The following is a 114,197-nucleotide window of genomic DNA, read 5'->3' as shown; positions in this document are numbered from 1 at the left end:
AAGATTCCCGCGCACGAAGCGGATAAACGTCTGGCCCAGGTACTGGTGGATCAACTGCAACAGGCACCGGTGCATGAGTGTTACTTGCCCTACGCCAGCAGCCCCGGCTTGCTCGCAATACTGGAAGCCTTGCAGGCCGAGCCCGGTGATAACCGGCCCTTGGCGGAGTGGGCCGCGCAGATCCATGTCAGCGAACGCACGCTGGCGCGGCGGTTCGTGCGTGAACTGGGCATGAGTTTTGGCGAGTGGCGGCAGCGGTTACGGTATCTGGCAGCCATCGAAGCACTGGACAGCCTCCGCAGCATTCAGGAAATCGCCTTCGACACGGGTTACAGCACCGGTTCAGCGTTTATCGCGATGTTTCAACGCCAGGCAGGGTGCACGCCGGAACAGTATCGACGCAGCCACCTTGAGAGCAGGAAGGTGTAACAGGCGTTGTCTACACTCCAGAGCGAGGCCGTGCTCCTCGGTGCGGCAACAAGGAGAAAACTCCATGAAGATGTTGCGTGTCCCTTTGTTGATGATGGGTTTGCTGCTCTGCTCCCAGGGCTTTGCCGCCACTGCCCAACAGAACAAAATGACCACCTGCAATGCTGACGCCACCGCAAAAACCCTCAAGGGCGATGAACGTAAAGCCTTCATGAGCACGTGCCTGAAAGCGGCGCCGGCCGCAGAGGCTGCAAAACCCATGACCCCTCAGCAAGAAAAGATGAAAACCTGTAACGCCGATGCCGCTACCCAGGCGTTGAAAGGCGATGCGCGTAAAGCCTTCATGAGTGATTGTCTGAAGAAAAAATAATCATTGGACCGGGATACGCGGGGGCTGTGAGGACCTCTTCGTCGGAACGCCGCCCGGAGCCGGCTCGCTCCCAAAGTGGATCTGTGTTCGCAGGACAAATGTGGGAGCGGGCTTGCCCGCGATGAGGCCAGCAAGAGCACTGAAAAAAGCCACCAGCGCCCCCACTAAGGTCGACCTACACAATCCCTAGTGCTGGCATCGGAACGCTGGCAGACTGCCAATCCTTTTACGCCGTTCGTTTTGAGGCTGTATGCCAACGTTTTCTCAACGCCAAGTCTTGCTGTTAATCAGTTGGGTCATCATCTTTGGTGGATTGCTGCTGGTGATCCCACTGCGATTGCTGCCGAGTCTGCTGGCCGGGCTGCTGGTGTTCGAACTGGTCAACATGCTCACCCCGCAATTGCAGCGGCTGATCGAAGGCCGGCGTGCGCGCTGGCTGGCGGTGGCGTTGTTGGGGACGCTAGTGGTCAGTGTGTTGACGCTGATCTTTGCCGGTGCCATCAGTTTTCTGCTGCACGAAGCGGAAAACCCCGGCGCTTCTCTCGACAAATTCATGGGCGTAGTTGATCGCGCGCGCGGGCAACTGCCGCCGTTCATCGACGCCTATCTGCCCGCCAGCGCCGCCGAATTCCGCGTGGCGATTGGCGAGTGGATGAGCAAGCACCTCAGCGACTTGCAGCTGGTGGGCAAGGATGCGGCGCACATGTTTGTGACGCTGCTGATCGGCATGGTACTGGGGGCGATCATTGCCTTGCAGCGCGTGCCGGACGTGACCAAACGCAAGCCATTGGCCGCCGCGCTGTTCGATCGCTTGCACCTGCTGGTCCAGGCGTTTCGCAACATCGTGTTCGCCCAGATCAAGATTTCCCTGCTCAACACCTTCTTCACCGGGATTTTCCTGGCGGTGGTCCTGCCGATGTTCGGGATCAAGCTGCCGCTGACCAAAACCCTGATCGTACTGACCTTCCTGCTCGGCCTGCTGCCGGTGATCGGCAACCTGATGTCGAACACCCTGATCACCATCGTCGGTCTGTCGCTGTCGATCTGGGTAGCCGTGGCGGCGCTGGGTTACCTGATTTTTATCCACAAGCTCGAATACTTCCTCAACGCGCGCATTGTCGGCGGGCAGATCAGTGCCAAGTCGTGGGAGTTGCTGCTGGCGATGCTGGTGTTCGAGGCCGCGTTCGGCCTGCCGGGGGTGGTGGCAGGGCCGATTTATTACGCGTATCTGAAGAGTGAGTTGAAGCAGGTGGGGATGGTGTAACCACCCCATGATCGTTCCCACGCTCTGCGTGGGAATGCCGCCATGGACGCTCTGCGTCCGCTGTTGAGGCTGTGACGCGGAGCGTCACGGGATGCATTCCCACGCAGAGCGTGGGAACGATCACTACTTCGGTTTCGGATCAATCCATGTTGCCGTAGCGCTTCATCGCCTCAATCGCCAAGCCACTGCCGATACTGCCAAAGATGTTCCCTTCCACATGCTGCGCGTTTGGCAACATCGCCGAGACGCTGTTGCGCAGTGCCGGAATTCCGCTCGAGCCACCCGTGAAAAACACCGTATCCACCTGATCGACCCGCACGTTGGCGTCCTTCAGCAACTGGGTCACGCTGTTGCGCACGCGCTCCAGCAGGTTGTCGATGGCCGATTCGAACAGTGCCCGGCTCAACTCCACGCTCAAACCCGGTTCGATGCGGTCCAGCGGCACATGGCGGCTGTCGGCGTGGGTCAGCTGGATCTTGGTTTCTTCCACTTCCATGGCCAGCCAGTGGCCGGCGCGCTGGTCGATCAGCTTGAACAGGCGATCGATGCCGCCGGTGTCTTCGATGTCGTAGCGCATGCTGCCCAGCGCCAGGGTCGACTTTTGCGAGTACACCGAGTTGATGGTGTGCCAGGTCGCCAGGTTCATGTGGTGGCTGGTCGGCATGTAAGCGCCGCTCTTCATCCGGCTGCCGTAACCGAACAGCGGCATCAGGCCTTGCAGGCTCAGCTGCTTGTCGAAATCGGTCCCGCCGATGTGCACGCCACCGGTGGCGAGAATATCGTCGTGACGGTTGTCGTGGGTACGGCGTTCAGGGGACAGGCGCACCAGCGAGAAGTCGGACGTACCACCGCCGATGTCGACGATCAGTACCAGTTCTTCTTTTTCGATGGTCGACTCATAGTCGAATGCCGCCGCAATCGGTTCGTACTGGAACGAAACGTCCTTGAAACCGATGGCACGGGCCACGTCCACCAGGGTGTTTTCGGCTTCCTGGTCGGCCACTTCATCGTCATCGACGAAGAACACCGGACGACCCAGCACCACTTCCTCGAACTCGCGACCGGCGGCAGCTTCGGCGCGTTTCTTCAGCTGACTGATAAACAGCCCGAGCAGGTCCTTGAACGGCATCGCGGTGCCGAGGACACTGGTGTCGTGCTTGATCAGCTTGGAGCCCAGCAGGCTCTTGAGCGAGCGCATCAACCGGCCTTCATAGCCTTCCAGGTACTCGTGCAGCGCCAGGCGGCCGTACACCGGGCGGCGTTCTTCCATATTGAAGAAGACCACCGAAGGCAGGGTGATCTTGTCGTCCTCCAGCGCGATCAGCGTTTCCATGCCGGGGCGCAGCCAGCCGACGGTGGAGTTGGACGTGCCGAAGTCGATACCACAGGCACGGGCTGGAGATGCGTTTTTCATGTCTTTCGAGTTCCGGTTAAAAAACGGCCGCGCAGTGTATGCCAGTGCGGCGCAGATTCGAAGGCCGACTATCCGCTAAATCTCAGCTATTAGCGCCTTGATAAGACGGCCCGATGCCCCAAACTTGTCTGCATTGGGCCTGGCAGCCACAGGACGGTCGCAAGAACCGCCCACCGCTGCCGATAAACTTCTGATGCGCTGCCCGGTCACAACCTTGAGATCAATCTGGCGGCTGGCAATGAGCGCAGGCTGCCGGTGGTGGCGCGATATCGATAACGGATGGTGATTCCCGCGATGGACTTCAAAGACTATTACAAGATTCTCGGTGTGGAGCCGACCGCGGACGATAAGGCGATCAAGGCCGCCTATCGCAAGCTGGCGCGCAAATACCACCCCGACGTCAGCAAGGAAAAGGACGCCGAGTCCAAGTTCAAGGACGCCTCGGAAGCCTATGAAGCGCTGAAAAGCGCCGACAAGCGCGCCGAATACGACGATTTGCGCAAATACGGCCAGCACGGCCAACCGTTCCAGGGCCCGCCGGGTTGGCAGGGGCGTGGTGCCGGCGGTTTCGGTGGTGGTCAGGATACGGGCGATTTTTCGGACTTCTTCAGTTCGATCTTCGGTAACCGTGGCCCTGGTTTTGGTGGTGGACAGTCGGGCCGTAGCGCCGGACGTCGAGGGCAAGACGTGGAAATGGAACTTGGGATTTTTCTGGAAGAAACCCTCTCGAACGAATCGAAGAAGGTCACCTTCCAGGTGCCGCACTACAATGCGGCCGGCCAGCATGTGAGTAACACCAGCAAAAGCCTGAATGTGAAGATCCCGGCCGGCGTGGCCGACGGCGAGCGTATCCGCCTCAAGGGGCAGGGTGCACCGGGCGTGGGTGGTGGGGCCAATGGCGACTTGTTCCTGATCATTCGCTTTGCGCCGCACCCCAAGTTCGACGTCGAAGGCGAGAACCTGATCATTACCTTGCCGCTCGCTCCGTGGGAGTTGGCATTGGGGACTGAAGTGGCAGTGCCTACACTGACAGGCAAGATCAACCTCAAGGTTCCGGCCGGTAGCCAGAACGGCCAGCGCATGCGTGCCAAGGGCCATGGATTGCTGAACAAGGCCGGTCATCGCGGTTATTTGTTTGTACAACTCAAGGCCGTCATGCCTAAAACCTCGGACGACGAGGTCAAGGCGTTGTGGCAGGAGCTGGCCAAAAAAGCGGCTTTCAACCCCAGAGAACACTTCTGATCCCAGAGACGGAGTAGCCCATCATGAGCACCCCCCTGATCGTTCAACTGGACATGGCAGAATTCTGTGAGGCGACCGACTTGTCGGACGTCTACGTGATCGAAATCGTCGAACACGGCATCCTCGAACCTCAGGGCACCCAGCCCAAGGATTGGCGTTTCAACGATTATGAGTTGGCACTGGCCAAGCGCGCGGCCAAGCTGCGTCGCGAACTGGAGCTGGAGTGGGAAGGCGTCGCCCTGGCGCTGGACCTGCTTGAGGAAGTCCAGCAACTGCGGGCCGAGAACCGCATGCTCAAGCAGCGGCTGGGGCGATTGGTGGTGGACCTGTAGGGCCTTTGATTTCAGATCTTGCGTGGCAACACCACGGTAAACAGCGTGCCATCCGCCTCACTGGAACTGACCTCGATCGTCCCGGAATGGGCGTTGACCACTTCCTTGACGATAAACAGACCCAGGCCGAGGCTGGTGGATGGCTGGCCGAGTTCTTCGTCGGCGCTGCGCACCAGTGGATCGAAGATCGTGCCGATAGCATCCTCGGGAATCGGCGTTCCGTAGTTATGCACCGTGAGGCGAACCGCGTCGGGTTCGCCGCTGAGGGTGACCGTCACATCGCGTTTGTTCAAACCATGCTGTAACGCATTGCCGATCAGGTTTTGCAGCAGTTGACCAAGCCGTCCGGCATCCCATACACCTTGGGTGTCTCCCTGCACGTTCACTGTCGGATCGCACTCCGGGTTGCCGGCGCAGGCTTCGGCAATCGCGGCATGCGCCGCATCGGCCAAGTCCATGGGCGCCGGTTCGATCGGCAGGCTCTTGCCCAGGCGACTGCGTACCAGCTCCAGCAAATCGCTGACCATCACCGCCATGTGCCGCGCGCCACGCTTGATATTGATCGCGCAGCTCAGCGCATCGCCTTCGAGCGGTGCTTTGCGCAGCAGCAACTCTGTGGACATGCTGATCGCTTGCAGCGGCGCGCGCAGATCGTGGCCGAGGATTGCCAGGAAAATATCCCGTGAACGATTGACCTGCTCGGCATAGGCCGCCGTCGATTCGGCGAGGGCTTCATCGATCGCTTCGTTGAAACGGATCATGTCCTGGAAGTACGCCAGGTCCGGCGACTCCAGGCTGTCGACCCACAGACGAATCACACAAGCGCGCAGGTGGCGGAATTCGCTGGTCATCTGCACCAGGTCGAAGCCCACGGTATGCCGCAGCTCACCATGGCTGGCGGCGGCCTGATCAAGACTCGGGGTTTTTTCCGGGCCTTCACCCTTGGCCTTGGCGAGTTGTTCGCTGGCGGTTTGCGCGGTGCTCATGTCCCGCGCGGCGGCCAGCAGAATCGCCTTGGCATGATCGCGCAAGGCGGCTTGATCCATATTCTCGGCCGCCGGGGTGATCGTTTTGGCGAACTGCTCCCATTCATCGACGATACGGTCTACATGTTGCCTGATGAATTCGGGTAGGCGCATGACCGGGTTCCTGGGCATTTTGGAGGCTAGAGGTGTCGCATAGTAGCGTCTTTGGGCTGGGAAAAAACCTCCTGCGGCGCGGCGGCACAATGAGCATTTATCAAGGTGGTACATAGGTGTATTTGCTCTCCTGTTTTTCGAACGTTGAGCGTATTCGTCTTCCTTTAATGAACAGTTATTCAGGCTTTTGTTTTGCCGATGGGTGAATAGTCTATTGGCTTCACTATTCATTTGAAGGTTTGAACCATGTCTGACTTGCAAGGAAGCAATTCGCCGAACTCTCCATCTGCGACCAAGGTGAATAAGAGTGTTCACGAGCAACGAGTGACCAAGGTCATCCCCGCGGCGATAAAAAATGCGTCGCCCGCCACGCTTGAATCTATGTTGAAGCTCAAGGCAAAGATGCCGGACTGGTACATCAAACTACCGGCGCCCCATCGGCAGCGTTTGAAAGAGCTGATTGACGAGCGCTGGCGCTTGCAGGGCGAACTTGCCGAACTGCTGATTGACCTGCAGAGCGATATTGATGCCTTTGCCAAGCCGTTACTGAAAACTTCATTGCAGGCGAACTTCAATAACTACGAAGATCCCGAAGCGCTGTCACTGCACCTGTATGTTCCGGACAACATCATCTTCGGCATCGATACCGGTGCCAGTCGTATACGCCGCAGTTCATTGCTCGCCGCGGCGCTGCATAATTTTGAAGAAGCGGAAACGCAAGACGGCGCATTCAGAAGCGGGTCGGGTGTTTTCCGTAACGACGCACAAGGACACCCACGACAGATCAACGCCATCACACCGGCGAGATTCGCCAGCGTGTGCCGCAGGATGGACATCGGCGGGCAATATCAAACCCATATCAAAGCGAAGCTGACGCCAACCGACCCCGACACACAACGCAAGTTGCAGGAGCGCTGGATTGCCAGTGAAAAAGCCGCCTTCAGGTCATCGGCATTTATCGCTCGGCTGAAAGGCGATATCAGCGTTGATGCCTTGAACCGGCTGCATGAAGTCGCTGAAGGACAAACAGGCATCAGGTTTAATGGCTTGCCCCTGGGCAGCCATCGGTTGTCGCTGATGGGATTTCGCCTGACGTCGATCGTGCTATTCAGTGCCGTGACTGAGGCTTCGGCATTGAAAACGGCAGTCGATGCCTTGACACCCGAAAGTTTGAAATTCTGGACAAACTGGTCTCGACGTATTCCGTTTTTATCCGGCAGCGGATATGACCAATACAAGCTGATCCAGGCCTTTTTCGCCAATGGCCCGACCGGTGTCGCGGACGATATGCTGCGCAAGGATGACATTTATCAACAGAGCCGCCTGACCGGCCGATTGATCGCCTATGTACCGGATGACCCCGACCACCCGCTGAAAGAATATGACTCCCTGGCCGAGTTCATGAAGGTATTGATCAGCCAACTGCGCGACCCGGATTACCAGGCGTTTTTCAGCCGGTTCGTGGCGCAGAAGGACAAAGGCCATTTTTTCGCCCGGGTCAACGAACGTCTCAAGACCATCAAGTGGCAGCAGCGAAAACCTCTGGACATGGGGCCCTGGTGGCGCGAAACCGCAATCGAAAACCCCAACGCCGAACCCATCACCAATCTGATTGCCACTGACCTCTGGATTACGCTTTTCCAGGAGCGGCGGGACAAAGTCATTCGCGATGCGCGCTTCATTGCCGTGCCGACCGGTGATGAAGATGCAACCAGTCGCTGGAAGCGTCTGACCAGTTATCTGGACATCGGCTGGAACGTGTTCACCTTCGCGGCGATGTTGGTACCCGGATTGAACGAGGCGGTACTGGGCATCATGGTTGCGCAGATGATGGCGGAGCTGGCAGAAGGTATTGAAGACTGGAGCAAGGGCGATAAAGAAGAGGCGTCGGCCTACATCAACGGTGTCTTGATCAACTTTGCGCAATTTACGTTGATGGGCGCGGGGCATGTCCTGCCCAAGGCGCCAGTTGCACTTTCGCCCTTCATCGAAAACCTCAAACCCGTGGAGTTCAAAGGCAAACAGAGGCTCTGGAACCCGGACCTGTCGCCCTACGAGCATTCGGTGGTCTTGCCGCAAGCCTCGCAGCCCAACGAGCTGGGCCTTTACCAGCATGAGGGCAAGAATGTGCTGCGACTCGAGAATAAGCATTACGTGGTGGCACAGGATCCCGATACCGGGCTGCGCACCCTCAAGCACCCTGAGCGTCCGGACGCTTATCAGCCCGTTGTCGGGCATAACAATGCCGGCAGCTGGAAGACTGAAATCGATCGTCCCCTGGCGTGGGACAAGGCCCGCTTGCTGAGGCGATTGGGCACGGCGACGGATTCGGTGTCCGATGAATCCCTCGAACAGATCCTGACCGTCAGTGGCGTCAAGGAAAACGCACTGCGCAGGATGCATGTCGAGCACGAAACACCTGCTGCGATGCTGGCCGACACCCTCGATCGCTTCAAGGTGTATGCGCAGGCCGGTGAACTTGGCGAGCAAATCCTCGCCGACCGGATTCCCGAAGCGTTGGAGAATTTGATTCCCGCGTTCATGACCGAACTCCCGCGTTGGCCTGAGTCCCGAGGGATTGCGCTGTTCGACGGGCCAAAGCTGGACGGTGTGTCTGTCGATTTCGGCAATGTCGCGGTCGCGGCTGAACGCCAGATCAAACTGTCTCGCGACGTGCTCCGGGCAGGCCGTTTGCCGATTCGCGTGATCGAGAATTTCAGCGAAACGGAAATTCATGAATTACTCGGCCAGGGTATTTCCACCGACAAACAAGTGCGCATCAACGAATTGCGAAAGCGTCTGGCCAAACACGCGGGTAAACAGCGTAAACGCGTTTTCGACACCCTCTATCAACAACAGAAGGTCTCTGACAGTGCCAATGTGCTGCTGCTATGCGGCGAGTATCCACAATTGCCGGTGATCGTCGCTGAAGAATTACTGCGCGATGCCACCCCGGAGGAATTGCTGCACCTGACACAAAAACGCCGTATTCCCCTGAGCCTTCGCGAAAAAGCGAGGGCTGCGCAGGACCGCGTGCGAATGAGCCGCGCCTACGAAGGCCTCTATCTGGAAGCACTGGAAGACACTGACACCCGTCGGCTTGAGCTGGCTTCGCTCGCCGCCATGCCCGGCTGGTCGTCCGAAGTTCGCATCGAGGTTCGTGCGTTCTCTTACACCGGCGAATTACAGGCCAGCGTCGGCCCCGAAGACGCCCCGATCCGCAAAGTCCTGTTTGTCGATGAACAAGGCCTGTACCACGCACGCGACGAGCAAGTGCAGCATCTGCACGGCGCCGATGACTTCTATGCCTCTTTGCTGCATGCATTGCCAGACGCAGAACGCAAAGCCCTTGGGTTTGAAATTTATGAGGGGGACAAACTCAAACAGGCGCTCCAGCGCTCGCCGCTGAGCCATGAGCGTTTTGCCTCGGTGCTGGAACAGCATCCGATTCGAAAGCCGGCCTACGACCCGCAAGCCATGCGCCTTCGGGGCGGCATGCGAGGGTATCCGCGACAAATGGGCGTGGAGACGATTCGTCAACGCCTTGGCTGGCTGTATCCGGAGCTGTCCGAGGCGGACGTGGGTGAGCTGATGAGTGGTTTCGGTAACTCGGCACCTGAACGTCTGAAGGCGCTGGAGGATGAATTCGACCAATTGGAACGTTCGCTCAATAGCTGGATAAAGGCACCGGCAACCCCGCCGAGTACCGGTTTGGTGGCGAAGCTGGAAATCGAATCCAGGCGCAATATCGCTGCGACGATCAAACAGTGCTGGCAACGGACCGGCCCGGCGGGAGTCGAGGTCCCCGGCATTGTCCGTCCGCAGGCGCTCAATCTGGGCGGGCGGTCAATGTACCGGCACATTGCGAGCATGCCGAAGCTGACTGCCACTTTCGATCACGTCACCCGTCTGAGTATGCCCCGGGCCAGCATGCTGCCCAGCCAAGTGGACTTTCTGAAGCCGTTCCGCCAACTGCGCGATCTGGACGTTAGCGGGAATCTACTGGACCGTTTGCCGCCAGCCATTGGCGAAATGCCTTTTCTTGAGGACCTGGCGCTGAGCGATAACCGCATCGAGCTGACCCTGCAGGCGGTGGCGCATTTGAAAGGTCTGACCCGCCTCAGATCCCTGGGATTGAGAGGCAACCCATTGAAGCTGCTGCCCGATATCAGCCGGATGCCGGACCTGCATTTGTTGATTCTGGAGAACACCGGCATCGACAGCTGGCCAACCGGGCTTTTTTCCCAGCCGCGCCCGCGTAATTTTTACCTTGATCTTCGAAGCAACCCGATCAGCCGTATACCGGACGTTGCTCCCGGTTCATTCCGTGCCGAGTTGCTGGCGCGCACCCTGTTGAGTCGAGAGCCCAGATGGATGGCCCCGGACAACCTGAACACCCTCAGGCGCTATACCGAGTCGGTCGGCCTCGACCCCGAGCGCCCTTATCCGCCTAGAGGAACCCTGGACAGCACTCAATGGGCGGAAGGTATGTCCGGTCAATGGCAGACCAGGCAAGCCATCTGGGATGCGGTCGAGGATGAGTTCAACTCCGAGTCTTTCTTCAATGAAATCTGGCGGCTAACCCAGTCAGCCGATTTCAAGGCCGGCGGCCTGTATCGACGAGAGCTGACGGCCAAGGTCTGGCGCATGCTGGAGGCCATGAAAGAGAACAGTGAATTGCGCACGACGATTTTTGCCGAAGCGGTGGCGCGGACAGAGTGTGTCGACGGGGCAACGCAATTGTTCAACATCATGGGCGTGAAAGTGCTTGTCCACGAAGCGTATGGGTTGGCCAACCCCGGTTTGGTCGAAGCCGAGTTGGTCGACCTGGCCAAGGGCTCGGCGCGACTGGACGAGATCGAGAGTATTGCCGATCACCATATCGTGGAACGCATAAAGAATGGGGAGCAGTTCCGCCGGGTGGGCGCCGACGGTAATGTGACGGGGACCATTGATGTCGTTGAGGTTCACCTGGCGTTTACCACCGAACTGGCGAGGCCCGAGGAGGGGGACCTGACGAACCCCAAGTCGCCGAAGGGCCTCGATTTGCCATGGCAGGCCCGCACCATGCAATTTCGCGGCATTGCCGGCGTGACCCCGACAATGATTGAAAACGCTCGCCTCAAAGTCCTGGGGCTGGAGGAAGGCGACCAGCTGCGTGATTCGATCGCCCGACAGCCTTTCTGGAAATCCTATGTGGAAGGGGTCAACCGGTCGCGCTTCAAGCAGTTTAAACGGCGAATGAACCTGCTTTATGAGTTCAAGACCGTCCTGGATGAAAGGACTGCCGGGTCGAACCTGTCGCCGGAAGAAAAAGACCGGTTGAAAACGCGTATCCGGGTTCTGGCCTCTGAACTGGGTAAACCGGAAAGCGAGTTCGCCCCGGGCCAGGTCATGGCGGATGAGGAATTCAACAAGCAATACACGGCGATCAAAAACGAGATGGACGCCTTGCTCAAGCTGTTGACGCGACAAGCCATGGACCGGGCGAAGCTGCAACGGGTCGAGGTGCCTTACATCGTTGAATCGGCGGGCTGATCGAACGGTGGGTTGCGATGCGATGGTTTCAGGGCCATCGCATGTTTTTCTCCATGGTCGGGTCGCCACTCCTTCAAAACAGGAAGTAACGCTGCGCCATTGGCAGCGTTTCTGCCGGTTCACACCACAGCAGCACCCCGTCGGCCTTGACCTGATAGGTCTGCGGGTCGACATCGATGTTCGGCAGGTAATCGTTGTGGATCAAGTCGGTTTTCTGGACCTCGCGACAACCTTTGACCACGACGATTTTCTTCTTCAACCCCAAGGCTTCCGGCAAACCTGCCTCCTGGGCTGCCTGGCTGATAAAGGTCAGGCTGGTGGCGTGCAGCGAGCCGCCGTAACTGGCGAACATCGGGCGGTAATGCACCGGTTGCGGCGTCGGAATCGATGCGTTGGCGTCGCCCATCAGGCTGGCGGCAATGGCACCACCCTTGAGGATCAGCGTCGGTTTGACCCCGAAAAATGCCGGGCGCCAAAGCACCAGATCCGCCCATTTACCCACTTCGACCGAGCCGACTTCATGGCTGATGCCGTGGGTGATCGCCGGGTTGATGGTGTACTTGGCGATGTAGCGTTTGGCGCGGAAGTTGTCATTGCCTTCGCCATCACCGGGCAACGGGCCGCGCTGTTTTTTCATCTTGTCGGCGGTCTGCCAGGTGCGGGTGATGACTTCACCGACGCGGCCCATGGCCTGGCTGTCGGAGCTGATCATCGAGAACGCGCCGAGGTCGTGCAGGATGTCTTCGGCGGCGATGGTTTCACGACGGATGCGGCTTTCGGCGAAGGCCACGTCCTCGGCAATGCTCGGGTCGAGGTGATGGCAGACCATCAGCATGTCGAGGTGTTCGTCGATGGTGTTGCGGGTGAACGGCCGGGTCGGGTTGGTCGAACTCGGCAGCACGTTGGCGAATCCGCAGGCCTTGATGATGTCCGGGGCATGCCCGCCGCCTGCGCCTTCGGTGTGATAGGTGTGGATGGTGCGGCCCTTGAAGGCGGCAAGGGTGGTTTCGACGAAGCCCGATTCGTTGAGGGTGTCGGTGTGGATCGCCACTTGTACGTCGTACTGGTCGGCGACGTTCAGGCAGTTATCGATGCTCGCCGGGGTGGTGCCCCAATCCTCGTGCAGCTTCAGGCCGATGGCGCCGGCCTTGACCTGTTCGATCAACGGCTCCGGCAGGCTGGCGTTGCCTTTGCCGGTGAGGCCGATGTTCATTGGGAACGCATCGGCGGCCTGAAGCATGCGCGCCAAGTGCCACGGCCCGGACGTGCAGGTGGTTGCATTGGTGCCAGTGGCCGGGCCGGTGCCGCCACCGATCATGGTGGTGACGCCGCTCATCAGTGCTTCTTCGATCTGCTGCGGGCAGATGAAGTGGATGTGCGTGTCGATGCCGCCCGCCGTGAGGATCATGCCTTCGCCGGCGATGACTTCGGTACTGGCACCGACCGCAATGGTCACGTTCGGCTGGATGTCCGGGTTGCCGGCCTTGCCGATGGCGGCGATGCGACCGTCCTTGAGGCCGACATCAGCCTTGACGATGCCCCAGTGGTCGATGATCAACGCGTTGGTGATCAGGGTGTCGACGACCTCTGCAGCGAGTAATTGACTTTGGCCCTGGCCGTCTCGGATGACTTTGCCGCCGCCGAATTTCACTTCTTCGCCGTAGGTGGTGAAGTCCTTTTCTACTTCGATCCACAGTTCGGTGTCGGCCAGACGGACCTTGTCGCCGACGGTGGGGCCGAACATGTCGGCGTAGGCCTGACGGGAAATCTTCATTGCAGTTCCTTCATTGATCGTTCCCACGCTCTGCGTGGGAATGCCGCCATGGACGCTCTGCGTCCGCCGTTATGTGACGCGGAGCGTCACGGGATGCATTCCCACGGGGACCGTGGGAACGATCAGTCAGTCGAGATCACCCATGATCCGCCCGGCAAACCCGAACACCCGGCGATGCCCGGCCAGGTCTACCAACTCGACTTCGCGGCTCTGGCCCGGCTCAAAGCGCACAGCGGTGCCGGCGGGGATGTTCAGGCGCATGCCGCGGCTGGCGGCGCGGTCGAACGTCAGCGCATCGTTGGTTTCGAAGAAGTGGTAATGCGAGCCGACCTGGATCGGGCGGTCGCCGCTGTTGGCCACCTTCATGCTGAGGGTGCGGCGGCCCACGTTGAGTTCGATGTCGCCGGGCTGGATCTGGTATTCACCGGGAATCATCAATGGGCTCCCTGGAGAATCTTGTAATAGAGCGCGGTCGGTTTGTAGCGGCCGCTCGGGTCGCAAGCATAGTCGGGAAGTTCACCTGCGCGGGTGTAACCCAGAGCCTTGTAGAAGTCTTCGGCAGGGGAGCCGGCCTCGGTGTCGAGGTAGAGCATGCCGCGTTTGTGCTGGAGCGCGGCCTGCTCCAGAGCGCTCATCAACTGTTGGCCCAGACCCCGGCGGCGCGCATGTTCACGCACCAGCAGTTTTTGCACTTCAGCGCGGTTCAGGCCATTGGCCTTCTGGCACAGGGTCAGTTGCACACTGGCCTGCACTTGCTCGTCCTTGACCACCACCCACAGCAGCACGTTGCCCTTGTTCAGGTTCTCCTGGACATCATCGAAATAGGCTCGGGCCTGGGTGGCGTCCAGATTGGCCATGAACCCGACGCTGGCGCCATAGCCGACGGCGTCGAGCAGCAGATCAATCAAACCCTGACGATAGTGCGCAAAGCTTTCAACATTGACGCGGCGCAGTTGGGCGGCGTTCATGGACATTACTCCTTGTTGGCGGTAGGCGGCTGCGCGCCAGGATTGAGGGTCAGTTGCATAAAGGTCAGGTCCAGCCAGCGACCGAATTTGGTGCCCACCTGAGGCATCTGGCCGGTCGTCACGAAACCGGCTCGTTCATGCAGGCGAATAGAAGCGGCATTACCACTTTCGATGGCGGCGACCATGACGTGCTTGTCGCAAGCTTTGGCACGCTCGATCAACGCGGTCATCAATTGCGGGCCGAGACCATTGCCACGCTGGTCGCTGCGAACGTAAACCGAGTGCTCAACGGTGTGGCGGAACCCGTCGAACGGGCGCCAGTCACCAAATGAAGCGTAGCCCAGGACAGTGTTGTCGCTGTCGGCGATCACCAGAATCGGGTAACCCTGGGATTGCCGGGCGCTGAACCAGGCCTGGCGGTTACCCAGGTCCACGGCCTGTTCGTTCCAGATGGCCGTGGTGTTAAGCACGGCGTCGTTGTAAATGTCGCGGATCGCCGGCAAGTCGGCATGCGCTGCATCGCGAATGTGATACGTCATGGCGCGGCCTCAGGCGATCGGTTGGTGGACGGTGACCAGTTTGGTGCCGTCGGGAAAGGTCGCTTCGACCTGGATCTCCGGAATCATTTCCGGGATGCCTTCCATCACTTGTTCGCGACTGAGCAGGGTGGTGCCGAAATGCATCAGCTCGGCCACGGTCTGGCCGTCACGGGCGCCTTCGAGCAGCGCTGCTGAAATGTAGGCCATGGCTTCCGGATAGTTGAGTTTCACGCCGCGAGCCAAACGCCGCTCGGCCACGAGGCCGGCGGTGAAGATCAGCAGCTTGTCTTTTTCGCGTGGGGTCAGGTCCATCGTAAAAATCCATATTTGGCAGATAAAAAGGTGACTACACCCCTGTAGGAGCGAGGCTTGCCCGCGAAAGCGGAGTGTCAGACAACGCAAATGTTGAATGTAAGTTCGCTTTCGCGGGCAAGCCTCGCTCCTACAGGGGATCGGTGTTCAGGTGCTCCATATTCTGGGAGGGACTGCTTCTCGGCCTAACAAAGCAGGTCGAAGCAACCGCCACAAATCAATAAGCCAACCCCGGGCCAACAGCGCTTCACCCGCCAGACACCGAGCAACCAAAAGCCCCGGCAACTGGGTCAAATCCCCGCGTACGCCATTGGGCAGCGAGCGACAGGTTTCCAGCAGTTCACTGTCGATGTCCCCAGTCACCAACAGCGTCGCAAACACCGGTTGCCGATCCAGCCCGATCGGCGAATCAAGCAATCCGTCACCCCCGACAATGCGCTGGCGTTCATGCCAGAGCAACTGGCCGTCGCGGCGGATGTCCAGCTGCGCCTGAAAATGTCCGAGGTCGAAACGCTCGCCGCTGGCCGGACGCCCCAGCGCCACCACGTCCCAGTAAAACAATCGGGCATCGCCTTCCAGGTCGATACACGTGCTGAGTTCAGCCTGCGCGGCACTGAAAATGATCGTCTCTTGCGGCAACCATTCCAGTGTCGCACCGCTCGCCACTTTCAAATCCAGCTGCTGATAGGCGGGCCCCGCCGCGCGATACCACTTGGCCGCGCCAGGGCTGGTGATTTGCGCCCAGGCGTCCGTGCCGACACTGGCCGAGATGTCCAGCCGATCACCGCCGGCAATCCCGCCCGGCGGGTGCACGATGATGTGCTGGCAGACTTCCGGCCCTTCGGCATACAGATGCTTCTGCACCCGCAGCGGGCCTTTGTGGCGGCGCTGAATCGGGCGCGTACTGTCGCCGAATCGGGCGTAGCCGAGTTCCAGCTCGGCATGCCAGCTGGGGGTAAACACGGCGGTGGGAACAGGTAAATTCATGGTTTCTAATTATCGTTGGGACGCTACAGATTAGATCGTAACCTTAGATCGTAGCCTTATATCGTAACCAGGCCGCGTACACCCTCGGCTTCCATATTTTCACCCTGTCCCTGTTGCACGATCTCGCCCCGGGACATCACCAGGTACTGATCGGCCAGTTCAGCGGCGAAATCATAGAACTGCTCCACCAGCAAAATCGCCATGTCACCACGGGCTGCGAGCTTTTTGATCACCGCGCCGATTTCCTTGATCACCGACGGCTGGATGCCTTCAGTGGGCTCGTCGAGAATCAGCAGGCGTGGACGACTGGCCAACGCTCGGCCGATCGCCAATTGCTGCTGTTGGCCACCGGACAAATCACCCCCGCGCCGTTGCTTCATTTGCAGCAGCACCGGAAACAGCTCGTAGATGAACGCCGGGACTTCCTTGGCTTCAGAGCCGGGAAATCTCGACAGGCCCATCAGCAGGTTTTCTTCCACGGTCAGCCGGCCGAAAATCTCCCGACCCTGAGGCACATAAGCGATTCCGGCATGCACCCGCTGGTGAGGCTTGAACGTGGTGATCGGTTTGCCTTCCCAGTTCACCGCGCCTTCCTTGGCCGGCAACAGGCCCATCAGGCACTTGAGCAGCGTGGTCTTGCCCACACCGTTGCGCCCGAGCAGGCAGGTGACTTCACCGACCTTCACCTCAAACGTCAAGCCCCGGAGGATGTGGCTACCGCCGTAATACTGGTGCAGCTTGTCGACTTGCAGCATGTTCAAATTCTCCCCCAGTGATCGTTCCCACGCTCTGCGTGGGAATGCATCCCGTGACGCTCTGCGTCACCCGTGCGCAGGACTTGAGCCCTGCATTGTCAGCGGGACGCGGAGCGTCCCAGGCGGCATTCCCACGCAGAGCGTGGGAACGATCATTCACAGGTCTAGCGACCGAGATAAACCTCAATCACCCGCTCATTGTCCTGCACCTGTTCCAGCGACCCTTCGGCCAGCACGCTGCCCTGGTGCAACACGGTGACGTGGTCGGCGATGGAGCCGACGAAACCCATGTCGTGCTCCACCACCATCAGCGAATGCTTGCCCGCCAGGCTCTTGAACAGTTCGGCGGTGAATTCGGTTTCGGCGTCGGTCATGCCCGCCACCGGTTCGTCGAGCAGCAACAGTTGCGGGTCCTGCATCAGCAACATGCCGATTTCCAGAAACTGCTTCTGACCGTGGGACAACAAGCCCGCCGGGCGATTGACCGAGCTGGTCAGGCGAATGGTGTCCAGCACCTCGCTGATACGATCTTTCTGTTCGCCACTCAGGCGAGCCCGCAGGCTGGCCCACACCGATTTGTCGGTTTTCTGCGCCAGCTCCAGGTTTTCAAAAACGCTCAAGGCTTCGAACACCGTCGGCTTCTGGAACTTGCGACCGATGCCGGCCTGAGCGATCTGCACTTCGCTCATCTGCGTCAGGTCGAGGGTTTCGCCGAACCAGGCTTTGCCGTGACTGGGGCGAGTCTTGCCGGTGATCACGTCCATCAGCGTGGTCTTGCCTGCGCCGTTGGGGCCGATGATGCAGCGCAATTCGCCGACGCCGATGTACAGGTTCAAGTCGTTCAGCGCCTTGAAACCATCGAAGCTGACGCTGATGTCTTCAAGCGTCAGGATAGTGCCGTGGCGGGTGTTCAGGCCCGGACCGACGCGCTGGCCGAGGCCGATCGCGTCGCGGCTGCTGCCGGCGTCCTTGTTGGGCTCTACGGGGAAAAACGCCGGTTCGAGCATGAATTCAGCCGTCGCAGTCACTCTCATTGCTCACCTCTTTTTTTCAGCAGCCCGATCACGCCTTTGGGCAGATACAAGGTCACGACGATGAACAGCGCACCGAGGAAGAACAGCCAGTATTCGGGGAAGGCCACGGTGAACCAGCTCTTCATGCCGTTGACCACACCGGCGCCGAGCAACGGGCCGATCAGCGTGCCGCGACCACCCAGCGCCACCCAAACCGCGGCTTCAATGGAGTTGGTCGGCGACATTTCACTGGGGTTGATGATCCCGACTTGCGGCACGTACAGCGCGCCGGCCAGGCCGCAGAGCACTGCGCTCAACACCCAGACAAACAGCTTGAAACCACGCGGGTCGTAGCCGCAAAACATCAGGCGGTTTTCCGCATCCCGCAAGGCGGTCAACACCCGGCCGAACTTGCTCTGCGCCAGGCGCCAACCGATGAACAGGCTCGCCACCAGCAACACCACGGTGGCGAAAAACAGCACCGCGCGGGTGCCCGGTTCGGTGATGCCAAACCCGAGAATGGTGCGGAAGTTGGTGAAGCCGTTGTTGCCGCCAAACCCGGTTTCGTTGCGGAAGAACAGCAGCATCCCGGCGAAGGTCAGGGCCTGCGTCATGATCGAGAAATACACGCCCTTGATCCGCGAGCGGAAGGCGAAGAAGCCGAACACCAGCGCCAGTAACCCCGGCGCCAATACCACCAGACACATTGACCAGAGGAAGCTGCTGGTGCCGGTCCAGTACCACGGCAATTCAGTCCACGACAGGAAGGTCATGAACGCTGGCAAGCCATCGCCCGAGGCCTGGCGCATCAGGTACATGCCCATCGCATAGCCGCCGAGGGCGAAGAACAAGCCGTGACCGAGGGACAGCAGACCGGCGTAACCCCAAACCAGATCGAGGGCCAGCGCGACAATTGCGTAGCAGAGAATCTTGCCCATCAGGGTTAGCGTGTACGCAGAGACATGAAACGTGCTGTCCGGCGATAACAACGATAGCAGCGGCAATGCCAGCAGCAGAACGAGGATCACTGCGCCAACGGCAATCGTGACCTTGGGACCGGCTTTTTGTGTTGCGGTAACGAGCAGGGGCTGATTCATCAGTCGATCACCCGTCCTTTCAGTGCGAAGAGGCCTTGCGGACGTTTCTGAATGAACAGAATGATCAGCGCGAGGATCAGGATCTTGCCGAGCACGGCACCGATCTGCGGTTCGAGAATTTTGTTGGCGATGCCCAGGCCGAAGGCCGCCAGCACGCTACCGGCCAACTGCCCGACACCGCCGAGCACCACCACCAGGAACGAGTCGATGATGTAGCTCTGGCCAAGGTCCGGGCCGACGTTGCCGATCTGGCTGAGCGCCACGCCGCCGAGCCCGGCAATGCCCGAGCCGAGGCCGAAGGCGAGCATGTCCACGCGACCGGTCGGCACGCCGCAGCAGGCGGCCATGTTGCGGTTCTGCGTGACGGCGCGCACGTTCAAGCCGAGGCGCGTCTTGTTCAGCAGCAACCAGGTCAGCACCACCACAAACAGCGCGAACGCGATGATCACGATGCGGTTGTACGGCAGCACCAGGTTGGGCAGCACTTGAATCCCGCCCGACAGCCACGCCGGGTTGGCCACTTCAACGTTCTGCGCGCCGAACATCAATCGGACAAGCTGAATCAGCATGAGGCTGATGCCCCACGTGGCGAGCAGGGTTTCCAGCGGGCGGCCGTAAAGGTGGCGAATCACCGTGCGTTCCAGCGCCATGCCGATAGCGGCAGTCACGAAAAATGCCACCGGCAAGGCGATCAGCGGGTAGTACTCGATGGCTTGCGGGGCGAAGCGCTGGAACATCAGCTGCACCACGTACGTCGAGTACGCGCCGAGCATCAGCATTTCGCCGTGAGCCATGTTGATGACGCCGAGCAGACCGAAGGTGATCGCCAGACCGAGGGCCGCGAGCAACAGGATCGAACCGAGTGACATACCGCTGAAGGCCTGACCGAGGATCTCGCCAATCAGCAGTTTGCGTTTGACTTGAGCGAGGCTGGTTTCGGCAGCGGTACGCACATTGGCGTCGGCTTCGACACCGGGTTGCAGCAGGCTTTCGAGGCGAGTGCGAGCCAGTGGATCGCCGGTTTCACCGAGCAGACGCACAGCGGCAAGGCGCACGGCCGGGTTGGTGTCCACCAGTTGCAAATTGGCCAGCGCCAGGCTCAACGCCGCGTGAACGCTTTGGTCTTTTTCGCCAGCCAGTTGCTGGTCGAGGAATGCAAGCTGCGCCGGTTTAGCGCTTTTCTGCAATTGCTGCGCGGCGGCCAGACGGATGTTGGCGTCTGTGGCGAGCAATTGGTGGCTGGCCAGCGCGGTGTCGATCAGACCGCGCAGGCGATTATTCAGGCGCAGGGTTTTTGGTTGGCCATCGACGGTCAATTCGCCTTGTTGCAGGGCGTTGATCAGTTCGATACGGGCCGGATCGGGCTGTGCGGCCCAGGTTTCCAGGAGTTTTGCTTGTTGCACGGGATTGGCGGCGACGAAGTCTTCGGCGTCGCCGGCGTGGGTGGCCATCGGCAAAAAAAATGCGATGGCGAGGAGTAGGCGGTAAAGGGCAGTGGGCATTGGTGGTGTTCCTGTTCAATCGACCCCTCACCCTAACCCTCTCCCCAGAGGGTAGAGGGGACTGACCGAGGTGTTTGGCCAATTTGCTGCGACCTGCAAATTCGAGTCGAACTCAGGCTTTGAAAAGCATGAAGATCGGCTCCCTTTCCCCCTCTCCCCATTGGGGAGAGGGCTGGGGTGAGGGGTGGATCTCAGACCCACCCCAAACTCCAGATCCGCCTCAGTTGCTCTTCACCGCATACTCCGGCTTCTTGTCGTTGCCCGGAATAAACGGACTCCACGGCTGGGCACGGATCGGCCCTTCGGTCTGCCACACCACATTGAACTGACCGTCCGCCTGAATCTCGCCGATCATCACCGGCTTGTGCAGGTGGTGGTTGGTCTTGTCCATGGTCAGGGTGTAACCGGACGGCGCGGCAAAAGTCTGCCCGGCCAAGGCCTCGCGGACTTTGTCGACGTCGGTAGACTTGGCTTTCTCAGCCGCTTGCGCCCACATGTGGATGCCCACGTAGGTGGCTTCCATCGGGTCGTTGGTCACCGCTTTGTCGGCGCCCGGCAGGTTGTGTTTCTTGGCGTAGGCTTTCCAGTCGGTAACGAACTTCTTGTTCGCCGGGTTCTCGACCGACTCAAAGTAGTTCCACGCCGCGAGGTTGCCCACCAACGGTTTGGTGTCGATGCCGCGCAGTTCTTCTTCACCGACCGAGAACGCCACGACTGGAACGTCAGTGGCTTTCAGACCCTGGTTGGCCAGTTCTTTATAGAACGGCACGTTGGAGTCGCCGTTGACGGTAGAGATGACCGCTGTCTTGCCACCGGCCGAGAATTTTTTGATGTTGGCCACGATGGTTTGATAGTCGCTGTGGCCGAACGGGGTGTAGACCTCTTCGATGTCTTTGTCCGCCACACCTTTGGAATGCAGAAACGAACGCAGGATCTTATTGGTGGTGCGTGGGTAGACGTAGTCGGTGCCCAACAGGAAGTAACGCTTGGCGCTGCCGCCTTCTTCGCTCATCAGGTATTCCACCGCCGGGATCGCCTGCTGGTTCGGCGCGGCGCCGGTGTAGAACACGTTCGGCGACATCTCTTCACCTTCGTATTGCACCGGGTAGAACAGCAGGCCGTTGAGCTCCTCGAACACCGGCAATACCGACTTGCGCGACACCGACGTCCAGCAACCAAACACCACTGCGACCTTGTCTTGGGTCAGCAACTGGCGGCCCTTTTCGGCGAACAGCGGCCAGTTCGACGCGGGGTCCACGACCACGGGTTCGAGCATCTTGCCGTTTACGCCACCCTTGGCGTTGATCTCGTCGATGGTCATCAAGGCCATGTCTTTGAGCGACGTTTCGGAGATCGCCATGGTGCCGGACAACGAATGCAGAATACCGACCTTGATGGTCTCGGCGGCCTGGACAGTCCAGGTCATGCCCATCGCGGCAATGCTTGCCGATAGTGTGAAAGCCTTGATCAAGCTGCGACGCTTCATTGTGCGATCTCCATGAACTTATGAATTTTATGGGTGGCAGATGCGGACTACTGAAGGGTCTTTAGCAAGGGCTGTGCCTGGTCGGCAAAAGGCAGGGAAATGTCGCATTAGAGCGGTTGCACGGTTTGGGCGGCGCACCATGAAGGATCGCGCCTGGCGCGTTGGTGCGAAGAGGTGCGCCAGATTGGGGCGCAGCGTAGTCGCACCAATGGATACATAAACGATAACTATGTACCGCTGATCACCTGGGCCACACGGACACACTCATTCGATAGCTATCCCGATTCCCTCTAAAAGGATTTTGATCATGAATGACGTGTCTAGCCGGGAACCCCGCGCCGCCGTACCTCCTCTCAAAGCCAGACTGCCAAAACTGAGCCGGGGTTTCCTGACTGAGGAGGACGCCGCGTACTGGGTTCACAGCCAGATCCCGGCCAACACGGACCGGGAGTATGGAAGTGTGATCCTGCTTATGCCGGATGGCGATTTTGTGGCCACCAAGCCCGTGCGCGGCGAGGTGAATCGGTTTGACCTCAGAACCATTATCGACATCGACTTAAAGGGTCATTACGTACATCCCAAGGGTTATACCTGCGTTGCAAACGTACATTCCCATCCAGCCGCGCACGATAAAATCCGCGAGGCCAATCCAGGCATGGACGAAGCCACCCTCAGGCTCTTCCTCAATTTTTTCTCGGACATGGATTTCATTGCCGACGTGTCGGAGCGCTCCTTCTTTCGCAGTGCTTATCTCTCTGGTCCTGACGGGTCGCTGCTCAAGTATTCGCCCAGCGGTTCGAAGGAAGAAACCAGCTATTACCTCTGGCTTAGAGCGGGGGCGCCGCGTGGCAATCCTGTGGGTGCCTTTGGCGTGGTGAACATCATCCGAAAGGTCGCCTCGATCGGCGAGCTGAAAGTCATTGTGCCCAATGCGGACTGGAGCGGCTTCGTCGGCAAAGTGCCGTCGGACTGGCAACCAGGCAAAACTTTTCCCAAGCAGGTATTAACTGAGTTGCCACTCATGACACGTATTTGTGTCGGCGCCGAACGAGCGGTACTTGCTGCATTGAAACCCCTGGGCGCAGAAACTTCGGGATTAGTGCTCAAAAAACTTGCGGTCAATGAGTACGTCGCGACACAGGCGCGTCCTGCCGGTTTGTCATCCTGGGATCCCGCCTTTTTTTTTCCACGCGATGACAACGGCCAATTGCAGCTGCCTGCCGGCTGGGTGCTGGACGGTTTTTATTATGCCTCCCGCCCCGATCCTTCCCGGTTTCCCCTGATTCAGCCGTGGCTTTACGAAAACTTCTTCACGCCGATTGAGATGGCTGTTGCCGTTGCTTGTCACGCCAAAAGCAAGGCGCTGTCCGACAGGCCATTGTCGCTATACATGCAGGCCCGGGATTCCTCGATGTTGAAGTACCGCTTCAGCGGTTCCAAGTTCGAAGCGGCGCTGAGTGTGAACAAGCCGGACGGCACCATTGACGATGGAGGCCTGCAAGTCAGGATGCAGGCCGGAACGCTTCAGCCGCGCGAGTTTGTATCCGTGCTGGCACTGACCGGGGGGCTGGAAGTCTTGCGCGGCAGTCCGCTGTGGGATCGACTCGGGCCGGTCGGGCTCGACTGGGTTCCTTTCGCCGATTTCTCATGGCCGAAGATGAGTCCGGCATTTTTGGCTGCCGACGACGCTGCCCGCTACGTCCATGACAAGGTCGGCAACCGTCGTGACCGTCAGTACGCGGGGTTTGTCTTTCAACGCCATGACAAACGCTTCATCGCGACTGAACCGCTTGAGGGCAATGTCGAAGCGATCAGCCATGGGCAGTTGTATCCTCGCGACAATGAGGGTCGCCTCATCTTTCCCGATGATCATGTCTTGGAGGGACATTTTGTCTCTCACGGGGCGCTGTCGCGGCTTGATCCGTTAAAAGTGGACAGGTTGAAGTGGTCTCGCCAGGAAGCCGCGCTGAGTCTGCAAATGCTCAGTGTCGAGGAGGTGAGGCAGGTGTTTCTTGATGAGGTACCTCTCTATTTGTCAGGTGCCCAAAAGAGTCTGGTCAGGTTCGAACCCTTTGAAACGACAACCGCGCAGGAACTGGCAAAACGCCTGGGCACCCCAAAGCATCCGGGCCCACTGGCAGTGGCGCTGGAAACCGGCGCCTCGATGCCGAGCGACTTCATCAGGGAGCAGGCGGCTGCAGGTCGTCTGACTGTCTTGGTCAACAGTGAAATGTGGGGGCCACGAGGACGGGTGACGGCTGCATGGTCCCCCCCCGTCCTTGCCCTGGAAATGGGTACGTCCGGCGCAAGTCGCGTTCGGTGCGGTTTTTTCCTCCGCGGATGAGGCCGCGGAGGATCAGTACAACCGTGACGTGCGCCTGCACGACCAGGAGCAAGCGTGGTTCGGTTTTATCCTCAAGCACAACGAACGCGAAGAGTATGTCGCCACCGAGCTGGTTCCGATCGGTGCCAGAACCAACGATGTTTTCCAACCGCAAAGTCTCTTCGGCGTGTCCAGGGTGCCACCCTGGTATCAGTACCCGGAAGGTTTTCGACGTCATGCATTTTTCTACTCGCGCCAGCGCTTGAGACATCTGGCAGACGGGCGAAAATCCTGGCTGTCGCAATACTTCATTACCCCTGAAGATCTCTTCAGTGCGGTGTATTACTCGCGGCGGCGTCCGGTCACGGAATCGGCCGATCCCATCGCGTTGTACATTTCCAGCCAGGATGGCGCCTTCCTGAAATTTGACAATCGCAAGGGAAACAAACTGTTCGACAACGACACACCCAATATGGGACTGGAGGACATCAAGAACAACCTGGCCAGCGGAAAGCTGCAGCCTGAGGATTTTGTCCATGTGGTTGCCAACCATGGCGGACTCAAGGTGATGCGCACGAGCTTGTGCTGGGACAGGCCCTGGCCGGTCGATCTGAGTTGGCGTCCCTATATGAACCTGCAACGTCGGTGGCTTGGCCCGGTATTCCATCAACCGGATGACGCTGTTGTGCATGCCCGTTCCCGAATCTCGGATCATTCAGGCAAACGCTTTGGTGGCCTGCTGCTCAAGCGAGAGGATGGAATGTATCTGGCTACAGATCCCATTGAAGTTCAGCAGGAAAACTTCGATGACAAGGAGATCTTCCCTGATGTGTATCGCCAGTCCGGGCTGTATCCCGCGAACTGTATCGCCGTGGGGCGCTACCGCTCGAGAGCTTCGACAGAGTTGGCATTGGTCATGTCTGAAGTGGAGAAACAAATCTATTTGAACATGCTGTCGGCTGATACATTGCTCACCGCTTTTCAACAGTCGATAGCGACGCGCAAGACAGAGTATCTGTTCGGGCCTGACGGTTGTGTGGTCCGCTATAACTCGGGGCCGTACAACGAGTTCGTGGCTATCCTCAAGATCATGCTGACGGGCAGGCGAGGCGCGCCTGGCGAGCTTGACGCTCGGCAAATCAAACAGCATATACACGACGGCACATTGAAACCCAGCGAATGGGTTAGCGCGTTGGTGAAAGCAGGCAACCTGCATGTGGTTGTCGGTAGCCGCCTGTGGGGGCCGGCAGGCCCGGTCACCCATTGGCAACCTTATCCTGCGTTTGCGCCTTCTGTGCTGGATTACGCCAGGGCCTTAAGCGAACCGGCGTGCAGCCCGATCTTTATTCAGGACAACGCTGCCGCGCGCCATGTTCACGAAGCCTCGGGCGATCGAACAGTGCAGACATTCGGTTTCATTTTATGGAACCGACGCAGCGGCGTTTTTTCCGCCAGCATGCCAGTGGAGACCCAGCACTCGCGGATGGCAACCGATCGAGTCTTCCCGCAGGGGACATTACCCGACCGATATGCTCTGCATGCGCTGTACCTGAGCGCTCAACGCGCTTTGGAAAGCACGCTGGACGATGACTCCCGGCAGTTTTTTCTTTCACCACTGGATGTTCACCAGATTTGCGCGGCAGCTGACACTCCTCAGGGATACAGGCCGATTTATTTCTCCTGCGCCGATGGTGCGCTGTTGCGTTACCAGATGAACAGTTTTGAGACCGGTGAATTTTTCGACGAGTTCGGCCAGGAAAAACTGAGGAAAAACTCGTTCGCTTCGCTGGAGCAGGCGACTCGGGATGAAAGTGATGTTTCGCGAGGCAGGTTCGATCTGTCGGACTATATCCAGCGCATGGCACGGGCCGGCAAGCTCGACGTCATTGTGACCAGCGATTACTGGTCACGGCACGGAAGGGTCGACGAAGGCTGGCTACCGCGCATGGCGGATGTTTCCAGTCGCGAGCGCTGGGCCGCCAACCCGAAACCGGCGCTGGGCCCGGTGTTTCATCATGCCGATGATGCCGCCCGCTACACACAGCACCGCGCGGGCAGCGGTTATGAACGTGTGGGCGGTTTCGAGAGCGCGATACTTACACGGACGCCGCGGCTTTTGGACAGGTCGACTCGTTTCATTCCGCTTGAGCCCCTGCCAAGCTCCGCTACCGGAGAAAGCCCTCTCGATCGAATCTTCCGCAAAGCGTGGGATTCTTCAACAACCTTCCACAATCCGTCGCCACTGTATCCCGCCGATTACACGCTCATGGCGACCCACCAACTTTATTTGTCAGGCAACACGACGCTCGCGCCGGATATCGAGGAGGTCTATGCCAATTTCGCTTCACCCGGCATGGTTCATGCGCACACTCATGACCTCAAAAGCAAAGGGTTCGGTATCAAGGACTATTACTACTCAACCCCCCACGGTGTGCTGATCAGGCTCACTCCCGCCTACACGAATGCTGAAAGAGATTTGTTGCTGACCAAACCGGTGGTGTTCACGGGCGGGAAGTGGGAGGCGGGCCTTTCTCCCGCAGAATTCATTTCCAGGCTGGTCGATGTCGCAGACTTTCGGGTGTTGATCGCCGGGCATTACTGGAGGCAAACCGGTCGCATGGGATTGAAGTGGCGTGAGCGTCGGAAACTGCCTTCCCAGCTCGGCTTTGTCCGGGGTCGGGACGAACTGTAATTATCCGCCTGGCATGTGGGCAGTCGCAGACGGTGCGCCCTGGCAGGCGCGCCGTCATTTTTTGTGCATCAGGCCGATGAAGAACAGGCCGCCGATCGCAGCGGTGCCACGCCGCACAGCAGCAACCGATCGCTGACCAGCCGGCCATTGCGGTTGGCGATCATCAACACGATCAACATGCTCAGCAGATCCCTCTAATCCACGCATCTCACCTGTTTCATGATGAAGGTGAGTTGGCTTCAGTTTGCCGGCTCAAGCGCGACAGCAGCACCCGATCCAATACCCACACGACGACCAGCGAAGCCCCCACCAACGGAAATGCCACCGCCAGCCCAAACATGATGACCATCGCGGTTTTCCATTTCGGCAGGTCGTGGCGCAGCGGCGGAACCCCGAACTTGCCCTGTGGACGGCGCTTCCACCAGATCACCACACCGCTGACGGCGCTGAGCAGAATCATCAGGCAGATCAGCAGGATGATGATCTGATTGAGTGGACCGAACATTTTGCCTTCGTGCAGCATCACGCCGATCTCCGTCGCGCGGGCGACGGCGCCGTATTGCGCGTAGCGCACGTCGGCGAGGACATCGCCGGTGTACTGATCGACATGCAAGGTGGCGTCGTTGCGCGGGTCGTCGGCGAACACCGCGATGGTGAACACGCCGGTGGCGGTCTTCGGCAAGGTGATGCTGTAACCCGGTTCGACCTGGCGTTGCGCAGCGATGTTCTGCACATCCTGCAAGCTGATGGTCGGCGCGGCGGGGCCGGCTTGCGCGCCGCCGTGGGCCATGTGCTCGGCGTGGTCGCCGGACATCGGCATCGGTGTGTTTTCCATCGCCCACGGCACGGTCTGGCGGGTGGCGGTGTTAAGGCTGCGAGCCTCGACATCGGACTTGGGGACGTCATCCCACATCGCTGCCGGAAAGACATTCCAGACTTCGGCGTATTGCTTGCCCCAGAACCCGGTCCAGGTCATGCCGCTGAGCAGCATCACCAACAGCAACGAAGCGCCCCAGAACCCGGTTACTGCGTGCAAGTCACGCCAGAGCACTCGACCGCGACTGGTGAGGCGTGGCCACAAAATTCCGGCGGCCTGGCCACGCGGCCACCACAGAAAGACGCCCGAGACCACCAACACCACGCCCCAACCGGCGGCCAATTCGATCAGTCGATCACCGACGGTGCCGATCATCAGTTCACCGTGAATCGCTCGCGCCACCGCTTGCAGATTCTTCTTCGCGTCTTGCTCGCCGAGGATGTCGCCCTGGTAGGGATCGACGAACACGTTCAGCTCATTGCCGGCATTGAGCACGACAAATTGCGCGCTGCGTTCGGCGTTGACCGGCGGCAGGTACTGCTTGATCTGACCCTGTGGATACGCCTCTTTTACCCGTTTGAGCAGGTCGTCGGCCGGGACGCTGTGATGCCCGGCCGGGACGTTCAGCAGGCTGCCGTACATCAACGGGTCGAGTTGCGGTTTGAACAGGTAAATGATGCCGGTCAGGGCCAGCATTACCATGAACGGCGCGACGAACAGACCGGCATAAAAATGCCAGCGCCAGGCCAGGTTGTAGAAATTCACTTTGGGCTGTTTCATCACGGTGCTCCGTCTTGGCATGGATCTTCTAGTTGTGTGTTTGCGGTTGCGGCGCACATTGCCGGCAAGGCAGCGCTCAAGCGTGCGTCAGCAGAAAACCTGGACATGACAATTTCCATCGAACAGTCGTAAACGACACGGCCGGCAGCGGGGCTGTCTTCTAAACCGTGTGAGAGCGGATGTGGGTGTTTACGCGTCGATGGGTGGGGCGCGGGTGCGGGCACCGGGGAAGAAGGTTTGCCGGGCGTGGCCCAGGCGAGGGGAAGGTGTGGTGAAGGTGGTGGCTTTTGGCGTGTCGAATGCGACGAAGGACTGGCCGCCGGTCAGCGCCGGGCAATTGAACAGCAGGCTGCAATAGCCGCATTTTTCCCAGAGCGCGTGATGTTCGGCTTTTGGCGGGCAGTGCTCGGCCGCCGGTTGCGTGCCATGATCGGTGTGCTCCATCGCCGACATGTCCATGCTCATGGACATTGAGGCGCGTTGATACATCGGCATCGACTGAGAAATCAGCGGGCCGATAAAGATCATCAACATGGCGAACAGGCTGATCCAGCTGCCGTGCGTCAGGTTTAACGACTGACGACGGTGCGCGGATGACCTGGCGCTAAGCGGGCGCATGGGCGTTTTCAGCTCTGCCGATTACTGAACGTGCACGTGTGCTTGCATGCCGTCCGGTGCTTTTTTCTGCACCGCGACGTCGACCGTCACGTCACCGGATTTCTCGAAGTGCATCGTCAGCGGGAAGCGTTTGCCATCGCTCAACAGGCTGCGGTCTTTCAATTCCAGCAGCATCACGTGGTAGGCCATCGGTGCAAAAGTGACTTCGCCACCGGCCGGGACTTCGACGCTCGACACCTGCTGCATTTTCATCAGGTCGTTTTGCTTCACGTGCTCGTGTAACTGGGCAACGCCTGCAATCGGTGAGTCGACGCTGAGCAAACGGTCGGCCGTTTTGCCGCTGTTGTGAATCACAAAGTAAGCCGCAACGGTCGGCGCGTTGGGCGGCAACTCTTGTGACCAGGGGTGAGCAATTTCCAGGTCGCCGGCCTTGTATTCGTGGGCATTGGCAAAGCAGGCAGGCAACAGCAACGCGGCCAGAACGATGAGTTTGTTCAACATGGCAGTTCTCCAGAGCGATTCAAAACGCAGGTCAATTGCGAGGAGGAATCACACCAGGGGGGAGGCGCGGGGGTTGAGGCTCGGCCATTGCTGGCGCGGTGTCGGTGTATCGAGAGAGGCGGTGGGCAGGCTTCGATTGGCATCGAAACGCGCGAAATACAGCTGCGGCATATGCCCGGGCAACGCCACTAAAGGCGCAGAACCCGAGCAACACCAGCAATGTTGCATGTTGGAATGTTCGTCGTTCTGCGGGGCTTTCTGCTCGATGTCACCCAGGGAGATTGCCACCATTTTCGTGCCGCTGGCCGAACAGAAACTGCCCCACAACAACTGCTCGGCAGGCGATTTCGCCGTCTGCGCCATCGCTCCGGACATCGGCATGGCGAGCATGTTGAACAGCACTGCGAAGCAGGCGATCCAGGCAAGTGCGAGCCGTTGTCGGGACATGGGACAAATCCGGTTGGGTGGGCGATCAGGCGCGGCCATTTAGCCTGATCAGGGCCGATAAGTAAAAAAGCGGCGTGCGGTGTGGTGTCGCAGCGCGATCAGAGTGCGCTGGCGTGCAAGCGCAGGCCCAAAGCTTTCACAACCTTCATGATAGTCGCGAATTCCGGATTGCCAGTGCTGCCCAATGCTTTGTACAGACTTTCACGACCCAGACCTGCATCGCGGGCAATCTGTGTCATGCCCTTTGCTCGGGCTATGTCGTTAAGGGCAGCACGTATGAGCACTCCGTCGCCAGCATCTTCTTCAAAACAGGCGTCCAGGTAAGCGGCCATTTCTTCTGGTGTTTTTAGAAATTCGGCGGCATCGAAACGGGTGAATTGTTCGGCCATGATTTACTCCTCATTACCGATGTTTTGCGCCATTTGGATGGCGCGTTTGATGTCTCGTTTTTGAGTCGACTTGTCACCTCCCACCAGCAGCAGATAAACCACTTCACCTCGGCGGGTGAAATACATCCTGTAGCCGGGACCGTAATGCACACGCATTTCATAAACAGTTCCGCCTACCGGTTCGCAATCACCAAAATTTCCATGTTCGGCAGATCGGAGCCTGGCGATGATCCGAGCCTTGCCAATGGTGTCTCTCAGTAAATCAAGCCAATCGGCAAAAGCTCGGGATCGTTCGAAGTCGATCATGTTCGATCGTATTCCTTGGGATACAGGTTGGCAAGCCGCACTTTCCTCGGGCCGAAGTGAGTCGTCCCTTATGTGTAGTGGGGTGGTGTGCTTGATAGGATCAGAGGGCTCGGACTATAGGATTGAAGCCATAGAGGTGGATAGCCGGCTCCGTCCGAGAGTGTTGCCGGCAAAGTCGCAAGGTTATGCAAGTCTCAGGAATCGTCTGACACCGACAGTGCTTTCAGCACTTCACCCACCGACCCAAACTCCCGATCAATCCCCGGCAACACCGGCCGCTGCAAAACAATCACCGGCACCCCACACTCTCGTGCCACTTCCAGTTTCGGCTCGGTCGCCGTGCTACCGCTGTTCTTGCTGATCAGCACATCAATCTGCTGACGTTCAAACAGTTCACGTTCATCCTCAATCACAAACGGCCCACGCGCGCCGATGACTTCGCAGCGCTCATTGCCCGGGTAAACGTCCAGTGCACGCAAGGTCCAGAATTGCTCTGGCGGGATTTCATGCAGGTGCTGCAACGGTTCGCGGCCGAGGGTGAACAGCGGTCGGTGGAAGGGTTTCAACGCTTCGATCAGTTCGGTCCAATCGCTGACATCCCGCCAGTCATCGCCAGCCTGTGGCTGCCAGGCAGGACGCCGTAACGCCCAGCACGCAATGCCGCTCAATTGCGCGGCGGTGGCGGCGTTCTGGCTGATGTGTGCGGCGTAGGGGTGGGTTGCGTCCAGCAGCAGATCGATCCCTTCAGCGCGTATGAACTGCGCCAGACCTTCGGCACCGCCGTAGCCGCCAACGCGAACCTGACAGGTCAAATCGGTCGGCACGCGACCGACGCCAGCTAGGCTATAAATGTGTTCCGGCCCCAGGGTACGAGCAATGGCCAAGGCTTCTGTCACGCCACCCAGCAACAACACACGCTTCATTGAAAAGCTCCCGCATGGCCGACAATACCGCCTTGGCGATCGATGGCAAACACTTCGACCTGAACCTGTGCCGGCACCACGCTGCGAGCAAAGTCCAGGGCGTGCTGACACACCGCATCACCCAGGGCGATACCCGCAGCGCTGGCCATCGCCAGCGCTTGCTGGCTGGTGTTGGCCTCGCGAATCCCTGATTGCAGCATCTCATCCGCCCCGACCGCAGCCGCCCATTCGGCCAGTTGCGGCAGGTCGATGCTCGAATGCCGACTGTGCAAATCCATGTGCCCGGCCGCCAGTTTGCTGATCTTGCCGAAGCCGCCGCACAGGCTGAGTTTATCCACCGGTACTTTGCGCAGATGTTTGAGCACTGCGCCGACGAAGTCGCCCATTTCGATCAGGGCGATTTCCGGCAAGTCGTAGACCCGGCGCATGGTGTCTTCGCTGGCATTGCCGGTGCATGCGGCGATATGCAGGTAACCGTTGGTTTTGGCGACGTCAATGCCTTGATGGATCGAGGCAATGTACGCCGCACAGGAAAACGGCCGGACGATGCCGCTGGTGCCGAGGATCGACAGCCCGCCAAGAATCCCCAGTCGCGGGTTCATGGTTTTCAGGGCCAGTGCCTCGCCGTCCTCAACGTTGACGGTAACCTCGAAGCCACCGCTGTAGCCGAGTTCTTCCGCGAGCAGGGTCAAGTGATCGGTGATCATCTTGCGTGGCACCGGGTTGATCGCGGGTTCACCGACGCCCAGCACCAGCCCCGGCCGGGTCACCGTGCCGACGCCGCGACCGGCATTGAAGCGAATACCCGGTTGGGCATTCAGGCGCACGTGGGAGTAGAGCAGGGCACCGTGGGTCACGTCCGGGTCGTCCCCGGCGTCCTTGAGGGTTCCGGCCTCGGCGCCGTCATCCATCAACCGACAGAACTCCAGGCGCATCTGCACGTTCTTGCCTTTGGGCAGGACGATTTCCACAGCGTCCGTGTCAACGCCACTGAGCAACAGGCGTGCCGCCGCGAGGCTGGTGGCGGTGGCGCAGCTGCCGGTGGTCAGGCCACTGCGCAGCGGTGCGGGTTGTTCGGCGGTTTCGTCACGCATCGAAAGGCTTCGTCACTTCCAGCAAGGTAATCGGCAACGCCTGACGCCACGTATCGAAGTCCCCCAACGGTTGCGCCTGAGCAATATGAATGCGCGTCAGCTCGCCGCCGTGCTGCTCGCGCCAGGCCATCAAGGTCATTTCACTTTGCAACGTGACCGCGTTGGCGACCAGTCGACCGCCGGGTTTGAGTTCGGCCCAGCACGTGTCGAGCACGCCCTCGCGGGTGACGCCGCCACCGATGAAAATCGCGTCCGGACGCTCGAGCCCGGCCAAGGCCTGCGGTGCACTGCCGCGAATCAATTGCAGGCCGGGGACGCCGAGGGCATCGCGGTTGTGCTCGATCAACCCTTGTCGCCCTTCGTCAGCTTCGATGGCCAGCGCCCGGCAACTGGGGTGAGCGCGCATCCATTCGATGCCGATCGAACCGCTGCCGGCGCCGACGTCCCACAGCAGTTCGCCGGGAACCGGGGCGAGGCGGGCGAGGGTGATGGCGCGCACGTCGCGTTTGGTCAGTTGGCCATCGTGTTTGAAGGCTGAGTCCGGCAGACCGGCCAGTCGGGAGAGGCGCGGCGTGTTCGGTTCAGCGATGCACTCGATGGCGATCAGGTTCAGATCGGCGATCACCGGGGCGCTCCAGTCGTTGGCGACACCCTCGATGCGTCGTTCGGCTGCACCGCCCAGATGCTCCAGCACGGTGAGGCGACTCGGGCCGAAACCGCGTTCACGCAGCAGCGTCGCGATGGCCGCCGGGCTCTTGCCGTCGTTGCTCAACACCAGCAAGCGCACGCCGCTGAACAACTGCGCATTGAGTGCGGCGATGGGCCGCGCCACCACCGAAAGCGTGACCACCTCCTGCAACGGCCAGCCCATTCGCGCCGCCGCCAGCGAGCAAGAGGACGGCGTCGGCAGTACCCGCATTTCATCGCCGGATACCTGCCGGGCCAGGCTGGCGCCCACACCAAAGAACATCGGATCGCCGCTGGCCAGCACGCAGACCGGTTCGCCGCGCAGCGCCAATACCGGTTCAAGGGAGAATGGGCTGGGCCACAACTGCCGCTCGCCACGGATGCACACCGGCAGCAAATCCAGTTGCCGCTGACCGCCAATGATCCGCGAAGCGTACAGCAGAGCGTGCCGGGCGTTTTTGCCCAGGCCCTTGAAGCCGTCTTCACCAATTCCCACTACTGTCAGCCAGGGTGACATCTGCAGTCCTCAAAAAAAGTCCTCAAACGGACTGTTCCGACGGGCAGGCTTTTCATGCCGTCGAACAAAGCAGGCATAATACCGCGCCTTCACCCGCGAAGCGCCTTTCCCACACTGCCGGTTGCCCCCTTGAACGAACGCCCGATGTCCTTAGCCTTACGTCCCTCGGCCTGTCCGGGGTTGTTGCGTATCGTCCAGGCGCTGGACGGCGGCATCTGCCGGATCAAGTTGAATGGCGGTTCGATCAGTGCGGTTCAGGCCGATGCGGTGGCCAGTGCAGCTGAGCGGTTCGCTGGCGGCGTGATCGAGGCGACCAACCGCGCCAACCTGCAAATTCGCGGGATTGGCAGTGAACAGGGCGCCTTGATCGATGGCCTGATGGTGGCCGGGTTGGGCCCAAACGCCGCCGCTGGCGACGATGTGCGCAACCTGATGCTCAGCCCGAGTGCGGGAATTGATCAGCAAATGCTGCTCGACACGCGCCCGCTGGCCGAACAGATCCTCGTCACGCTGCAAAGCCATGAACGCTTCCACGACCTCAGTGCCAAGTTTGCCGTGCAACTGGATGGTGGCGAAGGTCTGGCGATGCTCGAACATCCTCATGATCTGTGGCTGTCCGCCACTGAACGCGAGGGCGAGCAAGTGTTCGCATTCGGTCTCGCGGGGTGTCCCGTGGACTCGCCTGTGGGTGCGGTGTCACTGGAGCAGGGCCACGCGCTGGTGGTCGCAGTGCTTGAGTTGTTTCTTGACCTGGCGCGTCCCGACCAGACACGCATGCGACATTTGCTCGCTGATTGCTCGCTCGACGGGTTTCTCGCTCATCTGGCCGAGCGTGTGCCGTTGATGCCCATCAAGGGTTGGCAACGCAAGGTAAGTCCGAGTGTCCTGCACATCGGCGCTCATCCACAGCGTGACGCCGAGCGTGTGTATATCGGCGCGGTGCCGCCGCTGGGTCGCCTCAATCCCGCGATGCTCAGAGGCGTCGCACAACTGGCACGTGATCAGGGTGATGGCAGCCTGCGTTTCACACCCTGGCAAAGTCTGTTATTGCCCGGTGTTCATGGCGACACTGCGGCTCAAGTTATCCACAGTCTTGAACAACTCGGTCTGCGTTGCTCGGCCGACGATGCCTTGGCGCATCTGGTCGCCTGCACCGGCTCGACGGGTTGCGGCAAAGGCCTGGCCGATACCAAACGCGATGCCCGTCATCTGGCGACTTTGCTGCCACAAGCGCTCAACGTGCATCTGTCCGGTTGCCCGCGTTCCTGTGCTGCCGCGCATTGCGCTCCAGTGACGTTGCTGGCGGTCAGCCCCGGTCACTACGACCTCTATTTTCGCGACGCAGCGCAGCCGGGTTTCGGCGCGCTGCACGCACGCAACCTTACTATTGAAGCGGTCGCAGCCTTGCTCGACGCCCGCTCACGGAGCCCCCTTGATGCTTGATTACATCCGCGACGGTCAGGAGATCTATCGCAACTCCTTCGCGATCATTCGTGCCGAGGCCAACCTCCAGCGTATTCCGGCCGATCTGGAGAAACTCGCTGTGCGGGTGATCCATGCCTGCGGCATGGTCGATGCCATCGACGGGCTGCAATTTTCCGACGGCGCAGGCAAGGCCGGGCGTGATGCGCTGGCCGCCGGTGCGCCGATTCTGTGCGACGCGCGGATGGTCAGCGAAGGTGTGACCCGTGCGCGTTTGCCAGCCAACAACCCAGTGATTTGCACCCTGCGCGATGACAGCGTGCCGGAGCTTGCCCGCGAGTTGGGCAACACCCGTTCCGCCGCGGCGTTGGAGCTATGGCGCCCGCACCTGGAAGGCAGTGTGGTGGTGATCGGCAACGCGCCGACCGCACTGTTTTATCTGCTGGAAATGCTCGATGCCGGCGCGCCGAAACCGGCGCTGATCCTCGGCTTCCCGGTGGGTTTCGTCGGCGCCGCCGAATCCAAGGCGATGCTCGCGGCGGACAGTCGCGGTGTGCCTTTCGTCATCATGCAAGGCCGGCTAGGCGGCAGCGCCATGGCCGCCGCCGCCGTCAACGCCCTCGCCACGGAGATCGAATGATGCAGCAACCTGGACGTTTGATTGGCCTGGGCGTCGGCCCCGGTGATCCGGAACTGATTACCGTCAAAGCCCTGCGCCTGCTGCGCGAATCACCGGTGGTGGCGTACTTCGTCGCCAAGGGCAAGAAAGGCAACGCCTTCGGCATCATCGAAGCGCATTTGCAGGACGCGCAAACGCTGCTGCCGCTGGTGTATCCGGTGACCACCGAAGCGTTGCCGGCACCACTGTCGTATGAACAAGTGATCAGCGATTTCTACGATGCGGCCGGCGAAGAACTTGCCGCGCACCTGGACGCTGGCCGTGACGTGGCGGTGATCTGCGAAGGCGATCCGTTCTTCTACGGCTCCTACATGTACCTGCACGATCGACTGGCTGAGCGCTATGAAGCCGAAGTCGTGCCGGGCGTTTGCTCGATGCTCGGCGGTGCTTCGGTGCTGGGCGCGCCGCTGGTGTATCGCAATCAGAGTTTGTCGGTCCTGTCGGGTGTATTGCCCGCCGCCGATCTCAAGCGTCGTCTGGCCGACGCCGATGCCGCCGTGATCATGAAACTGGGGCGCAACTTTCCCAAGGTCCGTCAGGTGCTCGAAGAACTTGGACTGGCGGAACGTGCGCTGTACGTTGAGCGCGCGACCATGGCCAACCAAAAGATCGTGGCGCTGGATCAGGTCGAGCCGATGTCCTCGCCGTACTTCTCGCTGATCATTGTGCCCGGCGAAAGGTGGCAAGGCTGATGTCCCGACCAGTTCCGGCGATTGTCATACTGGGCAATGGCAGCCTCGCGGCCGCGCGCAAGATTGCGCAGCTATACCCTGGCGCATTGATCCATGGTCTGGCCGAACGGGTGGAAGGCGCGGACCGCGTCTATCACGAATTCGGCACCACCTTGCGCGAGTTCTATCAACAGGACACACCGATCATCGCGTTGTGTGCGGCTGGGATCGTGATCCGTACCCTGGCGCCGTTACTACTGGAAAAAGGCGCGGAGCCGCCGGTGCTGGCCGTGGCTGAAGACGGCAGCGCGGTGGTGCCGCTGCTCGGTGGCCTCGGCGGGGTGAACGTCATGGCGCGAGAGATTGCTGCCGGTCTAGAGGTAGCCGCCGCGATCACCACCAGTGGTGAATTGCGCTTCGGCACCTGCCTGCTCAATCCGCCCACAGGTTACGCCCTCGGCGATCTGGAACAGGGCAAACGCTTTGTTTCCGATCTGCTTGCCGGGCACAGCGTGCGCATCGAAGGCGCCGCGCCATGGCTGGATCAGGCGCAGTTGCCGGAAGATCCGCATGCGCAGCGCTCGATTCATGTCGGCAGCGACGCACGCGAGGCGAGCACCCATGAGTTGCTGATCTACCCGCGCAGCGTGGCGGTGGTGGTGAGTGCCGACGTGGCGGATCTTTCCAACACCGTTCGTGCAGCGTTGCGGCAGGCGAGCGTCGCGCTGCCAGCGTTGGCCTGTCTGGTGGCGGCTGACACTGAGATGGCCTCTGCGAGCTTGCATGAAGCGGCCATTGAACTCGGCGTGCCGCTGCGTTTTGTCGCGGCGGCGAGTGATATCGGTGAATTGGCGCGCTGTGCATTGCCGCATGCCGCGATCATCGCAACGACCCACCACATGGCCATCGCCGTGACCGAACGCCCGTTGGACGTATCGCAAATCGGCCGTCCGCGCGGACGTCTGGCGGTGATCGGCCTCGGGCCGGGCGCTGCCGAACTGATGGTGCCAGCGGTGAAAGCCGAACTGGCGCGAGCCACCGATGTGCTCGGTTACGAAACCTACGTGCGCATGGCCGGTCCGTTTCGCGAAGATCAAGTGCTGCACTGCACCGACAATCGCGAAGAAATGCAGCGTGCCCGCCACGCTTTCGAGCTGGCGGCGCAAGGCCGTTCGGTGATCGTCGTCTCCTCCGGCGATCCGGGTGTGTTCGCCATGGCGGCGGCAGTGCTCGAAGCGTTGCACGAATCCAGCGATCCACACTGGCACAACGTCGACCTGGAGATTTTGCCAGGTGTGTCCGCGTCACTCGCCACCGCCGCTCAGGCCGGTGCGCCGCTGGGTCACGATTTCTGCGTGATGTCACTGTCGGACAACCTCAAACCGTGGTCGATCATCGAGAAACGTCTGGATCTGGCGGCCGAAGCGGATCTGGTCCTGGCGTTCTACAACCCGATCTCCCGGGCGCGACCCTGGCAGTTGGGGCGCGCGCTGGAAATCATCGCGCAGCACCGCACGCCTGAAACACCGGTGGTGTTGGGCCGTGACATCGGTCGGCCCGGCCAGACATTGCGGACCATCACGCTGGGGGCGTTGACCCCGGATCAGGTGGACATGCGCACGATGGTGCTGATCGGTTCGTCCACCACGTGCACCTTTCCCCGCGCCGAAGGGGGGGAATGGGTGTACACGCCGCGTTGGTACGGTGAAAAGCCTGCGAGCTGATGACTCCGTTTCGTCCTGTTGCCGCATTCGGACATCGATGTAAATGACAAGGCCGCGAATTCAGAATTCGCGGCCTTGTTTGTTTCTGTGTCGGTGTATTTGGCAGATTTATATTTCAACAGTGTTCAAATGATCGGTTCGATGTCATTGGATGTTTCCTTTGACATTGCTTGAATGACTTCGTGTTTGTTCAAGTGGTTTTTTTATACTAGTTTCGCGTTCGTAAAGTTTGGGTTGGTTTCGTTATTTTTAGTTTGTCGTTGTATAAGTTCGTTGCAAGGCGGTTGTCATTGTCGCGAGGTTTTTATGTGCGTGCTTATCGGCATGTCCATGTAATTTATTAATTCAAGGAAGTGTATTTATGCAGGAAGCGAAAGTTCAAGGCGCCGACGGCGGTTATGTGAAGTTCGTCAATCTGTTCAAACTGTCCGACCTCGAACAGGCTTTGTTGCCGTACAAGAACACCGGGCAACATGATGCGGTGATTCGTTATTACTTTGCTTGTATCGCTTTGCTCGACTCGCCGCGGTTGTTGCAGCCGCTGGCGCTGTTCAAGCAGGCGCTGGGTGAATTGAGCAAGCGTCGAGTGCGCCGCGAATTGGAGCAGGAACCGGCGCAGAGCCCTGATAAGGAGTCGGCCCCCACTCTTTCACAAATCAGCGACAGAGTTAAAGGTTTCGAATCGCGTCTGCAATACAGCGTTGAGCTAATGAAAATACCGGCGACGCAAGTTCCAAAGATTTTGCACTTCGTGTGGCTCGGTGGTGGCATCGGTGAGATCCAGCGCGATTACATAAATATTTGGAAAAAGGTGTTGGCCGGGCAGGGTTACAAAATCAACCTCTGGTATGACAGTGACGCCTTGCTGGCGTACCAAACAACCCGGCTTATCGTCGAGGCCGCCAAAACGCACGCCATGCAGCACGGTGGAGTCGACAGTGCTTCAGAAGAGCAACTTGGAAGAATGTATGAAGCGCGCGCCATTGTCCTGAAGCAGCAAATGTTCGCGCACATCAATGAAGCAGTTGCAAACGGGCTGTCGGCCGATGAAGCCAGGGTGCAACTGTTGACCCGGGCGTACGGCCAGCAGGCTAAAGATCTGCAATCGCTGAAGACGCGCAACCTGCAGAGCCTGCGAGCGGTGGTCGGCGGCGACTTGCAGTTGCGCGATCTGGCCGGTGCCGCACAACCCTTGCAGTTGCAAGCCATTTACGATCAGGAAATGCGCTTGCGTGGCAATCTTGCCGCCGGTTCCGATGTGGTGCGGCTGGAGGCATTGCTGCCAGAAGGCGGCATGTACGCTGACGTCGACAACCTTCCACCGTTGTTGAAGGTGATTGGCGACGTGGACATCGGCGGTGTGAAGGGTGATGGCCAGCGCGGGATCGTGCAGTTGCTGCTGGATCACAATCCGCACTGGATGCCGGGCCGCCAGGCGCTGCGCAGTCGATACACGGATTACTCCGGCAGCATTCCCCAGGAACATCGTGCGGCGCTCGAGTTGTTCGCCAAAAGCCGCCCCGCCCTGGACAAGGTATTCCAGGCGCCGTCTGACCAGTTGGTGCGGCCTTATATGTTGCGCGCGGTGGCTGAAGGCGGTTTGCTGAGCAATGCTTATCTGATGGCTCACCCCGGCGCGCAGATGCTGATCGCAGTGCAGGAACGCTTGCGCTTCAACTATCAAGTGCTCGACGCCGTGGTCAAGGCCGCCGCGGCTAAAGGAATTGCGCCTGAAGATTTCAAAGCCATGGAGGTTTTGACGATTGCAGAGCTTGAGAGCCGTCTCGGTTCTCTGATGGCACTGCCGCTTGAGGATGAAATTGCGATACGGCAACTGGCGGTCTCCGTCGCCAGTTATTACAGCGACGGGATCCGTCCCGAAAGCGAGGGGACGATCTATCTGACCGGGCCGGCTGGCATACGCCAGGGCATGGGCGATTATGAGCGAGAACACTTCACGCCTCGGGCTGCCGAAGCCTCGCGCAAGGAGGTGGCCATCGAACCGCAGGGCACGGTCAACCGTTCAAGCGAAGAGGAGCTGGATCACTCCTGGAAAGAAAACGCGTCCGATCTGCAGCAGTGGGTCGAGAGCGAAAAGCAGCGCTGGCAAGAAGGGCAATATAGAACCCGTTACGCTGGTGATATCAGTGAGCTGCTCAAGCACTCGACCGTCGAGTTTGAGCTCGGCTGGCCGCTGATCGAGGGGCGCCATGTTCTGAACACCGACCTGTTGCAGCGCATGGCTGACGGCCTGGGCGAACCGTTTACCCAGGCGATGATGAGCGGCCACGACGGCCCTGTGGTTTTCGTCGACAGGTTGCCGCTGGGTTTCGACGATCGTCAGGCCATCCGCAATCAGGACACCCGGCTGCGGCCGCCGGCGTCCTTGGGCGATGAACAGACTCGAAGCCTTGCGCTGGATGAAGTGCTGATCCGTCTGGGCACAGGTGCGTTGCAGCTTGCGCACCTCAGTCCTTTGCAGCGTCTGACGCTCGGGGCGTTGCTCGGGGCTGGATCGCTGGATGAGCAGAGTTTTGCGGCGCTGGGCAGCGCGATGGATAACCTGATCAACAGCGTCAGCGAGCGTGGGACTTCCGGACGCTACGCGGCGATCGAACAGCACCTCTACCAGCGCAGGGCAGCGGCATTTGTGGCCGGGTTGGGCAGTTTTGACGGTGCATTGCCGACGCGCTCGACGAGTGCGCTGAGCCTGAAAAAAAATGCACTTTCCCGAGCGTCGACCCTGTTTGACTGGGGGCGCCAGGTGGCGCGGATCCAGCAGGTAGCCACTCAGGAGCATCGTGAACAGGTGCAGGAGCGGGTGGAGCAGGTGCTCAATCAGTTCGAGGCCGGCACCGTAAAACTGGTCCCGCAGGATCTGTTGATGCACGGGCTGGGTGACACGGCTGCCGGTCGCTGCTTTCCCTTGGCGTTGGCGATGAGTGCGGCCCTCACGCGGGGTGAAGCGGCTACCCGACAACTGCGCGAGCGCTTTTTCCTTGCGGTACTTGAGCCGGGGCAATCGGACTCGGGCGCTTTTCTGCATGCCCTTGATGAGTTGCGTGGCGTACACGCCGGCGAGGTCGGAGCGGCGCTGGGGCGGGTGGATCTGGACAAGGTCGTCGCAACGCTTGAGGGATCTGTCGGCACCCGGACCCTGATGCTCAACTCTGACAACCACACCATGCTGGTGGCCAGAACCGTGAGCGGCACGGCTGTCACGTTCCACTTCTATGATCCGAACTTCGGCCTGTTCGAATTCGACAGTCCGGCCACGTTCAGAATGGCGCTCAAGCAATTCTTCCAGAAGGCGGGCATGGCCAAACACTACGCCGCTTTTGGTAAGCCTGACCGGCCGCAGTTCGATTTGATCGATGTGCAGGGTGAACAGGTTGCCGAACTGGAGCTGTCACCCGGCGTCAAGGTGGCGCATTTGCTCAAGGAGGATGCGCTGTTAAACATGCCATCGCGTCCAATTCGCCAGCGGGTGAACAGTGCACACGGGCAATCGCTGATCGAAAATCCGCGGCTGGGCAGCGCTCTGCTGCAGATCGACAATCATTGGTGGGCCGAGCAGATCGCCGACGCGACTTCCCGGTTGCAGGAGGGACATGACTCGGTATCGCCGCTGGTGCCGTTGTTCGATTCGCTGGAGGTGACTCTCGAGGGCACGTATCGCGTGAGCATGGTCGATCCGAAGAACGCCGAGCATGTGGCAACGATCATCAGCCGGGACAATCGCCTGCTGCGGATCAAGAACTACCTGTCCGAGCTCTTTTCGACGCTCGGACGAAAGCCTCCTCAGACCGGCGCACCGGTGGACCCGACCGAGGCTGCCGCTGTTCACACCCTCAATGCCGGGTTTGCCGTTCAGGCGCTGATGAATGCCTTGCGCGGACGCGAAGGCGATGACCGGACATTGACGACTGCCGTGCAGTGGCACGCCTACGTCAACTATGCGCAACTGGTGCATGGCAATGTGGTGGACGTGGCGGGTCTGATCGGACTGGTGCAAGCGGCTCTACGCGATGAAAAAATCATTGCCCGAACCAGTGCGCGGGTAGTCGGCGAAGCGCTGGGGCCATTGACTGGCAAAACCATCGGTGCAGTGGCGGGACATGTGGCCAACGAGGGTGTCGGAGCGGTACTGGGGCTGGCCAACGTCGGATTCGATATCTATCAGCTGGCGACGGCGCAGAACGGCGTCGAGACCGCCACGTTCGGCACTCAGCTGGGATTCGACGCCACGAGTCTCGCACTGACCGGAGCCGGATTGGGCGCGGCACTCGCGGGGGCGGGCACGGCTGCCGCAGTCCTTGGAGGTGCCGGCGTGATTCTGGGCGGGTTGGCCGTCGGCGCGGCAGCGCTGGCGCAGGCGTACGCGACCATCGCTGAAGAGGCGAAAGTGGTCGGTCTGTTTTTCGCTGAGCTGGAACAGGCCCATCGCGGGGAAGCCTATCGGTACAACGGGAAGCAGGGCGCCTGGTTGCCGCAACCGTCTCTGATCGTAAAGCGCCTTGATCTGAGCACGGGCAAGTTGTTGCTCGACAGCACGAAACTCTACCCGCTGCGCGATCACTTCGGCGTGCCGGAATTCGTGGTCGATTATTCGCGTGCAATCAACCTCAGCGATGAGCTGGGGTTTCCTGGCGAGATGAATTTCGCACCGCCTGCCGGTCAGCCCATCGTCCTGCCTTGTACACCCCAGACCTGCTACCGCTACGAGTACCAGACGTTGCCGTTTGCCTCGCAACGCCACGACAAAGGGTTCGACATCGCCCGGCGCCTGGAAAAGAAGAAGCCGGATGGCCAGTGGCTGTTTCTGCATTCGTTTTACTCCTTCCCCAGCCACTACGTCCTCTACCGGATGTATCCGGATTACCGACCGACCGAGATCAGCGTCCAACTCGATACCCTTGAGCGCAAACTGGTCGTGCCGGTGGTGCCGCCTCTCTGGCACGGCAAGGTTTCCTATCGGATACAAGGGGTCGGAGGCACTTGCACGCTGGTACTCAACCCCGGTGTCAACATTGAACTGGTGGAGTCACCGGGTTCGCAGAAGAGTCGCTGGGTCCTCGTGGCACCCTGGGCCAGTGAAAGTGACATCCTGTTCGGCAAAGATGGGCAGTTCAGCGTCAAAAACTGCCCGTTCACGGTTTCCGGAAAATTTCTGCCTGACATCTTTCTGCTGATCGGCGATGGCAGGCTTTTCAGGATCGAGGGCAGCGAAAAACGCGTGCTGGACCTGTTGCAAGAGCAAGCTCCCAAAGGAGTGGACGGGCAGGTATTGCAGGATCATCTGCAAGCACTGGCCCGAGCCCATCGGCTGGTGCTGCGCTATACGCCGATCCACGACTATCTGATTCCGTTCGAAAAACCCAAGGCGCCGCGTTACACCACCGGTTGGTACGACGCCAGTGAGGACCGGATCCTGTACGTGCGCGATGACGAAGTGTCAGGCGATGATGCGCTGTTGTCGGTCGTGGTCGACGGGTCTGCGTTTTTCCATGATCCGAACAGTTTTGATATCTGGCAGGTCGATGCGAATACAGGTTTGCTCAGTCACTGCTATCGCCTGCTATTGAAACTGAAGGGCGTCAGCACGATCCGCAGTGTGGAAGCCGACGGGCATGGTGTAGTCCATGTGGTGCAGGAGTATGCCCATGACGACGGGACTCTGGAGCGGTTCAATTACCTGATTCGCGACGGACTGCTGTGGCTGAGTTCGATTACCCGTGGCGTCGAACCGACATTCGAGGCGCTGCTGAACGACAGTACGCCCCTGACCGATTGGGCACCTGTGCTGGGCGATCGGGTTCTGTTCAAGCCTGCTCGTGACAACAAGGGATACGCCACGGTCGATTTGCAGTACGCGCCTTACGTTTCGATCTGCTGGAAGATCGAAGATAACGCCCGAGACATGGCGTGGATTCGTACACGCGACAACGTGATTGTCCGTCCGGTGCCACGCCATCATCACGCTCGTGGTTGGCCTGACTCGATTCAGAATTTGAACGATCTGATATTGCTGACGATGACCGATGACAGCGATGTGTTTGTCATTTACGACCGTCGCTTCCAGACCCTGTGTCGGGTACAGCGCACGGTGACGCAGGGCAAAGGGCAATGGTCGCACCGTTGGGTGCAGCCTGAGCGGATGAAACAGGTGGCAGCGGAGGAAAACGGCTATCTGGCGCGCACAGAGGACGGGCTTTCTTTCGATATCGACCCCGACGGTGAAGTGCGCTTGGCAGGTCTGGGTGAGCAATGGTTCAAGGGGCGTGCTCAATGGTGGCTGGCGCTGGACGCCGTGGCCCGCCAACACGCCGTTGAACAGTTCGCCATTGTCGGTGTTTCCAATACAGCCGGCGATGCACGCTTGCACGCGTGGTACGTGGACAACCGGTTGCTGTTGTGTGAGGCAGAACAGGCGGAGATACGCCTGCTTGGATTGACGCCGGACAATCAGTCGGCGTGGCTGTTCGACCCGGCGGGCGGCGAGGTCTGGCGCCAGGCGTTTATCGATCCGCAGCGACTCGACCAGGCTTTCGGTGCAGGCGCGCGATTGTTGCTGAGTGAAGCGCTGCCCAAGCCAGAGCGGCAATGGGCGCGGTGGCGCTTTACCGACGTCAGGATTGACGGTGCCGGACTATTGGGAACGACCCATGATGGCGTGGTGCTGGAGTTGCACTTCCAGGAACCACCACTGATTGCCGGCGTGGAGCGTAATTGGGTGGCAGCCCATGGTGAGCAACTGATCGGTGACCTCCAGGCCCTTCTGGAGACTGAATCGCATCGCCCGTTCATTTCGATCGCCTCGCAGGACGCCAGCGTGCAGTGGTACATCGTCGATAGCGCGCGGTTGATCCGGGTCGCCGCTTCAGACTTGCCCAAGGAGTTCGAGCTGTTGGGGACCCGGCGACACGCCGATGTCTTGCTGCATGAACCGGAGCAGCGTGTCGTGCAGGGCTACCCGAGCAAGCGCCAGATCGGGCCGCTGGATTATGTCCAGCGCAATGGTGAGGTGCTGGTGATCGAAGGGCGGGTGGATGTGTACGATCTCATGCCGCTGATTCCTGATGACGTGCGCACGCTGGTTGTGCGGATAGGCCGCGGCTTCATGAAATGTCATCTGACGCCGGCGCTCTCGCGCAAGCTGGACTCGGTCGTAGTTGATTGTCGGTATCCGCTGGGCGGCAGGCCCGCCGTAATGAGCCGGTTGATCTGGTCGCTGGAAGAGCCGCAAAAGCTGGAGTTGGGCATTGTTGAGGATCACTTGGTGGTGGTCGATCCTGACTCCGAGCACTGTCTGCTTTTGCGTAATGCGTGTGCGAATGATCCGGCATTGCGCGGCGATGTGATGCTTGAAGTCAAGGGGCTGCGACCTTGTCTGGTGTCGACGTTGGTGCGATGGCTGAAGGAGCGCAATGGCGGAACCGACAGCGTGACGTTGAAAGCGTTGATCGATGAGTCGAAGGCCAGGAACACAGTCGACTCGGCCGGTTGAAGGCACCCGTAATATTGCGCTTGTGCATTCATTGCCATTGACGCAAACAGACCGCCGACGCGACCGTCGGCGGTCTGTTTCTTTCCGGTTTCAAGGCACCAGATAACCCTTCACCCCGGTAAAGATGATCTGTGCGGCCAGTGCGCAAACGAACAGCCCCATCAACCGGCTGACGATCTGCAAGCCTTGGTCGCCAAGAATCCGCTCGATGCGGTTCGACAGATACAGCACCACCCCCACCGTGAAGCTGGCGAGCGCAATGCTCATGATCGCGGTGAGCTTGTCGTCCCAGTGCGGTTGACTGACGCCCATCACCAGCAGTGCACCGATGGTGCCCGGGCCGACAGTCAGCGGAATGGTCAGCGGAACAATGGTCACGTCCTGCTGCACGTTGTCGGTCTGCACCACCGACTTGCCTTGCGCCATGCCCAGCGCCGAAATGAACAGCACACTGCCGGCGCCGATACGGAACGCATCTACGGTGATTCCGAATACGTCGAAAATCACCCGTCCGAACAGGTACAGCAACACGCTTGATACCAGTGTGGCGATCGCCACCTTCCAGGCCAGGCGCCGTTGTTCCTTGCGCGAATAACCGCGGGTCAGGCTGATGAAGCAGGACAACACGAAGAACGGGCTGTAGAGCACCAGCATCTTCAGGTAAACGCTGAACAACACGTGGAGCATGGTGCAAGCTCACTGGCGAGGGAAGTCGAGGGGGAGTCTATCAGGCGTTGCGGGGTCTGTCGGCTCAGGACGTTTGGGTCGCTGCCCGGTTCTGCTGATCGCGCTGGGCAACCCAATGCTCGATCAGGTCGCGCAGTTGCGACAGCTCGACCGGTTTGGCCATGTGCCCGTCCATGCCGGCCTGACGCGCGCGCTCTTTATGCTCGGCGAGGATGTGCGCAGTCAGTGCCACCACGGGGGTGCGAGTCCGCTGGTTGCCGACTTCCCAGGCACGCAGTTGCTGAGTCGCGGAGAAGCCGTCGAGGATTGGCATTTCGCAGTCCATCAGGACCAGGTCATACCGCTGGGCTTTCATCGCCTGCAAGGCTTCTTCGCCATTGCTGGCAGTGTCCGGTTGCAGGTTGAGCTTGCCCAGCATGCCGCGAATCACTTTGGTCGAGATGCTGTTGTCTTCGGCCACCAGGATGCGGAAATCGCTTGGCACCTTCACCGGTAAAGTCGGGCCGACGGGCAGGTGCTGCGAGATGGAATGGCCCTTGTTTCGCTGGTTCAGCTCATCGGCCAACGTCGTCTTGAGGGTGTAGCCGGCCACCGGTTTGGCGAGGATGCGTTTGATCCCGGAGTTGCGCGCGATGATCTTGCTGGGTGCGTTGCTGATGCCGGTGAGCATGATCAGCAGGATGTCGTGGTTCAGGCTCGGGTCTTCCTTGATCTTGGCGGCCAGTTGCATGCCGGTCATGCCGGGCATGTTCTGGTCCAGCAGGACCACGTCGAAGTAATCACGCAAGTGGGCCTTGGTGCGCAGCAGCGCCAGCGCTTCCTTGCCGGACGGTACGGCGCTGACATTCAGACCCCAGGCGCTGCACTGCTGCACCAGCACCTTGCGGCAGGTGTCGTTGTCGTCCACCACCAACACCCGTGCACCCTGCAGTGGGCCATCGAGGTCGGACGTCGGGTGTTCGAGGCGGTCAGGGTCCAGCGGCAGGGTCAGCCACAAGGTGCTGCCCTGGTTGGCGCCGCTCTTGACGCCGAACTCCCCTTGCATCAAGCGAATCAGCTGACGGGCGATCACCAGCCCCAGATTGCCTCCCAAACGGGTGGCCGAGAGGAAGTGCTTGCTGTGCAGTTCGGCGTGCATCAATGCATCGCGCTCTTCGGCGTCCATCGGCTCACCGCTGTCCTGGACGGCAATGCGCAAGCGCGGTTTGGCACTGCGCTCATCGAGCGCGACGACGATCAGGATCTCGCCCTCGTCGGTTTTTTTCAGGGCGTTTTCCAGCAGGCTCAGCAGGGTCTGGCGCAGGCGCGTCGGGTCACCGCTGATGACGCGCGGCACTTGCGGCTGGATAAAGCTGATCAACTCGACGTTCTGCTGTTCGGCCTTGGCGCGGAAGATGCTCAGGCAGTCTTCGATCAGCGCGTTGAGGTCGAACTGCACATCGTCCAGTTCGATCTGCCCGGATTCGAGCTTGGAGATGTCGAGAATCTCGTTGATCAGTGTCAGCAGTTCGTTGCCGGCACTGTGGATGGTCTGCACATAGTCGCGCTGCTTGACCGAGAGCGGCGTGCCCAGCAGCAGTTCGGTCATGCCCAGCACGCCATTCATCGGGGTGCGGATTTCGTGGCTGATTTTTGCCAGGAATTCGGCCTTGGCGTTGATCTCGGCATTGCTGGCGGCCAGGTCGCGGCTGACACTGAAACGGTCTTCGGTGATGCTGCGCTGACGTTCACTCAAGGCAATGCTCATCAACAGGCCACTGATGCAGATGAACACCAGCAACGTGGTGATCAGCCCTTGAGGCTCCACCAGGGTCAGCCCCAGCAGGGCAGGCAGGATAATCAGCGTACCGGCGTTGAACACCACCATTGCCGCCACGAAAAGACGTGCCGGGCGATAGCCTTTTTGCCAGTGATAGGCGCTGACGAACAACATGGTCAGGCCCGCGAGGGCGACCAGCGCGTACGTGATGATGTTTAGCGGCAGCGTATTGACGAACAACAGCAGCAAGCCGCAGACACTGATGAACAGGATGTCGCCCAGCAGCAGCTTGTTCAGTGGGTGCGGGCCGAGCGGGGCGAAGAAGCGATAGGCGAACATCAGACCGCAGGGCGCTGTCAGCAGCAACGCGAGGTAAGCCCCCGGCGTCTGGACCGCATGCCAGTCCGGCAACCAGGGGCCGGCTACGTTCAGCAGCAGGACCAGGCTGAGCAGCAACAGTCCTTCGCAGCCAGCCAGCCAGAGACTGCTGCGCGAGCGGGAGTAGGCATAACGAATAACGTTGTGCAGGATCAGCATCGCGATACAGCCGAGCAACAGACCGTAGATCAGCATCTGATTCTGATTGGCCGCGGTCATGACCGCCGACTGCAGGGTGATGTATGGCCTCAACTGATGGTCGGAGACCAGTCGCAGGTAAACGTCGAGGGTTTTTTCGCTTTGCGGCAGCGGCAACATGAAGTCACTGCTGGGCAATGGCCTTTCAGCCTGGGGCTGTCCGGTACCGGTGTTCAATTGCTCGATCAGCGTGTCGCCGTCCAGCACATAGAGATTGAGGTGCGACAGGTCGGGAGCGAACACCCGCAGCAACTGTTCGTGCTTGCCGGGTGCGAGTCTGAAACGCAGCCATAACGCGCCATCGGGCTCGGCGGCGGTGAGGAGGTCGAGTTCAATGGGACTGAATTGATTGGTGTAGCGAGCGGAACGGATGTCGCTTAGCTGCAGGTCGCCCTGTTCGTCGAGCAATACCGCCCAGCCACTGCCTTGCGCGGCCTGGGCCGGGAGCATGCAGAGCAAGGTCAGCAGAGTGACGGTGAGACCTATGGCAATCCTGAGCCAGCGCACGGCGAAATCCCTTCGTAGGTTGATGCCAGAGTATAACTATGCGCGGCGCCGGAATAGCCCGGCAAGAGCCCGAGGCCCTTGCCTGGCCGAATGGCGCTCTTATTCCTGATTTTCGCCACGCTCGCGGGCAATGGCACGGTAGCCAATGTCCTTGCGATAGAAGCAGCCTTCCCAGTCAATCCTGGCCGCCAGCTTGTAAGCCTGCTGCTGAGCGGCATCGACGCTGGCACCCATTGCAGTGGCGCAGAGTACCCGACCACCGGCCGTCACCACTTGACCATCCTTGAGCGCAGTACCGGCGTGGAAGACTTTGCCTTCCAGTGCTGCGGCTGCATCGAGGCCGTTGATGGCAACGCCTTTAGCGTAGTCACCAGGATAGCCGCCGGCGGCCAGCACGATGCCGACGCTCGGACGCGGATCCCATTGTGCTTCGACTTTGTCCAGGGCTTGCGCCAGGGCCGCCTCGACCAGCAACACCAGGCTCGACTGCAAACGCAGCATCACCGGTTGGGTCTCAGGGTCGCCGAAACGGCAGTTGAATTCGATGACTTTTGGGTTACCAGCTTTGTCGATCATCAAGCCGGCGTACAGGAAGCCAGTGTAAACGTTGCCTTCTTCGGCCATGCCACGCACGGTCGGCCAGATCACCAGGTCCATGACCCGCTGATGGACGTCGGCGGTGACGACCGGGGCCGGGGAGTAAGCACCCATGCCGCCAGTGTTCGGACCGGTATCGCCGTCACCGACGCGTTTGTGGTCCTGGCTGGTGGCCATCGGCAATACGTTCTTGCCGTCGACCATGACAATGAAGCTGGCTTCTTCGCCGTCCAGGAACTCTTCGATCACCACGCGCGAACCCGCTTCGCCGAAGGCGTTGCCAGCCAGCATGTCGCGCACGGCGTCTTCGGCTTCGGTCAACGTCATGGCAACGATCACGCCTTTACCGGCAGCCAGGCCATCGGCCTTGATCACGATCGGCGCGCCTTTTTCACGCAGATAAGCCAGGGCTGGCTCGATCTCGGTGAAGTTCTGGTAGTCGGCAGTCGGGATCTTGTGACGCGCCAGGAAATCCTTGGTGAAGGCTTTTGAACCTTCCAGCTGGGCAGCGCCAGCGGTCGGACCGAAGCAGTCCAGGCCACGGGAGCGGAACAGATCGACGACGCCGGCGACCAGCGGCACTTCCGGGCCGACGATGGTCAGGGAAACGTTTTTCTCGGCAAAGTCGGCCAGCTGTTCGAGGGCCAGCACGTCGATCGCGACGTTCTCGCACTTGGCTTCAATGGCGGTGCCGGCGTTGCCCGGAGCCACGAAAACTTTCTGCACGCGCGGATCCTGAGCCACTTTCCAGGCCAGGGCGTGTTCACGGCCACCGCTGCCAATGATCAAAACATTCATTTCAAAAACCTCGGATGACGCTAATTCTGTGGGGGCTGATCGTTCCCACGCTCTGCGTGGGAATGCCTCTACGGACGCTCTGCGTCCGAGGGACGCGGAGCGTCCCGGGCTGCGTGCCCACGCAGAGCGTGGGTACGATCAAGCAAACAAATCAGTGACGGAAGTGGCGCATGTCAGTAAAGACCATGGCGATGCCGGCCTCGTCTGCTGCTGCAATCACTTCGTTATCACGCATCGAGCCGCCTGGCTGGATCACCGCAGTGATACCAACCTTGGCCGCGTTGTCGATGCCGTCGCGGAACGGGAAGAATGCATCCGATGCCATGACTGCACCTTGCACCTGCAAACCAGCGTGCTCAGCCTTGATCGCCGCAATACGAGCGGAGTTCACGCGGCTCATCTGGCCGGCGCCGACACCGATGGTCTGGCGATTCTTGGCGTAGACAATGGCATTGGACTTAACGTACTTGGCGACTTTCCAGGCGAAGATCAGGTCGTGGATCTCTTGTTCGGTCGGGGCGCGTTTGGTCACGACTTTCAGGTCGTCGGCGCCGATCATGCCGATGTCGCGGCTCTGCACCAGCAGGCCACCGTTGACGCGTTTGTAGTCCCAGGCAGCGGCGCGATCAGCCGACCACTCGCCGCAGGCCAGCAGGCGTACGTTGGCTTTTGCAGCCACGATGGCGCGGGCTTCTTCGCTGACGCTTGGGGCAATGATCACTTCGACGAACTGACGCTCGACGATGGCTTTGGCCGTTTCAGCATCCAGCTCGCGGTTGAAGGCGATGATGCCGCCGAAGGCGGATTCGGTGTCGGTGGCGTAGGCCAGTTCGTAGGCCTGACGAATACCGCCTTCGGCGTCCGGGCTGACGGCAACGCCGCACGGGTTGGCGTGCTTGACGATCACACAGGCCGGTTTGACGAAGCTCTTCACGCATTCCAGCGCGGCGTCGGTGTCGGCCACGTTGTTGTACGACAGCTCTTTACCTTGCAGTTGGGTCGCGGTGGCGATACCTACTTCGGCAGGCTTGGCTTCAACGTAGAACGCCGCGCTCTGGTGTGGGTTCTCGCCGTAGCGCATTTCCTGAGCCTTGACGAACTGGCTGTTAAAGGTGCGCGGGAATTCGCTGCGGCCGGAGGTCGAGAGGGTGTCAGCGGCCTGGTTCACGGTGCCCATGTAGTTGGCGATCATGCCGTCATAGGCTGCGGTGTGTTCGAAGGCCTTGAGCATCAGGTCGAAACGCTGAGCGTAGGTCAGGCCGCCGGCCTTGAGGCTTTCGAGGACGTTGGCGTAGTCGCTGGCATTCACCACGATGGCCACGTCTTTGTGGTTTTTTGCAGCTGAACGGACCATGGTCGGGCCGCCGATGTCGATGTTCTCGATGGCGGTCGGCAGGTCGCAGCCTGGCTTGTTGATGGTGGCTTCGAACGGGTACAGGTTGACCGCTACCAGGTCGATCGGCTTGATGCCGTGCTCGTTCATGATGGCGTCGTCGATACCGCGACGGCCAAGGATCCCACCGTGGATTTTCGGGTGCAGGGTTTTCACCCGGCCGTCCATCATTTCTGCGAAACCGGTGTAATCCGCGACTTCCACTGCGGCAACGCCGTTGTCGCGCAGCAGCTTGAACGTCCCGCCGGTGGAGAGGATCTCGACGCCCAGAGCTTCAAGCTCTTTGGCGAACTCGAGGATCCCGGTCTTGTCGGAAACGCTGATCAAGGCGCGGCGGATCGGCAGGCGGGTAGTCTGGTCGGTCATTTCAATTTCCATCAAAAGCAAAGGAGTCAGCAAAAAAGGCGACCGTTTTTACGCGGGCGCCTTTCTGGTTTGATTGAATGCTTACAGCAAATCGTACTGCTTGAGTTTCTTGCGCAGCGTGCCTCGGTTCAGTCCGAGCAGCTCACTGGCCTTGGTCTGGTTGCCCTTGACGTAGTTCATCACGCACTCGAGCAGGGGAGCCTCGACTTCGGAGAGCACCAGGTTGTACACATCCGTGACGGCAGCGCCTTCAAGGTGGGCGAAATAATTGTGCAGCGCTTTCTCGACACTCCCGCGAAGGGTCTGACCTTCTTCGCTCGGCGTATTGAGGTGCTGTTTCAAATTCACGTTGTCGCTCACGGGTGTTGTTCCACTCACTAAAGTCTCGGTCATCATCGTCATGCGGCCACCTCGTCTCCGTCCCCTGTCAGGCTCTTGTTACGTTCGGCGAAGAAGCCCTGAACGTTGGCGCATTGTGCTTCCGTATCTTCCAAACGATTGAAGTGGGCGCGAAACTCCCTGGCGCCCGGCAAGGTTGCGAGATACCAGCCCACATGCTTTCGAGCAATGCGTACACCCATGACGTCTCCATAGAAGACGTGCAGCGCAGCCAGATGCTCTAGCAGAATGCGTTCCACCTCGATCAGTTCCAGTGCCGGGAGTTTCTCGCCGGTACGCAGAAAATGATCGATCTCACGAAAAATCCATGGCCGCCCCTGGGCGGCCCGGCCTACCAGCAGGCCATCGGCACCGGTCGCATCGAGCACGTACCGGGCCTTCTCTGGCGAATCGATATCGCCATTGGCAAAGACCGGAATCGACACGGCCTGCTTGATCGCGGCAATGGTGTCGTACTCGGCTTCGCCGGTGTACAGATCGGCACGGGTGCGGCCATGAACCGCCAACGCCGTAATGCCTGCCTGCTCGGCAATCTTCGCCACTGTCAGGCCGTTCTTGTTGTCCCGGTCCCAGCCGGTGCGGATCTTAAGGGTGACCGGCACATCAACCGCAGCCACTACGGCCTGCAGGATCTCGGTCACCAGTGCTTCATCTTTCAACAGCGCGGACCCGGCAGCCTTGTTGCAGACCTTCTTCGCCGGACAACCCATGTTGATATCAATAATCTGTGCGCCCAGTTCGACGTTGGCCCGGGCTGCATCCGCCAACATCTGTGCATCACCCCCGGCGATCTGTACCGAGCGGGGCTCGGGATCACCTTTGTGGATCATGCGCATCCGCGATTTGCGGGTGTTCCACAAGCTCATGTCGCTGGTGACCATTTCCGAGACTACAAGCCCTGCGCCCAGTCGCTTGCACAGCTGACGAAAGGGCTGGTCGGTGACCCCCGCCATCGGGGCGAGAATCAAGCCGTTGTGCAATGTATATGGACCGATGCGTACCGCCGACATAGGGCTTCCCTGTTGTGGGGCCGGATCATGAGAGTTCGAAAAAGGGTTGGCATGATACCCGCTCTCGATGACTGGATAAAGGCTGAATTGAACAAAATCTGAACAGTAATTTTGTTATCGCCAGCGGTTTGGTACGAGCGGTCAAAGTCAGAAATATGCCGTCAAAGTCGTAACACTGAACCGTTTCACTCGGGCGAATGAAAACTCAGGCTGTAATTCACCGCTTTGGAGCCTGGATCGAGGATATCCAGTGCGATGTGGATCGGCGTTTGCGGAGGCATTTCCACCATCCCTTCGAGATCGCCGTTGAGGTACTCGCCGGGTTTGAAGCGACGGCTGGCGATCAGGTGGCCGTTGAGGTCGGCAAATCGCAACTCCAGCAGCGGGAAAGGCTGGGAGAAAGGTGCGCGGTTGTAGATGATCGCGTCGACCACCAGTGCACCGTTGAAGTCCGGGTGGCTGCGGACCACCAGGTTGCTGCTTTTGATTTTGGCGATATCGACTTTGGACGGCACAGTGCAACCGATTTGCGGGCACAGTTGCTGGAACCACGGACGGTACTGATCCTGACGCGCCAGTTCGTCGAAATGGTAGGCGATGTACTGGCCGGCGAGCGCCGCCGCGCCGAGCAGGATCAGCAGCAGCCAGAAAAGTCGGCGACCCCAGGGTGAGCGGCGTTTTTGCCAGTCCAGTTGCAGTGGGTCATCGGTCAGGTCTTGCAGGGCTTCAGCGCGGACAGCCGGCTCACGCTTTTTGCGCAGGGGCTCGATCGAGGGCAGATCGTCGTCGATCTCATCGGTCGCCGACAGGCGTTCGTGATGCATCGGCGCGTCGAGTGGGTCGTGTAGACGCAGCTGTGGCGGCTGATGTTCGTCGTCCAGTTCCACCGGTTCCAGGGACAGCGAAGGTTCGGTGCGCGAGTGTCTGTTGGGCTCGAGTTCCAGCTCCGGCAAATCGGCTTCAGCGGTCTGCGCACGATCGGCGGCCGATTCGCTGAATAGACTGTCGGGCCACGGCGCTTCGTCGTGCTCGGCGGTATCGCGGTTAGCGCTCAGGTTGTCTTCGCGGGGCCGGCCGAATTCCGTGGTCGGCTGGATCTCTCGTTGTTCGAGGCGGGCGAGCTCTTCGTCCAGGTCCAGGCTGTCCAGATCCAGCTCGGCGGCGGTCCATTGCTTTTGGCTGATGGCCCGCGGCGCCGGTGGTTCGACGATGACCGGGGTAACCGGCGGGATCGCGTCCTTGCCGGCCCGTTGCTCAAGCAGCTGCTTGGCGGCGTTGAACACCTGCAAGCACGAGCCGCAACGAACCACTCCGCGGGCCACGCTCAACTGAGTATGGCTGACGCGGAAGCTGGTTTGGCAATGCGGGCACTGGGTGACGAAGCTGTCGGTCATGCGGCGATCCGGTTTAGGCAGGCGCTCATTCTAGCGCCGACGGCCAGTGATGCGCACCCAGCCATCGCGATTGGCGATCGGGTCCAGATCGAAGTCCTGAGCGTAGGCTTTGGCGACTTCTTCACCTTGCTCGGCGAGGATGCCCGACAGCGCCAGGCGGCCGCCCGGCCTGACCAGGCTGGACAATTGCGGCGCCAGGGAAACCAGCGGGCCGGCAAGAATGTTGGCCACCAGCACGTCGGCCTGAACCTGCGGCAGATCTTCCGGCAGATAAAGTGGGAAGAGCGCTTCGGCAATGTTGTTGCGCCCGGCGTTATCGCGGGAGGCTTCCAGGGCTTGCACGTCGATATCGGTACCGACAGCTTCCTTGGCGCCCAGCAGCAGGGCAGCAATCGCCAGAATCCCCGAGCCACAGCCGAAGTCCAGCACGTTGCAGTCTTTCAGGTCCTGACCGTCGAGCCATTCCAGGCACAGTGCGGTAGTCGGGTGAGTGCCGGTGCCGAACGCCAGGCCCGGATCCAACAGCAGGTTTACGGCGTCAGGCTCGGGTGCGGCGTGCCAGCTTGGGACGATCCACAGGCGCTGACCGAAACGCATCGGCTGGAAACCGTCCATCCAGCTGCGTTCCCAGTCCTGGTCTTCGATGACTTCGCTGTGATGCTCGGGCAGCGGGCTGCCGGTCAGCAACTCAAGGTGGGCCAGTACGCTGGCGGCTTCGGTGCCGCCTTCGAACAGGGCCAGCAGGTGCGTGTGGGACCACAGCGGCGTAGTGTTGAGTTCCGGCTCGAAGATCGGTTGATCTTCGGCGTCCATGAAGGTCACCGATACGGCGCCCACTTCAAGGAAAGCGTCTTCGTAGGTTTCGGCTTGTTCTGGGCTGATGGCGAGACGGACTTGCAGCCAAGGCATGGCGGGCACCTTTGAAAAATGTTGATTGCAGCCTAGCGGGCTGCGAGAAGCGCGCAAGTTTACGCGAGCGCGGAGGTTTTGTGGGAGCGAGCTTGCTCGCGTTCACAGTATGAAACCTTCAGAAACAACAAAGCCGCTCGAAAGCGGCTTTGTTGGTCTGGATCACATCTTAATGCGGGTTCTTTGCATTATTGGCTTTGAGCCATTGCAGGCCTTTGTTCGTTAGGCGATAGCGTTGCAGACGGCTGTTCGGTTGTTCGGGCAGCGTCATTTCCAAGACCTCGGCAGCGATGGCCGGCAGTATGTAAGCCTTACGGAAGTGGTCGGCGTTTTTCAGGCTCATGGCGGTTTGCAGTTCTTGTCTGCTCATATCGCCAGCAACGACCTTCAAAAGCGCAGCGACTTCCATGGCGACTTCCATGGTGACTTCCATGGTGACTTCCGTAGTCTTTGCGTCGGTGGTTTGCGATTGAGGATGTGCGGGCAACCGCACGACGTACGAGATCCGGTCGTCGTCGGTTTCAAAGAGCGGCGCGGGCGAACCATTGGCAGCCATGACCTTGAGGATTTTCGGGATCCCAGTCGACCGGCCTTCGGTCAGGTCCAGTTCTTTCAGGAACTCCCCAATTCGCCGGTTACGGTAGCGGCGGCTCACGGCACGACCGGCTCGAAGGTCTTCGAGGCGGATTGAGCGATCAGGTCCAGGGAAGCTCAAAATCACAAGCTCTTCCTGACTGATGCGGACCTCAATCGGTTCGCGCTCTTCGTAGGAACGGTGATACACGGCGTTGACCAATGCCTCTTCAACTGCCGCATAGGGGAAGTTCCAAACCCTTGTAGCTTCGGCGCGGTCAGTGTGTTTGATAACTGTTTGATGCAGGTAATTACGCTGGATATAGGCCAGAGCCTCACGGGTTATGGTTGCCAGAGGGCCTTTGAAGATTTTTTCGTCAAAGCGGTCGCCGCCAGCACCTTCAGGAAACCACAGCACATCAATCTGCGTGCCGGGAAAGAACAGTTCCGGGGTGTTACTGAAGAACATCAGGCCCACGTTCTTGGGCCACGGTGATTCGGTTGGGCCGCCCACGACGTTCATTTGTCGGCCCAGTGCCTCAATAGAAAGGTTGTCAGCGTCTTCCGCGAGGGCGCTGCCAATTTCTTGCAGGAAGTTTTGCATCAACGCTTTGGACAGGTCGCTGACATGGGCTTTCTGGTGGAAGCGATCATCGAAAGGCACTTTGGCAGCAAGCCCCAAGAGTTCCTGTTCGACTTCTCCCTTGGCTTCTACTGTGCTGCTGTAGCGGCGGATGTAGTAATGCAGGCTCCGATGTTTGGCTGTCACCGCTGCCGGGGCTTTGTACGGGCGATTCTGCCCGCCTGGTGCCCACAAAACGATCAGCTTGCGGCCTTCAACTTCTTCCATGCTCAGTACTGGAAAATAGGCGGGTTGAATCGATTGGCAAGCTGCCAACAGTTCAAGTTGGATCTTGTCGAGCGCCTGATCGGCAAGACCTGACGGAGGAAAAACCGGCTGACCGTTGGCGTCGCAATCTTGCCCAATCACCACATACCCACCGCCCAGGTTTTCAAAGTCATTGGCGAAGGCGCAGAGCGTGCGAATGATCGGATCGGGATTCCAGCCCGTTTTGTATTCGATTCGCTCGCCCTCGACAGTCCGCTGGCGCAGCAGGTCGTTAAGGTTTATTGGCAGTTTTTCAGGCATGGGCGGGCTCTGGTTCGTCGGCGTTGCGCTGATTTGAGGGCGATTATAGCCAGCCCGGACAGGCCAGTGCCTGTCAGTTAAGCCTCACAGGGGAGTGGATGAAACCTTCAGAAACAACAAAGCCGCTCGAAAGCGGCTTTGTTGGTCTGGATCACATCTTAATGCTGGCCAGCCAGCTTGTGTTCCAGGTAGTGGATGTTGACTCCACCTTTGCAGAAGCCTTCATCGCGGACCAGATCGCGGTGCAGCGGAATGTTGGTCTTGATCCCGTCGACAACGATTTCGTCCAGCGCATTGCGCATGCGCGCCAGGGCTTCGTCACGGGTTGCGCCGTAGGTGATCAGCTTGCCGATCAACGAATCGTAGTTCGGCGGAACGGCATAGCCACTGTACAGGTGCGAATCGACGCGAACGCCGTTGCCGCCTGGGGCGTGGAAATGCTTGACCGTGCCCGGGCTCGGCATGAAGGTTTTCGGGTCTTCGGCGTTGATCCGGCATTCCAGCGCGTGACCGCGGATAACCACGTCATCCTGGGTGTACGACAGCTTGTTGCCAGCGGCGATGCTGAGCATCTCCTTGACGATGTCGATGCCCGTAACCATTTCCGATACCGGGTGCTCAACCTGAACGCGGGTGTTCATTTCGATGAAATAGAACGCGCCGTTCTCGTACAGGAACTCGAAAGTGCCCGCGCCACGGTAGTTGATGTCGATGCAGGCCTTGACGCAGCGTGCGAGGACTTCAGCGCGTGCTTTCTCGTCGATGCCCGGTGCCGGCGCTTCTTCGAGAACCTTCTGGTGGCGACGCTGCAGCGAGCAATCGCGGTCGCCCAGATGGATGGCGTGGCCCTGGCCGTCGGAAAGTACCTGAACTTCCACGTGACGTGGGTTGGTCAGGAATTTTTCCAGATAGACCATCGGGTTGCCGAACGCCGCGCCCGCTTCGGTGCGGGTCAGTTTTGCGAAGGAGATCAGGTCTTCTTCTTTATGCACGACGCGCATGCCGCGACCACCACCGCCGCCAGCGGCTTTGATGATCACCGGGTAACCGACTTCGCGACCGATGCGCAGAGCGGTTTCTTCGTCTTCAGGCAATGGGCCGTCGGAACCCGGAACGGTTGGAACACCCGCAGCGATCATGGCGTGCTTGGCCGATACCTTGTCGCCCATCAGGCGAATGGTGTCGGCTTTCGGGCCGATGAACGCGAAGCCGGATTTCTCGACCTGTTCAGCGAAATCAGCGTTTTCCGCAAGGAAACCGTAGCCTGGGTGAATGGCGGTAGCGCCGGTCACTTCAGCCGCAGCGATGATTGCCGGGATGTGCAGATAAGAGTGCGCGGCCGAAGCCGGGCCGATGCAGACGGATTCGTCTGCCAGACCCAGGTGCATCAGCTCTTTGTCGGCCTTGGAGTAAACGGCGACAGTCTTGATGCCCATCTCTTTGCAGGCACGCAGAATCCGCAGGGCGATCTCACCGCGGTTGGCGATCAGAACTTTTTCCAACTTCGCAGTCATCAAAGTCTCTCCGCGGTTCAAACGATGGTGAACAGCGGTTGGTCGTACTCAACCGGCTGGCCGTCTTCGACGAGGATAGATTCGATCACACCGCTGCTTTCAGCTTCGATGTGGTTCATCATCTTCATGGCTTCGACGATGCACAGGGTGTCGCCTTTCTTCACGGTCTGGCCGACTTCAGCGAAGGACGGCGAGGATGGCGAAGACTTGCGATAGAAGGTACCGACCATAGGCGAGCGGGCAACGGCGCCGTTCAGAACTGGCGCGGCTGGAGCAGCAGGAGCGGCAGCGGCAACCGGGGCAGCAGCAACAGGCGCCGGCGCCGGAGCATGCATTGGAGCTGGTGCGTAGTACTGCTGAGCCGGAGTCTTGCTGTGACGGCTGATGCGTACGGACTCTTCGCCTTCCTTGATCTCGAGCTCGTCGATGCCAGACTCTTCCAGCAATTCGATCAGTTTCTTAACTTTACGGATATCCATGAATCATCAACTCCCAAGGGTCGGTCAGGGGCGTAACGCTTGTTGTTCAAGCTGTTGCCTGTCTTTCAAGCTGCTCTAGGGCGGCCTCCAGGGCCAGTCGATAACCGCTGGCGCCAAGGCCGCAGATCACTCCCACCGCTACATCGGAGAAGTAAGAGTGATGGCGGAAAGGTTCGCGTTTGTGCACGTTAGACAAATGCACTTCGATGAATGGGATGCTCACCGCCAGCAGCGCGTCACGTAATGCGACACTTGTGTGCGTAAAAGCTGCTGGGTTGATCAGAATGAAGTCCACACCTTCGCTGCGGGCAGCGTGGATGCGGTCGATCAATTCGTACTCGGCGTTGCTTTGCAGGTGCAGCAAATGGTGGCCGGCTTCACGGGCACGGCGTTCCAGGTCCTGGTTGATTTGCGCCAGTGTCGTAGCGCCGTAAGTGCCCGGTTCACGGGTGCCGAGCATGTTCAGGTTGGGTCCGTGCAGAACCAGTAACGTCGCCATCTGCTGTTCCTTGTTATCTGTGAGCAATTGTCAGAACTCGGCGACTATGCCGCAAAGCCTTTGTGACTGTCCAGTTCTATGCAATAGCCAGCACGATGGCCGATGTTTGCGCGAAATATGTGACCGGGTTATTAAATCCGGTCATTTGCCTTCGCGACACGTTCGGCGAAGTCCCTGGCATTGATCTCGCCGATTACCCGCACATCGGCGCGTTCGACGCCGTCCTTGCCGAAAAACATCAGCGCGGGCGGGCCGAACAGTTTGTAGCGGTCGAGCAGGGCGCGTTGCTCGGCGTTGCTGGCGGTGAGGTCGAAGCGGATCAGTCGATAGCCTTTGAGACGTTCGACGACCTTAGCGTCGTTGAGCACTTCGTGTTCGATGACTTTGCAGCTGATGCACCAGTCGGCGTACCAGTCGAGCAGCAGCGGGGTGCCTGAAGATTTGGCTTCGGTGAGGACGCGGTCCAGGTCTGCCGGAGTGCTGATGGTTTGCCAGGCGCTGGTGTTTTGCAATTGCTCGGTGCCCGTGGTGATGCGTGGCTGGCCAATCGGATTGAGCGGATCGGTCTGGCCGCTGAATGCGCCGTACCAGCAGGCCAGCGCGTAAAACAGCAGGAACATCCCGAGCAATTGGCCGAGGCGTTTTCTCGGCGACTTGTAGACGAATTCCAACGCGCCCATGAACAACCCGACACCACCGGCCAGCAAGCCGATCAGCAGCAAAGTGATCTGGCCCGGCAGTACGCGACTGAGCAAACCGATCGCCAGCCCCAGCAACAAAACGCCAATCGCGTTTTTCACATAAATCATCCAGGGTCCGCTTTTCGGTAGCCAGGCGGCGCCACCGGTGGCGACCAGCAACAGCGGTGTGCCCATGCCGAGACCGAGCATGAACAATTTCAGACCGCCGCCCAATGCATCGCCGCTGGCGCTGATGTACAGCAGCGCACCGGCCAGTGGCGCCGAGACACAGGGCGAAACCAGCAGGCTGGAAACCACACCCAGCACGGCGGCGCCCCACAACGAACCGCCTTCGGTGCGACCGGCGATTCGGTCCAGGCGACTGCTGATGGCGTGCGGCAGCTTGAGTTCGAAGACGCCAAACATTGCCAAGGCAAACAGCGCAAAAAACATCGCGAACGGCACCAGCACCCACGCCGATTGCAGCCGCGCCTGAAGATTGAGCTGTGCGCCGAACATCCCCATCAATGCGCCGAGCAGAGCGAAGCAGGCGGCCATTGGCAGCACGTAGGCCAGTGACAGGTTGAAGCCGCGCAAACCACCCACTTGACCGCGCAACACCACGCCAGACAGGATCGGCAGCATCGGCAGCACACACGGTGTGAACGTCAGGCCCAGGCCTGCGAGGAAAAACAGCGCCAGTTCGCGCCAACTCCAGGCGGGTGTCGCGCCTGCGCTGCCATCAATACTCAGTCGCTCGGTTTCGGGTGGATAACACAGCCCTTTATCGGCGCAGCCCTGATAAGTTACCGCCAGCGTGAACGCTCGTTGATCGGTGCGCGGTAGCTCTACATCGAGAATTCCGTGGTAGACCTCGACATCGCCGAAGTACTCATCGTGTTTCTGTTCGCCCTTGGGCAGTTGCGCGGCGCCCAGGCCAACATCGGTCGGATCAGCGCGAAACTGAAAGCGATGGCGATAGAGGTAGTAACCCTCTGTAGCGATGAAACGCAGCTTGATTGATTGCGGAGTGCTTTCTACCAGGCTCAGCTGAAAGGCTTCACGCACCGGTAGGAAGTCGGCGCTGTTGTTGATCGAGCCCAACGTCGAACTGGGCCGACTGTCCAGCAACCCGGCGGCGGTGGCCGGCAGGGCGAACACTAAAAACAGCAGGCAGAGCAAACGGCGCATGACAATCTCGCGTATCGAAAGTGAGGGCATGATAGCGGACGGTGGAAGGGTATGCAGGTCCGTGAGACTGATCGTTCCCACGCTCTGCGTGGGAATACCTCAATGGACGCTCTGCGTCCGCTTTTGGGACGCTCTGCGTCCCGGGCTGCATTCCCACGCAGAGCGTGGGAACGATCATTAGGTAAGAGAAACTATCAGACGCGGAAGGCTTGGACGGCTGTGTGAAGTCGTCCACCCAACACCAACAAATTCTCCCCTTGCACGCGTCCCTCACCAATCCTCAGCAAGTTATCCCCACCCAATTGGTGAATCCGTTCGCTGTGATCGCGGATTTCGCTGACGGCACCGCTCTGCTGGGCGGTGATATCGGCGATGCGCACGGCGGTGTCGGAAATGGTCTGGATCGCCCCGACGATTTTATCCAGCGCGCCGTCGGCGGCCTGGGCCTGATTGGCAGTGGCTTCAGCGTGTTCAACCTGGGCGCGCATGCCTTCCACTGATTGTCGTGCGGCGGTTTGCAGTCCCGCGATCAATGTCTGGATCTCTGCGGTGGCGCCGGCGGTGCGTTGCGCCAGTGAGCGAACCTCTTCAGCCACCACCGCAAACCCTCGACCCATTTCCCCGGCGCGGGCCGCTTCGATGGCGGCGTTCAGCGCCAGCAGGTTGGTCTGGTCGGCAATCGAACGGATCACCGTCAGCACGCCGCCAATGGTCGCCGACTCCTCGGCCAAGTGCTCGATCATTTGTGCATTGCCTTGCACTTCACCCACCAACGCATGCAACCCGGTGAGGCTCAAACCGATGACTTTCTGGCCATGCTCCACCGCCAGTCCGGCATGGCGGCTGGCGTCGGCAGCTTGGCTGGCATCGCCGGCAACCTGTTGAATGGTCGCTTCCAGTTCTCCGAGGGAATCGCGGATCAGCGCCGTGTCGCCGGCCTGATGTTCGGCACCGCTGTGCAGGTCATTGCTCAACTCGGCCAGGGTTCGGCTGCTACCGGCGACCTGTTCGGCATTGAGACGAATGGTCCCCACCAAGTCGACCAGATAGGCACGCAAGCGATTGAGCGAAGCTTGAATGTCATGCAGCTCGCGATTGGTCGCGCCCAATTCAATGTCCCGGCTGAAGTCGCCCTCGGCCCAGGTCGACAGGGCCGGCGCGAGGTTGGTCAGGGTTCGGGCCAAGCGTCGTTGCAGGGTGTCGATGAGCAATGCAATCAACAGGATCAGCCCGATCATCACCCCTTGCATCAGCCGCACTTCGCCCTGGATCTGTCCGTGCTGGGCGCGAACCACCGGCTCCAGCCCGGCGATGGCCTGCTGCACGGCGGCGATTTTCAGGTGAGTGGCGGCGCTGAGGTCGGCGCGTTTCTGGATCTGGTCGCGTGTGCGTGCCAGTTCGGCCGGGTAGCGAGTGAGGAGGCTGTTCAGTTCACGTTTGAGGCCGACGCCAGCATCCTCTGCAACGGCCTTTTCGGAGTTCTCCAGGCCCATCATCGCCGCGAAATCATCCGTGTTCGACTCACTTTTGCTCGTCACGCCCAGCAGCGGCAAGGCGTCCAGAAACTCAGCCTGGGTGCGAATGTTGCTGACTTCACGCTCGACATCGGCGGCCAGTTCGCTACGGCCGCTACTGACCAGTTTGTCCCGGGCCAGAGACAGTTTGCCCAAGTGCTGGGAAGCCGCGAGCAGCGGCGTCAGATACGCCGCGTTAGCGCTGGCGTATTGGCTGAGTTGATCGAGGCTGGCACCGAGTTCGCGTTCGGCTTGCAGCAACAGCGCTTGCGGATCACCGGCCAGCTTGCCGGCCGCCAGTAGGTCGGTTTTGCTGAACTCTTCCAGGTTCGACAGGCTCGGGCGCAAGGTGTCGGCCAATGCCGGCGGCAACTCGCCGAGTTCCTTTTGCAGGCCGTCGATGGCCTGGCTGGCGCTGCTCAGGCGCAGGGCATCGCCGCTGGCAAGATAGTCCTCGATGTTACGCGCGACTTCATTTTGAAATTGCTGGGACAAGCCCAGGTAACGCTCCATCAATAAATAGGGGCGCTCCAGGGCCTTTTGCGACCACCAAAGTGTGGCGCCAAGGGCCACGCATACGGCGACTAAAAGGAGGGTATTGAGATTGGTCAGCAGCTTCAGGCGCATGGCGGGTCTACCAACGGCAGAATGGTAAGCGCCTGAAGTTATTGCGTTTCTGTTACAGGGTTATGACTGAATGGGTCGATTCGGATGAAAGGGTGGCACTTTGCTTTGACGTCCGCGCGGCCTGAACGCGGTTGCGTCCGGCGTCCTTCGCGCGGTACAGCGCTTCGTCTGCCTGGCTGGCCATCATCAGGCTGTCGGAGTTTTCGCACAGTTCCACCACCCCGGCGCTGAACGTGCACCAGAGGTCCTGCGGTTGGGCAGGGTAGTGAATCTCGGCAAAGCGCCGACGGATCTCGTCGAGCACTTTGTGGGCCGATTCGAGATCGGTGTCCGGCATGACGATGGCGAATTCTTCACCACCGTAGCGGCCGATGAAATCGGTCTTGCGCAAGCGTTGCTTGAGAAACAGCGCCAGGCTCTTGATCACCCGATCGCCCATGGGGTGGCCGTGGCTGTCGTTGACCCGCTTGAAGTGATCGATGTCGAGCATCGCAAAGCTCAACGGCTTGCACTCGCGGCGCGCGCGGAAGCTGCAATCTTCGAGCAATTGCAGGATGTGCGTGTGGTTGTACAACCCGGTGAGGCTGTCGCGAACCATCCGCGATTTCAGATTGCGTGCCCGTGCCGCGCGGTTGCGCACGGTAGTGATCAGGTGTCGCGGCTTGATCGGTTTGGTCAGGAAGTCGTCGCCGCCCTCGCTCATGGCGTCCAGCTGCTTGTCCAGATCATCTTCGGCGGACAGGTAAATGATCGGCACGCTGACGTAACGGTCGTTATGACGGATCACCTTGGCCAATTCAGTACCCGTGCAGGCCGGCATGTACATGTCGAGGATGATCAGGTCTGGCTGGAAGTCCGCGAGCTCGGCCATGGCCTGGATCGGCTCGATCAAGGTCCGCGTGACGATCCCGGCACTGTTGAGCAGGCGCTCGGTGTGCAAGGCCTGGGCGCGGGAGTCGTCGATGATCAACACTTTATAAGGTTCGTACTGGGCGACGCAGGTCAGGACTTCAATCTTCTCCAGCAGGCTCGACGCTTCGAGGGTGCCGGTCAGGAATTCCTGGCCACCGGCGCGCACGGCGGCGAGGCGGGTCGGGGTATCGGTTTCGTGCAGGCTGAAGAACAACAATGGCAGCGTGTGGTCGAGGCCTTCCTGTGCTTCGGCGGCCAGTTTCAGGCCGATGCCGGGGCCGTTGAAGTCCACGTCCATGACGATCGCTGCAGGCAAGCGCTCGACCATTGAGTTTCGGAACGCCGAAACGCTGTCGAGGGCTTGAGCGCTGAGCCCAAAAAATTCCAGCTGCTTGGCCAGACGCTCGGCGCGGTCGTAATCCTGCAGCATCACGTAGATCGGCTTGCGCAGGGGCGGCAGAAAGGTTTGGTCCAGCTGATCGCCATGGCGCAGGCCGGTGCGTGACAGGCGCTGCATCAAACGATTGAGATCAGTGATCAGTCCGCTGCTCAGACGTCCGCGATTGGCGTCGACAGCCTCCAGCGACTGACCAATGTGGCGCGCCAGCTGGGTGTGTTCAGGTTGTTCGAAGCGCTCGGCGAAACGCAGCAGGCGCAGATTGGCCTCGCTCAGTTCCGATAAGTCGGTGGTGGACCACTCGCTGAATTGCAGGCGCTGCCATATCTCAAGAATTTGACGTGCCTGATGAATTACCCGCTGGGCAAAGTGGTGCTTGAGGCGCTCACGGCTGGGGTCTTCTGGCTCGGTCATATCCTGACTACTAGTTAGGGTGCATGCTGAGATCGACTGGTGGCTCTATGCTAGCACCTCTTTTCGATCGCATGAGTGTCGTACGTCAATTAACTGCAAAGCGACGTTATTCAGTTTATGACCGACTGGTCGAATAGGCTCGGCGCTGTGCTTCATTTATAGTGGCCCTCGATCGTGGTCATTGTGCGGTAGCCGTTTCGTGCAGGATTAATGCGGCAAACGAGGCACGATGAGATAGGGTTGTGGTCGAACCGATGAACTCAAGTGATTGAAAGGATATCGCCATGCTGGACTGGAAGAACCGCGCGGGCAGCGCGCCTGAACGTACCGCTGAACCGAAATCGGCCACCCGCAGTTACTTGGGTGGCCTGTTGTTCAGCCGGGCGCTGGCCACTCTGATTGCCATTTACTTGTTGGTGGCTATTGCGCTGGGCTGGTACTGGAGCCAGGAACCTGCACTGTTCCCGGTTCAGCAAAATGCCCAGATGGCCGCCGAGAAAGAAGGCAAGCAAATGGTCATCGGCTACACCACGGTCGAAACCCTCAAGACCGTCGCCGGTACTTTGCTGACCAAGCCGGGTGGCTATATTTCCAACGACCGTTTCCCGCCGGGCCTGTGGATGGATAACACGCCGAGCTGGGAATATGGCGTGCTGGTCCAGGTCCGTGACTTGACGCGTGCCTTGCGTAAAGACTTCGCCCGCTCGCAATCGCAATCTGCCGAAGACTCCGATCTGGCCAAGGCCGAGCCGCGTTTCAACTTCGACAATAAGAGCTGGGTGCTGCCGTCCAGTGAGTCCGAGTATCAGGAAGGCATCAATTCTCTGAGCCGCTATCAGGCGCGTCTGTCAGATCCGAGCCAGAAAAGCGCCCTGTTCTATGCCCGCGCCGACAACCTGAACAACTGGCTGGGCGATGTCGGCACCCGTTTGGGTTCGCTGTCGCAACGGCTGTCGGCCAGCGTAGGCCGGGTCAAGCTCAACACCGCACTGAAAACCGAAGTTCCACCGCTGGGTCAGGTGCCGCAGGTTGACGAAGAAATCGTCGAAACCCCGTGGATGCAGATCGACAATGTGTTCTACGAAGCCCGCGGTCAGGCCTGGGCCTTGTCCCACCTGCTGCGTGCCATCGAAGTCGACTTCGCCGACGTGCTGGCGAAGAAGAACGCCACGGTCAGCGTGCGCCAGATCATTCGTGAGCTGGAAGCCTCGCAGGAACCGGTCTGGAGCCCGATGATCCTTAACGGCAGCGGCTTCGGGGTGCTGGCCAACCACTCGCTGGTCATGGCCAATTACATCTCCCGGGCCAACGCCGCAGTGATCGATTTGCGTCAATTGCTCAATCAGGGCTGAGTCATGGTTGATAGCTCCGTCGATAACATGCGGGAGGCCGCCCATCGCGCGGCCTCGGACGCCGAACAGATCGCCTGGGTTGACGAGCAGGACAACCTGCTCGGCGCCCTGGTCCGCTCCGACCTGCGCGAGCGCGGGCTGATCGGCCGCGGCACTTACATCATGCTGTTCAATTCCGCCGGTGAACTTTGCGTGCATCGACGCACGCTGAGCAAAGCCATTTATCCAGGTTTCTGGGACGTGGCGGCGGGGGGCATGGTGCTCGCTACCGAAACCTACGCCGAATCGGCTGCACGTGAACTGGAAGAAGAGCTGGGCGTGAGCGGCGTGGAACTGACTGCCCATGATCACTTTTTCTTCGAAGACACCGGAAATCGGCTCTGGTGTTCGGCGTTTTCGGCGGTGTGGGACGGCCCGTTGATCCTGCAACCCGAAGAAGTCCTTGAAGCGCGCTTTATCCCCGTCGATCAGGTCCTGCTGGAAATCACGCAGAAGCCTTACTGCCCGGACTCTCTGGCCGCGTTGAAGCGGTATCTTCGGGCCCGTGGGTCGGACGTCGCATAAGAGGCATAAATTGGCGCCGATTGGCTCTTAGCAAGTCGGCTTTTTGCCGTTACACTGCGCGACCTTTTCAAGCTGAACCGGCGTTGCTTTTTGTAGGAGCAGAGCTTGCTCGCGAAGAACGCAAGGACGACGCGTACATTCAGACCGCTCGCGTTATCGTTGACGTCCATCGCGAGCAAGCTTCGCTCCTACAAGGTTGTACCGTTTCAGTAGCGCTGCCCCTGCCTGAGTGGGGCTTCGCGGTCGATGGCACCTGCCCAAGTTGCCGCGACCAGTCTTTGTCCTCCCAAGAGGATTGCCGGTGGCCAAAAAAGCCGCATCCTTCGCCGCCCTTGGTGGCTTGGTATTTTCCACCGACGCAGGTCGTCATTGCCCGGATTGCAGTAAACCGGTGGACGCCTGCATCTGCAAACAGACCGTTATCCCGGCCGGCGACGGCATCGCTCGTGTGCGTCGCGAAAGCAAGGGGCGTGGCGGCAAGACGGTGACCACCATCACCGGCGTGCCGTTGCCCGAAGACGCGCTCAAGGACCTGGCCACCACGTTGAAGAAACGTTGCGGGACCGGCGGGGCGTTGAAAGACGGAATCATTGAAATCCAGGGCGATCATGTCGAGCTACTCTTGGCCGAGCTGATCAAACACGGTTTCAAAGCGAAGAAGTCCGGCGGCTAGCAGCCTCTGTGAAAACCACCCTCGGCTTGATCCAGTCCTGACAGCAGGTCTGGCGTCGTCTACATGGTTTTCACAGAGCCTGTTCTGACCGGTTTCTAAACTCACTGCGGTCAGCGAGGTCTATCCCCTCGTTGACGAACCGTCATTTTCATTCTTTAGACTGCGCCGGCCTGAACCCAGGCGACGCTCTATGACTTCTTTATAGGGGACTTCAATGTCCGTACGACGCACACGCAAAGACGATGGCAGCCAATGGACAGTTGCGGACAGCCGCAGTGTTTACGGGATTCGCCATTGGGGGGCCGGGTATTTCGCGATCAATGACGCCGGTCGCGTCGAGGTTCGTCCGAACGGTCCGACCAGTTCGCCTATCGACCTGTTCGAGCAAGTTGACCAGCTGCGCAAAAGCGGCCTGTCCTTGCCGTTGCTGGTGCGTTTCCCTGACATTCTGCAAGACCGCGTGCGTCAGCTGACCGGCGCGTTCGACGCCAATATCGAGCGTCTGGAATACCAGAGCAAGTACACCGCGCTGTACCCGATCAAGGTGAACCAGCAAGAAGCGGTGATCGAGAACATCATTGCGACCCAAGACGTGTCCATCGGCCTGGAGGCCGGCTCCAAGCCTGAACTGCTGGCCGTGCTGGCGCTGGCGCCGAAGGGCGGTACCATCGTCTGCAACGGTTACAAGGACCGCGAGTTCATTCGTCTGGCGCTGATGGGCCAGAAGCTCGGCCACAACGTGTTCATCGTGATCGAGAAAGAGTCCGAAGTTGAGCTCGTGATCGAAGAAGCCGCCTCGCTCAAGGTCAAGCCTCAGGTTGGCCTGCGCGTGCGTCTGTCGTCCCTGGCGTCGAGCAAGTGGGCCGACACCGGCGGCGAGAAATCCAAGTTCGGTCTGTCGGCAGCGCAATTGCTGTCGGTGGTCGAGCGTTTCCGCGTAGCTGGCCTGGATCAGGGCATTCGCCTGCTGCACTTCCACATGGGCTCGCAGATCGCCAACCTGGCGGACTACCAACACGGCTTCAAGGAAGCGATTCGCTACTACGGCGAACTGCGCAACCTCGGCCTGCCGGTTGACCACATCGACGTCGGCGGCGGCCTGGGCGTGGACTACGACGGTACTCACTCGCGCAACGCCAGCTCGATCAACTACGACATGGACGATTACGCCGGTGTCGTGGTCGGGATGCTCAAGGAATTCTGCGACGCGCAGAACCTGCCGCACCCGAACATCTTCTCCGAAAGCGGCCGTTCCCTGACCGCTCACCACGCCATGCTGGTGGTGCAAGTCACCGACGTTGAGAAACACAACGACGACGTGCCGCAGATCGAGAACAAGGAAGAACTGCCGGAAACCGTGCAGTGGCTGGTTGACCTGCTGGGCCCGACCGACATCGAGATGGTCACCGAGACTTACTGGCGCGCCACTCACTACATGAGCGACGTGGCGACCCAATACGCCGATGGCAAGCTGACCCTGGCTGAAAAAGCCCTGGCCGAGCAATGCTACTTTGCCGTGTGCCGTCGCCTGCACAATTCGTTGAAGGCCCGTCAGCGTTCCCACCGTCAGGTGCTCGATGAACTCAACGACAAGCTGGCCGACAAGTACATCTGCAACTTCTCGGTATTCCAGAGCCTGCCGGACACCTGGGCCATTGGTCAGGTGCTACCGATCCTGCCGCTGCACCGTCTCGACGAAGAGCCGTTGCGCCGTGCCGTGCTGCAAGATTTGACCTGCGACTCCGACGGCAAGATCAAGCAATACGTCGACGAGCAGAGCATCGAAACCAGTCTGCCGGTTCACGGTTTGAACGAAGGCGAAGACTACCTGCTGGGTATCTTCCTGGTTGGCGCCTACCAGGAAATCCTCGGCGACATGCACAACCTGTTCGGTGACACCGATTCGGTGAACATCTACCAGAACGCCGACGGCAGCGTGTACCACGCGGGTATTGAAACCCACGACACCATCGAAGACATGCTGCGTTACGTGCACTTGTCGCCGGAAGAGCTGATGACCCACTACCGCGACAAATGCGCCAGTGCGCGCATCACCGCCGCCGAGCGCACCCAGTTCCTCGATGCTCTGCGCCTGGGCCTGACCCGTTCGTCTTACCTGTCTTCTTGAGGTAAGGCACCGCTCTCATCAGGTTGTCTGAAAATGTACCGCGCGCGGCAGACATTTCAGATGACCTGGTGGGATGCCTCCCTGTTTTTAGGCGAAATGACTCACATCCCGGGCTTTCCAAGCGATGTGGTCTTCTTTTCGCGTAGGTCATTTCCTAAGTTGTACTTCGGCACTCTACTCGGCCAACTCTCTCGGAGAGAATCGCCTGCCGCCCCTCCTGTAGAGAATCGCCGATGTTCGATCCAGTCAACGAGCCGTCATTTCGTCTGGATGTAGAGGGTCTGCCCGACCCCTTTGAGGTCTTGGCGTTTACCGGTCGAGAAGCCATCAGCGAGCCTTTTGTGTTCGACGTGGATCTGCTCATCGATGACCTGACACTCGACCTTGCAAGCCTGCTGTACCGCCCGGCCTTTTTGCACGTCGGGCCTGCGGGAAACGGCTTCCACGGACAATTGCATGAACTCGTCCAGCATGACCATGACCCGGTTGCCAGGCTCTGCCGCATACGTCTGAGGCCGAAGCTGGCTTGCCTTTCCCTGCGCTTCAGTCAGCGAATCTTCAGCGCGCGTTCGGTACCGCAAATCCTTGATCAGGTGCTCAAGGAACACGGCATTGCCGGCAAGGATCGGCGTTTCGAGCTGAGTGGCGATTACCCACCCCGTGATTTTTGTACGCAGTACCGGGAATCGGATCTGCAATTTCTCCAGCGCTTGTGTGCCCAGGAACAGCTTCATTACCACTTCGAACACCGTGCGAACGCGAGCTGCGTGGTTTTCGGTGAGGGGCAGGGGCATTTTCGCCTCGGTGAAAATGCACGCTTCCAGGTCGAGAGCGAGCAACCGGCAGTGCGCCAGTTCGAGCTTCAGGGCGGGCGACGAACCCCGCAAAATGCCGAAGGTCGTACGGACCTGACGTCGCTGCGCAGCGGTCAGCTGATGTCGTTGTCCGACCATCCGATCGCCGACTGGAATCATCTCTGGCTGCTAACCCATGTCGAGCATCAGGGGAGCCAGGATCCAATGGCCCCCTACAGCAACCAGATCCGCGCAATTCACTGGGAGGTGCCTTTTGTGTCGCCTCACTCTGCAGCGAAACCAACGATGCACAGCCTGCAACGGGCTTGGGTGGTCGACATCGATGAATCGCCGCCCGATGCCTCCAGACCGGTTGCCGTGCAATTTGACTGGCTCTATCAGGGCGAGGGTGCGGCGCCCAGCCACTGTTGGCTGCCGTTGGCCGCTGAACTGGGGGGCGCGGCAGTCACGCCGTTGAGTGAGGGGGCTGAGGTTGTGGTGAGCTTTATCGAGGGTGATCCGGATAAGCCGTTGATCACCGGGTTTATTCACATGCCAAAGCCTGTTCAAGAGGCTAAAACACCCGTCACGACCGATGATTGCCCGCCCATTGAAGGCCTGCAGGGATGGCTGCAATCGGGCGAGCCCTTGATGTTGCTGTGCCTGCTGCCCGGTGGCGGCAGTTTCAGCCATTGCACGCAAACCCTTTGCACCTGCCGGGCGGCGATGCGGTTTGGCCAGAGCGGTGCGGCATGATCGCCGCGACCCCGCAATGGCTATTGCTGGATGTACCGGGTGCGCCACTGGCTCGGACGACACTGCAACAGAAGTTTGCGCATGCCCGGTGGTTCTGGTTGTTCGAAGGCACTGAGTGGCATGCATTGCGTGAACACGGACCGGCCTTGATCGACCTTCGGACATGCCCTGTGCTGGCCAGGTTGTGCCACAGCGAAGCGCCACTCTGGCGAGGCTTGCTGGTCGCCAGTGAGACGTCGTCGTCGCAGTTGCTGGCGCATTTGCGCCGGATGCTCACGGTCACTTTCGACCCGCATCACCGGGCCTTGTTGAGTTATTACAACCCACACACCGCCAGTTACTTTTTTGATGCCTGCGATGCGCTGGAACTGAGCCGCTGGCTGGGTCCGATCAGCCAGTTGCGCTGGTTCGGCGGGACCTGGGCCGACCGCGCAGTCGGCAGTCAGGGCTGGCAGCAGTTGGTCAATCCGGGTCTTGCCGTCAGCCCTTTGGCGGTTGAAGAAAACCTCAGCCCTCGTCATCGGGAAAAACTGCAAACCTGCGTGTTGGAACAGCACACTTGGCACTGGAGCAAATCTACCGGGACCGAATACCACACGCTGTGGTCCCACGTGCAGGAAGGGCTGGCGCTGGGTTTCAGCGAACGTCGGGTGCTCGATGGCTGGTTATGGCTACGCTTGCAGTACCCCGGCGCGCTCCCTGCGCTACCGTTGCCGGGCTTCACCCAACAGGAGCGTCTCGATAACCTGCGCAATCTGTGGCAGAACGATCAGCCCTGAACACGAGGTTCGACATCGATGGCAAGCACACTCCGGTGGCTGTTCAGCCTGGCAATCGGCGGCGTTTTACTCGCCGCGATGACGGCATGTTCGCCACTGAAGTTGCTCAATGTGCTGACCCCCAACGGAACCTTCGACAAGACCGAGGGCATTGCCTATGGCAGTGATCCGCGGCAAAAACTCGATGTGTATGTGCCGCGCCATCCCATGGAAAACGCCCCGGTCGTGGTGTTTTTCTACGGCGGCAGCTGGAACAGCGGTTCACGCAGCGATTACGCTTTTGTCGGCGAGGCGCTGGCGTCTCGGGGGATAGTCGCGGTGCTGGCGGACTATCGGTTGTATCCGCAGGTGCGTTATCCGCTGTTCCTTGAAGATGGCGCCCGGGCTGTGGCCTGGACCCATGAACACATTCGGCAGTATGGCGGTAATCCGCAGCGGTTGTACCTGATGGGCCACAGTTCCGGGGCCTACAACGTCGCGATGCTGGCACTGGACCCCGGGTTACTGGGGGCGGTGGGCTTGTCGCCACACAACCTCAGCGGCTGGATCGGCCTGGCCGGGCCTTATGATTTTCTGCCCATTAAAAATCCGGATGTGCGTCCGGTGTTTTTCTGGCCGGACTCACCGCCGCAGTCGCAGCCGATCAATCACGTCAGTCGCGGCGCGCCGCCGGCCTTGTTGATCGCCGCGAGTGACGATGAACGGGTCAACCCGGCCCGCAATACAGGTGGTCTGGCGCTCAAACTGCGCGAGGCGGGTGTGCCGGTGCAGGATCTGTATTTCTCGCGCACCAGCCACGCCACGCTGGTGGCGACGCTGTCCCGGCCCATGCGCGGTTTGGCTCCGGTGTTGGATGAGGTCACGGCCTTCATCAAAGCCACGCCGACTCAGTGAGCGTTGCCTGCGAACCAGCCGTCGCTTTTGTGCAGATACCAGGCAAACGCGCCAAGCGTCAGGCTGCGCAGCAACATGAACAACAGAAACGTTATCCACAGTCCATGGTTGCCAAAACCTTTCAACGCCCAGGCAAACGGCAGTAACAAAATCACTGTCAGCAGCATGCCGTTGCGCATTTCCCGGGCACGGGTGGCGCCGATAAACAGCCCGTCGAGCAGGTAACTCCCCACCGCGATCAGTGGCAGCGCGGCGAGGTAGGGCAGGTAGATGAACGCTGTGTCGCGCACGCTCTGAATGTTGGTCTGCATCTCGATAAACAGATGCCCGGCGAACAAGAACAGCACGGCAAACCCCAGACTCGCCAGCAACGACCAGCCGCAGGCCACCACCAATGAGCGGCGCAGAGCCTCTCGATCGCGAGCGCCGATGGCATGCCCACAAAGAGCTTCCACGGCGTGGGCCAAACCGTCCAGCGCGTGTGCAGTCAGCAGCAAGCCATTGAGCAGCAACGCGTTGGCAGCGACGGTGGCATCGCCCAGCCGCGCGCCTTGCACGGTGATCAGGAAAAACACCGATTGCAGCGCCAGGCTGCGGATGAAAATGTCGCGGTTGACCGCCAAGAGCGGCCGCCAGCTCTGCCACAACGCCAGCGCGGCCCAGGCGATGTGGCCGGGATAGGCGCGCAGGGCGTTGCGGGTCATCAGAAGGCCGATCAGCGCGCCTGTCCATTCGGCGATCACCGACGCTCGGGCCGCACCGACCACGCCCCAATCCAGCCCGAGGACGAACCACAGGTTCAGCGCGATATTCACCAGGTTGGTGCTGAGCAGAATGGCCAGCGGCGCCCGGGCGTTCTGAGTGCCGAGGAACCAGCCGACCAGCGCATAACTGGCCAGCGCTGCCGGCAGACCGAACAGGCGTGTGTGGAAAAACTCGCGGGTCAGTTGATCCAGCTCCGCCGACGGCTGCATGAAGTGCAGCGCGACGCCGCTCAACGGGACACCCAGTGCTCCCAGGGCAATGGCCAGGCCCATGGCCAACAACAGACCCTGCAGCAAAATCTGCCGCAACGCCGCGCCGTCCCCACGCCCGGCGGCCTGTGCGGCGAACCCGGTGGAGCCCATGCGCAGAAAACCCATGGCCCAGGCGAGAAAGGTATACAGGCTGGCCCCGACCGCGACTGCGCCCAACTGATGAGCGTGGGGCAAGTGGCCGATGACCGTACTGTCGACCAGCGCCACCAGCGGCACGGAAATGTTCGAGAGAATCATGGGGGCAGCGAGCGCCCAGACTCGACGATGGGTAGGGCGGTCGCGCCAGTCGGCGATCAGGTCGGACATGCAGGCTCCTTCGGGGAGCGGGCATTGTAGCGACAGTTTGTGGTGATCGTTCCCATGCTCTGCGTGGGAATGACTCCTGTGACGCTCTGCGTCACGCCGTCAGGGCGCGGAGCGTCCCGGGCTGCATTCCCACGCAGAGCGTGGGAACGATCAGCCAATCAATGGATTATCCAGCTCAACAACCAAAGCCCCAGCAGCAACCAGATAATCCCCATGATGATCGACGCATTCATGAACGCCCGAATCGCCGACCACAACAGCATCAACCCAACAATCAACGCAATGATGCTGATGATCGACGCGTCCATGCCCAGTGCACGGGACAGCCCCTCGACAAAGTTGCTGCCGGCATGGCTCAACAGATTGAACAAACCACTAAGGCCGTCAACGATGAAGCGGATAACCGAACCGAGTGCCTGGCCGAGCCATTCGAAAAAACTTTCTACCTGCATGTCGTGAACGTCCTTGATGAAAGTGGGGGCATGGTTGCCGGACTTGAGCCTTGGGCTATCGATCATGCTGCCGAGTTCCCTGTAGGAGCTGCCGAAGGCTGCGATCTTTTTGAGTATGGCGCAAAGTCTTGAGCACGATGCTGCCCCTTGCCTTCCCCTGTCATCCCCCCGAAGCTATACGCCTTCAGGAGAGCCCGATGAACCTTGTTGAACTGACCGAACGCCTGCACGCCATCCGTGACCGCAATGACTGGCGGCAATTTCACAGCCCGAAAAACCTGGCCATGGCCGCGAGCGTGGAAATGTCCGAGCTGGTGGAGATTTTCCAGTGGCTGACCGAAGACCAGTCGCGCCAGTTGCCGGCGGACAAACTCGCCCATGCCGGGCAGGAAATCGGTGACATCGTGCTCTATCTACTGCTGCTGTGCGGCGAGTTGGGGTTGGACATGAATGAAGTGGTGCGCAGCAAACTCGCGGACAGCGAAAAGAGGTTCAGCTGATGAGCGACCGTCATTTCGATCAGCTGGCGACCCGCTTCGCAGAAAAAATCTATGGCGGTGCCAAAGGTGCGATCCGTCTGGCGGTGCTTCAGGCCGACCTGGCCGAAACCCTGCCAGACCGACCCTTGCGCGTACTGGACATCGGCGCCGGTCTTGGCCACATGTCGTTGTGGCTGGCCCAGCGTGGCCATGAGGTCACGCTGGCCGAGCCCGCCGAGCCGATGCTCGAAGGCGCCCGCCAGCGCTTTGCCGATGCCGGGCAAACAGCAACGTTCATACAGGCGCCGTGGCAGGATCTGCTTGGCCAACTTACCGAACCCTACGACCTGGTGCTGTGCCACGCCGTGCTGGAATGGCTGGCCGAGCCCCACGCGATCCTGCCCGTGCTGCATCAATTGACCAAGCCAGATGGCTGGTTGTCTCTGGCCTTCTACAACCGCGATGCGCTGATCTATCGCAACCTGCTCAAAGGCCATTTCCGCAAGATGCGCAAGAACGACATGGCCGGCGAAAAGCAAAGCCTGACGCCGCAGCAGCCCCTTGATCCACGTGAACTGGCGGCGCAACTTGAGGGCCTGTGGCAGGTCGAAACCCAGAGCGGGGTTCGGGTTTTTCACGATTACATGCCGGTGGAATTCCAGGCCCGCGCCGAACTGGTGGACTTGCTGGAAATGGAACTGGCCCACCGTCGTCACCCAAGTTTTGCCGGGCTTGGGCGCTACTTGCACTGGATCTGTCGGCCGGTCTGATCGGAGCGCGAAATGAACAGTCGTTCGGGGTTATTGGTGATCTGTCTCGGGTTGGCAGCCTGTCAGGGCAGCAATCCTTATGTGGCGTCATCCAACCCCTTGCCCCCCGCGCCGCCTCACGCGGCCAACACCTTTGACCGCAGCGCCTACCCGGCACCGCCGCGCGACTACGGACGTTACCGCAGCTGGGCCTGGCTCAACGGACGCCTGCCGCCGGGCACCGCCTGGGCGGATTCGGCGCAGGTCGCCGAAGCCGTCAGCAATGCCCTCGATCAACGTGGCTTGCGCCCGCTGCACGACAATCGCCCGGCGGACCTGTTTGTCAGCGCCGAGCTGCACCTGGAAACCCGCCTGCGTCAGGTTCAGGACGACTATGGTTATTACGGCGGCGGTTATGGTGGTTACAACCGCTACGGCAGCGGTTACGGCATGTACAACACTGTGCCGATCGTGCGGACTTATCAGGAACAGGTCGTTGTCGTGCGGGTTGATTTGTTTGACGCTCAGAGCGGTCAACCGGTGTGGAGTGCCAGCGCCGAAACCAGCAACCGAGGCAGCCAGAGCGAGCGTGCCGATGCGATACGGGAGGCTGTAGAAAAGGCGATGTCGGCGTATCCTCCCAGTTAGCTTCTGTCGTTAAGAAGCATTGCGCAGGTTCATGTCTTCTACCGGAGAACTATCATGTTCCGCCGTCTCGTTTTACTGGCTGTGGCCGTGCTGCTCAGTGCCTGCGCCGGCAACCAGGTCAATCATGACTTCGATGCCAGCCGCGACTTCGCCGCCTATCGCAGCTGGAGCTGGAAAGAACCCGCCCTGCAATATCGGCCCGATGATCCACGGATCAAGAGCGACCTGACTGAACAACGCATCCGCCAATCGGTGACCGATCAGCTGGATCAGCGTGGCCTGCGTCCGGCCGCCGCTGGCAAAAAGGGCGATTTGAGTGTGCAAACTTATCTGATCGTCGAACAGCGCCAGCAACAAGTGACCACCAACTACGGCGGCGGTTGGGGTGGCCCATGGAATGGCTACTGGGGTGGGCCGATGTACAACGAAACCCGTAACGTCAGTTACAAAGTGGCGATCATCCAAATCGACCTGCTGGATGGCAAGGACGGCAAGCTGGTGTGGCGCGGCAGTGACGAGCAGATCCTCAGCCGTACGCCGAATCCGTCGGATCGCAGTACTGCGATACGTGAGACGGTTGGGCGGATATTGGCTAATTATCCACCGCACTAACACAGAGTCGGTTCCCACATGGTCTGTGTCGTACACAAAACTTGTGGCCAGGTACGATTCAATGTGGGAGCGGGCTTGCCCGCGAAGGCGGCCTGACAGCCGGCTATTTTCTCAGGCAATCGGCCGCCAATGTCCTACCATATGTTCTAAGTCGCCTGCGCCCACCAACCGCAGATCCCCACTGGACCCCGCCGCGCTGGCCATTAATGTCACTTCACTGGGTAATCGCACCGGTTTTCTGAACTGCACCGTAATTTCGACATTCGCTGCCGGCAGGTGATCGGCGAGCGCCGCAAGGGTTCGGGCCTTGTTCCACAATCCATGGGCGATGGCGGTAGGAAAACCGAAGAGTTTGGCGCTGACGGCACTCAGGTGAATCGGGTTGTAGTCGCCGGACACTTTGGCGTACTGCCGTCCAATGTCCGAGGGCGCTTTCCAGTGGGCCACTTGCGACATCTCCAACGTCGATGCCAACACTTCCTCGATGGGCTGGCCTTCGAGTTTGACCCCGCGGCACAACATCTGGCTTTCCGCTTCCCACAGCGGCCCCAATTGATCGTCAAGCGTCGTCACCAGATCGAACGTCGCGCCCTTTTCATGTGGCTGAAGGTTTTGTACCTGCACGCTGACCCGCACGCGATTTACGCCGCCCATTGGACGCAAGAGGCGAATGCGGTTGCTCAGGTGAATCAACCCCAGCAGCGGGAACGGAAATTCCTTGGCCGTCAGCAGTTGCATCTGCAAGGCGAACGCGAGGATGTGTGGATACGTCGGCGGCAGCAGGCCGTTTTCGGCAAAACCGCAGACCTTGCGATAGTCCGCCAGGCGCTTCGCATCGACATTGATCCAGCAGCGCAAACCCGAATCGGGCAGGGTGGTGCCGGTGATTTTGCGTCGCGTTGCTGCCCGCACGTACAGTCCCGACAGGCTCGGTTCGCGGTTGAGTGTGTGCCAATCGATGATCATGCCTAAGCCCCCAAAACACTTTGTCCGCACACTCGCAGCGCTTGCCCGGTAAACGCGCCGGTGCCCGGTTGTGCCAGCCACGCCACCGCTTCGGCGACGTCTTGCGGCAGGCCGCCCTGGCCCAGCGAACTCAAGCGCCGCCCGGCTTCACGCACGCCGAACGGAAGGTGCGCGGTCATTTGGGTTTCGATGAAACCGGGTGCGACTGCGTTGATGCTGATGCCGCGCTCATTCAGCAACGGCGCCCAGGCCTGGGCCAGACCGATCAACCCGGCCTTGCTCGCTGCGTAATTGGTTTGCCCGCGATTGCCGGCGATGCCGCTGATGGACGCCAGCAGGATCACCCGACCGTTGTCGTGCAGGGTGCCGCTGTCGAGCAGTGCCTTGGTCAGCACTTGCGGCGCATTGAGGTTGACCGCCAGTACCGCGTCCCAGAATTCCGGAGTCATGTTGGCCAGGGTTTTATCCCGCGTGATGCCGGCGTTGTGCACCACGATGTCGATGCCGTCGGGCAATTGTTCGATCAACTGCGCTGCGGCGTCTTCGGCGCAAATATCCAGGGTGATGCTGCGCCCGCCGAGGCGTGCGGCGAGGGCTTCGAGGTCGGTTTTGGCCGGTGGGACGTCGAGCAGGATCACTTCGGCCCCGTCACGGGCGAGCGTTTCGGCGATGGAGGCGCCGATGCCGCGTGCCGCGCCGGTGACCAGCGCCTTGCGGCCGGACAGTGGGCGAGTCCAGTCTGTCACCTGCGTGTCGCAAGCGTTCAAGCGAATCACTTGCCCGGAAACGAACGCACTTTTGGGCGAGAGGAAAAACCTCAGCGGGCCTTCCAGTTGATCCTCCGCACCTTCGCCGACATAAATCAGCTGCAAGGTGCCGCCGTCGCGCAGTTCTTTGGCCAGCGATCGGCTGAAACCTTCCACCGCGCGCTGGGCGCTGGCGGCGAACGGATCGCTCAAGGTCTGCGGCGCGCGCCCCAGAATCACCAGGTGCGCGCTGTGGTCGAGGTTTTTGATCAACGGCTGGAAGAACTCGCGCAGCTGTTTGAGTTGATCGGTCTGCACCAGGTCACTGGCGTCGAACACCACGGCTTTGAGTTTGGGGCCGTGGCCGGGAATCCACGCGGTGGCCAGTGAGGGCTCGGTGCCGTAGCTGTAAATCGCGTCGGTCAGGCGGTTGGCGAAGGTGCCGATTTTCTCCGTCAACGGGCCACCGCCTAACAACAGCGCCCCCTCGACAGGCCGCAGCCGGCCAGCTTGCCAGCGCTCCAGCCGAACCGGCGACGGCAGACCCAGGGCCCCGACCAAACGATGGCCGATGGACGAATTGGCGAAGTCGATATAACGGTCAGACATGTAACGCACTCCAGCAGCTGGGGTTCAAAGTGTGGACCATGAATGGCAATCAGTCGTTCGATCCACGAGATTAGGCCTACGCTTGTGGGTTATGGCCTTCACAGAATAGGAAGCTTTTCATGACTCAGCTGCGCCGCGTTGCGATTATTGGTGGTAACCGTATCCCCTTCGCCCGTTCCAACGGGCCGTACACCACCGCCAGTAATCAGGCGATGCTCACCGCCGCGCTCGAAGGTCTGATCGAACGCTACAACCTGCACGGTTTGCGCCTGGGCGAAGTAGCGGCGGGGGCGGTGGCCAAGCACTCCCGGGATATGAGCCTGACCCGCGAATGTGTGCTCGGCTCGCGGCTGTCGCCAACCACCCCGGCCTACGACATCCAGCAAGCCTGCGGCACTGGGCTGGAGGCGACGTTGTTGGTGGCGAACAAAATCGCCCTGGGTCAGATCGAATGTGGCATTGCCGGTGGCGTCGACACAGCCTCAGACGTGCCGATCGGTGTTAACGAAAGCCTGCGCAAGATCCTCCTGCAGGCCAACCGCGCCCGAAGCACCGCCGACAAACTGAAAACCTTCCTGCAACTGCGTCCCCGCCATTTGATGCCCGACTTTCCAAGCATCAGCGAGTCGCGCACCGGTCTGTCCATGGGCGAGCACTGCGAGTTGATGGCCCAGACCTGGAACATTCCGCGCGCCGAACAGGACCAACTGACCTTGGAAAGTCACCAGAAAATGGCCGCGTCCTACACCGAAGGCTGGCACAACGATTTGATGACGCCGTTCCTCGGCCTGACCCGTGACAACAACCTGCGCCCGGACCTGACCCTGGAAAAACTCGCTTCACTCAAACCGGCGTTCGAAAAAAGCGCCAAAGGCACTTTGACGGCGGGCAACTCGACGCCACTCACCGATGGCGCGTCGCTGGTGCTGCTGGGCAGTGAAGAATGGGCCAAGGAGCGTGGCCTGCCGATCCTCGCGTATTTGCGCGATGGCGAGACGGCGGCGGTGGATTTCGTCAACGGTGCCGAAGGGCTGTTGATGGCGCCGGTGTACGCGGTGCCGCGTTTGCTGGCGCGCAATGGCCTGACGCTGCAGGACTTCGATTACTACGAAATCCACGAGGCCTTCGCCGCGCAGGTACTCTGCACGCTGAAGGCTTGGGAAGATCCGGACTATTGCAAAACCCGTCTCGGCCTCGATGCGCCGCTGGGTTCCATCGACCGCAGCCGCCTCAACGTCAAAGGCAGTTCACTGGCGGCCGGGCATCCGTTTGCCGCTACCGGCGGGCGCATCGTCGCGAGTCTGGCGAAGTTGCTGGATGCAGCGGGGCAGGGCCGAGGGTTGATCTCGATGTGCGCCGCCGGCGGCCAAGGCGTTACGGCGATTATTGAGCGCTGAGGATCGCAGGCCATGCATAACAGGCACGAATACATTTGTAAGAATTGGTGGCTTAGCCTAACGTCGGCTTCATCAGCCGTCTTGCGACATAAGGCCAATCAATGGCGACCAACGGACAACTTTCCCTCGAACGGACGATTCCGACGCTGACGGCACTGCCGCGTCCGCTTTATGCCCGTGCGGAAAGCCTCAACGCCGGTTCATGGACGCCGCCTCATCGACACGATTGGGTGCAGTTTTCCTACGCGATCAGCGGCGTTCTCGGCGTGCACACCGCCGAGGGCAGTTTCTTTGCGCCGCCGCAGTGGGGGATCTGGATTCCGGCGGATCTCGAACACCAGGTGGTGACCTCAATGCGCGCCGAAATGCGCAGCCTCTATGTACGCCGCGAGGATTGTGAGTGGGCAGACGGGCGGTGCCGGGTGCTGGAAGTGACGCCTTTGGCCCGGGAGCTGATCAAGCGTTTTTGTTCGCTGCCGGTTGATTATCCACAGGGCGACAGCCAGGAATCGCGGCTGGTCGGCGTGTTGCTGGATCAGTTGGCGCATCTGCCGGAAGTCGGCTTCTCGCTTCCGTTGCCGCGCCATGAACGGTTGCTGGGGTTGTGCAACGAGCTGATCGAAAGTCCTGAGCGGAACGTGACGTTGCAGGAGTGGGCCGAGCGGTTGGGCACCTCGGAGAAAACCTTGATGCGGCTCTTTCAGCGTGAAACCGGGTTGAGCTTTCGAGGGTGGCGCCAGCGGATGCGATTGCTGTCGTCGTTGAGTTTGCTGGAGGAGGGGGACAGCGTGACCAATGCCGCGCTGTCTTGCGGGTATGACTCGACTTCGGCGTTTATTGCGGCGTTCAAAAGCTTGTTCGGGTTTACCCCGGGGGAGTTGTTTCGGCAGTGATGATCGTTCCCACGCGCAGCAAAGGAATGTCTCAAGGGACGCTCCGCGTTCCAGCTTTCGAATGGGACGCGGAGCGTCCCGGGCTGCATTCCTTTGCTGCGCGTGGGAACGATCAACATCTCAAGTCCTGAACCGCCGAACCAACCCATCCAACTCATTCGACAACCCCGCCAGACTCTGCGAATCCAGCCGCGCCGAGTTCGCCAGTTCCGCCACCAACTGCGCATCACCGTGAATCTGGCTGATGTGCCGATTGATGTCTTCAGCCACCTGATGCTGTTCTTCCGCCGCAGTAGCGATCTGGGTGTTCATGTCGCGGATCACGTCGACCGACTCCCGAATCAGCCCGAAGCTGCTGCGTGCTTCACCGATCCGCGTCACCGATTGCTGGGACACTTCCAGGCTGGCGTGCATTTGCTGAGTCACCTGACTGGTACGCTTGGCGAGGTTGCCCAGCAAGCCGTCGATTTCCGCCGTGGAATCGGCGGTGCGTTTGGCCAGTGCCCGAACTTCATCGGCGACCACTGCAAAACCACGACCCTGTTCACCGGCCCGTGCTGCTTCGATGGCCGCGTTCAGCGCCAGCAGGTTGGTCTGTTCGGCAATCGAGCGAATGGTCCCGAGGATTGACTGAATGTCGTTGCTATCGCGCTCAAGCTGTTGCATCGACTGGGCCGACTGTTCGATTTCCTGGCTCAAGCGATCGACGCTGGTCACTGCCGCATCAATCTGCTGCTGACCTTCACGCGCCTGGCGCTGGCCGCTGTCGGCGGATTCCGCAGCCTGGCTGCAAGAGCGCGCGACTTCGTTGGCGGTGGCGACCATTTCGTGGAATGCCGTGGAGACCATGTCCACCGCTTCACGCTGACGCCCGGCCGCTTCGGCCATGTCGCTGGAGACCTGGGTCGAACTCTTGGAGGTGGCGAGGATCTTGTTCGCGGCGCCGCCAATGCTCTGAATCAGGTTGCGAATCGCCGCCAAAAACTGGTTGAACCAGTTGGCCAGTTGAGCGGTTTCGTCGCTGCCACGGATTTGCAGGTTCTTGGTCAGGTCGCCTTCACCTTGGGCGATGCCTTCCAGACCGCTGGCCACGCTGCGAATCGGCCGCACGATGAGGCTGGCGAAACTGGCGCCGACGATGGCGAAGAACACGGCCAGCACGGCGGCGATGATCGCGATCAACCAGGTCAGTTGAGTGGCCGAACTCATCACGTCGGTTTGCTTGATCAGGCCGATAAAGGTCCAGCCCAGTTGCTCCGACGGCCAGACGTTGGCCATGTAGCGTTCGCCGTTCAACTCGACTTCCACCAGCCCTTTGCCGGCCTTGGCCAGTTGCGCGTAGCCGTCGCCGAGGCTGCTCAGCGCTTTAAAGTTGTGTTCCGGTTGCTTCGGATCGACCAGCACGGTGCCGGTGTTTTCCAACAGCATCAGGTAGCCGGTTTCACCGAGCTTGATCTGTTTGACGATTTCGGTGAGTTGCTTGAGCGTCACGTCGATGCTGACCACGCCGCCATGGGTGCCCAGCTTGTTATCGATGGTGCGCACGGTACTGACGTAAGTCGAGTCATCCTGGGCCCAGTAGTAGGCCTCAGTGCGGAACGGCTTGCCCGGTTTGGCCTGGGCTGCCTTGTACCACGGGCGCTGGCGCGGGTCGTAATTGCTCAGCTTCGCATCGTCCGGCCAGGACACATATCCGCCCGCCGCGGTGCCGAGGATGGCATAGGCGTACGACGGGTGACTGTTACCCAGGTCCTGAAGGAGGCCGAAGACCTTTTTATCCATCTCGCCTTGGGGAATGCTCTCGGCGTTGGCGCTCATGTAGGTCTTGAGGCTGTCGTCGGAATTCTTGATCAGCGGTTGGGTCGCCAGGTAATCCACGTTCTGGCTGATGCCGTCAAAGAACAGTTGCATGGCGTTGCTGACCTGACGAATTTCGCGACCACTGCCGTCGACGAAATTGTCCTTGGCATCACTGCGCAAGTTCATCACAACGAGGGTAGCGACCAGCACCACCGGCAAGCAGGCGATGATTGCAAACGCCCAGGTCAACTTCTGTTTGATGTTCATCCGCACTCCAGATTTTTCTTGTAGGCCCACGCAGTGCAGATGACTCGCGGATTATTGGCAGAACGATTGTCGGACAAATCACTTTGTCATTGATGACTTCGGCTGATGGAGGCGGAAATTGAGGTCTATTAAGAAAAATCCTACGAAGGGTATGAATCGAGGTGTCAACTTCTGTCGCAAATACCCTCCAAGCCCTACAGCAACACGTGACGCTGGCTCAGCTATGATCTGGGGCGGCTGATACGAGGCTCGGGTTTGCCTGATTAATCCGGCACAGTGTGTGCTTCTTGATGTCGATGGAAACGTTCATAGGTCGGCAACCCCTCCCCCGAATGAGTGGATTGCCGTATAACGAATGACTTTCGCGTGTTTGGTAATAAAGGACCCCCAATAAAAGCTGATGAAGACTCCAAAACGCATTGAACCCCTGATCGAGGACGGTCTGGTCGACGAGGTGCTGCGCCCACTCATGAGTGGTAAAGAAGCAGCTGTTTATGTGGTGCGCTGCGGTAACGAGCTACGTTGCGCGAAGGTCTACAAGGAGGCGAATAAACGCAGTTTCCGTCAGGCGGCCGAGTATCAGGAAGGCCGCAAGGTGCGCAACAGCCGTCAGGCTCGGGCGATGGCCAAGGGCTCCAAGTTTGGTAAGAAAGAAACCGAAGACGCCTGGCAGAATGCCGAAGTGGCGGCGTTGTTCCGTCTGGCCGGTGCTGGCGTTCGAGTCCCTCAGCCTTACGACTTCCTTGAAGGCGTGCTGCTGATGGAACTGGTGGCGGACGAGTACGGCGATGCCGCGCCGCGTTTGAACGACGTGGTGCTGGAACCAGATCAGGCGCGCGAATATCACGCGTTCCTGATTTCGCAGATCGTGCTGATGTTGTGCACCGGTCTGGTGCACGGTGACTTGTCGGAGTTCAACGTACTGCTGACCCCGACCGGCCCGGTGATCATCGACCTGCCGCAAGCGGTGGACGCGGCGGGCAACAACCACGCGTTCAGCATGCTGGAGCGGGATGTTGGCAACATGGCGTCCTACTTCGGGCGGTTTGCGCCGGAGTTGAAAAAGACCAAGTACGCCAAGGAAATGTGGGCGTTGTACGAAGCCGGCACCTTGCACCCGGCCAGCGTTTTGACCGGCGAGTTCGACGAGCCGGAAGAGTTGGCCGACGTTGGCGGGATCATGCGCGAGATCGAGGCGGCACGCCTGGATGAAGAGCGTAAGCAAGCGGTGCGTGCGGCAGATGACGCGCCACCGGGCAAAACCGAAGAGCCGCCTCCGCCTTGGATGCAGTGATTGGTTGATGACAAACCCGGCTTCGGCCGGGTTTTTTGTCGAACGCGTAACCCTTGTAGGAGCTGCCGAAGGCTGCGATCTTTTGATCTTTCTTTTGATTTTCAGAGTGGCAGCCTAAGTCGAAGATCAAAAGATCGCAGCCTTCGGCAGCTCCTACAGGACTGAATGTGAACACCACCCGCAACGCCCAACTCATCATCACCGCCCGTCTGATCTCGGACTTCGGCGCCTTCCTCAACATGGTCGCCCTGGCCACCTACGTCTACCTGCTCAGCAACAGCGCCATGAGCGTTGGAATCTTCCTCGCCAGCCGTGTGGGTGGAGGGATTTTCGCCAGCCTGATCGGCACCGCTTTCTATCGCCGCTGGGTCGGGCGCACGCCGCTGATTGCCTTCGACCTGCTTCGCGCCGGGTTGCTGGGCCTGCTACTGGTGCTGCCGGTCGCCCAGCAAGTTCTGCTTTTACCGTTAATTGCGTTCGGTCTGGGATTCGGTAACTCGATGTTCGCCATCGGTCTCAACAGCCAGTTGCCACACTTGATCGAAAACGAACACCTGCTCAAGACCAACGCCTGGATCGCTTCGGCATCGTCGGCAGCCATGGTCGGTGGAAGTCTGGTGTCGGGGCTTTTAGTGGCGGCATTCGGCTTTGAAACGGTGTTTGCATTGAACGTCGTCACTTATCTGCTGGCCGCGCTGTTCATCTTGCCGCTGCACTTTTCAAAACCTGCGCCCAACGCCGAATCCACCCACGAACGTGGCGAATGGTCGGCCCTGCTCCAGGGCCTGCGCAGTGCACCGGTGGTGGCGGCGATGCTCGCGGTGGCCATGGCCGACACCCTTGGCAGTGCCGCGCACAACGTGGGTTTTCCGATCATTTCCAAACTGCTGACACCCGAGTCGGCCAGCACCACGCTGGGCCTGGTGCTGGCGGTCTGGGCCAGCGGAAAACTCATCGGCGCGCGCATCGCCAGCCGGCTGAAAGGCTCGGAAAACGTGAACCTGGAGCGACGTTTTTTCTTGGGTGTGTTGCTGATGTCCTGCGGCTTTATCCTGATGTTTCAGCAGCAGACCCTTTACGGGCTGCTGCTGTTCTCGCTACCGGCGGGGCTCGGCGACGGTTTCTCGGAAGTCGGCCTGATGTCGCGTCTGCAGCGTGAACCGGACAGCCTGCGCCTGCCGATCTTCAGCTTCCTGACCCTGCTGCAAATGACCGGGTTCGGCGTCGGCATGCTGATCGCCGCGCCGTTCTATTCGTGGTGGACGCCGGGTGCCGTGGTGCTGTTGTTCCACGGGATTCCCCTCACCACTTTGTTGGTTGTGAAGGGGCTGGCCATCAGGGGTGAACGGGTTGGGCGCAACAGCCCGACTCCAGGTTCTTGAGGATCGGGCAGTCGGGACGGTGATCACCGTGGCAGTGTTCGACCAGGTCCTGCAGGGTGTCGCGCAGTTGGCCGAGTTCGCGGATTTTCTGGTTCAGCTCTTCGATGTGCTGACGGGCCAGGGCCTTCACGTCGGCGCTGGCTCTTTGGCGGTCCTGCCAGAGGGTCAGCAGTTTGCCGACTTCTTCCAGTGAGAACCCCAGGTCCCGGGAACGCTTGATGAACGCCAGGGTATGCAGGTCGTCGTCGCCGTATACCCGGTAACCGCTGTCGGTACGATGGGCGGCCTTGAGCAAGCCGATGGATTCGTAATAACGAATCATCTTCGCGCTCAGGCCGCTCTGGTGGGCCGCTTGGCCGATGTTCATTGAGTGTCCTCCAGATCCTTGGGTTTCCAGGTTTTCAACAGTAACGCATTGCTCACCACGCTGACGCTCGATAACGCCATGGCCGCACCGGCCAGCACCGGGTTGAGAAAGCCGAACGCTGCCAGCGGAATGCCGATCAGGTTGTAGACGAAAGCCCAGAACAGGTTCTGACGAATCTTCGCGTAGGTCTTGCGACTGATCTCCAGCGCCGCCGGCACCAACCGTGGGTCGCCGCGCATCAGGGTGATCCCGGCCGCGTGCATCGCAACGTCGGTGCCACCGCCCATGGCGATGCCGATGTCTGCGGCGGCCAAGGCCGGTGCGTCGTTGATGCCATCGCCGACCATCGCTACCACGCCGGTTTTCTTAAGCGTGGCAACGGTGGCAGCTTTGTCGGCGGGCAGCACTTCGGCGTGGACATCCTTGATGCCCAGCGCCTCGGCAACTACGTTGGCACTGCCGCGATTGTCGCCAGTCAGCAAGTGGCTGCTGATGTTCCGTGCGCTGAGTTGTTGCACGGCTTGCAGCGCGCCGGGTTTGAGTGTGTCACCGAAAGCGAAGAGGCCCAGCACCCGAGGTTTGGGACTTTGCTCGATCAGCCAGGACAGGGTCCGGCCTTCGGTTTCCCACGCGGTGGCGGAGTCCGCTTCACCTGCGCTCAAGCCGCTCTCTTCCAACAGACGACGATTGCCCAGCGCCAATCGACGACCGTCGAGCGTGCCCGCGATGCCAAGGCCGGTCAGGGACTGGCTGTCGGTAACATCGACCACGGTCATACCGCGTTCGGCGCAAGCGTCCAGAACCGCCTTGGCCAGCGGATGTTCACTGCCGCGTTGCAGGGCGCCGGCCATTTGCAGCAGGGCAGCTTCGTCACTGTCGGTGGCGCTCAAATGTGCAATGCGTGGGGCACCCGAAGTCAGCGTGCCAGTCTTGTCGAACACCACCGCGCTGACTTCATGCGCGCGCTCCAGCGCTTCGGCGTCCTTGATCAGAATCCCGTAGCGCGCCGCCACCCCGGTCCCGGCCATGATTGCCGTTGGTGTGGCCAACCCCAGGGCGCACGGGCATGCGATTACCAATACCGCCACGGCATTGATCAGCGCCGTTTCCATCGGTGCGCCGTACAACCACCAACCGATCAAGGTTGCCAACGCAATCAGCAGAACCGTAGGGACAAACACCTGACTGACTTTATCCACCAGTTTCTGGATCGGCGCTTTTGCAGCCTGAGCGTCTTCCACCAGACGGATGATCCGCGCCAGCACGGTTTCCGCGCCCAAGGCCAGGGTGCGAACGAGCAACCGGCCTTCGCCATTGATCGCGCCGCCGGTGACCTTGTCGCCGGGTTGTTTGGGCACCGGCAGGCTTTCGCCGCTGATCAGCGCTTCGTCGGCGTGGCTCTGGCCTTCGACCACTTCGCCGTCCACCGGGAAGCGTTCACCGGGTTTGACCATCACCCGATCATTGAGGCGCAAGGCGCTGATGGCGACGTCCTGCTCGCGACCATCGACAACCTGAATCGCCCGTTCCGGGCGCAAGGCTTCGAGGGCGCGAATCGCACTGGCGGTCTGGCGTTTGGCGCGGCTTTCCAGGTACTTGCCCAGCAGCACCAAGGCAATCACCACCGCCGAGGCTTCGAAATACAGGTGCGGCATGCGCCCGGCGGCGGTGGTCCATTCATAGAGACTCAAGCCATAACCGGCGCTGGTGCCCAACGCGACCAGCAAATCCATGTTGCCGGCACCGGCGCGTACGGCTTTCCAGGCGGCCACATAAAACCGCGCACCGAAGATGAATTGCACCGGCGTGGCCAACGCGAATTGCACCCAGGCCGGAAGCATCCAATGCACGCCGAACGGTTGCAGCAGCATTGGCAGCACCAGTGGCGAGGCAAGGGCGATCGCCATGATCAAGGCCCAGCGCTCGCGGTGCAGGCGCTGTTGCTGATGGTCGGTTTGCGGGTGTTCAATTTCCCAGACACTGGCGCTGTAGCCAGCCTTGGTCACGGCAGCGATCAAGGTTTGCGCATCGATCTGGCCGAGCAGTTCAAGGTGAGCGCGTTCGTTGGCCAGATTGACGCTGGCGCTCTTGACCCCCGGCACCTTGGCCAGCGCTCGTTCGACCCGGCCGACGCAGGAGGCGCAGGTCATGCCGTCGATGCTCAATTCCAGGCTCTGCTGCGGCACGCTGTAACCGGCCTGCTGAACCGCATTCATCAACGCCGGCAAGCTGTCACTGGGCGCTTGAACCCGAGCCTGTTCGGTGGCCAGGTTGACGCTGACGGCAGAGGCGCCGATGACTTTGCTCAAGGCACGCTCGACACGCCCGGCGCAACTGGCGCAGGTCATGCCGGCAATCGGCAGATCGAAAGTGGTGGATTCGGACATCGGTCACGCTCCCTGTAGAAGATGCCTACAGGATCAACCTTGCCATGCTGGCAAGGTCAAGCGCAAAGATCGGGTGGTCAGTTGATCGTTCCCACGCTCTGCGTGGGAATGCAGCCCGGGACGCTCCGCGTCCCAACAAAAGCGGACGCGGAGCGTCCGGTGAGGCATTCCCACGCAGAGCGTGGGAACGATCATCAATAATCCAGGGCTGTGGGTTTCAGGTACATCCCTTCCTGCGTCATCGCAATCCGGAACTTCAGCACGTCACCGGCCTTGAGCGTGATGGTCTGCGAACCGGGAGCGAGCATGCCCGGGTTGCAACCCGGCGCCTGGCCCGGCAGCAGTTTAAGGCGCAGGGACACATTGCCCGGCGGCAGGTTGAACGAGGTGCTTTGTTCCTGGAATAACCGCGCCGACAACTGATCCTGGATATACACGCCGATCTCGCAGGAGGTCGAGACTTCCAGGCGCTCGCGGGAAATGATCAGCACGCCGTAATCCTCCCCGGCCGCATTGACCGAAGGCGCGACGGCGAAAAGACTGAGAAAGCCAAACAGGCTGAGAGCTGACCAGCGCATGGCTGAATCTCCTGATGTCGAGTCATTGATGGACGCAGCTTGGCCGAGCGCGACGCCGATTGCCAGCCCGGCAGCTCACTTCAGAACTTGACCTTGCCATGGTGGCAAGCTCGAGACTGCACGCAACCTCACTCAAGGAGTCATCCCATGCAAGTGTTCAACGTTCAAGGCATGTCCTGCGGTCACTGCGTCAAAGCCATCACTCAGGCGCTGCAAGCCAAGGATCCTGAGGCCAGCGTGCGTATCGATCTGGCCGCGAAAGAAGTCGGCATCGACAGTGCGTTGACTGCGGATCAAGTGATCGCGGTGATCACCGAAGAAGGCTACGAGGCGAAAGTCTCCTGAAGCATTTTAATAGTTAGCGACCTAACGGAATGTTCAAGGCATCCATGCGCGGCTAGACTGTGGGGCTGCCGACCCCTGTCCAACTGGATGCCTGATGAATTTGCGTACCATTTTGATTCTTGGCGCCTTGAGCGCCTTCGGTCCGCTGGCGATCGATTTCTATCTGCCGGCCTTCCCGGCGATGGCGCTTGCCTTCGGCACCGATGAAAAACACGTTCAACTGACCTTGGCGGCGTATTTCCTGGGCTTGTCCATCGGTCAGCTGGCTTACGGCCCGGTGGCGGATCGCTTCGGGCGACGCATTCCCTTGCTGACCGGCGTCGGTCTGTTCACCGCAGCCTCCCTGGCCTGCGCCTACGCGCCGAACCTCGAATGGCTGATTGGCGCACGTTTCATTCAGGCGCTGGGTGGGTGCGCGGGGATGGTGATCGCGCGGGCGGTGGTCAGCGATAAGTGCGATGCGGTGGGTTCGGCGAAGGTCTTTTCGCAGCTGATGCTGGTCATGGGTCTGGCGCCGATTCTTGCGCCCATGCTGGGCGGGCTGTTGGTCAACACCACGGGCTGGCAGTCGATCTTTCTCGTGTTGACCGGTTTCAGTGCGCTGGCAGGGTTGGCCGTGGCGCTCGGGCTGCCGGAAAGTCTGCCGGCCCATGTGCCGCGTCAACCGTTGTCCGGCGCGTTGCATCAGTACGGTCGACTGTTGTCGGATCCGGTGTTCCTTGGACACGCCTTGACCGGTGGTATCGCCATCGCCGGGATGTTTGCCTACATCGCCGGTTCACCGTTCGTCTTCATCAAGCTGTATGGCGTACCCGCCGAGCATTTCGGCTGGCTGTTCGGTACCAATGCGGCGGGTTTCATTCTGGTAGCGCAGGTGAATGCGCGACTGCTGGCCAAGCGTGGCCCGGCGTTTTTGCTGGTGCGCACCGTGTGGATCTACGTCGGCGCAGGTCTGGCGCTGCTGGCTGTCAGTTCGTTGCACACCGTGCAGCTATGGCCGTTGCTGATTCCGCTGTTTATCTGTATCGCCAGCCTTGGTTGCATCCTCCCCAACGCCTCGGCCTGCGCCATGAACGGACAGGGCGCTCGCGCCGGCAGTGCGTCGGCGATGCTCGGATGCCTGCAATTCAGCGTCGCCGCCGGGGCAGCAGCGCTGGTGGGTGTTTTACACGATGGCAGCGCCATGCCGATGGCCATGGTCATCAGCCTGTGCGGAATTCTGGTGGTGAGCGTGGCGATGCTCACCCGGCGTTTGCAAAATGCCCGGGCACTGGCACACGCCCAGGTCTGAAGACGAACTCAGCCAGCAGCGCGCTGCTGGTGTTCATTAATTTGATGAGGTGCTTGTAGTCGCGCTTCAAGGGTGCGGGTGAAGGCGCGCGCTTCGGCTTCGCTGCGGAATGTCACGGCGTGTTGGTCCAGGCGGACCTGCCACTGGGATTTTGCCAATTCTTTTATCAGGATCTTCATTGCTGATCTCTCCTCTCGTAAAAGATGTCACATAAAAGATTGCACCGCAGAGTTCACGATTGTAGACCCGAATACGATCGCAATTGTGACAACGGTCAACCTTCTGACTGACGGTGTCGCCCATCTGGGCGACAACTGTGTCAGTTTGTTTCAGAACCCTTCAAGCACAATCTTGCCCTTGGACTTACCGCTTTCCAGCAGTTCATGGGCACGACGCAGGTTCGCCGCATTGATGCTCCCGAAGTGCTCGCCGACTGTGGTTTTCAGCGTCCCGGCGTCGATCAGCTGCGCAACGCGATTGAGCAGTTTGTGCTGCTCGATCATGTCTGCAGTTTCGAACAGCGAGCGGGTGTACATGAACTCCCAATGCAGCGACAGGCTTTTGCGCTTGAGCTTGGTCACGTCCAGCGCCTTCGGATCATCGATCAGTGCCAGTTTGCCTTGCGGCGCCAGTGCCTCGACCAATTGATCCAGGTGCTGATCGGTCTGAGTCAGGCTGGCGACGTGGGTCACCTGATCGAGGCCGGCGCGTTTGAGTTCTTCGCTCAACGGCTGGCTGTGATCAATCACCAGGTCGGCACCCAGCTCACGAACCCAGCTCTGGGTTTGTGGGCGGGAGGCCGTGCCGATGACTTTCAGCCCGGTGAGCTGGCGGGCCAATTGCGTGAGGATCGACCCCACACCGCCCGCGGCACCGACGATCAAAAGGCTCTGGCCTTCATCGGTTTTGCCTCCACGCACTTGCAGACGCTCGAAGAGCAATTCCCACGCGGTGATAGCGGTCAGCGGCAACGCGGCGGCTTCGGCGAAACCGAGGGTTTTCGGCATATGGCCGACGATCCGCTCGTCTACCACGTGCAGTTCGCTGTTGCCGCCAGCGCGGGCGATGGAGCCGGCATAAAAGACTTTGTCACCGACCTTGAACAGCGTCACTTCACTGCCGACGGCCTTGACCACACCGGCCACGTCCCAGCCCAGCACTTTCGCCGCGCCGCCTTCGGGCTGGACGTTCTGGCGGATTTTGGTGTCGACCGGGTTGACGGAGATGGCTTTGACTTCCACCAACAGGTCGCGCGGGCCTGCAACCGGTTCCGGCAGTTCAATGTCTTGCAGAGCGTTTGAGTCGCTGATTGGCAAGGAGGCGTAGTAGGCAATGGCTTTCATTGGGGCTCCTGAACAGTAATAGGGAAGGCAGTCATCAGGCGATGGAACGCAGGCGCTTGAGGTCGAAGTGTTCGATCAAGTCGCCAGCCTGGGCGCGGAAGTTCTGGATATGCGCACTGGCGTCATGGGCTTGCAGGGCTTCGTCGCTGCTCCAGTGTTCGATCATGTAGAAGGCGTGAGGATTGGCGAGGTCCTGGTGCAAGTCGTATTGACCGCAACCGGCCTCGGCGCGGGTCGGTTCCAGCAGCGCACGCAGGCGCTGTTCGAGGGCGTCCTGCTGGCCGGCTTTGGCGATGAGGGTGGCGATAGCGGTAAAAGGCTGGGACATGTTCGACTCCGGGAACGGGATGAATTCGATGGGACGGATGATTGGCTATTTCTCTGCAAGATAAAAGCCGCTAAAAGAGCAGTCTCTTTCAATATTTTTTTGATAATCGAGGCTGAATAATGCTGCGTTTCGATGACTTGCAGTTGTTTGTCCGGGCGGCGGACCTGGGCAGTCTGTCAGCGGCGGCGCGTGGGATGGACATGTCGGCCGCGGTGGCCAGTGCGGCGTTGAAGCGCATCGAACAGCAGCTCGGCGCCCGGTTGCTCGCCCGTTCTACCCGCAGCCTGCGGCTGACCGCTGAAGGCGAGGGATTTCTCGAATACGCTCGGGCGGCCTTGAGCAATCTCGATGAGGGGCGCCGTTTGTTGGCCAGCGGTCAGGACCAGGTCAGCGGGATTTTGCAGCTGTCGGCGCCGTCGGACTTTGGCCGCAATCTGCTGCTGCCATGGCTGGATGAGTTTCAGCGTGAGCATCCGAAACTCACCGTGCGCTTGCTGCTGGGTGATCGCATCGCCGACCTGTTCCGCCAGCCGGTGGACATTGCCCTGCGTTACGGCGAGCCGGAAGACTCAAGCCTGGTGGCGCTGCCCATCGCCCCGCAGAACCGCCGCGTCCTCTGTGCCGCCCCGAGTTACCTGGCCCGCCATGGCGAGCCGCGGCAACTGGAGCAACTGGCTCAGCACAATTGCTTGCTGTTCATGCTCGGCAGCCGGGTCCACGATCATTGGAGTTTCCACGACGGCAAACGCGAGGTCAGCCTGACCGTCAGCGGCGATCGTTTCAGCGATGATGCCGATGTCGTGCGGCTATGGGCCGTGGCGGGTACCGGGATTGCCTACAAGTCCTGGCTGGATGTCGCTGCCGATGTGCTGGCCGGTCGATTGAAAGTGCTCATGCCGGAACTGCTTTGTGAGCGCGCGCCGCTGAATTTGCTGTGCGCCCATCGCGCACAATTGAGTAAGCCGGTGAACCTTTTGCGGGAAATGCTTGCCAGTCGATGCGCCCGGTTGAGCAGCCAATTTCCAACGTTACCGGGCGCCGTTCATTAGTCGCAGGCAAATAGCGAAATTTCACTCAGGAACTATCACCACCAATGGTTTCTCAAGGGCAGGAACCAGCGGCTAACCCGCCTATACTAGCGCTCGCCTCATGTACGCACCGTCGATCTCGCAATGGCGAGTCCACATCCGAGTCAGCCCGGCCCCAGGGTCAATCGCCGCGGCTTTGCGAAACCTGCGAGCAATGGCCTGTGCGATTGGCTGGCTTTGCCCGGTTTTTGGCGGTTTCCACGCCTTGGCCGACGACACATTACTGGTCAAGATGTCTCTGAGCAGTAGACGAAACGATTCAACAGGGAGTGAATACATGGAACATGCACCTTGCATCAGCCAGATCGCCACGTTGCTGGCTGACCCAAAGCGCAGCGCAATGATGTGGGCTTTGATGGACGGCTCGGCGCGGCAAACCGAAGAGCTGGCCTTGTTGGCCAGCCTGTCACCGTCTTCGGCCAGTGCACATCTGGGGCGTTTGTCCGCCGGAGGTCTGTTGAAAGTCGAAATTCGCGGCCGCAAGCGATTCTTCCGCCTTGCCGCGCCCGAAGTGGGTGCCGCGATAGAGGCACTGGCCAGCGCCACCCTGGCCAGCACGCCTCGGGAAATTCCGGACGTTTTCAAGCGCACGCCCCCCCTCGCCAAACCTCAGGTGGCGCCTTCGTCATTATTGCGCGCCAGGCTTTGCGACGACCATTTGGGCGGCACGCTTGCCGCCGATCTTTATCAGCGTCTGCTGGATTCGGGCTGGATTGAACAGTTCGATCAGCGGGTCATGATCACTCACAAGGGCGCCACGCAATTGGCGACACGTGGTGTGTTCATCCAGGCGCTGGCCCATCGCAACAGCAGAGTCGCTTGCGCTTGTCCGGACTGGAGCGAAAGACGCCCACACATGGGCGGATCACTGGGTGCGGCGTTGCTGCAATTGTTCATGCAGTCAGGCTGGTTGAGCCTGCCCAACGATTCACGAGCCTTGCAGATCACCGCCGCGGGGCAGAGTGAAATCCATCGGTTCGCCAAGGAGACCGAGCTGGAAATGGCGTTGTAGACGCATCGAGATCGACGTCCGAAGCTTCGGGCGTCGTTCAGAGCTGCGAACAGGTCGCATCCAGCAGTAACTCCCAGCGGCTATCGCGCACACTCGTCCGGGGACTTTCGGATCGAGGGGATTGGTATGGAAACACGAGGCTTCAGCGCGGCAGAACGACTGGAACGGCTGCCCATCAGCGGTTATCACCGCATTATTTTCATCATCATTGCCCTGGCGTTTTTCTTCGACTCCATGGACCTGGCGATGATGACTTTTCTGCTCGGCTCGATCAAAACCGAGTTCGGCCTGAGCACGGCACAGGCCGGGTTGCTGGCCAGTTCGAGCTTTTTCGGCATGGTCGTGGGGGCGTCACTGTCCGGCATGCTGGCCGACCGCTTCGGCCGCAAACCGGTGTTCCAGTGGAGCATCGTGTTGTGGGGGATCGCCAGCTACCTGTGCTCTACGGCGCAGAACATTGAAACGCTGACGTTGTTCAGAATCCTGTTGGGGATCGGCATGGGCATGGAATTTCCCATCGCTCAGTCGATGCTCTCGGAGTTGATTCCAGCCAAAGGGCGCGGGCGTTACATCGCGTTGATGGACGGCTTCTGGCCGCTGGGGTTCGTCGCCGCCGGCGTACTGTCGTACTTCCTGCTGCCGGTGATTGGCTGGCGGGACATCTTCCTGGTGTTGGCGGTGCCGGCGGTGTTTGTCCTGGCGATTCGCTTTTTCATTCCCGAATCACCGCGCTGGCTGGAACAGGCCGGGCATCATGACGTGGCAGACAAGGTCTTGTTGCGCATCGAAGATCGGGTTCGGGCATCTCTGGGGCGTTCAGATCTGCCTGAGCCGATCCGTCTGCCGAGAGTGACGAGTACGCCTGGCCATTTCTTTTCTGCATTGCGGCAAATCTGGTCGCCGCTGTATCGCCAGCGCACGATGATGATCTGGAGCGTCTGGTTCTTCGCCTTATTGGGTTTCTATGGCCTGACGTCCTGGCTCAGTGCCTTGCTGCAGCAGTCGGGTTTTGCCGTGACCCAGTCGGTGTATTACACGGTGCTGATTTCCCTCGGCGGGATTCCCGGTTTCCTGATGGCCGCCTGGCTGGTCGAGCGTTGGGGGCGTAAACCGGTGTGCGTGGTGACGTTGCTCGGCGGTGGGGTGATGGCGTTTCTTTATGGTCAGAGCGCAGTGTTTGGCGGCAACGTCAGCCTGTTGATTGCATCGGGGCTGCTGATGCAGTTTTTCCTGTTCGGCATGTGGGCGGTGCTTTACACCTACACGCCGGAGTTGTACCCGACATCCGCGCGGGCCACGGGCTCGGGTTTCGCGTCTGCGATTGGTCGTGTGGGTTCGTTGCTCGGCCCCTTGGTGACCGGGCTGGTGTTCCCGATGACAGGGCAGGGCGGGGTGTTTGCGCTGGGGGCGATGTGTTTTGCGATTGCGGCGGGGGTGGTGTGGGTGTTTGGGATGGAGACGCGGGGTAAGACGCTGGAGGAATTGAGCGAGGCAGCTTAATGATCGTTCCCACGCTCTGCGTGGGAATGCAGCCAGGGACGCTCCGCGTCCCAAGAGCGGACGCAGAGCGTCCATTGAGGCATTCCCACGCAGAGCGTGGAAACGATCAGTAACTAGGGTTTCACCAACCGCGCATCCAGGCTGTTCTGCGCCAAACGCGTGGCCTGATCCTGAGTCATGCCCAAATGGGTGTACAACGCGTGGAAGTTCTCGGTGACATAACCGCCGAAGTACGCCGGGTCATCCGAGTTCACGGTCACTTTCACCCCACGTTCCAGCATGTCTAGAATATTGTGCTGAGACATGTGATCGAACACGCAGAGTTTGGTGTTCGACAACGGGCACACGGTCAACGGGATTTGCTCGTCGATAATCCGCTGCATCAATCGCTCGTCTTCGATGGCGCGCACGCCATGGTCGATGCGCTGGATTTTCAGCAGGTCGAGGGCTTCCCAGATGTACTCGGGCGGGCCTTCTTCACCGGCGTGGGCGACGGTCAGGAAGCCTTCGTGACGAGCGCGATCGAACACGCGCTGGAACTTGCTCGGCGGGTGACCCATTTCTGAACTGTCCAGACCGACGGCGACAAACGCATCACGGAACGGCAGCGCCTGGTCGAGGGTTTTCTCGGCTTCTTCTTCGCTCAAGTGGCGCAGGAAGCTCAGGATCAAACCGCTGGTGATGCCCAGTTGCTGCTCACCATCTTTCAGTGCGGCGGCGATGCCGTTGAGCACCACTTCGAACGGCACGCCACGGTCGGTGTGGGTCTGCGGATCGAAGAACGGTTCGGTGTGAATCACGTTCTGCGCCTTGCAACGCAACAGGTAGGCCCAGGTCAGGTCGTAGAAATCCTGAGAGGTGCGCAACACATCGGCACCCTGGTAATACAGGTCGAGAAACTCTTGCAGGTTGTTGAAGGCGTACGCCTTGCGCAGGGTTTCGACGTCGCTCCATGGCAGGGCGATCTTGTTGCGTTCGGCCAGGGCGAACAGCAACTCAGGCTCCAGCGAACCCTCAAGGTGCAGGTGCAGTTCTGCCTTGGGCAGGGCGTTCAGCCAGTCGTACATAGTCTTTTCTCATCAGGTGCAGATGGCGTGCATTCTACAGATGCTCGCGGAAACAATTAGCAAAACCTGACCAGCCTGTTCATCACACCGCTTCCTGTTCTCGTCGATAGGCGTAGGTCTCGGCGAAGCGTGAGAGCAGGAATTCGGCGCAGGTGGTGGCCGGATACTTTGCCGGGTGCTGTTCATCCTGACAGCCGGGCAGGCATTCGATGGCCGTGTCGGGGTGCGGCTCGGCAAAGAACGGCATCGAGTAACGGTCCACGCCCAGCGGGCTGATTACCCGGTGCGGCGTCGACAGATAACGGTCGTTGCTCCAGCGCGCCATCATGTCGCCAAGGTTGACCACGAACGTGCCGTCGATGGGTGGCGCGTCGATCCACTCGCCCTTTACGTTTCGCACTTGCAGGCCGCCGGCGGCATCCTGATACAGCAGGGTGATGCAACCGTAATCGGTGTGGGCGCCGGCGCCTTGTTGCTCTTCGGAGCTGGCGGTGTGGCGCGGTGGGTAATGAATCATCCGCAGCACACTGACCGGCTCAACGAAGCGCGTGTCGAAAAAGTTGCGCTCGATTCCCAGCGCCAGGGTCATGGCCCGTAACAGGGTTTGTGCCAGGGCTTGCATGTCGACGTAGTGCTGTTCCATCAGCGATTCCCAGCCGGGCATCGACGGATGACGGTTGGGGCCGCGCAGCGGTTTTTCCGCCAGCACTTGCGGGTGATCGGCCGGCAGGTGCAGGCCCATGTCGAAGGTTTCTTTCAGGTCGCTGGGTTTGCTCGGGTCAAGTTGTTCAGTGGCGATGGCGCCGTAACCGCGGTGGTGGCGGGTCTGGGTGATGTCGATCTTGAGTTTTTCGGCGGCGGGCAGGGCGAAGAAACGTCCGGCGTGGTCGAGCATAGCGTTAATGCGTGCTGCGCTGATCGGGTGACCCTTGATGTAGAAAAAGCCCCACTCGCGGCAGGCGTGGTCGATTTGCGTGGCAACCGATTGCCAGGCCGATTGGTCATCGCTGTAGAGCGGGCTGATGTCGATGATCGGGAGTGGGTTCATGCGCAGTCCTTGAGAACGCTGAAAATCCAATGTGGGAGCGAGCCTGCTCGCGATGAGGCCATAACATTCAGCATCAATGTTGAATGTTAGTCCGCTATCGCGAGCAGGCTCGCTCCCACAGGGTTTTGTGTTGGGGCGGGGAGTTATTTCGGCATCTCGGCCTTCATGCCTTCAACGTAGTAGTTCATCGATGCCAGCTCCGAGTTGCTGGCCGTCGCGCCCGCCGCAATTTTCTCGACGCCCGCCTGATCCTTGATCGGCCCGGTGAACGGGTGGAATGCACCGCTCTTGATGTCAGCAATGATCTGCTCGGCTTCGGTCTTCACCGCAGCCGGCACCAGATCGCTGATCGGCAACTCAACCGTGCCTTCCTTCAAGCCACCCCAGTAATCCTGCGACTTCCACGTGTGGTCGAGCACGCTTTGGGTCGCCTGAATGTAGTGCGGCCCCCAGTCGTTGACGATGGAAGTCAGCACCGCTTTCGGCCCGAAGTGCGCCATGTCCGAAGCGTAGCCCACGGCATACACACCGCGACGTTCGGCGGCCTGGATCGGCGCCGGACTGTCGGTGTGCTGGAACACCACGTCCACGCCCTGATCGATCAACGCGTTGGCGGCATCGGCCTCTTTGCCCGGATCGAACCAGGAATTGACCCACACCACCTTGATCTCGGTGCCCGGGTTGTACTTGTTCAGGGCCAGTTGAATGGCATTGATGTCGCGGATCACTTCCGGGATCGGGAAGGACGCGACGTAACCGATCTTCTTGGTCTTGGTCATTTTCGCCGCGAGGAAACCGCCGACGTAACGACCCTCATACGTGCGCGCCAGATAGGTCCCGAGGTTCTTGTCCTGCTTGTAGCCGGTAGCGTGTTCGAAGGTCACCTTGGGAAATTGTTTGGCGACTTTCAGGGTCGGGTTCATGTAGCCGAAGGACGTGGTGAAGATCAGGTCGTAGTTGTCCTTCGCCATGTTGCGGATCACCCGCTCGGCGTCGGCACCTTCGGCGACGTTCTCCACATAATTAGTGGTGATCCGGTCGCCGATTTTTTCGGCCAGCGCCTTGCGCCCCTGTTCATGCTGATACGTCCAGCCGTGATCGCCGATCGGGCCGATATAAACGAAGCCGACTTTCAGCGGGTCGGCGGCACTGGCGGTCAGGCTGGCGCTCAGACCGATGGCTGCGACGACGGCGCAAAGCAGCTTCTTCAACGGACGTTTGTGCATGAATTCCAACTCCATATTGTTTTGAGGTTGGCGAGGCCAATGCAAATTGCTGACCAACAAGACAACAAAAAAGCCGAAACCGCGTAACGGCCTTCGCGAGCAGGCTCACTCCCACAGCGGATATGCGGCGCACGGAGATCAAACGTGGGAGCGAGCCTGCTCGCGAAGAGGCCCGCAAGGCCAATAAAAGTGCACGTGTCAAACCGGCCGCCATCCACTGGTGCGCTAAGGTGTAACGAAACGTTAGCGCCGCCCCGCAGTCAGTAGCTCATCACACTGGTTTCGCTTCACTCGGCAAAAAAGGCCCGCAATGCTCACACTCCTCAAGCAAGAAAAGTTTTTGTTGCTTGCCCTGATCGCAGCATTCATCGCTTACCCGATGGAACACTGGATGCTGCACAGTGGCCAGCCCATTGCGCTGACCGCTGGCCTGGTGCTGATCGCGTTCATCGTCGCGGCTTCCATGCGTGTCGCCCATCACGCCGAACTGCTCGCGGAAAAAGTTGGCGACCCCTACGGCACGATGATCCTGACGCTGGCTGCAGTGCTGGTGGAAGTGGTGATTCTGGCGATCATGATGAGTAATGAGGCCTCGTCGACTTTAGTGCGCGACACGATTTATTCGGCGGTGATGCTCGACATCAACGGCATCCTTGGCCTGGCCGCATTGATGGGTGGGATCAAGCACGGCGAACAGTCCTACAACGACGACTCGGCGCGCAGTTACAGCGTGATGATTCTCACCGCCATGGGCGTATCCATGGTGGTGCCAGAGTTTATTCCCGAGGCCAACTGGAAGATTTATTCAGCGTTCACCATCGGCGCGATGATCGTGCTCTACGCCCTGTTTCTGCGCATGCAGGTCGGGCCGCACAGTTATTTTTTCAGCTACAGCTACCCGGAAAAACGTCGCAAGAAAGCCCCGGAGGAAGAACCTGAGCCCATCAATCTGGGGCTGAGTATTGGGACATTGGTGTTCGGCGTGGTGGTGATCGGCGCATTGGCCGAAGTGATGTCCAAGACCCTCGATCTGGGCCTGGAAGGCACGGGCGCACCGCCAGTGATCACCGCGATCCTGGTGGCGGCAATCTCGGCGGCACCGGAAATTCTGACGGCGTTGCGGGCGGCACTGGCCAACCGCATGCAGTCGGTGGTCAACATCGCCATGGGCGCGTCACTGTCGACGGTGATCCTGACGGTGCCGGTGATGGAAGCGATGGCGCTCTACACCGGCCAGCCGTTTCAGATGGCGATGACCCCGGTGCAGACCGTGATGATCTTCCTCACCCTGCTCGTCAGTGCAATCAACCTCAACGATGGCGAAACCAACGCCATCGAAGGCATGACCCACTTTGTGTTGTTTGCGACGTTTGTCATGTTGTCGCTACTTGGCCTTTAAAAGCTTCGCGGGCAAGCCTCGCTCCTACAGGTTTTGTGTCGTTCACACCGTTGTGATCACACCACCAACCTGTAGGAGCGAGGCTTGCCCGCGAAGGCGTCAGATCAGACGCCGGCAATCAACTGCCGAGCCGCCTGGCTGTGATCGGCAATCAAGCCTTTCAGATCCAGCCCTTCAACCTGCCCATCAATCACCCGCCACTTGCCACCGACCATTACCCGGTCCGCCCGATCCGCGCCGCACAGCAGCAACGCGGAAACCGGATCATGGCTGCCGGAGAAGCGCAGCTCATCGAGCTTGAACAGTGCCAGATCCGCCTGCTTGCCCACCGCCAGTTCGCCGATATCGGTACGCCCGAGCAAACTCGCCGAACCCTTGGTCGCCCACCCCAGAACCAGTTCCGGGGTGATCTTCTCGGCGCCATAACGCAGCCGCTGAATGTAAAGCGCCTGACGGGTTTCCAGCATCATGTTCGACGCATCGTTGGACGCCGAGCCGTCTACGCCCAGGCCCAGTAGCGCACCCGCAGCCGTCAGGTCCAATGTCGGGCAAATGCCGGAAGCCAGGCGCATGTTCGAACTCGGGCAATGGCAAATCCCGGTGCCAGCGGCACCGAGGCGGGCGATTTCATCCGGGTTGAAGTGGATGCCGTGAGCCAGCCAGGTGCGCGGGCCGAGCCAGCCGACGCTGTCGAGGTAATCCACGGTGCGCAGCCCGAAACGTTGCAGGCAGAAGTCTTCTTCGTCGAGGGTTTCGGCCAGATGAGTGTGCAGGCGCACGTCGAGTTTGTTCGCCAGTTCGGCGCTGGCGGACATGATTTCCGGGGTCACCGAGAACGGTGAGCAGGGCGCCAGGGCGATCTGGATTTGCGCGCCGTCGCCACGTTCGTGGTACTCGGCGATCAAGCGTTGGCTGTCGGCGAGGATCACTTCGCCTTGCTGCACGGTCTGCTGCGGCGGCAGGCCACCGTCCTTTTCGCCAAGGCTCATGGAACCACGAGTCAGCATGGCGCGCATGCCCAGTTCGCGGACGCTCTCGACTTGTACGTCGATCGCATTTTCCAGGCCTTGCGGAAACAGGTAGTGGTGATCGGCCGCGGTGGTGCAGCCGGACAGCAGCAACTCGGCCAACGCGACTTTGCTGGCGAGGGCGAGTTTTTCAGGCGTGAGGCGTGCCCAGACCGGGTAGAGGGTTTTCAGCCACGGGAACAACGGCTGATTGACCACCGGCGCCCAGGCGCGGGTCAGGGTTTGATAGAAGTGGTGATGGGTGTTGATCAGTCCCGGCAGGATCACATGCTCGCGGGCATCGAATACGTGTCCACAGGGCGCGGACGGTTGCTGGCCGGCGGCGAGCACTTCGACGATCAAACCGTCTTGCAGCACCAGGCCGCCACGGGCATCGAGGCCATTGGCAGTGAAGATCGCGAGGGGGTTTTGTAACCAGGTACGGGTCGCAGGCATGTTGGCCGGCTCCTCTGAAAGTTGGGTTCAGGTTAGCCAGCTCAGTGATTACCCTGTCTGCTGATCCAGGGTCGCCGCGGGGACGAGGTGCGGAGTTTCAATCAAAAAAGCATCGCGGGCAAGCCCGACTCTTTCGGACCCGACGCCTGACCTGTAGGAGCGAGCGGTGCGGCGATCCGACTTGCCCGCGAAGGCGGAGTGTCAGTCGACATCAATGTTGCATGACACACCGCCTTCGCGGGCAAGCCTCGCTCCTACAAGGTGTTAGGTGATTACCAGGGAATGGTTTCACCCCTGTAGTTCACAAAATGATGCCCGCCCTTGCCTGTGTACGCATTCACCTGATCGACCAACCCACGCGTGCTGGTGTCCACATCAATGTCCGCGCCTTCACCGCCCATGTCGGTCTTCACCCAACCCGGATGCAACGACAACACGGTGAGTTTCTGCTCGCCCAACTGAGTGACGAAGCTGCTGGTCATCGAGTTCAGCGCCGCTTTACTGGCCTTGTACAGCGCCAGCTCCGGAGCATCCGGCATGGTCACGCTGCCCAGCACCGAACTCATGAACGCCAGCACGCCGGTATCCGGACGAATCTGCCCGACAAAGCGTTGAGCCAGATTGATCGGCGCCACTGCATTGGTGAAGAACAGTTGGCCGACCTCGGCCAGGGTCGCACCGCCCGGCGTTTGAACTTCCGGGCCTTTGACCCCGGCATTCACGAACAGCAGGTCAAACACTTCGCCCTTGAGCTGTTGGCTCAGGGCGATGACGGCTTGCTGATCGTCCATGTCGAGTTTTTCGATCCGCACCTTGCCCAAGGCCTGCAAGGCTTCGGCGGTCTGCGGGTTGCGCACGGTGGCGGTGACTTGCCAACCGTCGGCCAGCAGGGTTTTCACCAGACCGAGGCCCAGGCCTCGGGAGGCGCCGATGATGAGTGCGGTTTTTGCCGTAGACATAAGTGGCTTCCTTGATAAATGAGGTCAGGGACTCAATGGACAACGTTGCCCGAGCCGTTGTTGCAACTCGAGACGCAGTGCGCCGAGTTCGTCCATTCGGGTTTCGATCAGTTTGAGTTTGTCTTGTAGCAATTGCGTGACGGCGCTGTCCGGATCGGGCGACTGCCATAACGCGGCGACGCTGTTGCCGATCTCGCCGAGGGTAAATCCCAGCCGCTGAGCGGTCTTGATGTACAGCACCAATTGCACCATGTCCGCCGGATAGTCGCGGTAACCGTTGGCGCTGCGTTGCGCCGCGATCAACCCGCGCTGCTCGTAAAAGCGCAGCGTGTCGCGGCTGACGGCGCTGGCCTGGGCTAATTCACCGATGCGCATCATGACGTCTCGAGAGGGCTTGACCCTGGAGCATACTCCAGGCTTTAGCCTTGTTGCTCCCTGATTTTCTGGAGCAAGACGGATGTGGACTTCAACGCAATATCGCCGGTTGGTGCGCGGTAGCGCCTGGTATGACTTGATCGTGACCGCGGCGTTTGCCACGCCGTGGAGTTTTGCGGCGTTGCATGGGGCGTTGGTGAGTGTGAGTCAGGCTTTCAATTTGCCTGGCGAGCTGCCGCCGTTTGAGCCGATGCACATGCTGATGGCCAATCTGTTGGGATCGATTGTCTGCGTGTGGGCGGTGCTGCGGATTCGGGATCCGCAGCAGGTGTATGGTCGATATGACGCAGTCGGCAGATTTTTGTTCGCCGCTTGGCAGCTCTATGCCTTGCTCCATGGCGCCAGTTCGTTGTTGGTGATTTTCCTGTTTTTTGAATTGGCGTGGGGTGTTGTTCAGGTGTTGCCAGTGCGGACGTCTTCGCGGGCAAGCCTCGCTCCTACGGGTTTTGCGCCGCTCTTGTAGGAGCGAGGCTTGCCCGCGAAGAGGCCAGTGCAGGCGACCGCTAATGCCCCGCCTGCCACGGTTGCCCCAATGACATCGGCGCATACAACCGTGTGCGCAACGCATCTCGCGACAACAGCACCAACACCACAATGGTCGCGACATACGGCAGCATCGCCAACAGACTCGACGGAATCGCCAGCCCCAACCCCTGCGCCACCAAATGCAGGATGCTGGCGAGTCCGAACAGATACGCCCCCAGTAGCAATCGCCACACCCGCCAACTGGCAAACACCACTAGCGCCAGGGCAATCCAGCCACGCCCGGCGCTCATGTTCTCCGCCCACATCGGCGTGTAGGCCAGCGACAAATAGGCCCCGGCCAACCCGGCCATCGCCCCGCCAAACAGCACCGCCAACGTGCGCACGCCCAACACCGGCAAGCCCATCGCACTGGCGGCATCCGGGTTTTCCCCGACTGCCTGAATGATCAGCCCGACGCGGCTTTTCAACATCACCCACGCCACTAGCGCAAACAACGCGAACGACAGATACACCAGCAAATCCTGCGCAAACAGCATCCGCCCGATCAACGGAATCTCACTCAAGTAAGGAATCGCCACCGGTTCAAAACCCGCCAGCGGTTTACCGACCCACGCCGCACCCACAAACGTCGACAGGCCCACACCGAAAATCGTCAGCGCCAACCCGGTGGCCACCTGATTGGCGTTGAACACCAGTGCCACCAGCGCAAACAGAGACGACAACAGCATCCCGGCAAGCATCGCCAGCAACACGCCGAGCCACAGGTTGCCGCTGTTCAGCGCGACGATAAAACCAATCACCGCACCAAACAGCATCATGCCTTCCTGACCGAGGTTCAGAACGCCGCTCTTCTCGCAGATCAATTCACCCAATGCCACCAACAGCAGCGGCGTGCCGCAACGGACCATGGCGTAGAAAATATTGCTCAGCAGATCGATGTCCATCACAGCGCTCCTGCGTGTACGGCAGTGGCTTGCGCGCGACGGGTCCAGCGCAAATTCAAGCGCGGTCGGTAGAGAATCAACACGTCACTGGCCAGTAGAAAAAACAGCATCATTCCCTGGAACAATTGGCTGATCGCTTGTGGCAGATTCATGCTCATCTGCGCGCTCTCGCCGCCGATGTACAGGAGCGCCATCAGCAGGCTGGAAAACAGAATGCCGATGGGATTCAACCGCCCGAGAAATGCCACGGTGATTGCCGCATAGCCATAACCCGGCGACACCTGCGGCACCAATTGGCCGATCGGCCCGGTGACTTCACACACCCCGGCCAGCCCCGCCAACCCTCCGCTGATCAACAACGCCAGCCAGATCAGCCGCTTCTCGCGAAAGCCGACGAACCCCGCCGCGCGCTTGTCCAGCCCGAGCACTTTGATCTGGAACCCGATAAAGCTTTTCTGCAGCAACACCCACACCGCCACCAACGCGAGCAAGGCGAAATACACGCCCGCGTGAACCCGACCATCCTCCACCAACAGGGGCAAACGGCTGGCATCGCCGAACATTGCCGATTCGGGGAAATTGAATCCGGCGGGATCCTTCAACGGCCCATGCACGCAGAACAGCAGCAGGTTCAGGGCGATGTAATTGAGCATGATGCTGGTGAGGATTTCATTGGCATTGAAACGCGTGCGCAACCACGCCGTCAGCCCGGCCCACGCGGCGCCGGCCAGGGTGCCGGTGAGCAGGATCAGCACCAGCGCCCAGCGACTTTGCAGGCCTATGATGTTCACGGCCAGAGCACTGCCGGCCAGCGCGCCGAGCAGCAACTGACCTTCGGCGCCGATGTTCCAGATCCGCGCTTGATACGCCACGGCCAGCCCCAACGCGCAGAGCAAAATCGGCAGCGCTTTGACCAGCAGTTCGGAGACGCCATACAGGTCGCTGATCGGTGCGATGAGCAAGGTGTGCAAGGTCAGTAACGGGTCATGACCCAGCGCGATAAACAGCAGCGAGCCACAGCCCAACGTCAGGACAGCCGCCAGTAATGGCGAGCACCACAACATCAGGCGCGATTGATGGCCGCGGGGTTCGAGAGAAAGCAGCATGTGAAACTCCGTTAAACCGTTGCGGGTGCAGGTGATTGAGGGGCGTCGAACTGGCCGGCCATCCAGCCGCCGACATCGATCAGGCGAGTGTCGACGGTGGCCTTGAGCGCTGACAGTCGACCGCTGCACAAGGCACCGAGGCGATCGCTGATCTGGAACAGTTCGTCGAGGTCTTCGGAGATCACCAGGATCGCCGCGCCGGCGTCGCGCAAGGCAATCAGCGCTCGGTGAATGGTCGCGGCGGCGCCGACGTCCACGCCCCAGGTTGGGTGCGCGGCCACTAGCAGTTTGGGTTGCTGAAGGATTTCGCGGCCGAGGATGAATTTCTGCAAGTTGCCGCCGGACAGGCTGCGGGCGGGTGTCTGGATGTCGGGCGTCTTCACCCCGAAACCACGGATGATCTCTTCGGCCAGCGCTTCGACCTTGTTGCGCTGGATCAGTCCGTGGCTGACCAGCCCTTGTTGAAAGGCGGTGAGCAGGGCGTTGTCGACCAGGCTGAGTTCCGGCACCGCGCCGTGGCCCAGACGCTCGGCGGGTACGAATGCGAGGCCGAGTTTGCGCCGTGCATCCGGTCGTAAATGAGCGACGGGTTGTCTACCGAAACTGATCCTTTTGCCGTCATTGCCGTGGAGGCGTTCCTCGCCGCTGAGCAACGCGAGCAACTCATCCTGACCATTGCCTGCCACCCCGGCGATGCCGACGATTTCGCCACTGCGCACTTCAAGGTCAATGTCCTTCAGCGAGCAACCGAACGGATCGGGGTTGTGCCAGGACAATCCGCTCACACTCAAGAAGGCATCACCGCCGACCACCTTCGGATAATCGGCAATCAGCCCGGCCGCTTCACCGACCATCAGCCGCGCCAGTTGCTGATCCGAGCACTCGGCCGGCACGCAATGCCCGGCCACTCGACCGCCGCGTAACACCGTGGCGCTGTGGCACAACGCGCGAACCTCACCGAGTTTGTGGCTGATAAACAGAATGCTGCAGCCCTCGGCCGCCAATCGGCGCAGGGTGACGAACAATTCGTCAGCCTCCTGCGGAGTCAGCACCGAAGTCGGCTCGTCGAGAATCAGCAGGCGGATGTCCTGCATCAGGCAACGAATGATTTCCACCCGTTGCCGTTCGCCGATCGACAGGCTGTGGACAAGTCGCTCCGGTTCCAGCGCCATGCCGTAGCGCTGGGAGACTTCACGAATCTTTGGCTCAAGCTGTTTCGGCGTGCCGGCCGACGCGCCCATGGCCAGCGCAATGTTCTGCGCCACGCTAAGCGTTTCGAACAGCGAGAAATGCTGGAACACCATGCCGATTCCAAGCCCGCGAGCCTGAGCCGGGTTGCGCATCGTCACGCGTTGCCCTTGCCAGATCATCTCGCCGGAATCTGCATGAGTGACGCCGTAGATGATCTTCATCAGCGTACTTTTGCCGGCGCCGTTTTCGCCGAGCAGGGCATGGATCTCGCCGGGCGCGATGCTCAGGTCGATGGCATCGTTGGCCAGGCAACCGGGGTAGCGCTTGCTGATTCTGCGCAGTTGCAGACGAGGTGTTTGATCGGGGATCGGCGCGGGGTTGGGCATGACAGGCTCGGGTCGATTGAGTGATGCCTGTGGACAAAGCAATTTCCTGGCCATTGAGTCAGGAAAGTTCAAAAGTGTTACAGGTGAAGGCTTTGAAGACGGCGCCTCGCCCTATGTCGATCCCGAACCCGGCACCACTTGAGGGCAAAGCCGTTGATCAGGCTCCGGTTTTGCTCAAGGTGTTTGGTCAAAAAACGAGCAGCTGACGGCAAGCCATGCCGGACATGGGGCCGCGACAGTCATGAACGGGTTATCCACAGATTGCTCCACAGTATTTGTGCGCAAGCCCTAAGCTCGGGCATAAGCACTGCATGGCTTTCTTCTAAAGGTGATAAACCGAGCTAACTGATTGTTTTTACGTGGATTTAGCTTTTTTGATGGCGAATTGAGTGAAAAGTGAGCAAAGCCCGCAAAGCCGCATGACAGAAGGGTTACAGCCGGATGTGCTCAGGTTATCCACAGCCGGGTGCACAGTAGATGTGGGCAAATGCACCGGTTCGACGAAAGGGCTGTGGACGTTATTGGTGCGATTAATGCTGCAACAAAATGCGCCCGCGGCTCAAATCCGCCAGCTGCGTTTGCAGGGTATCGATCTGGCTTTCGCCGATCGCCAATTTCAGTTCCACGCCATTGGCTGTGAACGATTCTTCCACAACCAATCCACCCAGTTCCGCCACCCGAAGCTTCACCAGCGGCAACTCACCAAAAGCACAGGCGCAGCTCACCGGCACTCGACTGATCAACTCAACCTTCGCCGCGGCTTGCAGGCACTTGTTGGCGCCGCCGCCATACGCCCGAGCGAGGCCACCGGTGCCGAGTTGAATGCCGCCATACCAACGAATCACCAGCACGGCGACCTGATCGCAATCCTGCGCTTCGATCGCCGCCAGAATCGGCCGGCCAGCAGTGCCGCCAGGCTCGCCATCGTCAGTGCTGCGGTAGTGGTCGCCAAGCTTCCAGGCCCAGCAATTGTGCGAGGCATTCAAATCGCTGTGCTGTTCAATGAACGCCTGGGCTTCAGCGGGGCTCGCAATCGGTGCGGCGAAGGTGATGAAGCGGCTTTTGCGAATCTCTTCGCGGTACTCGCAAAAACCGCTGAGGGTAAAAGGCATAGGTGTCTTAGATCGTTGGCGTCAGGCCGCAGCCCTTGAGAATGATGCGGATCAGGTTGTTGCCGGCGTCTTCCATGTCCTGCTTGGTCAACTTGGTGCGACCGGTGACGCGGCAGATCTGCGTGGCGAAATCGGCGTAATGCTGGGTACTGCCCCACAACAGGAAGATCAGGTTCACCGGGTCTACGGGGTCCATCTTGCCGGCATCGATCCACGCCTGGAACACGCCCGCCCGGCCCTGGAACCAGGCGCGATAATCCTGGTTGAAGTACTCGGTCAGGCATTCGCCACCGCTGATGACTTCCATGGCGAAGATCCGCGAGGCTTGTGGCTGACGACGGGAGAACTCCATCTTGGCGCGGATATAGCGCGTCAGCGCTTCGCCCGGATCATCATCAAAGGTCAGGGTGTTGAAGGTGCTGTCCCACAACTGGAGGATGTTGCTCAACACCGCCACGTACAAACCGAGTTTGTTGGTGAAGTAGTAATGCAGATTCGCCTTGGGCAACCCGGCATTCAGGGCGATGGTGTTCATGCTGGTGCCTTTGAACCCGTGACGGGCGAACTCGTCTTCGGCGGCTTTGATGATGGTCTCTTCGTTCTTCTGACGAATGCGGCTGGCAGGTTTGCCGCCGTGAGCGGGGACTTCAAAGGTCATAGGCACTTCCGAACAAGTGGGTGGGTGCAGCCAGTGCGTTGATAGCGCACCCACAGGCATCAGACAAGTCCTGACGTAATAAAACCTGAACACCACAACCCCTGTAGGAGCAGAGCTTGCTCGCGATGGCGGCGTAACATTCAACATTAATAGTGACTGACCCGACGCCATCGCGAGCAAGCTCAGCTCCTACAGATTCAGCGCGTCGCCGCCAGGCTCTCCAAAAAGCTTTCCAGCACCAAATGGGGGCGACGGCCCTTGCGAGTGACTGATGCGAGGCTCAGGTCATAGAACCGCGCTTTGGGTTTCAACGCACGCAATCGGCCTTGCTGCACCCAGAGGCTGGCGTAGTGGTCTGGCAGGTAACCGATGTAACGCCCGGTCAGGATCAGGAACGCCATGCCTTCACGGTCCGAGGCACTGGCGGTGCAATTGAGCGCCTGGTAATGGGCCTGGATTTCCGCTGGCAAACGGAAGGTCGGCGCGATGGCGTCCTGGCTATTGAGGCGTTCGTCATCCAGTTGTTTATCGTCGACATAAAACAACGGATGACCGACCGCGCAATACAGGAGCGAGCGTTCGCTATAGAGCGGCTGATATTCCAGCCCCGACAACCCACTGGCTTGCGGCACCACGCCGACGTGCAATCGACCGTCGAGCACGCCTTGTTCAACTTCATTGGGCGCGATCATGCGGATCTGAATCTGCACGTCCGGACCGCGTTCCTTCAATTGCGCCAAGGCGTGGGTGATGCGCATGTGGGGGAGGGTGACCAGGTTGTCGGTCAGGCCGATGGTCAATTCGCCGCGCAAATGTTGGTGCAGACCGTTGACCTCGGTGCGGAAACTCTCCAATGCACTCAATAGCTGCAGCGCCGATTGGTAAACCTCGCGGCCTTCTTCTGTCAGAGAAAACCCGGCGCGACCGCGTTGGCATAAACGCAGACCGAGACGCTGTTCCAGATCGCTCATTTGCTGGCTGATGGCCGAGCGGCCGATCCCCAGCACCGATTCCGCCGCGGAGAAGCCGCCGCATTCCACGACGCTGCGAAATATCCGCAATAAGCGGATATCAAAGTCACTGACTTGTGCCAGCGGATCGGGGCGACGGGTGCTCATGCTCTAAATTACTCAAAGTTTAGTGGCTGGCTGACTGAACGTTACAAAAGTTGGATTTCACCGACTTTATCCCCGTGGCAATTTAGCTGCAAGAACGCTTTTCATCTCCACGCCGCTTATTGCCCTGCGAGGTTTTGCCCATGAACGCGCCTGAAAACGCCCCGAATTCCCTGGCCAGCCAGCTCAAGCTCGATGCTCACTGGATGCCCTATACCGCCAACCGTAATTTCCAGCGCGATCCGCGACTGATCGTGGCGGCTGAAGGCAGTTGGTTGATAGACGACAAGGGCCGCAAAATCTATGACTCGCTGTCCGGTCTGTGGACCTGCGGCGCCGGGCATACCCGCAAGGAAATTCAGGAAGCGGTCGCCAAGCAATTGGGCACTCTCGATTACTCGCCAGGCTTCCAGTACGGCCATCCGCTGTCGTTCCAGCTGGCTGAGAAAATCACCGACCTGACCCCGGGCAATCTGAATCACGTGTTCTTCACTGACTCAGGTTCCGAATGCGCTGACACGGCGGTGAAGATGGTTCGTGCTTACTGGCGTCTGAAAGGCCAGGCCACCAAGACCAAAATGATCGGTCGTGCCCGTGGATATCACGGCGTGAACATCGCCGGCACCAGCCTCGGTGGCGTGAACGGCAACCGCAAAATGTTTGGTCAGGCGATGATGGACGTCGATCACCTGCCGCACACCTTGCTGGCGAGTAATGCCTATTCCCGTGGCATGCCGAAAGAGGGCGGTATCGCCCTGGCGGATGAACTGCTCAAACTGATCGAGTTGCATGACGCTTCGAACATCGCTGCAGTGTTCGTCGAGCCAATGGCTGGTTCCGCTGGCGTACTGGTTCCGCCACAGGGTTACCTCAAGCGTCTGCGCGAGATCTGCGATCAGCACAACATCCTGCTGGTGTTCGACGAAGTGATCACCGGTTTCGGCCGTACCGGTTCGATGTTCGGCGCCGACAGCTTCGGCGTGACCCCGGACTTGATGTGCATCGCCAAGCAAGTCACTAACGGCGCGATTCCGATGGGCGCAGTGATTGCCAGCTCCGAGATCTATCAAACCTTCATGAACCAGGCGACGCCGGAGTACGCGGTGGAATTTCCGCACGGCTACACCTATTCCGCGCACCCGGTGGCGTGTGCCGCTGGCCTGGCAGCACTCGACCTGCTGCA

97 protein-coding genes and 1 pseudogene (2 of these 98 cut by a window edge) are annotated in these 114,197 nt (G+C 60.1%); 37 read left to right on the top strand and 61 right to left on the bottom strand.

The features are described from left to right. The 3 genes from ACYZT5_RS21330 to ACYZT5_RS21320 form a co-directional block, all read left to right on the top strand. On the top strand, positions 1 to 429 hold the 3' portion of the coding sequence (locus ACYZT5_RS21330) for a helix-turn-helix domain-containing protein (RefSeq protein WP_462047280.1). Its footprint begins 366 nt before the window's first position; 429 of the gene's 795 nt are visible here — the last part of the coding sequence; its start codon lies beyond the left edge, outside the window; the stop codon is at positions 427 to 429. 64 nt (positions 430 to 493) lie between these two features. Beyond that, complete coding sequence (locus ACYZT5_RS21325) at positions 494 to 799, top strand: PsiF family protein (protein WP_462047279.1); 306 nt, start codon at positions 494 to 496, stop codon at positions 797 to 799. A gap of 250 nt (positions 800 to 1,049) precedes the next feature. Continuing rightward, positions 1,050 to 2,063 (top strand): AI-2E family transporter, encoded by a 1,014-nt coding sequence (locus ACYZT5_RS21320; RefSeq protein ID WP_462047278.1) that lies wholly within the window; start codon positions 1,050 to 1,052, stop codon positions 2,061 to 2,063. A 139-nt stretch (positions 2,064 to 2,202) separates the two neighbouring features. On the opposite strand, the gene ACYZT5_RS21315 is transcribed toward ACYZT5_RS21320, so the two are convergent. Further along, positions 2,203 to 3,477: an Hsp70 family protein gene (locus tag ACYZT5_RS21315; protein WP_462047277.1), complete on the bottom strand. Its 1,275-nt coding sequence runs from the start codon at positions 3,475 to 3,477 to the stop codon at positions 2,203 to 2,205. Between the two features lie 294 nt (positions 3,478 to 3,771). Here ACYZT5_RS21315 and ACYZT5_RS21310 point away from each other — a divergent pair, with 294 nt between their 5' ends. Further along, positions 3,772 to 4,719 carry a DnaJ C-terminal domain-containing protein gene (locus ACYZT5_RS21310; protein WP_462047276.1) on the top strand — a complete coding sequence of 316 codons (948 nt, stop codon included), beginning with the start codon at positions 3,772 to 3,774 and terminating at the stop codon, positions 4,717 to 4,719. 23 nt (positions 4,720 to 4,742) lie between these two features. Next, entirely contained in the window at positions 4,743 to 5,051 is a 309-nt protein-coding gene (locus tag ACYZT5_RS21305; RefSeq protein WP_462047275.1) for a chaperone modulator CbpM, read from the top strand. Positions 5,052 to 5,062: 11 nt separating this feature from the next. Here the strand turns inward: ACYZT5_RS21305 and ACYZT5_RS21300 are convergent, their stop codons facing one another. Then, complete coding sequence (locus ACYZT5_RS21300) at positions 5,063 to 6,190, bottom strand: sensor histidine kinase (protein ID WP_462047274.1); 1,128 nt, start codon at positions 6,188 to 6,190, stop codon at positions 5,063 to 5,065. Between the two features lie 324 nt (positions 6,191 to 6,514). Between ACYZT5_RS21300 and ACYZT5_RS21295 the strand changes: the two genes are divergently transcribed. Further along, positions 6,515 to 11,728 carry a dermonecrotic toxin domain-containing protein gene (locus ACYZT5_RS21295; RefSeq protein WP_462047273.1) on the top strand — a complete coding sequence of 1,738 codons (5,214 nt, stop codon included), beginning with the start codon at positions 6,515 to 6,517 and terminating at the stop codon, positions 11,726 to 11,728. Between the two features lie 73 nt (positions 11,729 to 11,801). On the opposite strand, the gene ureC is transcribed toward ACYZT5_RS21295, so the two are convergent. The 11 genes from ureC to urtA form a co-directional block, all read right to left on the bottom strand. Beyond that, positions 11,802 to 13,502, bottom strand: coding sequence for an urease subunit alpha (gene ureC / locus ACYZT5_RS21290; RefSeq protein ID WP_462047272.1), 1,701 nt, complete (start codon positions 13,500 to 13,502; stop codon positions 11,802 to 11,804). Positions 13,503 to 13,628: 126 nt separating this feature from the next. Next, the gene (locus ACYZT5_RS21285; protein WP_462047271.1) at positions 13,629 to 13,937 is read right to left on the bottom strand and encodes an urease subunit beta; all 309 of its coding nucleotides are present in this window, start codon (positions 13,935 to 13,937) and stop codon (positions 13,629 to 13,631) included. Further along, complete coding sequence (locus tag ACYZT5_RS21280; RefSeq protein ID WP_149630192.1) at positions 13,937 to 14,470, bottom strand: GNAT family N-acetyltransferase; 534 nt, start codon at positions 14,468 to 14,470, stop codon at positions 13,937 to 13,939. The genes ACYZT5_RS21285 and ACYZT5_RS21280 overlap by 1 nt, the downstream gene beginning before the upstream one ends. 5 nt (positions 14,471 to 14,475) lie before the next feature. After that, a complete protein-coding gene (locus ACYZT5_RS21275) occupies positions 14,476 to 15,009 on the bottom strand; it encodes a GNAT family N-acetyltransferase (RefSeq protein WP_462047270.1) in 534 nt (177 codons plus the stop codon). Positions 15,010 to 15,018: 9 nt separating this feature from the next. After that, positions 15,019 to 15,321, bottom strand: coding sequence for an urease subunit gamma (ureA, locus tag ACYZT5_RS21270; protein WP_007907366.1), 303 nt, complete (start codon positions 15,319 to 15,321; stop codon positions 15,019 to 15,021). A 147-nt stretch (positions 15,322 to 15,468) separates the two neighbouring features. Continuing rightward, positions 15,469 to 16,308 (bottom strand): urease accessory protein UreD, encoded by an 840-nt coding sequence (locus ACYZT5_RS21265; protein WP_462047269.1) that lies wholly within the window; start codon positions 16,306 to 16,308, stop codon positions 15,469 to 15,471. Between the two features lie 56 nt (positions 16,309 to 16,364). Beyond that, complete coding sequence (gene urtE, locus ACYZT5_RS21260; protein WP_462047268.1) at positions 16,365 to 17,063, bottom strand: urea ABC transporter ATP-binding subunit UrtE; 699 nt, start codon at positions 17,061 to 17,063, stop codon at positions 16,365 to 16,367. Between the two features lie 164 nt (positions 17,064 to 17,227). Then, positions 17,228 to 18,097: an urea ABC transporter ATP-binding protein UrtD gene (gene urtD / locus ACYZT5_RS21255; RefSeq protein ID WP_462047267.1), complete on the bottom strand. Its 870-nt coding sequence runs from the start codon at positions 18,095 to 18,097 to the stop codon at positions 17,228 to 17,230. Then, the gene (urtC, locus tag ACYZT5_RS21250) at positions 18,094 to 19,173 is read right to left on the bottom strand and encodes an urea ABC transporter permease subunit UrtC (RefSeq protein ID WP_462047266.1); all 1,080 of its coding nucleotides are present in this window, start codon (positions 19,171 to 19,173) and stop codon (positions 18,094 to 18,096) included. The genes urtD and urtC overlap by 4 nt, the downstream gene beginning before the upstream one ends. Next, positions 19,173 to 20,675: an urea ABC transporter permease subunit UrtB gene (urtB, locus tag ACYZT5_RS21245; RefSeq protein ID WP_462047265.1), complete on the bottom strand. Its 1,503-nt coding sequence runs from the start codon at positions 20,673 to 20,675 to the stop codon at positions 19,173 to 19,175. Before urtB ends, urtC begins: the two co-directional genes overlap by 1 nt. Before the next feature lie 220 nt (positions 20,676 to 20,895). Further along, positions 20,896 to 22,161, bottom strand: a complete 1,266-nt coding sequence (gene urtA, locus ACYZT5_RS21240) for an urea ABC transporter substrate-binding protein (protein ID WP_462047264.1) — start codon at positions 22,159 to 22,161, stop codon at positions 20,896 to 20,898. 307 nt (positions 22,162 to 22,468) lie between these two features. Between urtA and ACYZT5_RS21235 the strand changes: the two genes are divergently transcribed. Further along, positions 22,469 to 24,505 (top strand): DUF4329 domain-containing protein, encoded by a 2,037-nt coding sequence (locus tag ACYZT5_RS21235; protein ID WP_462047263.1) that lies wholly within the window; start codon positions 22,469 to 22,471, stop codon positions 24,503 to 24,505. Further along, positions 24,441 to 27,176, top strand: a complete 2,736-nt coding sequence (locus ACYZT5_RS21230; protein ID WP_462047262.1) for a hypothetical protein — start codon at positions 24,441 to 24,443, stop codon at positions 27,174 to 27,176. Before ACYZT5_RS21235 ends, ACYZT5_RS21230 begins: the two co-directional genes overlap by 65 nt. 217 nt (positions 27,177 to 27,393) lie before the next feature. On the opposite strand, the gene ACYZT5_RS21225 is transcribed toward ACYZT5_RS21230, so the two are convergent. From ACYZT5_RS21225 to cbiE, 9 genes are all read right to left on the bottom strand, one after another. Further along, positions 27,394 to 28,773 carry a PepSY-associated TM helix domain-containing protein gene (locus tag ACYZT5_RS21225; RefSeq protein WP_462047261.1) on the bottom strand — a complete coding sequence of 460 codons (1,380 nt, stop codon included), beginning with the start codon at positions 28,771 to 28,773 and terminating at the stop codon, positions 27,394 to 27,396. Positions 28,774 to 28,962: 189 nt separating this feature from the next. Next, positions 28,963 to 29,391: a DUF2946 domain-containing protein gene (locus tag ACYZT5_RS21220; RefSeq protein ID WP_462047260.1), complete on the bottom strand. Its 429-nt coding sequence runs from the start codon at positions 29,389 to 29,391 to the stop codon at positions 28,963 to 28,965. 21 nt (positions 29,392 to 29,412) lie between these two features. Further along, on the bottom strand, positions 29,413 to 29,892 hold the full coding sequence (locus ACYZT5_RS21215; protein ID WP_462047259.1) for a copper chaperone PCu(A)C: 480 nt from the start codon (positions 29,890 to 29,892) through the stop codon (positions 29,413 to 29,415). A 48-nt stretch (positions 29,893 to 29,940) separates the two neighbouring features. Beyond that, positions 29,941 to 30,339 (bottom strand): DUF2946 domain-containing protein, encoded by a 399-nt coding sequence (locus tag ACYZT5_RS21210; RefSeq protein ID WP_462047258.1) that lies wholly within the window; start codon positions 30,337 to 30,339, stop codon positions 29,941 to 29,943. Between the two features lie 98 nt (positions 30,340 to 30,437). After that, positions 30,438 to 30,728 (bottom strand): addiction module antidote protein, encoded by a 291-nt coding sequence (locus ACYZT5_RS21205; RefSeq protein ID WP_461976615.1) that lies wholly within the window; start codon positions 30,726 to 30,728, stop codon positions 30,438 to 30,440. A gap of 3 nt (positions 30,729 to 30,731) precedes the next feature. Beyond that, the gene (locus ACYZT5_RS21200; protein ID WP_462047257.1) at positions 30,732 to 31,034 is read right to left on the bottom strand and encodes a type II toxin-antitoxin system RelE/ParE family toxin; all 303 of its coding nucleotides are present in this window, start codon (positions 31,032 to 31,034) and stop codon (positions 30,732 to 30,734) included. Positions 31,035 to 31,228: 194 nt separating this feature from the next. After that, positions 31,229 to 31,957 (bottom strand): cobalt-precorrin-6A reductase, encoded by a 729-nt coding sequence (locus ACYZT5_RS21195; protein ID WP_462047256.1) that lies wholly within the window; start codon positions 31,955 to 31,957, stop codon positions 31,229 to 31,231. Continuing rightward, positions 31,954 to 33,051, bottom strand: coding sequence for a cobalt-precorrin-5B (C(1))-methyltransferase (locus tag ACYZT5_RS21190; RefSeq protein WP_462047255.1), 1,098 nt, complete (start codon positions 33,049 to 33,051; stop codon positions 31,954 to 31,956). The genes ACYZT5_RS21195 and ACYZT5_RS21190 overlap by 4 nt, the downstream gene beginning before the upstream one ends. Continuing rightward, positions 33,044 to 34,255, bottom strand: coding sequence for a precorrin-6y C5,15-methyltransferase (decarboxylating) subunit CbiE (cbiE, locus tag ACYZT5_RS21185; protein WP_462047254.1), 1,212 nt, complete (start codon positions 34,253 to 34,255; stop codon positions 33,044 to 33,046). Before cbiE ends, ACYZT5_RS21190 begins: the two co-directional genes overlap by 8 nt. Positions 34,256 to 34,399: 144 nt before the next feature. Here cbiE and cobG point away from each other — a divergent pair, with 144 nt between their 5' ends. The 5 genes from cobG to ACYZT5_RS21160 all read left to right on the top strand — a co-directional run bounded on the left by cobG (position 34,400) and on the right by ACYZT5_RS21160 (position 46,258). Continuing rightward, complete coding sequence (cobG, locus tag ACYZT5_RS21180; RefSeq protein ID WP_462047253.1) at positions 34,400 to 35,698, top strand: precorrin-3B synthase; 1,299 nt, start codon at positions 34,400 to 34,402, stop codon at positions 35,696 to 35,698. Continuing rightward, entirely contained in the window at positions 35,691 to 36,317 is a 627-nt protein-coding gene (locus ACYZT5_RS21175) for a precorrin-8X methylmutase (protein ID WP_462047252.1), read from the top strand. The genes cobG and ACYZT5_RS21175 overlap by 8 nt, the downstream gene beginning before the upstream one ends. Beyond that, the gene (locus ACYZT5_RS21170) at positions 36,317 to 37,048 is read left to right on the top strand and encodes a precorrin-2 C(20)-methyltransferase (RefSeq protein WP_462052290.1); all 732 of its coding nucleotides are present in this window, start codon (positions 36,317 to 36,319) and stop codon (positions 37,046 to 37,048) included. The genes ACYZT5_RS21175 and ACYZT5_RS21170 overlap by 1 nt, the downstream gene beginning before the upstream one ends. Continuing rightward, positions 37,048 to 38,751 (top strand): precorrin-3B C(17)-methyltransferase, encoded by a 1,704-nt coding sequence (cobJ, locus tag ACYZT5_RS21165; protein ID WP_462047251.1) that lies wholly within the window; start codon positions 37,048 to 37,050, stop codon positions 38,749 to 38,751. The genes ACYZT5_RS21170 and cobJ overlap by 1 nt, the downstream gene beginning before the upstream one ends. A 361-nt stretch (positions 38,752 to 39,112) precedes the next feature. Beyond that, on the top strand, positions 39,113 to 46,258 hold the full coding sequence (locus tag ACYZT5_RS21160) for a TcdA/TcdB pore-forming domain-containing protein (RefSeq protein WP_462047250.1): 7,146 nt from the start codon (positions 39,113 to 39,115) through the stop codon (positions 46,256 to 46,258). Positions 46,259 to 46,348: 90 nt separating this feature from the next. On the opposite strand, the gene ACYZT5_RS21155 is transcribed toward ACYZT5_RS21160, so the two are convergent. The 15 genes from ACYZT5_RS21155 to gcbA all read right to left on the bottom strand — a co-directional run bounded on the left by ACYZT5_RS21155 (position 46,349) and on the right by gcbA (position 66,603). After that, a complete protein-coding gene (locus ACYZT5_RS21155) occupies positions 46,349 to 46,945 on the bottom strand; it encodes a MarC family protein (protein ID WP_064593220.1) in 597 nt (198 codons plus the stop codon). Positions 46,946 to 47,009: 64 nt separating this feature from the next. Further along, positions 47,010 to 49,787, bottom strand: coding sequence for a hybrid sensor histidine kinase/response regulator (locus tag ACYZT5_RS21150; protein WP_462047249.1), 2,778 nt, complete (start codon positions 49,785 to 49,787; stop codon positions 47,010 to 47,012). Positions 49,788 to 49,886: 99 nt separating this feature from the next. Beyond that, positions 49,887 to 51,182, bottom strand: a complete 1,296-nt coding sequence (gene purD, locus ACYZT5_RS21145; protein ID WP_462047248.1) for a phosphoribosylamine--glycine ligase — start codon at positions 51,180 to 51,182, stop codon at positions 49,887 to 49,889. Positions 51,183 to 51,333: 151 nt separating this feature from the next. Continuing rightward, the gene (gene purH / locus ACYZT5_RS21140) at positions 51,334 to 52,941 is read right to left on the bottom strand and encodes a bifunctional phosphoribosylaminoimidazolecarboxamide formyltransferase/IMP cyclohydrolase (protein ID WP_462047247.1); all 1,608 of its coding nucleotides are present in this window, start codon (positions 52,939 to 52,941) and stop codon (positions 51,334 to 51,336) included. An 81-nt stretch (positions 52,942 to 53,022) separates the two neighbouring features. Beyond that, positions 53,023 to 53,343: a DNA-binding transcriptional regulator Fis gene (fis, locus tag ACYZT5_RS21135; protein WP_007907419.1), complete on the bottom strand. Its 321-nt coding sequence runs from the start codon at positions 53,341 to 53,343 to the stop codon at positions 53,023 to 53,025. Beyond that, positions 53,340 to 54,350, bottom strand: coding sequence for a tRNA dihydrouridine synthase DusB (gene dusB, locus ACYZT5_RS21130; protein WP_462047246.1), 1,011 nt, complete (start codon positions 54,348 to 54,350; stop codon positions 53,340 to 53,342). Before dusB ends, fis begins: the two co-directional genes overlap by 4 nt. 185 nt (positions 54,351 to 54,535) lie before the next feature. Continuing rightward, positions 54,536 to 55,744 carry a DUF3426 domain-containing protein gene (locus tag ACYZT5_RS21125; protein ID WP_462047245.1) on the bottom strand — a complete coding sequence of 403 codons (1,209 nt, stop codon included), beginning with the start codon at positions 55,742 to 55,744 and terminating at the stop codon, positions 54,536 to 54,538. 30 nt (positions 55,745 to 55,774) lie between these two features. Further along, a complete protein-coding gene (prmA, locus tag ACYZT5_RS21120) occupies positions 55,775 to 56,653 on the bottom strand; it encodes a 50S ribosomal protein L11 methyltransferase (protein ID WP_462047244.1) in 879 nt (292 codons plus the stop codon). 169 nt (positions 56,654 to 56,822) lie between these two features. After that, the gene (locus ACYZT5_RS21115; RefSeq protein WP_462047243.1) at positions 56,823 to 58,376 is read right to left on the bottom strand and encodes a Fic family protein; all 1,554 of its coding nucleotides are present in this window, start codon (positions 58,374 to 58,376) and stop codon (positions 56,823 to 56,825) included. 158 nt (positions 58,377 to 58,534) lie between these two features. Further along, a complete protein-coding gene (gene accC / locus ACYZT5_RS21110; protein ID WP_462047242.1) occupies positions 58,535 to 59,890 on the bottom strand; it encodes an acetyl-CoA carboxylase biotin carboxylase subunit in 1,356 nt (451 codons plus the stop codon). Positions 59,891 to 59,907: 17 nt separating this feature from the next. Further along, entirely contained in the window at positions 59,908 to 60,369 is a 462-nt protein-coding gene (accB, locus tag ACYZT5_RS21105; RefSeq protein WP_462047241.1) for an acetyl-CoA carboxylase biotin carboxyl carrier protein, read from the bottom strand. 46 nt (positions 60,370 to 60,415) lie between these two features. Continuing rightward, positions 60,416 to 60,868: a type II 3-dehydroquinate dehydratase gene (aroQ, locus tag ACYZT5_RS21100; protein WP_017336343.1), complete on the bottom strand. Its 453-nt coding sequence runs from the start codon at positions 60,866 to 60,868 to the stop codon at positions 60,416 to 60,418. Between the two features lie 131 nt (positions 60,869 to 60,999). Continuing rightward, positions 61,000 to 62,739 carry a protein-disulfide reductase DsbD gene (locus ACYZT5_RS21095; RefSeq protein WP_462047240.1) on the bottom strand — a complete coding sequence of 580 codons (1,740 nt, stop codon included), beginning with the start codon at positions 62,737 to 62,739 and terminating at the stop codon, positions 61,000 to 61,002. A 194-nt stretch (positions 62,740 to 62,933) separates the two neighbouring features. After that, positions 62,934 to 63,977 (bottom strand): methyl-accepting chemotaxis protein, encoded by a 1,044-nt coding sequence (locus ACYZT5_RS21090; RefSeq protein ID WP_462052289.1) that lies wholly within the window; start codon positions 63,975 to 63,977, stop codon positions 62,934 to 62,936. Positions 63,978 to 64,932: 955 nt separating this feature from the next. After that, on the bottom strand, positions 64,933 to 66,603 hold the full coding sequence (gene gcbA / locus ACYZT5_RS21085; RefSeq protein WP_462047239.1) for a diguanylate cyclase GcbA: 1,671 nt from the start codon (positions 66,601 to 66,603) through the stop codon (positions 64,933 to 64,935). A 284-nt stretch (positions 66,604 to 66,887) separates the two neighbouring features. Between gcbA and ACYZT5_RS21080 the strand changes: the two genes are divergently transcribed. From ACYZT5_RS21080 to ACYZT5_RS21050, 7 genes are all read left to right on the top strand, one after another. Next, the gene (locus ACYZT5_RS21080) at positions 66,888 to 67,955 is read left to right on the top strand and encodes a DUF2333 family protein (RefSeq protein WP_462047238.1); all 1,068 of its coding nucleotides are present in this window, start codon (positions 66,888 to 66,890) and stop codon (positions 67,953 to 67,955) included. A 3-nt stretch (positions 67,956 to 67,958) separates the two neighbouring features. Beyond that, positions 67,959 to 68,519, top strand: coding sequence for an NUDIX hydrolase (locus ACYZT5_RS21075; RefSeq protein WP_462047237.1), 561 nt, complete (start codon positions 67,959 to 67,961; stop codon positions 68,517 to 68,519). 301 nt (positions 68,520 to 68,820) lie between these two features. Continuing rightward, on the top strand, positions 68,821 to 69,192 hold the full coding sequence (locus ACYZT5_RS21070) for a translation initiation factor Sui1 (RefSeq protein ID WP_462033135.1): 372 nt from the start codon (positions 68,821 to 68,823) through the stop codon (positions 69,190 to 69,192). A gap of 214 nt (positions 69,193 to 69,406) precedes the next feature. Next, positions 69,407 to 71,320 (top strand): arginine decarboxylase, encoded by a 1,914-nt coding sequence (gene speA, locus ACYZT5_RS21065; protein WP_462047236.1) that lies wholly within the window; start codon positions 69,407 to 69,409, stop codon positions 71,318 to 71,320. A gap of 233 nt (positions 71,321 to 71,553) precedes the next feature. Next, on the top strand, positions 71,554 to 72,870 hold the full coding sequence (locus tag ACYZT5_RS21060; protein WP_462047235.1) for a contractile injection system protein, VgrG/Pvc8 family: 1,317 nt from the start codon (positions 71,554 to 71,556) through the stop codon (positions 72,868 to 72,870). Next, the gene (locus ACYZT5_RS21055) at positions 72,867 to 73,649 is read left to right on the top strand and encodes a DUF4123 domain-containing protein (RefSeq protein ID WP_462047234.1); all 783 of its coding nucleotides are present in this window, start codon (positions 72,867 to 72,869) and stop codon (positions 73,647 to 73,649) included. Before ACYZT5_RS21060 ends, ACYZT5_RS21055 begins: the two co-directional genes overlap by 4 nt. A gap of 18 nt (positions 73,650 to 73,667) precedes the next feature. After that, positions 73,668 to 74,543, top strand: coding sequence for an alpha/beta hydrolase (locus tag ACYZT5_RS21050; protein ID WP_462047233.1), 876 nt, complete (start codon positions 73,668 to 73,670; stop codon positions 74,541 to 74,543). Here the strand turns inward: ACYZT5_RS21050 and ACYZT5_RS21045 are convergent. Both ACYZT5_RS21045 and ACYZT5_RS21040 read right to left on the bottom strand, forming a co-directional pair. Beyond that, a complete protein-coding gene (locus ACYZT5_RS21045; protein WP_462047232.1) occupies positions 74,537 to 75,886 on the bottom strand; it encodes an MATE family efflux transporter in 1,350 nt (449 codons plus the stop codon). The genes ACYZT5_RS21050 and ACYZT5_RS21045 overlap by 7 nt on opposite strands. A gap of 158 nt (positions 75,887 to 76,044) precedes the next feature. Continuing rightward, the gene (locus tag ACYZT5_RS21040) at positions 76,045 to 76,338 is read right to left on the bottom strand and encodes a hypothetical protein (RefSeq protein ID WP_462052288.1); all 294 of its coding nucleotides are present in this window, start codon (positions 76,336 to 76,338) and stop codon (positions 76,045 to 76,047) included. Positions 76,339 to 76,535: 197 nt separating this feature from the next. Between ACYZT5_RS21040 and ACYZT5_RS21035 the strand changes: the two genes are divergently transcribed. From ACYZT5_RS21035 to ACYZT5_RS21020, 4 genes are read left to right on the top strand one after another with little or no spacing between them, the layout of a single operon-like run. Next, positions 76,536 to 76,838, top strand: coding sequence for a MazG-like family protein (locus ACYZT5_RS21035; protein WP_109627796.1), 303 nt, complete (start codon positions 76,536 to 76,538; stop codon positions 76,836 to 76,838). Next, positions 76,838 to 77,587, top strand: a complete 750-nt coding sequence (locus ACYZT5_RS21030) for a methyltransferase (RefSeq protein ID WP_033059558.1) — start codon at positions 76,838 to 76,840, stop codon at positions 77,585 to 77,587. Before ACYZT5_RS21035 ends, ACYZT5_RS21030 begins: the two co-directional genes overlap by 1 nt. Positions 77,588 to 77,599: 12 nt before the next feature. Continuing rightward, complete coding sequence (locus tag ACYZT5_RS21025) at positions 77,600 to 78,214, top strand: DUF4136 domain-containing protein (protein WP_462047231.1); 615 nt, start codon at positions 77,600 to 77,602, stop codon at positions 78,212 to 78,214. A 54-nt stretch (positions 78,215 to 78,268) separates the two neighbouring features. Beyond that, the gene (locus tag ACYZT5_RS21020; protein WP_462047230.1) at positions 78,269 to 78,826 is read left to right on the top strand and encodes a DUF4136 domain-containing protein; all 558 of its coding nucleotides are present in this window, start codon (positions 78,269 to 78,271) and stop codon (positions 78,824 to 78,826) included. Between the two features lie 111 nt (positions 78,827 to 78,937). Here ACYZT5_RS21020 and ACYZT5_RS21015 read toward each other — a convergent pair whose 3' ends face one another. Further along, positions 78,938 to 79,792: a MaoC family dehydratase gene (locus ACYZT5_RS21015; RefSeq protein WP_462047229.1), complete on the bottom strand. Its 855-nt coding sequence runs from the start codon at positions 79,790 to 79,792 to the stop codon at positions 78,938 to 78,940. A gap of 2 nt (positions 79,793 to 79,794) precedes the next feature. Further along, positions 79,795 to 81,147: a 3-oxoacyl-ACP reductase gene (locus ACYZT5_RS21010; RefSeq protein ID WP_462047228.1), complete on the bottom strand. Its 1,353-nt coding sequence runs from the start codon at positions 81,145 to 81,147 to the stop codon at positions 79,795 to 79,797. A 119-nt stretch (positions 81,148 to 81,266) separates the two neighbouring features. Between ACYZT5_RS21010 and ACYZT5_RS21005 the strand changes: the two genes are divergently transcribed. Together ACYZT5_RS21005 and ACYZT5_RS21000 are read left to right on the top strand one after the other, a co-directional pair. Continuing rightward, the gene (locus ACYZT5_RS21005) at positions 81,267 to 82,544 is read left to right on the top strand and encodes an acetyl-CoA C-acetyltransferase (RefSeq protein ID WP_462047227.1); all 1,278 of its coding nucleotides are present in this window, start codon (positions 81,267 to 81,269) and stop codon (positions 82,542 to 82,544) included. 101 nt (positions 82,545 to 82,645) lie between these two features. Then, on the top strand, positions 82,646 to 83,437 hold the full coding sequence (locus ACYZT5_RS21000) for an AraC family transcriptional regulator (protein WP_462047226.1): 792 nt from the start codon (positions 82,646 to 82,648) through the stop codon (positions 83,435 to 83,437). Positions 83,438 to 83,557: 120 nt separating this feature from the next. Here ACYZT5_RS21000 and ACYZT5_RS20995 read toward each other — a convergent pair whose 3' ends face one another. Together ACYZT5_RS20995 and ACYZT5_RS20990 are read right to left on the bottom strand one after the other, a co-directional pair. Continuing rightward, the gene (locus tag ACYZT5_RS20995) at positions 83,558 to 84,262 is read right to left on the bottom strand and encodes a methyl-accepting chemotaxis protein (protein WP_415760826.1); all 705 of its coding nucleotides are present in this window, start codon (positions 84,260 to 84,262) and stop codon (positions 83,558 to 83,560) included. Between the two features lie 201 nt (positions 84,263 to 84,463). Beyond that, a pseudogene (locus tag ACYZT5_RS20990) lies at positions 84,464 to 85,348 on the bottom strand (cache domain-containing protein); the annotation flags it as partial. Positions 85,349 to 85,904: 556 nt separating this feature from the next. On the opposite strand from ACYZT5_RS20990, the gene ACYZT5_RS20985 reads away from it, so the two are divergent. Together ACYZT5_RS20985 and ACYZT5_RS20980 are read left to right on the top strand one after the other, a co-directional pair. Further along, positions 85,905 to 86,798 carry a PA4780 family RIO1-like protein kinase gene (locus ACYZT5_RS20985; protein WP_462047225.1) on the top strand — a complete coding sequence of 298 codons (894 nt, stop codon included), beginning with the start codon at positions 85,905 to 85,907 and terminating at the stop codon, positions 86,796 to 86,798. Between the two features lie 167 nt (positions 86,799 to 86,965). Further along, positions 86,966 to 88,180 carry an MFS transporter gene (locus ACYZT5_RS20980; protein ID WP_462047224.1) on the top strand — a complete coding sequence of 405 codons (1,215 nt, stop codon included), beginning with the start codon at positions 86,966 to 86,968 and terminating at the stop codon, positions 88,178 to 88,180. On the opposite strand, the gene cueR is transcribed toward ACYZT5_RS20980, so the two are convergent. The 3 genes from cueR to ACYZT5_RS20965 all read right to left on the bottom strand — a co-directional run bounded on the left by cueR (position 88,134) and on the right by ACYZT5_RS20965 (position 91,512). Then, positions 88,134 to 88,547 (bottom strand): Cu(I)-responsive transcriptional regulator, encoded by a 414-nt coding sequence (cueR, locus tag ACYZT5_RS20975; RefSeq protein WP_462047223.1) that lies wholly within the window; start codon positions 88,545 to 88,547, stop codon positions 88,134 to 88,136. The genes ACYZT5_RS20980 and cueR overlap by 47 nt on opposite strands. Next, entirely contained in the window at positions 88,544 to 90,934 is a 2,391-nt protein-coding gene (locus ACYZT5_RS20970; protein ID WP_462047222.1) for a heavy metal translocating P-type ATPase, read from the bottom strand. Before ACYZT5_RS20970 ends, cueR begins: the two co-directional genes overlap by 4 nt. 194 nt (positions 90,935 to 91,128) lie before the next feature. Then, on the bottom strand, positions 91,129 to 91,512 hold the full coding sequence (locus tag ACYZT5_RS20965) for a hypothetical protein (RefSeq protein WP_462047221.1): 384 nt from the start codon (positions 91,510 to 91,512) through the stop codon (positions 91,129 to 91,131). Between the two features lie 147 nt (positions 91,513 to 91,659). Between ACYZT5_RS20965 and ACYZT5_RS20960 the strand changes: the two genes are divergently transcribed. After that, entirely contained in the window at positions 91,660 to 91,857 is a 198-nt protein-coding gene (locus ACYZT5_RS20960; RefSeq protein ID WP_462047220.1) for a heavy-metal-associated domain-containing protein, read from the top strand. A 94-nt stretch (positions 91,858 to 91,951) separates the two neighbouring features. Next, entirely contained in the window at positions 91,952 to 93,148 is a 1,197-nt protein-coding gene (locus ACYZT5_RS20955) for a multidrug effflux MFS transporter (protein ID WP_462047219.1), read from the top strand. A gap of 8 nt (positions 93,149 to 93,156) precedes the next feature. On the opposite strand, the gene ACYZT5_RS20950 is transcribed toward ACYZT5_RS20955, so the two are convergent. From ACYZT5_RS20950 to ACYZT5_RS20940, 3 genes are all read right to left on the bottom strand, one after another. Beyond that, positions 93,157 to 93,327 (bottom strand): hypothetical protein, encoded by a 171-nt coding sequence (locus ACYZT5_RS20950; RefSeq protein ID WP_282376845.1) that lies wholly within the window; start codon positions 93,325 to 93,327, stop codon positions 93,157 to 93,159. Between the two features lie 150 nt (positions 93,328 to 93,477). Then, positions 93,478 to 94,491 (bottom strand): zinc-binding alcohol dehydrogenase family protein, encoded by a 1,014-nt coding sequence (locus tag ACYZT5_RS20945; protein ID WP_462047218.1) that lies wholly within the window; start codon positions 94,489 to 94,491, stop codon positions 93,478 to 93,480. Between the two features lie 34 nt (positions 94,492 to 94,525). Beyond that, positions 94,526 to 94,819, bottom strand: a complete 294-nt coding sequence (locus ACYZT5_RS20940) for a putative quinol monooxygenase (protein WP_462047217.1) — start codon at positions 94,817 to 94,819, stop codon at positions 94,526 to 94,528. Positions 94,820 to 94,938: 119 nt separating this feature from the next. On the opposite strand from ACYZT5_RS20940, the gene ACYZT5_RS20935 reads away from it, so the two are divergent. The 3 genes from ACYZT5_RS20935 (at position 94,939) to ACYZT5_RS20925 (ending at position 98,419) form a co-directional block, all read left to right on the top strand. Beyond that, positions 94,939 to 95,868 carry a LysR family transcriptional regulator gene (locus ACYZT5_RS20935; RefSeq protein WP_462047216.1) on the top strand — a complete coding sequence of 310 codons (930 nt, stop codon included), beginning with the start codon at positions 94,939 to 94,941 and terminating at the stop codon, positions 95,866 to 95,868. Between the two features lie 316 nt (positions 95,869 to 96,184). Further along, positions 96,185 to 96,919, top strand: a complete 735-nt coding sequence (locus ACYZT5_RS20930) for an ArsR/SmtB family transcription factor (RefSeq protein ID WP_462047215.1) — start codon at positions 96,185 to 96,187, stop codon at positions 96,917 to 96,919. 126 nt (positions 96,920 to 97,045) lie between these two features. Then, positions 97,046 to 98,419: an MFS transporter gene (locus ACYZT5_RS20925; RefSeq protein ID WP_462047214.1), complete on the top strand. Its 1,374-nt coding sequence runs from the start codon at positions 97,046 to 97,048 to the stop codon at positions 98,417 to 98,419. 113 nt (positions 98,420 to 98,532) lie between these two features. Here ACYZT5_RS20925 and ACYZT5_RS20920 read toward each other — a convergent pair whose 3' ends face one another. The 3 genes from ACYZT5_RS20920 to ACYZT5_RS20910 form a co-directional block, all read right to left on the bottom strand. After that, positions 98,533 to 99,486, bottom strand: a complete 954-nt coding sequence (locus ACYZT5_RS20920; RefSeq protein ID WP_462047213.1) for an adenosine deaminase — start codon at positions 99,484 to 99,486, stop codon at positions 98,533 to 98,535. Positions 99,487 to 99,568: 82 nt separating this feature from the next. Then, positions 99,569 to 100,534: a 2-oxoglutarate and iron-dependent oxygenase domain-containing protein gene (locus ACYZT5_RS20915; protein ID WP_462047212.1), complete on the bottom strand. Its 966-nt coding sequence runs from the start codon at positions 100,532 to 100,534 to the stop codon at positions 99,569 to 99,571. 143 nt (positions 100,535 to 100,677) lie between these two features. After that, positions 100,678 to 101,760 carry a BMP family ABC transporter substrate-binding protein gene (locus ACYZT5_RS20910; RefSeq protein ID WP_462047211.1) on the bottom strand — a complete coding sequence of 361 codons (1,083 nt, stop codon included), beginning with the start codon at positions 101,758 to 101,760 and terminating at the stop codon, positions 100,678 to 100,680. 310 nt (positions 101,761 to 102,070) lie between these two features. On the opposite strand from ACYZT5_RS20910, the gene ACYZT5_RS20905 reads away from it, so the two are divergent. Then, positions 102,071 to 103,159 carry a calcium:cation antiporter gene (locus ACYZT5_RS20905; RefSeq protein WP_462047210.1) on the top strand — a complete coding sequence of 363 codons (1,089 nt, stop codon included), beginning with the start codon at positions 102,071 to 102,073 and terminating at the stop codon, positions 103,157 to 103,159. Positions 103,160 to 103,263: 104 nt separating this feature from the next. Here ACYZT5_RS20905 and ACYZT5_RS20900 read toward each other — a convergent pair whose 3' ends face one another. The 3 genes from ACYZT5_RS20900 to ACYZT5_RS20890 form a co-directional block, all read right to left on the bottom strand. Then, positions 103,264 to 104,622: an 8-oxoguanine deaminase gene (locus ACYZT5_RS20900; protein WP_462047209.1), complete on the bottom strand. Its 1,359-nt coding sequence runs from the start codon at positions 104,620 to 104,622 to the stop codon at positions 103,264 to 103,266. A 272-nt stretch (positions 104,623 to 104,894) separates the two neighbouring features. Beyond that, positions 104,895 to 105,581: an SDR family oxidoreductase gene (locus tag ACYZT5_RS20895; protein ID WP_462047208.1), complete on the bottom strand. Its 687-nt coding sequence runs from the start codon at positions 105,579 to 105,581 to the stop codon at positions 104,895 to 104,897. Positions 105,582 to 105,605: 24 nt separating this feature from the next. Then, positions 105,606 to 105,956: a MerR family transcriptional regulator gene (locus ACYZT5_RS20890; RefSeq protein WP_462052287.1), complete on the bottom strand. Its 351-nt coding sequence runs from the start codon at positions 105,954 to 105,956 to the stop codon at positions 105,606 to 105,608. 82 nt (positions 105,957 to 106,038) lie between these two features. Here ACYZT5_RS20890 and ACYZT5_RS20885 point away from each other — a divergent pair, with 82 nt between their 5' ends. After that, a complete protein-coding gene (locus ACYZT5_RS20885) occupies positions 106,039 to 106,479 on the top strand; it encodes a hypothetical protein (protein ID WP_462047207.1) in 441 nt (146 codons plus the stop codon). Positions 106,480 to 106,519: 40 nt separating this feature from the next. On the opposite strand, the gene ACYZT5_RS20880 is transcribed toward ACYZT5_RS20885, so the two are convergent. From ACYZT5_RS20880 to ACYZT5_RS20870, 3 genes are read right to left on the bottom strand one after another with little or no spacing between them, the layout of a single operon-like run. Beyond that, entirely contained in the window at positions 106,520 to 107,446 is a 927-nt protein-coding gene (locus tag ACYZT5_RS20880; RefSeq protein WP_462047206.1) for an ABC transporter permease, read from the bottom strand. Continuing rightward, entirely contained in the window at positions 107,446 to 108,552 is a 1,107-nt protein-coding gene (locus tag ACYZT5_RS20875) for an ABC transporter permease (protein WP_462047205.1), read from the bottom strand. The genes ACYZT5_RS20880 and ACYZT5_RS20875 overlap by 1 nt, the downstream gene beginning before the upstream one ends. 11 nt (positions 108,553 to 108,563) lie before the next feature. After that, positions 108,564 to 110,129, bottom strand: coding sequence for an ABC transporter ATP-binding protein (locus ACYZT5_RS20870; RefSeq protein ID WP_462047204.1), 1,566 nt, complete (start codon positions 110,127 to 110,129; stop codon positions 108,564 to 108,566). Positions 110,130 to 110,158: 29 nt separating this feature from the next. On the opposite strand from ACYZT5_RS20870, the gene ACYZT5_RS20865 reads away from it, so the two are divergent. Further along, on the top strand, positions 110,159 to 110,335 hold the full coding sequence (locus ACYZT5_RS20865) for a hypothetical protein (RefSeq protein WP_462047203.1): 177 nt from the start codon (positions 110,159 to 110,161) through the stop codon (positions 110,333 to 110,335). Positions 110,336 to 110,659: 324 nt separating this feature from the next. On the opposite strand, the gene ACYZT5_RS20860 is transcribed toward ACYZT5_RS20865, so the two are convergent. The 3 genes from ACYZT5_RS20860 to ACYZT5_RS20850 form a co-directional block, all read right to left on the bottom strand. Continuing rightward, on the bottom strand, positions 110,660 to 111,241 hold the full coding sequence (locus ACYZT5_RS20860) for an IMPACT family protein (protein ID WP_462047202.1): 582 nt from the start codon (positions 111,239 to 111,241) through the stop codon (positions 110,660 to 110,662). 7 nt (positions 111,242 to 111,248) lie between these two features. Further along, positions 111,249 to 111,899: a TetR/AcrR family transcriptional regulator gene (locus ACYZT5_RS20855; protein ID WP_462047201.1), complete on the bottom strand. Its 651-nt coding sequence runs from the start codon at positions 111,897 to 111,899 to the stop codon at positions 111,249 to 111,251. A 197-nt stretch (positions 111,900 to 112,096) separates the two neighbouring features. Further along, positions 112,097 to 113,017 (bottom strand): LysR family transcriptional regulator, encoded by a 921-nt coding sequence (locus tag ACYZT5_RS20850; RefSeq protein ID WP_462047200.1) that lies wholly within the window; start codon positions 113,015 to 113,017, stop codon positions 112,097 to 112,099. A 140-nt stretch (positions 113,018 to 113,157) separates the two neighbouring features. Here ACYZT5_RS20850 and aptA point away from each other — a divergent pair, with 140 nt between their 5' ends. Continuing rightward, a protein-coding gene (aptA, locus tag ACYZT5_RS20845) for an omega-aminotransferase AptA (protein WP_462047199.1) crosses the window boundary here: on the top strand, positions 113,158 to 114,197 show its 5' portion. 310 nt of this gene lie beyond the right edge of the window; only the first 1,040 of its 1,350 coding nucleotides appear in the window; it begins with the start codon at positions 113,158 to 113,160; the stop codon falls past the right edge of the window.

Source organism: Pseudomonas sp. LB3P14 (assembly GCF_054898045.1).
Note: the sequence above shows the minus strand (reverse complement) of the source record. Positions and strands in the feature narration are given on the sequence as shown.

What these genes read in the sequence shown, in the direction of transcription:
- ACYZT5_RS20970 (WP_462047222.1), bottom strand. Translation starts at nt 90,934, where the DNA reads ATGTCCGAATCCACCACTTTCGATCTGCCGATTGCCGGCATGACCTGC.
- cueR (WP_462047223.1), bottom strand. Translation starts at nt 88,547, where the DNA reads ATGAACATCGGCCAAGCGGCCCACCAGAGCGGCCTGAGCGCGAAGATG.
- gcbA (WP_462047239.1), bottom strand. Translation starts at nt 66,603, where the DNA reads ATGACCGAGCCAGAAGACCCCAGCCGTGAGCGCCTCAAGCACCACTTT.
- urtD (WP_462047267.1), bottom strand. Translation starts at nt 18,097, where the DNA reads ATGAGAGTGACTGCGACGGCTGAATTCATGCTCGAACCGGCGTTTTTC.
- ACYZT5_RS20855 (WP_462047201.1), bottom strand. Translation starts at nt 111,899, where the DNA reads ATGACCTTTGAAGTCCCCGCTCACGGCGGCAAACCTGCCAGCCGCATT.
- ACYZT5_RS20870 (WP_462047204.1), bottom strand. Translation starts at nt 110,129, where the DNA reads ATGCCCAACCCCGCGCCGATCCCCGATCAAACACCTCGTCTGCAACTG.
- ureC (WP_462047272.1), bottom strand. Translation starts at nt 13,502, where the DNA reads ATGAAGATTTCCCGTCAGGCCTACGCCGACATGTTCGGCCCCACCGTC.
- ACYZT5_RS21190 (WP_462047255.1), bottom strand. Translation starts at nt 33,051, where the DNA reads ATGCGTGACGAAACCGCCGAACAACCCGCACCGCTGCGCAGTGGCCTG.
- ACYZT5_RS21310 (WP_462047276.1), top strand. Translation starts at nt 3,772, where the DNA reads ATGGACTTCAAAGACTATTACAAGATTCTCGGTGTGGAGCCGACCGCG.
- ACYZT5_RS21225 (WP_462047261.1), bottom strand. Translation starts at nt 28,773, where the DNA reads ATGAAACAGCCCAAAGTGAATTTCTACAACCTGGCCTGGCGCTGGCAT.
- urtA (WP_462047264.1), bottom strand. Translation starts at nt 22,161, where the DNA reads ATGAAGCGTCGCAGCTTGATCAAGGCTTTCACACTATCGGCAAGCATT.
- ACYZT5_RS20910 (WP_462047211.1), bottom strand. Translation starts at nt 101,760, where the DNA reads ATGCACAAACGTCCGTTGAAGAAGCTGCTTTGCGCCGTCGTCGCAGCC.
- ACYZT5_RS21210 (WP_462047258.1), bottom strand. Translation starts at nt 30,339, where the DNA reads ATGTCCCGACAACGGCTCGCACTTGCCTGGATCGCCTGCTTCGCAGTG.
- ACYZT5_RS21040 (WP_462052288.1), bottom strand. Translation starts at nt 76,338, where the DNA reads ATGCAGGTAGAAAGTTTTTTCGAATGGCTCGGCCAGGCACTCGGTTCG.
- ureA (WP_007907366.1), bottom strand. Translation starts at nt 15,321, where the DNA reads ATGGACCTGACCCCACGCGAAAAAGACAAGCTGCTGATCTTCACCGCC.
- ACYZT5_RS21275 (WP_462047270.1), bottom strand. Translation starts at nt 15,009, where the DNA reads ATGACGTATCACATTCGCGATGCAGCGCATGCCGACTTGCCGGCGATC.
- ACYZT5_RS21325 (WP_462047279.1), top strand. Translation starts at nt 494, where the DNA reads ATGAAGATGTTGCGTGTCCCTTTGTTGATGATGGGTTTGCTGCTCTGC.
- urtC (WP_462047266.1), bottom strand. Translation starts at nt 19,173, where the DNA reads ATGAATCAGCCCCTGCTCGTTACCGCAACACAAAAAGCCGGTCCCAAG.
- ACYZT5_RS21015 (WP_462047229.1), bottom strand. Translation starts at nt 79,792, where the DNA reads ATGATCATCGATTGGCACACACTCAACCGCGAACCGAGCCTGTCGGGA.
- ACYZT5_RS20885 (WP_462047207.1), top strand. Translation starts at nt 106,039, where the DNA reads ATGTGGACTTCAACGCAATATCGCCGGTTGGTGCGCGGTAGCGCCTGG.
- ACYZT5_RS21020 (WP_462047230.1), top strand. Translation starts at nt 78,269, where the DNA reads ATGTTCCGCCGTCTCGTTTTACTGGCTGTGGCCGTGCTGCTCAGTGCC.
- ACYZT5_RS20890 (WP_462052287.1), bottom strand. Translation starts at nt 105,956, where the DNA reads ATGCGCATCGGTGAATTAGCCCAGGCCAGCGCCGTCAGCCGCGACACG.
- cobG (WP_462047253.1), top strand. Translation starts at nt 34,400, where the DNA reads ATGTCCTTAGCCTTACGTCCCTCGGCCTGTCCGGGGTTGTTGCGTATC.
- ACYZT5_RS21005 (WP_462047227.1), top strand. Translation starts at nt 81,267, where the DNA reads ATGACTCAGCTGCGCCGCGTTGCGATTATTGGTGGTAACCGTATCCCC.
- ACYZT5_RS20995 (WP_415760826.1), bottom strand. Translation starts at nt 84,262, where the DNA reads ATGGTCGCCACCGCCAACGAAGTCGCGCGCTCTTGCAGCCAGGCTGCG.
- ACYZT5_RS21025 (WP_462047231.1), top strand. Translation starts at nt 77,600, where the DNA reads ATGAACAGTCGTTCGGGGTTATTGGTGATCTGTCTCGGGTTGGCAGCC.
- aroQ (WP_017336343.1), bottom strand. Translation starts at nt 60,868, where the DNA reads ATGGCGACGTTACTGGTTCTGCACGGACCCAACCTGAACATGCTCGGC.
- ACYZT5_RS21155 (WP_064593220.1), bottom strand. Translation starts at nt 46,945, where the DNA reads ATGCTCCACGTGTTGTTCAGCGTTTACCTGAAGATGCTGGTGCTCTAC.
- ACYZT5_RS21320 (WP_462047278.1), top strand. Translation starts at nt 1,050, where the DNA reads ATGCCAACGTTTTCTCAACGCCAAGTCTTGCTGTTAATCAGTTGGGTC.
- ACYZT5_RS21080 (WP_462047238.1), top strand. Translation starts at nt 66,888, where the DNA reads ATGCTGGACTGGAAGAACCGCGCGGGCAGCGCGCCTGAACGTACCGCT.
- ACYZT5_RS21055 (WP_462047234.1), top strand. Translation starts at nt 72,867, where the DNA reads ATGATCGCCGCGACCCCGCAATGGCTATTGCTGGATGTACCGGGTGCG.
- speA (WP_462047236.1), top strand. Translation starts at nt 69,407, where the DNA reads ATGTCCGTACGACGCACACGCAAAGACGATGGCAGCCAATGGACAGTT.
- ACYZT5_RS20875 (WP_462047205.1), bottom strand. Translation starts at nt 108,552, where the DNA reads ATGCTGCTTTCTCTCGAACCCCGCGGCCATCAATCGCGCCTGATGTTG.
- ACYZT5_RS20945 (WP_462047218.1), bottom strand. Translation starts at nt 94,491, where the DNA reads ATGAAAGCCATTGCCTACTACGCCTCCTTGCCAATCAGCGACTCAAAC.
- ACYZT5_RS20915 (WP_462047212.1), bottom strand. Translation starts at nt 100,534, where the DNA reads ATGAACCCACTCCCGATCATCGACATCAGCCCGCTCTACAGCGATGAC.
- ACYZT5_RS21215 (WP_462047259.1), bottom strand. Translation starts at nt 29,892, where the DNA reads ATGTTGAACAAACTCATCGTTCTGGCCGCGTTGCTGTTGCCTGCCTGC.
- ACYZT5_RS21265 (WP_462047269.1), bottom strand. Translation starts at nt 16,308, where the DNA reads ATGAATTTACCTGTTCCCACCGCCGTGTTTACCCCCAGCTGGCATGCC.
- ACYZT5_RS21125 (WP_462047245.1), bottom strand. Translation starts at nt 55,744, where the DNA reads ATGACCGACAGCTTCGTCACCCAGTGCCCGCATTGCCAAACCAGCTTC.
- dusB (WP_462047246.1), bottom strand. Translation starts at nt 54,350, where the DNA reads ATGTCGGCGGTACGCATCGGTCCATATACATTGCACAACGGCTTGATT.
- cbiE (WP_462047254.1), bottom strand. Translation starts at nt 34,255, where the DNA reads ATGTCACCCTGGCTGACAGTAGTGGGAATTGGTGAAGACGGCTTCAAG.
- ACYZT5_RS21195 (WP_462047256.1), bottom strand. Translation starts at nt 31,957, where the DNA reads ATGAAGCGTGTGTTGTTGCTGGGTGGCGTGACAGAAGCCTTGGCCATT.
- ACYZT5_RS21050 (WP_462047233.1), top strand. Translation starts at nt 73,668, where the DNA reads ATGGCAAGCACACTCCGGTGGCTGTTCAGCCTGGCAATCGGCGGCGTT.
- ACYZT5_RS21160 (WP_462047250.1), top strand. Translation starts at nt 39,113, where the DNA reads ATGCAGGAAGCGAAAGTTCAAGGCGCCGACGGCGGTTATGTGAAGTTC.
- ACYZT5_RS20955 (WP_462047219.1), top strand. Translation starts at nt 91,952, where the DNA reads ATGAATTTGCGTACCATTTTGATTCTTGGCGCCTTGAGCGCCTTCGGT.
- ACYZT5_RS21095 (WP_462047240.1), bottom strand. Translation starts at nt 62,739, where the DNA reads ATGCGCCGTTTGCTCTGCCTGCTGTTTTTAGTGTTCGCCCTGCCGGCC.
- ACYZT5_RS21305 (WP_462047275.1), top strand. Translation starts at nt 4,743, where the DNA reads ATGAGCACCCCCCTGATCGTTCAACTGGACATGGCAGAATTCTGTGAG.
- ACYZT5_RS21075 (WP_462047237.1), top strand. Translation starts at nt 67,959, where the DNA reads ATGGTTGATAGCTCCGTCGATAACATGCGGGAGGCCGCCCATCGCGCG.
- ACYZT5_RS21285 (WP_462047271.1), bottom strand. Translation starts at nt 13,937, where the DNA reads ATGATTCCCGGTGAATACCAGATCCAGCCCGGCGACATCGAACTCAAC.
- ACYZT5_RS21115 (WP_462047243.1), bottom strand. Translation starts at nt 58,376, where the DNA reads ATGCCTGAAAAACTGCCAATAAACCTTAACGACCTGCTGCGCCAGCGG.
- ACYZT5_RS21200 (WP_462047257.1), bottom strand. Translation starts at nt 31,034, where the DNA reads ATGATCGACTTCGAACGATCCCGAGCTTTTGCCGATTGGCTTGATTTA.
- ACYZT5_RS20920 (WP_462047213.1), bottom strand. Translation starts at nt 99,486, where the DNA reads ATGTACGACTGGCTGAACGCCCTGCCCAAGGCAGAACTGCACCTGCAC.
- ACYZT5_RS21315 (WP_462047277.1), bottom strand. Translation starts at nt 3,477, where the DNA reads ATGAAAAACGCATCTCCAGCCCGTGCCTGTGGTATCGACTTCGGCACG.
- ACYZT5_RS20940 (WP_462047217.1), bottom strand. Translation starts at nt 94,819, where the DNA reads ATGTCCCAGCCTTTTACCGCTATCGCCACCCTCATCGCCAAAGCCGGC.
- ACYZT5_RS20935 (WP_462047216.1), top strand. Translation starts at nt 94,939, where the DNA reads ATGCTGCGTTTCGATGACTTGCAGTTGTTTGTCCGGGCGGCGGACCTG.
- ACYZT5_RS21175 (WP_462047252.1), top strand. Translation starts at nt 35,691, where the DNA reads ATGCTTGATTACATCCGCGACGGTCAGGAGATCTATCGCAACTCCTTC.
- fis (WP_007907419.1), bottom strand. Translation starts at nt 53,343, where the DNA reads ATGACGATGATGACCGAGACTTTAGTGAGTGGAACAACACCCGTGAGC.
- urtB (WP_462047265.1), bottom strand. Translation starts at nt 20,675, where the DNA reads ATGCCCACTGCCCTTTACCGCCTACTCCTCGCCATCGCATTTTTTTTG.
- ACYZT5_RS20900 (WP_462047209.1), bottom strand. Translation starts at nt 104,622, where the DNA reads ATGCCTGCGACCCGTACCTGGTTACAAAACCCCCTCGCGATCTTCACT.
- ACYZT5_RS21045 (WP_462047232.1), bottom strand. Translation starts at nt 75,886, where the DNA reads ATGTCCGACCTGATCGCCGACTGGCGCGACCGCCCTACCCATCGTCGA.
- ACYZT5_RS20965 (WP_462047221.1), bottom strand. Translation starts at nt 91,512, where the DNA reads ATGCGCTGGTCAGCTCTCAGCCTGTTTGGCTTTCTCAGTCTTTTCGCC.
- ACYZT5_RS20905 (WP_462047210.1), top strand. Translation starts at nt 102,071, where the DNA reads ATGCTCACACTCCTCAAGCAAGAAAAGTTTTTGTTGCTTGCCCTGATC.
- ACYZT5_RS20895 (WP_462047208.1), bottom strand. Translation starts at nt 105,581, where the DNA reads ATGTCTACGGCAAAAACCGCACTCATCATCGGCGCCTCCCGAGGCCTG.
- accB (WP_462047241.1), bottom strand. Translation starts at nt 60,369, where the DNA reads ATGGATATCCGTAAAGTTAAGAAACTGATCGAATTGCTGGAAGAGTCT.
- ACYZT5_RS20960 (WP_462047220.1), top strand. Translation starts at nt 91,660, where the DNA reads ATGCAAGTGTTCAACGTTCAAGGCATGTCCTGCGGTCACTGCGTCAAA.
- ACYZT5_RS21280 (WP_149630192.1), bottom strand. Translation starts at nt 14,470, where the DNA reads ATGAACGCCGCCCAACTGCGCCGCGTCAATGTTGAAAGCTTTGCGCAC.
- ACYZT5_RS20850 (WP_462047200.1), bottom strand. Translation starts at nt 113,017, where the DNA reads ATGAGCACCCGTCGCCCCGATCCGCTGGCACAAGTCAGTGACTTTGAT.
- urtE (WP_462047268.1), bottom strand. Translation starts at nt 17,063, where the DNA reads ATGCTGCAAGTCGACAAGCTGCACCAGTATTACGGCGGTAGCCACATC.
- ACYZT5_RS21000 (WP_462047226.1), top strand. Translation starts at nt 82,646, where the DNA reads ATGGCGACCAACGGACAACTTTCCCTCGAACGGACGATTCCGACGCTG.
- ACYZT5_RS20930 (WP_462047215.1), top strand. Translation starts at nt 96,185, where the DNA reads ATGGAACATGCACCTTGCATCAGCCAGATCGCCACGTTGCTGGCTGAC.
- ACYZT5_RS20985 (WP_462047225.1), top strand. Translation starts at nt 85,905, where the DNA reads ATGAAGACTCCAAAACGCATTGAACCCCTGATCGAGGACGGTCTGGTC.
- ACYZT5_RS20950 (WP_282376845.1), bottom strand. Translation starts at nt 93,327, where the DNA reads ATGAAGATCCTGATAAAAGAATTGGCAAAATCCCAGTGGCAGGTCCGC.
- ACYZT5_RS21300 (WP_462047274.1), bottom strand. Translation starts at nt 6,190, where the DNA reads ATGCGCCTACCCGAATTCATCAGGCAACATGTAGACCGTATCGTCGAT.
- ACYZT5_RS21205 (WP_461976615.1), bottom strand. Translation starts at nt 30,728, where the DNA reads ATGGCCGAACAATTCACCCGTTTCGATGCCGCCGAATTTCTAAAAACA.
- cobJ (WP_462047251.1), top strand. Translation starts at nt 37,048, where the DNA reads ATGTCCCGACCAGTTCCGGCGATTGTCATACTGGGCAATGGCAGCCTC.
- ACYZT5_RS21060 (WP_462047235.1), top strand. Translation starts at nt 71,554, where the DNA reads ATGTTCGATCCAGTCAACGAGCCGTCATTTCGTCTGGATGTAGAGGGT.
- ACYZT5_RS21090 (WP_462052289.1), bottom strand. Translation starts at nt 63,977, where the DNA reads ATGATCGGGCTGATCCTGTTGATTGCATTGCTCATCGACACCCTGCAA.
- ACYZT5_RS20860 (WP_462047202.1), bottom strand. Translation starts at nt 111,241, where the DNA reads ATGCCTTTTACCCTCAGCGGTTTTTGCGAGTACCGCGAAGAGATTCGC.
- ACYZT5_RS21220 (WP_462047260.1), bottom strand. Translation starts at nt 29,391, where the DNA reads ATGCGCCCGCTTAGCGCCAGGTCATCCGCGCACCGTCGTCAGTCGTTA.
- ACYZT5_RS21030 (WP_033059558.1), top strand. Translation starts at nt 76,838, where the DNA reads ATGAGCGACCGTCATTTCGATCAGCTGGCGACCCGCTTCGCAGAAAAA.
- ACYZT5_RS21170 (WP_462052290.1), top strand. Translation starts at nt 36,317, where the DNA reads ATGCAGCAACCTGGACGTTTGATTGGCCTGGGCGTCGGCCCCGGTGAT.
- prmA (WP_462047244.1), bottom strand. Translation starts at nt 56,653, where the DNA reads ATGCCTTGGCTGCAAGTCCGTCTCGCCATCAGCCCAGAACAAGCCGAA.
- ACYZT5_RS20880 (WP_462047206.1), bottom strand. Translation starts at nt 107,446, where the DNA reads ATGGACATCGATCTGCTGAGCAATATTTTCTACGCCATGGTCCGTTGC.
- ACYZT5_RS21035 (WP_109627796.1), top strand. Translation starts at nt 76,536, where the DNA reads ATGAACCTTGTTGAACTGACCGAACGCCTGCACGCCATCCGTGACCGC.
- ACYZT5_RS21235 (WP_462047263.1), top strand. Translation starts at nt 22,469, where the DNA reads ATGAATGACGTGTCTAGCCGGGAACCCCGCGCCGCCGTACCTCCTCTC.
- ACYZT5_RS20925 (WP_462047214.1), top strand. Translation starts at nt 97,046, where the DNA reads ATGGAAACACGAGGCTTCAGCGCGGCAGAACGACTGGAACGGCTGCCC.
- accC (WP_462047242.1), bottom strand. Translation starts at nt 59,890, where the DNA reads ATGACTGCGAAGTTGGAAAAAGTTCTGATCGCCAACCGCGGTGAGATC.
- purD (WP_462047248.1), bottom strand. Translation starts at nt 51,182, where the DNA reads ATGAATGTTTTGATCATTGGCAGCGGTGGCCGTGAACACGCCCTGGCC.
- purH (WP_462047247.1), bottom strand. Translation starts at nt 52,941, where the DNA reads ATGACCGACCAGACTACCCGCCTGCCGATCCGCCGCGCCTTGATCAGC.
- ACYZT5_RS21010 (WP_462047228.1), bottom strand. Translation starts at nt 81,147, where the DNA reads ATGTCTGACCGTTATATCGACTTCGCCAATTCGTCCATCGGCCATCGT.